This window comes from Methylobacterium oxalidis (genome assembly GCF_007992195.1).
Classification (GTDB): Bacteria; Pseudomonadota; Alphaproteobacteria; order Rhizobiales; family Beijerinckiaceae; genus Methylobacterium; species Methylobacterium oxalidis.
The window spans coordinates 55,299-151,940 of sequence record NZ_BJZU01000005.1 but is presented as its reverse complement, the minus strand read 5'-3'; the positions used below and the strand labels follow the sequence as shown (position 1 = coordinate 151,940).

75 protein-coding genes and 1 tRNA gene (1 of these 76 cut by a window edge) are annotated in these 96,642 nt (G+C 71.8%); 34 read left to right on the top strand and 42 right to left on the bottom strand.

The window, feature by feature from the left end:
* Positions 1-91: 91 nt before the first annotated feature.
* Positions 92-1,225, bottom strand: coding sequence for an Mrp/NBP35 family ATP-binding protein (locus MOX02_RS03385; RefSeq protein ID WP_147024318.1), 1,134 nt, complete (start codon positions 1,223-1,225; stop codon positions 92-94).
* Between the two features lie 383 nt (positions 1,226-1,608).
* On the opposite strand from MOX02_RS03385, the gene MOX02_RS03380 reads away from it, so the two are divergent.
* From MOX02_RS03380 to MOX02_RS03335, 10 genes are all read left to right on the top strand, one after another.
* Positions 1,609-3,555 (top strand): autotransporter domain-containing protein, encoded by a 1,947-nt coding sequence (locus MOX02_RS03380; protein WP_147024317.1) that lies wholly within the window; start codon positions 1,609-1,611, stop codon positions 3,553-3,555.
* Between the two features lie 127 nt (positions 3,556-3,682).
* Positions 3,683-4,186, top strand: coding sequence for a pyridoxamine 5'-phosphate oxidase family protein (locus MOX02_RS03375; RefSeq protein ID WP_147024316.1), 504 nt, complete (start codon positions 3,683-3,685; stop codon positions 4,184-4,186).
* Positions 4,187-4,317: 131 nt separating this feature from the next.
* Positions 4,318-5,610, top strand: a complete 1,293-nt coding sequence (gene pncB, locus MOX02_RS03370) for a nicotinate phosphoribosyltransferase (protein ID WP_147024315.1) — start codon at positions 4,318-4,320, stop codon at positions 5,608-5,610.
* Positions 5,611-5,620: 10 nt separating this feature from the next.
* Entirely contained in the window at positions 5,621-6,379 is a 759-nt protein-coding gene (locus MOX02_RS03365; protein ID WP_147024314.1) for a LamB/YcsF family protein, read from the top strand.
* Positions 6,380-6,507: 128 nt separating this feature from the next.
* Complete coding sequence (locus MOX02_RS03360) at positions 6,508-8,544, top strand: AI-2E family transporter (RefSeq protein ID WP_147024313.1); 2,037 nt, start codon at positions 6,508-6,510, stop codon at positions 8,542-8,544.
* Positions 8,545-8,598: 54 nt separating this feature from the next.
* Entirely contained in the window at positions 8,599-9,387 is a 789-nt protein-coding gene (gene hisN / locus MOX02_RS03355) for a histidinol-phosphatase (protein ID WP_147024312.1), read from the top strand.
* Positions 9,388-9,490: 103 nt separating this feature from the next.
* Positions 9,491-10,705, top strand: coding sequence for a hypothetical protein (locus MOX02_RS03350; RefSeq protein ID WP_147024311.1), 1,215 nt, complete (start codon positions 9,491-9,493; stop codon positions 10,703-10,705).
* A gap of 198 nt (positions 10,706-10,903) precedes the next feature.
* Positions 10,904-12,529: a hybrid sensor histidine kinase/response regulator gene (locus tag MOX02_RS03345; protein WP_147024310.1), complete on the top strand. Its 1,626-nt coding sequence runs from the start codon at positions 10,904-10,906 to the stop codon at positions 12,527-12,529.
* Positions 12,530-12,637: 108 nt separating this feature from the next.
* Positions 12,638-14,083 carry a YcjX family GTP-binding protein gene (locus MOX02_RS03340; protein WP_147024309.1) on the top strand — a complete coding sequence of 482 codons (1,446 nt, stop codon included), beginning with the start codon at positions 12,638-12,640 and terminating at the stop codon, positions 14,081-14,083.
* Positions 14,084-14,153: 70 nt separating this feature from the next.
* Positions 14,154-15,179, top strand: a complete 1,026-nt coding sequence (locus tag MOX02_RS03335; protein ID WP_147024308.1) for a YcjF family protein — start codon at positions 14,154-14,156, stop codon at positions 15,177-15,179.
* Between the two features lie 39 nt (positions 15,180-15,218).
* Here MOX02_RS03335 and MOX02_RS03330 read toward each other — a convergent pair whose 3' ends face one another.
* From MOX02_RS03330 to MOX02_RS03280, 11 genes are all read right to left on the bottom strand, one after another.
* Complete coding sequence (locus tag MOX02_RS03330; protein ID WP_147024307.1) at positions 15,219-15,473, bottom strand: hypothetical protein; 255 nt, start codon at positions 15,471-15,473, stop codon at positions 15,219-15,221.
* A gap of 139 nt (positions 15,474-15,612) precedes the next feature.
* A complete protein-coding gene (locus MOX02_RS03325; protein WP_147024306.1) occupies positions 15,613-16,119 on the bottom strand; it encodes a hypothetical protein in 507 nt (168 codons plus the stop codon).
* A 179-nt stretch (positions 16,120-16,298) separates the two neighbouring features.
* A complete protein-coding gene (locus tag MOX02_RS03320; RefSeq protein ID WP_147024305.1) occupies positions 16,299-16,850 on the bottom strand; it encodes an RBBP9/YdeN family alpha/beta hydrolase in 552 nt (183 codons plus the stop codon).
* 43 nt (positions 16,851-16,893) lie between these two features.
* Positions 16,894-17,982, bottom strand: a complete 1,089-nt coding sequence (locus tag MOX02_RS03315; protein ID WP_147024304.1) for an apurinic/apyrimidinic endonuclease family protein — start codon at positions 17,980-17,982, stop codon at positions 16,894-16,896.
* A 50-nt stretch (positions 17,983-18,032) separates the two neighbouring features.
* Entirely contained in the window at positions 18,033-19,049 is a 1,017-nt protein-coding gene (locus tag MOX02_RS03310) for a 5-oxoprolinase subunit C family protein (protein WP_147024303.1), read from the bottom strand.
* Positions 19,046-19,807, bottom strand: coding sequence for a 5-oxoprolinase subunit PxpB (gene pxpB, locus MOX02_RS03305; RefSeq protein ID WP_147024302.1), 762 nt, complete (start codon positions 19,805-19,807; stop codon positions 19,046-19,048). Before pxpB ends, MOX02_RS03310 begins: the two co-directional genes overlap by 4 nt.
* A 135-nt stretch (positions 19,808-19,942) precedes the next feature.
* Positions 19,943-20,827, bottom strand: a complete 885-nt coding sequence (locus MOX02_RS03300; protein ID WP_147024301.1) for a hypothetical protein — start codon at positions 20,825-20,827, stop codon at positions 19,943-19,945.
* 61 nt (positions 20,828-20,888) lie between these two features.
* Positions 20,889-21,269 (bottom strand): DUF3618 domain-containing protein, encoded by a 381-nt coding sequence (locus MOX02_RS03295; RefSeq protein ID WP_147024300.1) that lies wholly within the window; start codon positions 21,267-21,269, stop codon positions 20,889-20,891.
* 5 nt (positions 21,270-21,274) lie between these two features.
* Entirely contained in the window at positions 21,275-21,685 is a 411-nt protein-coding gene (locus tag MOX02_RS03290; protein WP_147024299.1) for a phage holin family protein, read from the bottom strand.
* A gap of 9 nt (positions 21,686-21,694) precedes the next feature.
* The gene (locus tag MOX02_RS03285; RefSeq protein WP_147024298.1) at positions 21,695-22,198 is read right to left on the bottom strand and encodes a hypothetical protein; all 504 of its coding nucleotides are present in this window, start codon (positions 22,196-22,198) and stop codon (positions 21,695-21,697) included.
* A gap of 122 nt (positions 22,199-22,320) precedes the next feature.
* The gene (locus MOX02_RS03280; protein ID WP_147024297.1) at positions 22,321-22,584 is read right to left on the bottom strand and encodes a hypothetical protein; all 264 of its coding nucleotides are present in this window, start codon (positions 22,582-22,584) and stop codon (positions 22,321-22,323) included.
* Between the two features lie 36 nt (positions 22,585-22,620).
* Between MOX02_RS03280 and MOX02_RS03275 the strand changes: the two genes are divergently transcribed.
* From MOX02_RS03275 to glgB, 7 genes are all read left to right on the top strand, one after another.
* Positions 22,621-24,042, top strand: coding sequence for an alpha,alpha-trehalose-phosphate synthase (UDP-forming) (locus MOX02_RS03275; protein ID WP_147024296.1), 1,422 nt, complete (start codon positions 22,621-22,623; stop codon positions 24,040-24,042).
* A 40-nt stretch (positions 24,043-24,082) separates the two neighbouring features.
* On the top strand, positions 24,083-26,182 hold the full coding sequence (glgX, locus tag MOX02_RS03270; RefSeq protein ID WP_147024295.1) for a glycogen debranching protein GlgX: 2,100 nt from the start codon (positions 24,083-24,085) through the stop codon (positions 26,180-26,182).
* Positions 26,183-26,352: 170 nt separating this feature from the next.
* Complete coding sequence (gene treZ, locus MOX02_RS03265; RefSeq protein ID WP_147024294.1) at positions 26,353-28,155, top strand: malto-oligosyltrehalose trehalohydrolase; 1,803 nt, start codon at positions 26,353-26,355, stop codon at positions 28,153-28,155.
* Positions 28,156-28,240: 85 nt separating this feature from the next.
* On the top strand, positions 28,241-33,148 hold the full coding sequence (locus MOX02_RS03260) for a malto-oligosyltrehalose synthase (RefSeq protein WP_147024293.1): 4,908 nt from the start codon (positions 28,241-28,243) through the stop codon (positions 33,146-33,148).
* Positions 33,149-33,223: 75 nt separating this feature from the next.
* Entirely contained in the window at positions 33,224-36,607 is a 3,384-nt protein-coding gene (locus MOX02_RS03255; protein ID WP_147024292.1) for a maltotransferase domain-containing protein, read from the top strand.
* A gap of 158 nt (positions 36,608-36,765) precedes the next feature.
* Positions 36,766-40,035: a maltose alpha-D-glucosyltransferase gene (treS, locus tag MOX02_RS03250; protein ID WP_147024291.1), complete on the top strand. Its 3,270-nt coding sequence runs from the start codon at positions 36,766-36,768 to the stop codon at positions 40,033-40,035.
* A 13-nt stretch (positions 40,036-40,048) separates the two neighbouring features.
* Positions 40,049-42,349, top strand: a complete 2,301-nt coding sequence (gene glgB, locus MOX02_RS03245; protein WP_147024290.1) for a 1,4-alpha-glucan branching protein GlgB — start codon at positions 40,049-40,051, stop codon at positions 42,347-42,349.
* 13 nt (positions 42,350-42,362) lie between these two features.
* On the opposite strand, the gene MOX02_RS03240 is transcribed toward glgB, so the two are convergent.
* The 4 genes from MOX02_RS03240 to MOX02_RS03225 form a co-directional block, all read right to left on the bottom strand.
* On the bottom strand, positions 42,363-43,160 hold the full coding sequence (locus tag MOX02_RS03240; RefSeq protein ID WP_170267637.1) for a GGDEF domain-containing protein: 798 nt from the start codon (positions 43,158-43,160) through the stop codon (positions 42,363-42,365).
* Between the two features lie 190 nt (positions 43,161-43,350).
* The gene (locus tag MOX02_RS03235; RefSeq protein ID WP_147024288.1) at positions 43,351-45,144 is read right to left on the bottom strand and encodes a methyl-accepting chemotaxis protein; all 1,794 of its coding nucleotides are present in this window, start codon (positions 45,142-45,144) and stop codon (positions 43,351-43,353) included.
* Positions 45,145-45,220: 76 nt separating this feature from the next.
* Positions 45,221-46,822, bottom strand: coding sequence for a glycogen synthase GlgA (gene glgA, locus MOX02_RS03230; protein WP_147024287.1), 1,602 nt, complete (start codon positions 46,820-46,822; stop codon positions 45,221-45,223).
* A 113-nt stretch (positions 46,823-46,935) separates the two neighbouring features.
* Positions 46,936-48,537, bottom strand: a complete 1,602-nt coding sequence (locus MOX02_RS03225) for an alpha-amylase family glycosyl hydrolase (RefSeq protein WP_147024286.1) — start codon at positions 48,535-48,537, stop codon at positions 46,936-46,938.
* 298 nt (positions 48,538-48,835) lie between these two features.
* Here MOX02_RS03225 and MOX02_RS03220 point away from each other — a divergent pair, with 298 nt between their 5' ends.
* Positions 48,836-51,358: a glycogen/starch/alpha-glucan phosphorylase gene (locus MOX02_RS03220; RefSeq protein WP_147024285.1), complete on the top strand. Its 2,523-nt coding sequence runs from the start codon at positions 48,836-48,838 to the stop codon at positions 51,356-51,358.
* 36 nt (positions 51,359-51,394) lie between these two features.
* Here the strand turns inward: MOX02_RS03220 and MOX02_RS03215 are convergent, their stop codons facing one another.
* The 3 genes from MOX02_RS03215 to MOX02_RS03205 all read right to left on the bottom strand — a co-directional run bounded on the left by MOX02_RS03215 (position 51,395) and on the right by MOX02_RS03205 (position 53,116).
* On the bottom strand, positions 51,395-51,733 hold the full coding sequence (locus MOX02_RS03215) for a hypothetical protein (protein ID WP_147024284.1): 339 nt from the start codon (positions 51,731-51,733) through the stop codon (positions 51,395-51,397).
* A gap of 80 nt (positions 51,734-51,813) precedes the next feature.
* Entirely contained in the window at positions 51,814-52,743 is a 930-nt protein-coding gene (locus MOX02_RS03210) for a ferredoxin reductase domain-containing protein (protein WP_147024283.1), read from the bottom strand.
* 34 nt (positions 52,744-52,777) lie between these two features.
* Entirely contained in the window at positions 52,778-53,116 is a 339-nt protein-coding gene (locus MOX02_RS03205) for a hypothetical protein (RefSeq protein ID WP_147024282.1), read from the bottom strand.
* 344 nt (positions 53,117-53,460) lie between these two features.
* Between MOX02_RS03205 and MOX02_RS03200 the strand changes: the two genes are divergently transcribed.
* On the top strand, positions 53,461-53,829 hold the full coding sequence (locus MOX02_RS03200; RefSeq protein WP_147024281.1) for a response regulator: 369 nt from the start codon (positions 53,461-53,463) through the stop codon (positions 53,827-53,829).
* 20 nt (positions 53,830-53,849) lie between these two features.
* Here MOX02_RS03200 and MOX02_RS03195 read toward each other — a convergent pair whose 3' ends face one another.
* The 12 genes from MOX02_RS03195 to coxB all read right to left on the bottom strand — a co-directional run bounded on the left by MOX02_RS03195 (position 53,850) and on the right by coxB (position 66,980).
* Positions 53,850-56,735, bottom strand: a complete 2,886-nt coding sequence (locus MOX02_RS03195) for an EAL domain-containing protein (protein ID WP_147024280.1) — start codon at positions 56,733-56,735, stop codon at positions 53,850-53,852.
* Between the two features lie 233 nt (positions 56,736-56,968).
* Positions 56,969-58,264, bottom strand: coding sequence for a M16 family metallopeptidase (locus MOX02_RS03190; protein ID WP_147024279.1), 1,296 nt, complete (start codon positions 58,262-58,264; stop codon positions 56,969-56,971).
* 3 nt (positions 58,265-58,267) lie between these two features.
* Positions 58,268-59,680, bottom strand: a complete 1,413-nt coding sequence (gene thrC / locus MOX02_RS03185; RefSeq protein ID WP_147024278.1) for a threonine synthase — start codon at positions 59,678-59,680, stop codon at positions 58,268-58,270.
* Between the two features lie 76 nt (positions 59,681-59,756).
* Positions 59,757-60,170 (bottom strand): DUF4864 domain-containing protein, encoded by a 414-nt coding sequence (locus tag MOX02_RS03180; RefSeq protein WP_147024277.1) that lies wholly within the window; start codon positions 60,168-60,170, stop codon positions 59,757-59,759.
* 61 nt (positions 60,171-60,231) lie between these two features.
* Positions 60,232-60,993: an SURF1 family protein gene (locus MOX02_RS03175; protein WP_147024276.1), complete on the bottom strand. Its 762-nt coding sequence runs from the start codon at positions 60,991-60,993 to the stop codon at positions 60,232-60,234.
* Entirely contained in the window at positions 60,990-61,367 is a 378-nt protein-coding gene (locus MOX02_RS03170; RefSeq protein ID WP_147024275.1) for a DUF983 domain-containing protein, read from the bottom strand. The genes MOX02_RS03175 and MOX02_RS03170 overlap by 4 nt, the downstream gene beginning before the upstream one ends.
* Positions 61,368-61,503: 136 nt before the next feature.
* Positions 61,504-62,361 (bottom strand): cytochrome c oxidase subunit 3, encoded by an 858-nt coding sequence (locus MOX02_RS03165; RefSeq protein WP_147024274.1) that lies wholly within the window; start codon positions 62,359-62,361, stop codon positions 61,504-61,506.
* Positions 62,362-62,498: 137 nt separating this feature from the next.
* Complete coding sequence (locus MOX02_RS03160) at positions 62,499-63,116, bottom strand: cytochrome c oxidase assembly protein (protein ID WP_147024273.1); 618 nt, start codon at positions 63,114-63,116, stop codon at positions 62,499-62,501.
* Positions 63,117-63,133: 17 nt separating this feature from the next.
* Positions 63,134-63,298, bottom strand: a complete 165-nt coding sequence (locus tag MOX02_RS30950; protein WP_170267635.1) for a cytochrome c oxidase system small membrane protein — start codon at positions 63,296-63,298, stop codon at positions 63,134-63,136.
* A 7-nt stretch (positions 63,299-63,305) separates the two neighbouring features.
* Positions 63,306-64,271, bottom strand: a complete 966-nt coding sequence (locus MOX02_RS03155; protein ID WP_147024272.1) for a heme o synthase — start codon at positions 64,269-64,271, stop codon at positions 63,306-63,308.
* A 162-nt stretch (positions 64,272-64,433) separates the two neighbouring features.
* Positions 64,434-66,062 carry a cytochrome c oxidase subunit I gene (gene ctaD, locus MOX02_RS03150; RefSeq protein WP_147024271.1) on the bottom strand — a complete coding sequence of 543 codons (1,629 nt, stop codon included), beginning with the start codon at positions 66,060-66,062 and terminating at the stop codon, positions 64,434-64,436.
* 84 nt (positions 66,063-66,146) lie between these two features.
* Positions 66,147-66,980 (bottom strand): cytochrome c oxidase subunit II, encoded by an 834-nt coding sequence (coxB, locus tag MOX02_RS03145; protein WP_147024270.1) that lies wholly within the window; start codon positions 66,978-66,980, stop codon positions 66,147-66,149.
* Positions 66,981-67,365: 385 nt separating this feature from the next.
* On the opposite strand from coxB, the gene fdhD reads away from it, so the two are divergent.
* Positions 67,366-68,223, top strand: coding sequence for a formate dehydrogenase accessory sulfurtransferase FdhD (fdhD, locus tag MOX02_RS03140; protein ID WP_147024269.1), 858 nt, complete (start codon positions 67,366-67,368; stop codon positions 68,221-68,223).
* Positions 68,224-68,230: 7 nt separating this feature from the next.
* Here the strand turns inward: fdhD and MOX02_RS31810 are convergent, their stop codons facing one another.
* Positions 68,231-69,289, bottom strand: a complete 1,059-nt coding sequence (locus MOX02_RS31810; RefSeq protein WP_176601341.1) for a hypothetical protein — start codon at positions 69,287-69,289, stop codon at positions 68,231-68,233.
* Between the two features lie 737 nt (positions 69,290-70,026).
* On the opposite strand from MOX02_RS31810, the gene gltB reads away from it, so the two are divergent.
* Together gltB and MOX02_RS03125 are read left to right on the top strand one after the other, a co-directional pair.
* Positions 70,027-74,661, top strand: a complete 4,635-nt coding sequence (gene gltB / locus MOX02_RS03130; protein ID WP_373866711.1) for a glutamate synthase large subunit — start codon at positions 70,027-70,029, stop codon at positions 74,659-74,661.
* Between the two features lie 95 nt (positions 74,662-74,756).
* Positions 74,757-76,187: a glutamate synthase subunit beta gene (locus MOX02_RS03125; protein WP_147024268.1), complete on the top strand. Its 1,431-nt coding sequence runs from the start codon at positions 74,757-74,759 to the stop codon at positions 76,185-76,187.
* Positions 76,188-76,194: 7 nt separating this feature from the next.
* Here MOX02_RS03125 and MOX02_RS03120 read toward each other — a convergent pair whose 3' ends face one another.
* The 3 genes from MOX02_RS03120 to galE all read right to left on the bottom strand — a co-directional run bounded on the left by MOX02_RS03120 (position 76,195) and on the right by galE (position 79,885).
* Positions 76,195-77,589 (bottom strand): SGNH/GDSL hydrolase family protein, encoded by a 1,395-nt coding sequence (locus MOX02_RS03120; protein WP_147024267.1) that lies wholly within the window; start codon positions 77,587-77,589, stop codon positions 76,195-76,197.
* Between the two features lie 81 nt (positions 77,590-77,670).
* Positions 77,671-78,840, bottom strand: coding sequence for a lytic murein transglycosylase (locus MOX02_RS03115; RefSeq protein WP_147024321.1), 1,170 nt, complete (start codon positions 78,838-78,840; stop codon positions 77,671-77,673).
* Positions 78,841-78,892: 52 nt separating this feature from the next.
* The gene (gene galE, locus MOX02_RS03110) at positions 78,893-79,885 is read right to left on the bottom strand and encodes a UDP-glucose 4-epimerase GalE (RefSeq protein WP_147024266.1); all 993 of its coding nucleotides are present in this window, start codon (positions 79,883-79,885) and stop codon (positions 78,893-78,895) included.
* Between the two features lie 167 nt (positions 79,886-80,052).
* Here galE and MOX02_RS03105 point away from each other — a divergent pair, with 167 nt between their 5' ends.
* Positions 80,053-80,916, top strand: a complete 864-nt coding sequence (locus MOX02_RS03105) for a UTP--glucose-1-phosphate uridylyltransferase (protein WP_147024265.1) — start codon at positions 80,053-80,055, stop codon at positions 80,914-80,916.
* 234 nt (positions 80,917-81,150) lie between these two features.
* On the opposite strand, the gene MOX02_RS03100 is transcribed toward MOX02_RS03105, so the two are convergent.
* Positions 81,151-82,053 (bottom strand): N-formylglutamate amidohydrolase, encoded by a 903-nt coding sequence (locus MOX02_RS03100; RefSeq protein ID WP_147024264.1) that lies wholly within the window; start codon positions 82,051-82,053, stop codon positions 81,151-81,153.
* 207 nt (positions 82,054-82,260) lie between these two features.
* Between MOX02_RS03100 and cpdR the strand changes: the two genes are divergently transcribed.
* From cpdR to MOX02_RS03080, 4 genes are all read left to right on the top strand, one after another.
* Positions 82,261-82,617, top strand: coding sequence for a cell cycle two-component system response regulator CpdR (cpdR, locus tag MOX02_RS03095; protein ID WP_003603128.1), 357 nt, complete (start codon positions 82,261-82,263; stop codon positions 82,615-82,617).
* 110 nt (positions 82,618-82,727) lie between these two features.
* The gene (grxC, locus tag MOX02_RS03090) at positions 82,728-83,021 is read left to right on the top strand and encodes a glutaredoxin 3 (RefSeq protein WP_147024263.1); all 294 of its coding nucleotides are present in this window, start codon (positions 82,728-82,730) and stop codon (positions 83,019-83,021) included.
* Positions 83,014-83,859, top strand: a complete 846-nt coding sequence (locus tag MOX02_RS03085) for a carbon-nitrogen hydrolase family protein (RefSeq protein WP_147024262.1) — start codon at positions 83,014-83,016, stop codon at positions 83,857-83,859. The genes grxC and MOX02_RS03085 overlap by 8 nt, the downstream gene beginning before the upstream one ends.
* Positions 83,860-83,880: 21 nt before the next feature.
* A complete protein-coding gene (locus MOX02_RS03080; RefSeq protein WP_147024261.1) occupies positions 83,881-84,354 on the top strand; it encodes a DUF1178 family protein in 474 nt (157 codons plus the stop codon).
* Between the two features lie 190 nt (positions 84,355-84,544).
* On the opposite strand, the gene MOX02_RS03075 is transcribed toward MOX02_RS03080, so the two are convergent.
* Both MOX02_RS03075 and MOX02_RS03070 read right to left on the bottom strand, forming a co-directional pair.
* The gene (locus MOX02_RS03075; RefSeq protein ID WP_147024260.1) at positions 84,545-85,090 is read right to left on the bottom strand and encodes a disulfide bond formation protein B; all 546 of its coding nucleotides are present in this window, start codon (positions 85,088-85,090) and stop codon (positions 84,545-84,547) included.
* Positions 85,090-85,671 carry a YqaA family protein gene (locus MOX02_RS03070; protein ID WP_147024259.1) on the bottom strand — a complete coding sequence of 194 codons (582 nt, stop codon included), beginning with the start codon at positions 85,669-85,671 and terminating at the stop codon, positions 85,090-85,092. Before MOX02_RS03070 ends, MOX02_RS03075 begins: the two co-directional genes overlap by 1 nt.
* Positions 85,672-85,804: 133 nt before the next feature.
* Between MOX02_RS03070 and MOX02_RS03065 the strand changes: the two genes are divergently transcribed.
* A tRNA-Leu gene (locus MOX02_RS03065) sits at positions 85,805-85,889 on the top strand.
* 7 nt (positions 85,890-85,896) lie between these two features.
* Here MOX02_RS03065 and MOX02_RS03060 read toward each other — a convergent pair.
* Both MOX02_RS03060 and MOX02_RS03055 read right to left on the bottom strand, forming a co-directional pair.
* The gene (locus tag MOX02_RS03060; protein ID WP_147024258.1) at positions 85,897-86,589 is read right to left on the bottom strand and encodes a type 1 glutamine amidotransferase; all 693 of its coding nucleotides are present in this window, start codon (positions 86,587-86,589) and stop codon (positions 85,897-85,899) included.
* An 86-nt stretch (positions 86,590-86,675) separates the two neighbouring features.
* Complete coding sequence (locus tag MOX02_RS03055; RefSeq protein ID WP_147024257.1) at positions 86,676-87,836, bottom strand: ceramide glucosyltransferase; 1,161 nt, start codon at positions 87,834-87,836, stop codon at positions 86,676-86,678.
* A 161-nt stretch (positions 87,837-87,997) separates the two neighbouring features.
* Between MOX02_RS03055 and MOX02_RS03050 the strand changes: the two genes are divergently transcribed.
* Positions 87,998-88,900: a histone deacetylase family protein gene (locus MOX02_RS03050; RefSeq protein WP_147024256.1), complete on the top strand. Its 903-nt coding sequence runs from the start codon at positions 87,998-88,000 to the stop codon at positions 88,898-88,900.
* A 26-nt stretch (positions 88,901-88,926) separates the two neighbouring features.
* Here the strand turns inward: MOX02_RS03050 and MOX02_RS03045 are convergent, their stop codons facing one another.
* Entirely contained in the window at positions 88,927-89,604 is a 678-nt protein-coding gene (locus MOX02_RS03045; protein ID WP_147024255.1) for an ArsR/SmtB family transcription factor, read from the bottom strand.
* Positions 89,605-89,734: 130 nt separating this feature from the next.
* On the opposite strand from MOX02_RS03045, the gene MOX02_RS03040 reads away from it, so the two are divergent.
* Together MOX02_RS03040 and MOX02_RS03035 are read left to right on the top strand one after the other, a co-directional pair.
* Positions 89,735-90,082, top strand: a complete 348-nt coding sequence (locus MOX02_RS03040) for an antibiotic biosynthesis monooxygenase family protein (RefSeq protein ID WP_147024254.1) — start codon at positions 89,735-89,737, stop codon at positions 90,080-90,082.
* A 37-nt stretch (positions 90,083-90,119) separates the two neighbouring features.
* Entirely contained in the window at positions 90,120-90,572 is a 453-nt protein-coding gene (locus MOX02_RS03035) for an OsmC family protein (protein ID WP_147024253.1), read from the top strand.
* A 21-nt stretch (positions 90,573-90,593) separates the two neighbouring features.
* Here the strand turns inward: MOX02_RS03035 and MOX02_RS03030 are convergent, their stop codons facing one another.
* Entirely contained in the window at positions 90,594-91,172 is a 579-nt protein-coding gene (locus tag MOX02_RS03030) for a TetR/AcrR family transcriptional regulator (protein WP_147024252.1), read from the bottom strand.
* An 85-nt stretch (positions 91,173-91,257) separates the two neighbouring features.
* Between MOX02_RS03030 and MOX02_RS03025 the strand changes: the two genes are divergently transcribed.
* The 3 genes in view from MOX02_RS03025 to MOX02_RS03015 are tightly spaced (each overlapping or abutting the next) and all read left to right on the top strand, a layout consistent with a single transcriptional unit that may run on beyond the window.
* Entirely contained in the window at positions 91,258-92,370 is a 1,113-nt protein-coding gene (locus MOX02_RS03025; protein ID WP_147024251.1) for an efflux RND transporter periplasmic adaptor subunit, read from the top strand.
* A complete protein-coding gene (locus MOX02_RS03020; RefSeq protein ID WP_147024250.1) occupies positions 92,367-93,641 on the top strand; it encodes an efflux RND transporter periplasmic adaptor subunit in 1,275 nt (424 codons plus the stop codon). The genes MOX02_RS03025 and MOX02_RS03020 overlap by 4 nt, the downstream gene beginning before the upstream one ends.
* Positions 93,641-96,642, top strand: the 5' portion of a protein-coding gene (locus MOX02_RS03015; protein WP_147024249.1) for an efflux RND transporter permease subunit. The gene runs 91 nt beyond the window's last position; 3,002 of the gene's 3,093 nt are visible here — the first part of the coding sequence; the start codon lies at positions 93,641-93,643; its stop codon lies off the right edge, out of view. The genes MOX02_RS03020 and MOX02_RS03015 overlap by 1 nt, the downstream gene beginning before the upstream one ends.

Below are 96,642 nucleotides of genomic sequence, written 5' to 3'. Positions count from 1 at the left end.
GACGCCGAGCGTCGTCACCGGCTGCCTCCGAGCGTCGTCACCGGCTGCCTCCGAGCGTCGTCACCGGCTGCCTCCGAGCGTCGTCATCGGCTCACTCGATGACGATCTTCGGCGCGGCCCGGCCGGCCCCCGCGCCCGAGAGGTTGCCCCAGAGCCGGCCCGCGATCTCCCGGTAGACGCTCGCCTGCGGCCCGTCCGGGTCCGTCGCCACGACGGGGCGCCCGGAATCGGAGGTCTCGCGGATCGTCATGTTGAGGGGCACCTCGCCGAGGAAGGGCACGCCGAGGCGCTCGGCCTCCTCGCGGGCGCCGCCGTGGCCGAAGATGTGCGAGGCCTGCCCGCAATGGGGGCAGACGAAGGTCGCCATGTTCTCGACCACGCCGAGGATCGGCACCGCGACCTTCTTGAACATGGTGACGCCGCGCCGGGCGTCGATGAGCGCGAGGTCCTGCGGCGTCGAGACGATGACGGCGCCCGACAGCGGCGTCGCCTGCGCCATGGTGAGCTGCGCGTCGCCGGTGCCGGGCGGCATGTCCACGAGGAGCACGTCGAGCTCGCCCCAGGCGACCTCGCGCAGCATCTGCGTGATTGCCGACTGCACCATCGGGCCGCGCCAGATCATCGCGGATTCGGGCTCGATCAGGAAGCCGATCGACATCACCTTGAGCCCGTAGCCCTGCATCGGCTCCAGCGTCCGCCCCTCGATCACCCGCGGCTTGCCGGACAGGCCGAAGAGCTTGGGCACCGACGGGCCGTAGATGTCGGCGTCGAGAAGACCGACCCTGAGGCCCTGCGCCTGCAGGGCGAGCGCGAGGTTGCAGGCGGTGGTGGACTTGCCGACGCCGCCCTTGCCGGAGGCCACCGCCACGATGTGGCGCACGCCGGGCAGCGCCGGGCCGGGGCCGGGAGCGGCACCCCGCGGCGGCGGCGTGGCCGGGCGCGCCGGGGCGGCGGCCGGCGCGGGCATGTTGGGGCCGCGCTCCGAGGTGAGGCTCGCGAAGACGCCGGTGACGCCGGGTAGCGCCAGCACCGCGCCCTCCGCCCTGCGCCGCACCGGCTCGAAGCGCTCCGCCTCGCTCGGGTCGACGAGGATCGAGAACATGACCCGCTGGCTCGGGTCGACCACCACCTGCGAGAGGCGGCCGGAGCCGGTGAGGGTGGTGCCGCCGGCATCGACCGTCACGCCGGCCAGAGCCTTGAGCACGTCGTCGCGGGTGATCGCCAAAGGGGAACTCCTGACATGCGAGGCGGCCGGCGGCACCCGCCGCGTAGCCCGCCCTGCCGTGTAACCCGCCGCGCCGCAAACGCCCAGGGCCTGCGCGCCATGCGAGCCCCGCGCGCCGGTCAGGCCGGCCTGACGATTCGGCGGACGCCGCGGAACAGGCACTGTCGCCCGCAAATAATGTTCATCAGACGATACCCATCTCTCTACTGGGCAATTTTGTTCCAGACTCTTCTTCGGAAAGATACGCGAAAGCAACAGTTCGGCTTCGACGTCATCCCACTCGCGTTGAATCTGTTGCAAGCCTGCTGATCATCGCACCAATTGAATCGCCCGGCCGCGAACGAGCCGGGCCCACGAACGAACACCGAGCCTTGGGGATCTGGATGCTGAAAATTCGTGCGGCTGCCGCTCTCGGCAGCCTCCTCCTCGGTTGCGCCAGCGCGCACGCTCAGGAGGCCTACTTCACCCGCTACGTCGCCTTCGGCGACAGCCTCACCGACAACGGCCGGATCATCCGGGAAACCGGGTTCGACCTCGCCAGCCTGTTCCCGGGCGTGCCCAGGATCTCCGAGGCAGGCCGGTCATCGAACGCGCCGGTCTTCTACGAGGTCGTGCCCGGTCGGATCGGGCTGCCGTACAGGGTCGGGGACGATTTCGCCGTGGGCGGCGCCCGATCGGTCCATCAGGATCCCGACCCGCTCCTCTCGCCGGCCTTCGCCTGGGGCCTGCCGGACCAGGTCGACCAAGCCCTGGCCCGGATCGGACGCTTCGGCCCGCGCGACCTCATCAACATCTGGATCGGCTACAACGACATCACGCCGGTGCAGTTCGGGACCGACGCGCAGAGGGCCGCCACGGCGCAGACCGTGGTGGGCAACACCGTGCAGGCGATCAACCGGCTGGCCGGTGCCGGGGCGCGCGAGTTCGTCGTGTTCAATCAGAAGCTCGACCGCTCCGGCAACTTCCAGGCCGGACCCTTCTTCATACCGCTCGGCGACAACCGGCTGGCCGCCACGATCAATGCGGACCTGCTCTCGGCCCTGGTGCCGATCTCGGCCCAGGGCCTCAACATCCGCTATTTCGACGTGGCCGGCGTGATCTCGCGCCTGCGCGCGGACCCGGCCGCGTACGGTTTCGGTCCGAACGCCCTCACGCCCTGCACCGAGGTGCCCGCCTGCGCCGCCAACGGCATCGACAACAACGGCGCCCTCGAGAACCAGCACATCTCGCCCGATCGGGTCCACAACACCGGCCGCGCCAACACCTGGATCGCCGCCTTCCTCGCCAACCAGCTCAACGCGCCGCTGACCCTCGGCCCGCAGGGTGAGCTCGGTCAGGCTGCGGGCCTCGCCTTCAGCTCCGCCCTGATGGGCCGCCTCGACGCCGAGCGCCGCCGCAACCTCCTGCCCAGCGTGCCCGGCCAGTACGCCGCCGATCTGCCGAACCGCCGGCCGCCCAGCCTCATCCCCGTCCAGATCGGAAGCCCGCTCTCGCTGTTCGCGCTCGGCACCTACGCCGCCCTCGACCGCACCGCCCAGACCTCCGCCCAGGGCAGCCTCGGCAACTCCTACGGGGCCGATTTCGGCGGCGTCACCGCCGGCCTGCAGTACCAGGCCAGCCCGAACCTCGTGCTCGGCGCCGCCTTCAACTATCTCAGCACCGCGGTCGACCTGCGCGGCCTCTCCAACGGCCGGATCGACCTCGACAGCTTCCAGGGCGGCGCCTTCGCCTCCTACACCACGCCGAGCCTGTTCCTCGACGCGGCCGTCACCTACGGCAGCAACCGCTACACGGTGGATCGGCCGGGCGTGCTCAACGACCGGCTGAGCGCGCGGCCTTCGGGCGACACGCTCACCGCCTCGGCGCGGGCCGGCTACCTGTTCGATCTCGGCGGCCTCCGCGCCGGGCCCATCGCCGAGATGGCCTACGCCCGGGTCCACGTGAACGCCTACCGGGAGAGCGGCGACCCGCTGCTGACGATCGGGGTGCGCGCGCAGAACCTCGACGGGCTGACGGTGGGCGGCGGCGTCCAGCTTCGCACGGCCCTGCCGCTGCTCTCCGGCGCAGTCAGCCCGTTCGTCAACCTGACGGCGCAGCACGACGTGCTCGACGGGGTGCGCACGGTCGCCTCGTTCCAGACCTACGCGCCGGCGCTGCTGATCCGCACCCAGACGGGACGGCGCGGCGACGACGTCTACGGGCGGGTGGCCGGCGGCCTCGACATCGACCTCGGCAACGGGCTCAGCGGGGTGGTGACGGGCTCCACGAGCTTCGCCCGCTCGGGCGGCGACGACCGCACCGTCACGGCCGGCCTGCGCTACCGCTTCTGAGCACCGGGCGGCGCCGCGAAACCATCGCGGCGCTGCCCCGTTGTCGACTCGACTTTCGCAGGCCCCACCCGGCGGCGCGCCAGCGCGCCCTCCGCCTGCGTCGGACGAGTTGGAGAGAGAGAACCCCATGCATCAGGGCAACCATCGCGACCACGCGGGCGCGCAGAAGCTGTTCGACCTCATCAAGGACATCAAGGTGGCGATGATGACCACCGCCGACCCGGACGGGAAGCTCTACAGCCGCCCGATGTGGAGCCAGGACGCGGACGAGGTCGGCGACCTGTGGTTCTTCACGAAGCTCCACTCGCCGAAGACCGCCGAGATCTCGAAGGACAACCAGGTCAACCTCGCCTACTCCGATCCGAAGACGCAGACCTACGTCTCGGTGGCCGGCAAGGCCGAGATCGTCACCGATCAGGCGATCATCGACGACAAGTGGAATGAGAGCCTGAAGACCTGGTTCCCGAACGGCAAGGACGACCCGGAGGTCGCGCTCATCCGCGTGCACCCCGAGAAGGGCGAGTACTGGGACAGCCCCAACGCCACGATGCTGCACCTCTACGGCTACGTGAAGGCCGCGGTGACGGGCGAGAGCCCGAAGACGGAGACCGCCAAGGTCGACCTGCGCTGAGGCCGCGCCCCGGCGGGCGGCGCCCTCGGCAGAGGAGCCGCCCGCGCGGAGCAGGCGGACGCGATTGACTTTGCGGCCCGCCTCGCCGCCACTCCGGTGCAGCTTCGGCAACGGACGGGCCCCGGACGGACATGATCGACCTCGCCACGCGGGTCTACAACCACACCTGGAAGATCGACCCGATCGTCCGGTCGCTCCTCGACACCGACTTCTACAAGCTCCTGATGGCGCAGACGATCCTGCGCCGGCACCGCGACACGCGGGTCACCTTCGGCATCCAGAACCGCTCGCGCAGCGTGCGGCTCGCCGACTTCGTGGACGAGGGGGAACTGCGCGAGCAGCTCGACCACGCCCGCTCGCTGCGCCTCAGCCGGGGCGAATCGACCTGGCTGAGAGGCAACGCCTTCTACGGCCGGCGCCGGATGTTCTCGGCCGAGTTCATCGAGTGGCTCGAGAGCTTCCGCCTGCCCGAGTACGAGCTCGAGGCGCGCGACGGGCAGTACGTGCTGACCTTCCACGGCCCCTGGGTCGAGACCACGATGTGGGAGGTGCCGGCCCTCGCCATCCTCAACGAGTTGCGCTCCCGCGGCGTGCTGCGCGGCCTCGCTAAGTTCGAGCTGCAGGTGCTCTACGCCCGCGCCATGACCCGGGTCTGGGAGAAGATCGAGCGGTTGCGCCCGCTCCCCGACCTCTCCATCGCCGATTTCGGCACGCGGCGGCGCCACGGCTTCCTCTGGCAGGATTGGTGCGTCGAGGCGATGAGTGCGGGCCTCGGGCCGCGCTTCCTCGGCACCTCGAACTGCCTGATCGCCCTACGCCGGGAGGTCGAGGCGGTGGGCACGAACGCGCACGAGCTGCCGATGGTCTACGCGGCGCTCGCCGAGGACGACGCGGCGCTGGCCGAGGCCCCCTACGACGTGCTGCGGGACTGGCAGCAGGACTACGCCGGCAACCTCCTCGTCGTCCTGCCGGACACCTACGGGACCACCGGCTTCCTCGCCCACGCCCCCGACTGGATGACGGCCTGGACGGGCATGCGCATCGACTCGAAGGAGCCGATCGAGGGCGGCGAGGAGGCGATCGCCTGGTGGCGGGAACGCGGCAGCGACCCGCGGACGAAGCTCGCGATCTTCTCCGACGGGCTCGACATCGAGGGGATCGAGCGCATCCACGCCCATTTCCACGGGCGCATCCGCATCGGCTACGGCTGGGGCACGCTGCTGACCAACGATTTCCGCGGCCTCGTGCCGGGCGCCGGCCTCGACCCGATCTCGATCGTCTGCAAGGTCATCGAGGCGAACGGCCGCCCGGCCGTGAAGATCTCGGACAACCCCACCAAGGCGATCGGCCCGGCCGAGGAGATCGCGCGCTACCAGCGGGTGTTCGGCACGGGCGGGCAGGTGGCCGCCCCGGTCCTGGTCTAGGCGGTCCGCCATGCGGGTCGATCTCAACAGCGATCTCGGCGAGGGCTTCGGGTCCTGGCGGATGGGCGACGACGCGGCGATGCTCGCCGTCGTCACCTCGGCCAACGTCGCCTGCGGCTTCCACGCGGGCGACCCCGGCATCATGGTGGCGACGGCGCGCGCGGCGCGGGCGCGGGGCGTGGCGCTCGGCGCCCATCCGGGCTTCCGCGACCTCGAAGGCTTCGGCCGCCGGATGATCCCGCAGAGCCCGACCGAGGTCGAGCAGGCGGTCGCCTACCAGATCGGGGCGCTCCAGTCCTGCGCGGCGCTCGCCGGCCACCGGGTGAGCTACGTCAAGGCGCACGGGGCGCTGGCGAATCTCGCCAACGTCGCGGACGACGTGGCGGCCGCGATCGCGCGCGCCGTGCGCGCCGTCGATCCGGGCCTCGTCCTCATGGTCATGCCCGGCCTCCCCGCCGAGCGGGCGGCCCTCGACCTCGGCCTCGCCGTCGCGCGCGAGGTCTACGCCGACCGCGCCTACGCGGAGGACGGCCGGCTGAGCCCCCGCGCCGAGCCGGGCGCCGTCATCCACGACGCGCAGGCCGCGGCCGCGCGGACCGTGCGGATGCTGGAGGAGGGCGCCGTCGAGACCCTGGCCGGCCGCCGGATCCCCGTCGCGATCGACACGGTCTGCGTCCACGGCGACACCCCCGCCGCCGTCGCCATGGCGCGCGCCGTGCGGGCCGGCCTGGAGGCGGCGGGCCACACCCTCGCGCCCTTCGCGGCCTGAGGCTCCTCACGCCTCCGTGAGGATGCGGGCGCGGCCGAGGGATCGTTCGGGGCCGCCCGCCGTTCCTCACGCTGCGATGCCCGCGCCGAGCGGTGCGGCGCACGCGTCGCGTTCGAGGCGGGAACGGAATGGCCACGAAGTCGAGTCCCGAGGCGCCTCTGATCCCCCCGCGCCCGACCCGGGTCGCCGCCGCCGAGACGCCGAAGGCCGCGCTCGCCTCGCCCGTGGTGATCGCGGGCGTCATCGTCGCGGCCCTCTATTTCGGCCGCGAGATCTTCATCCCCATCGCCATCGCGGTCCTGTTCTCGTTCGTGCTCGGTCCGCTGGTCGATCTGCTGCGGCGGCTGCGGCTCGGACGCATCGTGGCGGTGGCGATCGCGGTGGCCACCGCCCTCGGGATCGTGGCGGCGCTCAGCACCCTGATCGGCGTCCAGGTCGCGGATCTCGCGGGCGACGTGCCGCGCTACCGCGACACGATCGAGCGCAAGGTCGAGGGCCTGAAGGGCAGCGCGCTCGGCCGCGCGACCGACTACGTCGCCAATATCGGCCGGGCGATCCATCAGGCCGGCAACGAGGCCGATGCGGGCGCGACCAAGCCGGCAGCCCCGCCGGCCGATCCGGGCAAGCCCGAGGAGAAGCCGGTCCTCGTGGAGATGCGCGAGCGGCCGCCCGGCCCGATCGAGACCGCGGGCTCGCTGCTCTCGCCCGTGATGAAGCCGCTCGCCACCACCGGCATCGTGTTCGTGGTGCTGCTCTTCATCCTGATGCAGAAGGAGGACCTGCGCGACCGCATGATCCGGCTCGCCGGCTCCAGCGACCTGCACCGCACCACCGTGGCGATGGACGATGCCGCCCGGCGGCTCAGCCGCTACTTCGTGGTCCAGCTCGCCCTGAATGCCGGCTTCGGCGTCGTGATCGGGGCCGGCCTCTACCTCATCGGCGTGCCGAACCCGGTGCTGTGGGGCATCTTCACCGCGCTGATGCGCTTCGTGCCGTATGTCGGAGCCTTCCTCTCGGCGCTCTTCCCGCTGGCGCTCGCCGCCGCCGTCGATCCGGGCTGGAACATGGTGGTGGCCACCGCGATCCTGTTCGTGGTGCTGGAGCCGATCGTCGGCCACGTGATCGAGCCGCTGCTGTACGGCCACTCCACCGGCCTCTCGCCCTTCGCGGTGCTCGTCTCGGCCCTGTTCTGGACCTGGCTGTGGGGGCCGGTGGGGCTGCTGCTCTCGACGCCGCTCACCGTCTGCCTCGTCGTGCTCGGCCGCCACGTCGACCGGCTCGAATTCCTCGACGTGCTGTTCGGCGACCGGCCCGCGCTGACGCCGGTGGAGAACTTCTACCAGCGCATCCTGGCCGACGACCCCGAGGAGGTGCAGGAGCACGCCGACCTGATCCTGCAGGAATGCTCCCTCTCCGCCTACTACGACGAGGTCGTGCTGAAGGGCCTGGAGCTCGCCGCGCGGGACGCCGCGCGCGGCGTGCTCACGCCCGAGCAGAAGAGCGCGATCCGCGAGTCGCTGAGCGGCCTGATCGAGGAGCTCGCCGTCCGCTCGGACGAGACGCCGGAGGCGCCGGCCGCGGCGGCCCGCCGCCTGATCACCGGCGGCGAGCGCACCGCACCGGCCTGCGGGCGCGAGCCGATCGCGCCCGAACCCGGCGCGATCCCGGAATCGTGGCGGCAGGAGGGCGCGGTGCTCTGCGTCGCCGGCCGCGGCTTCGTGGACGGGGCCGCCGCCGCCATCCTGGCGCAGCTCCTCGCCAAGCGCGGCATCGGTACCCGGGTGGTGCCCTTCTCCGACGTCGCCCGCGCCCGCATCGACGCCTTCGCGCCGGGCCCCGCGCGGATCGCCTGCATCATCTCGCTGGCGATCAGCGGCGAGCCGACCCACCTGCGGCGCCTGGTCGAGCGGCTTCGCGGGCGGATGCCGCAGGCGCGCATCGTGGTCGGCCTCTGGCGGGCGGACGACGAGATCCTCGGCGACGCGCCGCGGCTCGCCGCGATGAGGGCCGACGAGAACGTGATCTCCCTGCGCGCGGCGGTCGAGGCGGTCATCGGCACCATCCAGGCGGAGCCGGGCGCGCTCTCGGCCGGCCTCGCGGCGAGCCTCGCCGGAACGGGATCCGCCGAGCCGAAGCGCGAGCCTTCCGATCTCGCGGGGGCTTGACGCGGCCCTCCGGAGCCCGCTTCCGTTGCCCGGTCTGGAGAGGGTGACTTGCCGATGAGCGTCGTCGATCTCGCGCGGTTCATGGACGACCTCGCCACCGAGTCGGGACAGGCGATCCTGCCCTTCTTCCGCGCGCATTTCGGTCTCGACGACAAGGCCCGCGGGGGCGCCGCCTTCGATCCGGTGACGGAAGCCGACCGGGCGGCCGAGGTCGTCCTGCGCAACATGATTCGCCAGGCCTTCCCGACCCACGGCATCCTCGGCGAGGAATTCGGCTCGGAACGGCTCGACGCCGAGTGCGTCTGGGTGCTCGACCCGATCGACGGGACCCGCGCCTTCATCGCCGGCCTGCCCACCTGGGGCACCCTGATCGGGCTGAAGCGGGCGGGCGCCGCCGTGCGCGGACTTATGCACCAGCCCTTCCTCAACGAGCGCTTCTTCGGCGACGGGGCGAGCGCGAAGCTGCGCAACGCCCGCGGCGAGCGGACGTTGCGCACGCGCCGCTGCGAGAGCCTGAAGGAGGCGATCCTGGCCACCACCGACCCGCGCCTCTTCGCGGAGGGCGAGGAGGCGGAGGGCTACCGGCGCATCGAGCCGGCGGTGCGGATGGCGCGCTACGGCGCCGATTGCTACGCCTACTGCATGCTCGCCGCCGGGCAGATCGACCTCGTGGTCGAGGCGGGGCTGAAGCCCTACGACATCGTGGCCCTCATCCCCATCGTCGAAGGCGCGGGCGGCGTCGTCACCGCCTGGGACGGCGGCCCCGCCACAGAGGGCGGGCGCGTGATCGCGGCGGGAGACCGGCGGCTGCACGCCGCGGCCCTCGCCGTGCTCAACCCGTGAATCCGGCGCCGCTCTCTCGACCGCGCGTTGAACCGAATCCGCCCCGGCGCCGTTGCCTGAGAGTGGCCAAGCTTCGCCGCTCCTCGAACCCGGCGTCCCCGCCTTGCTCCTCGTCGCGCTGATCGCCCTGACGACCCTGACGCCGCGGATCGAGACCGGGCTCGAGGCCGCGCGCGCGCGGATCGCCTGGACGGAGCGCACCGCCCCGATCGCCGCGGCGCTTCCCGCGCCCGCCGAGGTGCCCGCGATGCCGCGCTTCGTGCCCGAGGCGCGGGCGGTGACGAACTGGCGGCGGGAGGCGGGCGCTGCCCTGCGCCCCGCCTCGCTCGCCCTCGTCGCCCGCTACGCCGCGATCGACCCGCCCTTCGTGGCGCGCTGCGTCAAGCTCAACAATTACTGGTGCATCAAGCAGGCCCGCTGGTCCGGCGAGATCGGCGGCGACGCGGAAGGGCACACCGGCTTCGCCACCGCCGCCGACGGAGCCGACGCGGCGGCCCTGCTGCTGCGCCGCTACTACCGGGACTACGGGCGCCGCACGGCGCTCGCCGTCGTGCGGCGCTGGGCGCCCGCCGCCTGCGGCCTGCCCGCGGCGGGCACGGCGCGGGCGCCGGCGGCCGGAGCCGCGCCCGCCGTCTCGACCGCTCTGGCGCCGCACGGGATCGGCCGCACGCTGCGCGCCCGCTTCCTCGCCCGCAACGCTCGCGGCGGCGCCCCGCGCCGCGCGCTCGCCGCCCGTCCGGCCCGCAACCCCGCGGCCGCGGCGCGACCCGAGCTGCGCATCCAGCCCTGGTCGCCGCTCGCGCGGATGGGGGGCCATCCGGGCCGCCGCGCCGCCCGGGCGCCTCTGCCGCCGCTCAGGCCCGTCGCCGACATCGCCTCCGGCGTGACGGCGACGCCGCGCGCGGGCGCCGCGCGCCTCCCGCCGCTGCGCGGGGCCGACGATCCGGCCGCACTGCTTGCCCGTCCCAGCCTGTCGCCGGACCGGCTCGTGGCGGAATCGGCCGCGCTGCCGGCCATCGCGGCGGGCCTCCCCCTCCTCGACCTGCGCCTGCCCGCGCCGCTCTGCGCGAACGACGCGGTGAGGATCGCGAACTACGCCGGCCGGATCGCGGCGAGCGTCGGGCTGAAGCCCGCCGACGATCTCAACCTGTTCGACGGGACCGGCCGGCCGCTGCCGAACCTCGCCCCCGTGATGCTCGCCATGTCCGGCGTCGAGCTCGGCACGCTCCGGGCCGGCCCCGATCTCGTCGCCGCCGCCATCGCCCGGCTCGCCGAGGCGACGGCGCGCGCGGCGCCCACCGCGGACGCCGCGCGCTGAGAAGCGGAGGCCTCCGCTCGGTCGGCGCGCTCCCGAACGGCCGACGGCACGCCATCGGCACCCCGCGACCTTCAGCGTGTGGGAAAATAACCTAGATCAAAGCGAGCGTGTGCGCGCATGATAGGGTTGCGCACAATTGTTCTTCCTCAGGGTCCGAAGCGTCGCGCGCCCGGGTCAAGGCAAGGAGACCCGCAGCGGATGACATCGTCACCCGAGAAGCCGAAGACGAACGGTCCGCGCACGCCCGTCTCCGGCAGCGGGCCGTCAGGCGTCGAGGACGTGCATCACGACATCTTCTTCGCGGCCGTCGAGACGACGCGCATGCCGATGATCGTCACCGATCCGCACCAGCCCGACAACCCGATCCTCTTCGTCAACCGCGCCTTCGTCCGCATGACCGGCTACAGCCGGGAGGAGCTGATCGGCACGAATTGCCGCTTCCTGCAGGGCCCGGACACCGACCGCGACACCATCGCCGAGGTGCGGACCGCCATCGCCGAGCACCGGGAGTTCGCCACCGAGATCCTGAACTACCGCAAGGACGGCTCGACCTTCTGGAACGCCCTGTTCGTCAGCCCGGTCTTCAACCGCTCCGGCGACCTCGTCTACTTCTTCGGCTCGCAACTCGACGTGTCCCGCCGCCGCGACGCCGAGGAGAGCCTGCATCAGGCCCAGAAGATGGAGAGCCTCGGCCAGCTCACGGGCGGCATCGCGCACGACTTCAACAACCTCCTGCAGGTCATCTCCGGCCACAACGAGGTGATGCTGGCGCTGATCGACCATCCCGGCATCGATGTCGGCCGCCTGCGCCGCGCCGGCGAGGCGGTGCGCGACGCCACCGAGCGGGCCGCCAAGCTGACCCATCAGCTGCTCGCCTTCTCGCGCAAGCAGCGACTGGAGGGGCGCCTCCTCAACATCAACGGCCTCGTCCAGAGCATGAGCGAGATGGCCGAGCGGTCGCTGGGCGACGACATCGTCCTGCGGCAGGACCTCGCCCCGGACCTCTGGAACACCCGCATCGACCCGACCCAGGCCGAGGTGGCGCTGCTCAACGTCCTCCTGAACGCCCGCGACGCCATGCCGGGCGGCGGCACGGTCACCGTGAAGACCGAGAACCTCCTCATCGAGGACGAGGACACGGCCCTCTACAAGATGGTGGGGCCCGGCGGCTACGTGGTCATCTCGGTGACCGACACCGGCGGCGGCATGCCGCCGGAGATCCTGGCGCGGGTGATGGAGCCGTTCTTCACCACGAAGGCGGACGGAAAGGGCACCGGCCTCGGCCTCGCCATGGTGTACGGCTTCGCCAAGCAGTCGGGGGGATCGGTCAAGATCTACTCCGAGGTCGGCCACGGCACGACCGTGCGCCTGCTCTTCCCGGCCTCCGACCAGAAGATCGAGGACGAGCGCAAGGCGACGCAGCGCGCCGCCGACCGGCACGGAACCGAGACGGTGCTGGTGGTGGACGACCGGCCGGACGTGGCGGCGACGGCCGGCATCATCCTGGAGGATTTCGGCTACAAGGTCACCGTGGTCGACAACCCGAAGGCGGCCATCGAGGTGCTCGACGGCGAGGCCCGCATCGACCTGCTCTTCACCGACCTGATCATGCCCGGCGGCATGAACGGCGTGATGCTGGCCCGCGCCGCGCGCGAGCGGCAGCCGAAGATCAAGGTGCTGCTGACGACGGGCTACGCGGAGGCGTCCCTGGAGCGCACGGATGCGGGGGGCACCGAGTTCGAGGTGATCAACAAGCCCTACAAGCGCATGGAGCTCGCCCGGCGCGTCCGGCGCGTCCTCGACGGGCCGACCGGCGTCGGCTGAGGCGGCCCTCGCGAGGCGCGTGGAGCGAGGCCGGGCGGCGCAAGCCTTGCGGTCGGCGCCCGCGCGCGCCACCTCAGCGGCCGGAAACTCCTCCCGCCGAGCCCTGCCTTGCCCCTGAACAGCTTCGCCGCACGCGCCGGATCGGCCGTGAAGGCTTTCGCCGAGGCCTCCAGCGATTTCCTGATCCAGCCGACGCTGCGGCTCGGGGTCACCGGGCTCGCGCGCTCGGGCAAGACCGTCTTCACCACCGCCCTGATCCACCACCTCGTCGAGACCCACGCGCTGCCCGCCTTCGCGCCCGCGCAGGAGGGGCGTCTGCGCCGCGCCCGACTCGTGCCGCAGCCCGACGACGACGTGCCGCGCTTCCCCTTCGAGGAGCATTTCGCGGCGCTCACCGAGGAGCGGCGCTGGCCCCGCTCCACCGACCGGATCAGCGAGTTCCGCCTCGCCATCGAGTACGAGCGCGCGGGCGGCTGGCGCTCGGGTCCGGGCAGCCTGATGCTCGACGTGGTCGATTATCCGGGCGAGTGGCTCCTCGACCTCGCGCTGATCGAGCAGAGCTACACCACGTGGTCGCGCACCACGATCGCGGGGACGCGCCGGGCCGGCCGCGCCGAGATGGCGGCGCCCTGGCTCGCCATGCTGCGCGACCTCGACCCCAGCGGTCCCCTGGACGAGCCGCTGGCCGAGCGCGCGAGCACCGCCTTCAAGGCGTATCTCGCCGCCCTGCGCGCCGGGCCGGAGGCGGTGGCGACGACGCCGCCCGGCCGCTTCCTGATGCCCGGCGACCTCGCGGGCTCGCCGGCGCTCACCTTCGCGCCCCTGGATCGTCTGCCCGAGACGCTCGCCCCCGACAGCCTCGCCGGGCTGATGGAGCGGCGCTTCGAGGCCTACAAGGCGAAGGTGGTCGAGCCCTTCTTCCGTGACCATTTTCAGAGAGTCGACCGGCAGATCGTCCTCGTGGACGTGCTGGCGGCGGTCGATGCCGGCCCGGCGGCCCTCGCCGAACTGGAGGAGGCGCTCGATTCCGTGCTGCTCAGCCTCAACATCGGGCGCAACACGCTGCTCTCCCGCCTGTTCGCCCCCCGGGCCGACCGCGTCCTGTTCGCCGCGACCAAGGCCGACCACCTGCACCAGACGAGCCACGACCGGCTCGACGCGCTGCTGCGCCTGCTCGTCTCGCGGGCGATGCGGCGGACCGAGGCGGCGGGCGCCCGGGTCGGGACCGTGGCGCTCGCCTCCGTGCGCGCCACGCGCGAGACCACGGTGCACGAGGGCGAGGCGAGCTTCCGCGCCGTCACGGGCACGCCCGAGGCCGGGGAGGTGGTGGGCGAGGAGACCTTCGACGGCCTGAGCGAGGCCGCGATCTTCCCCGGGGAGCTGCCGGCCCGGCCCGAGGCCGTCCTGGAGGGCGCGGTCGAGCCGGGCTCGCTGCGCTTCCCCCGGTTCCGGCCGCCCCTCGTCCGGCCCGACGCCCTCGGCCGCCCCGGACATCTGCCGCAGATCCGTCTCGACCGGGCGATGCAGTTCCTGATCGGGGACCGGCTCGCGTGACGGACCGTCCGGCCCACCCGCCGGGATCCCGTTCCCGGCCTGACCGCCCCGCACATCCGGGATCCATCCGATGAACTCGTCCCAGCGCCCGCGCGCCTTCCGCATCCCCGCGCCGGACGGCGCCCCGGAGGCCGGCATCGCGCCGCCCGCCGGCCCGCCGCCGCAGGTCCGGATGGTCGAGGAGCCCTTCGAGATCGTCGATGCCGCCGACGGCACGCCGGTGCCGGTGGCGGGCCGGCATCGCGCGCCCTGGCTGACGCTGCTGCTGACGGCCCTCGGCGGCCTCGTCGCCCTCGGGGTCGGGCTCTCCGTCGAGCGCCTGATCGCGGACCTGTTCCAGGCCGCGCCCTGGCTCGGAGGGGTCGCGCTGGCGCTCCTCGCGCTCGCCGCGGTGGCGCTCCTGGCGATCGTCGGGCGCGAGCTCGGCGGCCTCTGGCGGGAGCGGAAGATCGAGCGGCTGCGCGAGGCGGCGATCCAGGCCATCGCCGCCCGGGACCATACCGGGGCGCAGGGCGTGGTGCGGGATCTCGCCGCCTTCTACGCCGACCGGGCGCCCCTGGCGGCGGGGCGCAAGCGCCTCGATGCCCTCGGCGACACGATCCTCGACGTGGACGACCGCATCGGCATCGCCGAGCGCGAGCTGCTCGCCCCTCTCGACGCGCAGGCGCGCGCGGCCATCGCCACGGCGGCCAAGCAGGTCTCGGCGGTGACGGCGCTGAGCCCCAGGGCCATCGTCGACGTCGCCTTCGTGGTGTTCTCGGCGGTCCGGCTGCTGCGCCGGATCGCTGCGATCTACGGCGGGCGCCCCGGCGTCCTCGGCTTCCTGCGGCTCGCGCGCGCCGCTTTCGCGCATCTCACGGTCACCGGCGGCATGGCGGTCGGCGACAGCATGGTGCAGCAGGTGCTGGGCCTCGGCATCGCCGCCCGCGTCTCGGCCAAGCTCGGCGAGGGTGTGCTCAACGGCCTGATGACGGCGCGGTTCGGGCTCGCCGCCGTCGCCGTCTGCCGCCCGCTGCCCTTCACGCGCGAGGAGCTTCCGCGGCTGTCGGACGTGGCGGGCGAGCTCCTGCGCCCCGCCGAAGAGGAGCGGGCCTGACCGCTCCGACCCAACGAAAGCGGGGAGCGGGCCTGACCGCTACGACCCGACGACCCGCTTCTGCACGGGGGCGGCCGGCGCATTGGCGCGGCGGTTGGCGATGCGGCTGAACATGTTGCCCGTGTACTCGGCGGGCTTCGGCTTGTCGGCGACGGCGAGCTGGGCCTCGAACGCCTCGATGCGCTTCAGGAGCGCCGCATCGTTGAAGATCGAGCTGTTGAAGCTCGCGTTCGCGCGCGGCCCCAGGGCCGCCTGCACGGCTTCGAGGCGGGCCAGAAGCTCTTTTCTCGTCATGATCCCTCGCTCTGCGCGGCCGGTTCGGCCGGCCCCATCGAGCGCCACGAGGGTAAACGAGCCGTTAAGATGCTCCTAAAATGGAGAGGCCCCGCCGGGAAGCGGGGCCTTCCGTCCGTGCTTGCGGCTGCCCGCGGCCTCAGCGGTAGGTCCGGCTCAGGCCCATCGCGTCCTTGGCCTCGGCGAGCTTGCCCTTGCAGGACTCGTCGCCCTTGGCGTCCAGCGCGCGCGCCTCGGCGAGGAGGTTCTTGGCCCGGCTCCCGCCGCTGTCCCCGGTGCCGGCCTCGCCCGGATTCGCGGCGGCGGTCGGCTTGCCCTCCTGCTGGCGGCGCACGTCCGCCGCCGAGGTGGCGCGGTTGGCCGAGGCCGCGTTGAGCTCGTCGTTGCCGCCGACGCCGCCCGTCCTGCCGTCCTTGTTGAGGCTCGGCGCGCTCTCGGTGGCGGCGGTCTTGTCGCGCGAGGTGCTGGCATCGGCCTTCGTCTCGGCGACGCTGCCCGATACCGACCCCGTCACGGCCGCCCCGGCAGCCGGGCTGCTCTCGAGCTGCTTCGCCACGGCGGCGATCTGGTCGGTGCAGGGGCCGGCGAGCACCGGGGTGGCGAGGCACGCGAGCGCGAGGCCGGCAAGAATCCGTCCGCTGGTCATTCCCATCTCCGTAACATCGGCAAGGATGATCGAGGCCGGCAACGCGTCGCCGCGGCCCGATTTCGCGAATGAAACCAGTTTAACCTGGATCAGTTCCCGATCATTCCCGGGGATAGCGGGACGATTGACCTGTCATGGTGCTGGTTCGGCCCGGGATTTCGGACGTCCGCACTGCCTGATCAGAGGTTCTTCAGGAAGCCGGCGAGCCGCATCAATCCCTCTGGCCAGGGCCCGTGCCCGCTCGCCACGTTGATGTGGCCGGACTCGCCCGCATCGACCGTGACGGCCCCCCAGGCATAGGCGAAATCCTCGGCCCGCTCGAAGGTGCAGTATGGGTCGTTGCGGCTCGCCACCACGAGGGCGGGGAAGGGCAGGGGCTCGCGCGGGATCGGCGCGAAGGCGCGCACGCTCTCGGGCAGGTCCGGCGTCCGCTCGACGTCCGGCGGGGCGACGAGGAGCGCGCCGCGGACGACGCCCGCGGGCAGGGCGGGAGCGGCGCCGACGCTCGCGACGACGCCGAGGCTGTGGGCGATCAGGATGACCGGCCGGGTCGCCGCCTCGACCGCGGCGCGGATCTCACCCCGCCACGCCTCGGGCTCCGGGTTGTGCCAATCCGCCTGCTCGACGATGCGGGCGGTGGGCAGGCGGCTCGCCCATCGCGCCTGCCAGTGCTCCTCCTCGGAGCCGGCGAGGCCCGGGACGATGAGAATGTCGCAATCGGCGGTCTTCATGGGCTCCGCGATAGCGGCTCGGCGCCACCCCGTCGAGCCGCGCTCACTCGGCCGCGACGGCGAGCGGCGCCAGGGTGCCGGAAATCTGCTCCGCGATGCCCACCGAGGCGAGGTTCTTCGACTTCGCCTCGATCTCGAAATCCGTCCAGGCGAGGTGGCGCGCCACGAGGGCGTTCAGCGCCCGGTTCCACATCAGGTCGGAATGGGCGGCGAGGTCGCGCCAGGAATGGCCGGCCGCGCGCAGGGCGGCGAAGTCGGGCAGGCGGTCGGGGTCGTGGTCCGGCAGCAGCGTCTCCCGCGAGACGCTGATGTGGGAGACCGGGCGCACGCCGCGCCAGGACTCCCGCACCCGCGCGATTCGCGGGTCGTCCGGCTCGATGTACTCCCCACCGCTCTCCACCCAGTGGTGATGGATGTCGAGGACGACGGGCACGAGGTCGGAGAGGCCGAGCACCGCGTCGAGGCCGAAGGAGGATTCGTCGTTCTCCACCGTGACGAGGTCGCGCGCGATGCGGCAGACCTTCGGCAGGGTCGCCCGCCAGCCCTCGGTGCCGGGGTCGCGCGCGCCGACATGGATGTTGATGTGGGCCCCGTGCGGGTGCCACCCCGTGCCGTAGCCCATCATGTCCATGATCTCGGCGTGGTACTCCAGCTCCTCGATGCCGTTGCGCAGGGCCGCCTCGTTGCGCGAGGCGAGGATGCAGAACGGCCCCGGATGCAGGCTGAGGCGCACGCCGAGCGCCCGTGCCTGCTCGCCGATGGCGGCGAGCCCGGTCTCGACCGTCCGGCGCAGCTCGGCCTCCGCGTAGAGCGGCTTCACGGCCGGGTGGGTGTAGCCGGGCAGGATCGAGCTCGCCATGCGCAGGAGCCGCTCCAGGGGCGGCCGCGCCCCGACCCAGGCCACCTGGCGCTCCAGGGCGGCGAGGTTGTGGGAGACGATCTCGCCGAGCTTTGCCCGCGCTTCGGCGGGGGCCTGGCGCTGGAGATAGGCCATGGTCACGCTGGTGACGTTCATGGCGAGAGCCGCGTCCTTGGCGGCCTTCAGGGTCTTGTGGGTGCCCGGCGGCTCGTCCGGGATGAACTTGCAGCAGAAGCCGAGGCGGGGCGTCCCGTCGCTGGTGATGTCGCTCATACAGCGACAACGCGGTTCGGGCGGATTCGACGCAAGCTTTGCCGGCGGGCTCAGGGCGCGAGCGCGTCGACCGCGTTGCCCGCGAGGTTGGCCGCCATCAGCCGCTCCTCGCGCGAGATCACGGCCCTCAGCCGGACGGGCAGGGCGGCCCGAACGGCGGCGGCCTCGCGGGCGAGAGCGACCGCCCGCTCCACGCTCACGGCCTCGAAGCGCAGGGGCTCGCCGGGGCGGCGCTGGGCCACGCGGCGGAGGTCCGCCGAGATCACGGTCGCGATCTTGGGGTAGCCGCCCGTGGTCTGCCGGTCGGCCATCAGCACGATCGGGAGGCCGCTGCCGGGCACCTGGATCGAGCCCGCGACGGTGGCGTCGGAGACGATGTTGAAGCCGCGCTCCCCGTGAGCGACGGCCGGCCCGTCGAGCTGATAGCCCATGCGGTCGGCGCGGTTCGAGACGGCGTAGGTCGCGGAGAGGAAGGCCGCGACCGCCGCGTCCGGAAAGTGATCGGCCTGGGGCCCCGGCACCACGCGCACCGGCGCCTCGGAATCGAGGGGGAGGGGGTCGATCGTCCGGTCCGCTCCGGCACCCGCCGGGGCTCCCACCGGCAGGCGGTCGCCCGCGCGCAGGAGCCGCCCATCGACGCCGCCGAGCCCGGCGCGGAGATGGAGCGCCCGGCTGCCGAGGCGCTCCGGCACCGGGATGCCGCCCGCCACGGCGAGGTAGGCGAAGACGCCCCGGCGCGGCGGGGCGAGGGCGAGCGTCGCGCCCTCGCGCAGGCAGAACGAGCGGTGGTCGCCCACCGCCTCCCCGTCGAGGCTGAGGGCGAAGGGCGCCCCCGCGAGGGCGAGGCGCACGACACCGCCCACCGCCCGTAGACGGGCACCGGCGAGCGCAAGCTCGACGGCGACAGTCTCGGGCGGATTGCCGACGAGGGCGTTCGCGGCCGCCAGGGCGAGGCGGTCCATGGCGCCCGAGCCCGACAGGCCCTGACGCTGATAGCCGCTGCGCCCGCCGTCCTGCAGGCCGGTGGCGGCCCCGCACGCGAGCACCAGGAGATGCGCCCCGCTCACGGCACCTCCGCCGCATCGGCCTCGACGCGCTCGGCCACCGGCTCGCCCGCCGCGGCGGCCCGGTCGAGGGCGTCGAAGCGCGCCGGGTCGGTCGGCACGAAGCGGATCGCGTCGCCGGGGGCGAACAGGAAGACCGGGTCGCGGCCCGGCGCGAAGCTGCGCACCGGCGTCCGGCCGAGGAGATGCCAGCCGCTCGGCGCCGCGATGCTGGCGATCAGGGCCTGCGCGCCGCCGATCGAGATCGTGCCGGCGGGCGTGACGGGCCGCGGGCTCGGACGCCGCGACAGGGCGAGCCTCGGGTCCAGACCGGAGAGATAGGCGTAGCCGGGAAGGAATCCGAGCATCACCACACGATACTCAGGGGAGGCGTGATGCTCGACGATCTTCGCGGGCGTCAGGCCGTGCCGCTCGGCCACGGCGTCGAGATCGATCCCGAACGCGCCGCCGTAGACCACCGGCACGCGCCAGAGCCGGCGCCGGGCGGGCGGTGACAGCGCGCCGCGCGCGAGTTCGCGCACCGCGGACGCGACGCGGGCCGGATCGGTGACGAGCGGGTCGATGTGGAGCGTGAGCGAGCGGTAGGTGGGCACCGTCTCGACGAGACCGGGCAGTCTCGCCGCGAGCACTCGCGCCTCCAGCGCCAGGACGCGGGCGTTGAGCCTCGGATCGATCGTCTCGCCGAGCTCGACCGTCAGCGCCGTGTCGCCGCAGGGCAAGATGCGGAGCGCGGGGTCGCCGGCTGGGTCCGGGTCGGGCATGGAAGCGCAGCGGTCTCGCGCCACGGGGTGGGTTCGAGGCCGGACCTTACACGATCGCCGCCGGGCACGGCACGCCCGAACGACGAGGGGCGGCGCCCGGCGCCGCCCCGCATCACGTGTCCGGAGGAGCCCGCCTCAGAGCCGGTGGGCGGCCCGTTCCTCGCCCTGGTAGGCCGGGCCGGGCTCGGCGCCGGCACGCTGGGCGGCGGCGTTGAGATGGTCCGGGTCGAGGGCGGTCTCCACGAACTCGCGGCCCCGGTCGGCGAAGTCGCGGGCGTAGCGCAGGCCCTGGCCGCGCAGCTCGTCCGCGTAGGGGCCGAGGTTGCGGTCCTCGCTGCGGGTGCGCGGCAGCAGTGCGCCGAGCAGGAGCCCGGCCGCCAGCCCCACGACGCCGACGAGGAGCGGGTTCTCCTGCACGAAGTTCTCCGCGGTGGTGCGGTGGCTGCGCAGCCGTTCCTGGCCGCGGGCCGCCAGATCCTCCACCCGCCGGCGCTGGTCGCGCTGCATGTCGGAGACCCAGGCGCGGGCATCGCCGTAGACGTCCGAGGCGCGCTCGCGCACGTCGTCGGCAGCGCCGCGGACACGGTCGCGAGCCTGACCGGCAAGGTCGGACGCACGGTCGGCCACGCGGCCCGCCGCCTGGCTCGCGCCGCCCTGGGAGCCGCCCTGGGAGCCGCCAGCGCCGCCGCCCGAAGCCCCGTGCACCTCCTGCCGGTGCATGCCGGCGGTGCCGCCGGGGTCGCGGCTGCCGGCCGGGTCGGGCCGGAACCCGAACCCTTCGGGCTTGGCGTGGGGATCGGTCCGCACGGAGGCGAGGGGGTCCCGCTCGCCGGCCGGATCGGGCCGCAGGCTGAAATCCTGCGCCTGCGCGTGCGGGTCGAGGCTGCCGGCCGAGCCCGGGCTCGAGCCGCCACCGTGCAGGCTGCGGTCGGGCGCGCCGCCGCTCGGCAGCCCGGCTCCCGCGGCGATGTCCTCGGGGAGGGTGCGGCCGCTCTGCTGCGGCTTGCCGGTGTCACTCATGGGGTACTCCTATCATCTCGCTCCTGGCGCCGGCGTCCGGTGGGACGATGTCTCGGCGCCGTCAGATCTGGGTTTCCTCGGCGAGTTCCCGGGCGGGCCGGCCGGCGGGCAGGTCCGGGTCGTAGACGCGCGCCGCGCCGGTGTTCAGCACGGGCACCCGGTCGGCGGAGCGCCGCGCCCGGCGCAGGCGCGCGCTCCGGCTCGCGTCGTCCTGCATCCGGAACAGCAGCCAGCCGATCCCGGCCGCGATCAGCATCACCGGCACGGGGTTGCGGCGGACCGCGTCGAGGGCGCCCTCGTAGACGCCGTTCAGCGGGGTGCGGCGGGCGCTGCCCAGCATCTCGTCGACGAGGCTCGCCGGCGAGAGGCGGTTCTGGATGCGGTCGATCGTGGTGTCGAGGCGCGCCCGGCTCTCCTCGATCTCGCGCTCCAGCTCGTTCATCGAACTCATCCGGAGACCCTCTCAGACAGGGCGCGGGCGTCCTGGCGGACCTGGCGCGTGGTGCGGGTCGGCGCGAGGGTCGAGAGCGACATCGCGCTCCGGCCCCAGAGCGCGAGCCCCACCGCGATCACCAGGAGAACGCCGCCGACGATCAGCGCCGACAGCCACTCGGAACCCACGATCGTGGCGAGCCACTTCACGAAGGCGTCGATGAGAACGAGCAGCGCGACGACGGCGAACACCGCCGCGCCCATCAGGCAGGCGACCCCGATGAACAGCGAGCGCACGTTGCTCGCCATCTCCGCGCGGAACAGCGCGATCTCCTTGCGCGCGAGCTCGTTCGTCTCGCGCAGGGCATCGCCGACGAGGCTCTGGATGCTCGTCGGCGTGCCGTTCGGGTTGGATCCGGTCGACATCGTGGGACCTCAGGAGATCCGGTCGTCGAAACGGCCGTAGGACCCGTCCGGCGGGAGGCTCGACGACTTGATGAAGCGGGCGGCGATGAACCCCGCCACGAAGGTTCCGACCGCGACGGCGACCGGCGCGCGCCGCGCGAAGGCCTCGGCGTCCTCGTAGAAGTCGGCGAAGGTGCGCGACTCGATCGAGCCGCCGAGCTGCTCCAGCCCCTCGGCGGCGCTGTCGAAGAACGCCTTGATGTTCGGGCGGTCGTCGAAGGTCTTGCTCGAGTCGCGCAGCGTCTGGGCGAGGTCGTTGACGGACCGGGCCGCGTCGCCCTTGCGGCGCTCCGCGTAGTCCTGCGCCTGCGCCCGGGCGGCATCCATCAGGCCGCGCCCGCGCTCGACGGCGGTCTCGCGCAGATCCTCGACGTCGTGCTTGAGGCCGCGCCAGTCGGCGGATTCGCCGGCGGCGCCCGGACCGGAGCCCGCATTCGGGCCGCCGGATGGGTTGGGAGACGCGTTGCCGGCCATGGGCTTACTCCTTGCACTCGGGAGGGGTTCATGTCGGCTGAGTAACCACCCCGCTCGTTCCCGGTTCCGATGGCGGCGCGCGCACGCCGCGGCCCGCGGCGCGCAGGCCCCTCCCGCGCGGCTCAGCCTTCATTCAGCATGGGCGGCGCAGGATCGGCCAAGCTGATACCCACGCCCGCATCGGCAGCGGACCTCCGGAGATTAACCTTGCGCAAGATGGGCGCCGGTCCACGGGCAACGACGCCTGACGGCACGCCTTTTTCTTCGTGCGGGGCCCGAATCTGCATCTTGACCCGACCGGTCCGATCGCGCTTGGCTAGCGCCAACGGATCGCGCTTGGCTTCCGCGCGTTCACCCGAGGAAACGAAATGGCCGAGCGCGGGCACAACCGCGCTCGCGCTCTGAGGACCGGAGCCGGCTTCGTGGCACGCCTTGTCATCGTATCGAACCGCGTTGCAGTACCCGAGGAGGGCGGCAAGGCGGTAGCGGCCGGCGGCCTCGCCGTGGCGGTGAAGGAAGCTTTCACCGCCTACGAGGGCCTCTGGTTCGGCTGGAGCGGCAACATCGTCGAGGAGCCCTCGGAGGAGCCGAAGCTGATCGACCGGGGCCGCGTCCAGTACGCGGTCGTCGACCTCTCTCCCCAGGATCACCGGGAATACTACGCCGGCTTCGCCAACCGGGCGCTCTGGCCGATCATGCATTACCGGCTGGGGCTCGGCGCCTTCTCGCGCTCGGACTACGCGGGCTACTGCCGGGTCAACCGCATCTTTGCCCGCCAGCTCGCCAAGCTGGTCGAGCCCGACGACATCATCTGGGTGCACGATTACCACCTGCTGCCGCTCGCCTCGGAGCTGCGCGGCCTCGGCATCGCCAACCCGATCGGCTACTTCCACCACATCCCCTGGCCGGCGGCCGACGTGTTCAACTCGCTGCCCGCCAGCGGCGACCTCCTGAGGGCCATCGCCGATTACGACCTGATCGGCCTCCAGACCGACCCGGACGTGCAGAACCTGCACCGCAACCTGTGCGACACGCTGCGGGCGATCCCGCTCGGCGGCGGCTCGCTGATGGTGGACGGACGCCGCACCCGCATCCGCTCGTTCCCGATCGGCATCGACGTCGCGGGCTTCAAGGAGGCCGCCGAGAAGGCCGCCTCGAACAAGACCGTGCGCGACACGATCGCCGGCCTGCGCACCCGCAAGCTCCTGATCGGCGTCGACCGTCTCGACTACTCGAAGGGCGTGCCCGAGCGCATGGAGGCGGTGAACCGCTTCTTCGCCTCGAACCCCGACCAGCGCGGCAACGTCGTCTACATCCAGATCACCCCGAAATCCCGCAGCGAGGTGCCGGAATACGAGCAGCTCTCACGCGAGGTGAACGAGACGGTGGGCGAGATCAACGGCTCGCTCGGCGAGCCCGCCTGGACGCCGATCCAGTATGTCACCAAGGCCTACCCGCGGCCCGTGCTGGCCGGGCTCTACCGGGCCGCCCGCGTCGGCCTCGTGACGCCGATGCGCGACGGCATGAACCTCGTGGCCAAGGAGTACGTGGTCGCCCAGAGCGAGGAGGATCCGGGCGTTCTCGTCCTCTCGAAGTTCGCGGGCGCGGCACGGCAATTGCCGGAGGCGATCCTCGTCAACCCATACGACCATTTCGAGGTTGCGGAGGCGATCCGCACGGCGCTCTACATGCCGCGCAGCGAGCGCCTGGAGCGGTGGAAGCCGATGGCCGAGCGGATGACGCGCGAGGACGTGGACTGGTGGGCGCGCAACTTCCTCTCGGAGCTCGAGAACTTCCGCACCGTCGAGCGCGAGCCGCCGACCACGGCCGCGGCCGCGGAGTAGGGCCGCGCCCGCCCCGCGCCGGCCGTCCGGGCGCCCCAGCATGATCGGCCTCGACGACGGCGTCCCCGCACCGCTCGGCGCCCATTTCGACGGGCGCGGCGTCAACTTCGCGCTCTTCTCCGAGCACGCGACCGCGGTCGACCTGTGCCTGTTCGAGCCGCACGAGCGCCACGAGACCCGCACGATCCGGCTGCCCTGCCGCACGGACGACGTCTGGCACGGCTACCTCCGCGGCGTCCTGCCGGGGCAGCTCTACGGCTACCGGGTGCACGGTCCCTGGGACCCGGGAAACGGCCACCGCTTCAACGCGGCCAAGCTCGTGCTCGACCCCTACGCCCGCGAGATCTCGGGCCGGATCCACTGGCACGACTCGCTCTACGGCCACCGGCGCGGCCTGCAGCGGCCGGACCAGATCGACCGGCGCGACAGCGCCATCCACATGCCGAAGGGCGTGGTGACGGCGCCCGAGGTGCCCGACCTCGCCCTGCAGCCGGTGCGCCGGCCGCTCTCCGAGACGGTGATCTACGAGGCGCATGTCCGGGCGCTGACCATGACGCATCCGGACGTGCCGGAGAGCGAGCGCGGCACCTACGCGGCCCTGGCCCACCCGGCCATCATCGAGCACCTGTGGAAGCTTGGCGTCACCGCCCTGGAACTCCTGCCGATCCAGGCCTTCGCCGACGACCGCTTCCTGGTCGAGCGCGGCCTCGTCAACTTCTGGGGCTACTCGCCGCTCAACTACTTCGCGCCGGAGCCGCGCTACCTCGGCGAGGCCGGCATCCCCGGCCTCAAGGCGGCGATCCGGGAGCTGAACGCGGCCGGCATCGAGACCATCCTCGACGTCGTCTACAACCACACGGCCGAGGCCGACCACACCGGCCCCACCCTCTCGTTCCGCGGCATCGACAACGCCAGCTACTACAAGCTGAATCCGGAGGATCCGCGCACCGAGATCGACTGTACGGGCTGCGGCAACACCTTCGACGTGGCGCATCCGCGGGTGATGCAGCTCGCGCTCGACTCCCTGCGCCACTGGGTGACGGCCTACGGGGTGGCGGGCTTCCGCTTCGATCTCGCCTCCTCGCTCGGGCGCGCGCCCCACGATTTCAGCCCCCGCGCCGCCTTCTTCCAGGCGGTGGCGCAGGATCCGGTGCTCGCCCGCGTGAAGCTCATCGCCGAGCCCTGGGACATCGGCATGGGCGGGTACCAGCTCGGCGGCTACCCGCGCGGCTGGAGCGAGTGGAACGACCAGTTCCGCGACAGCGTGCGCGGCTTCTGGCGCGGCGACGCGGGCCAGCTCCCCAAGCTGACGCAGGGGTTGACGGGCTCGCGGGAGATCTTCGCGCCCTCGGGGCGCTCGCCGCTCGCCAGCATCAACTTCGCGGCGAGCCACGACGGCTACACGCTCGCCGACGTCGTCGCCTACGAGGAGAAGCACAACGCGGAGAACGGCGAGGACAACCGCGACGGCCACGGCCACAACGTCTCGCGCAACTACGGCGTCGAGGGGCCGACCGACGATCCCGGGATCCTGGCGCTGCGCGCCCGGCAGGTGCGCAACATGCTGGCGACGATCTTCCTCGCGCAGGGCGTGCCGATGCTGCTGATGGGCGACGAGCGCGGCCGCACGCAGGGCGGCAACAACAACGCCTACTGCCAGGACAACGCGACGAGCTGGATGGACTGGGAGCGCGACCCCGATCCGGACCTCACCGTCTTCGTCGCGAACCTGACGCGGCTGCGGCGCGAGCAGCCGGCCCTGCGCCGCCGCAGCTTCCTCGACGGGGCCCGCATCGACCCGGACCAGCCGCTGCGCGACGTGCACTGGCTCGCGCCCGGCGGCGGCGAGATGGAATCCGAGGATTGGGGCGATGCCGGCCGCCAAGTCTTCGGCATGCAGATCGGCAACGACCACGAGCGCGGCGACCGGCTCCTCATCCTCGTCAACGGGTCGGAGGAGCCCTGCGCGTTTCGCCTCGGCACGGCGGTCGGGGGGCCCTGGAGCCCGGTCTTCGACACCGCCTCGCCCACCGGAGCCGTGCCGAAGGACCGCCCCTCCCACCACGCCGGCGCCGAGGTCGACCTCGCCCCGCGCTCGCTCCTCGTGCTTGCCGCCCCGAACGGCCGCGAGCCTGCCTGAGCTGAATCGAGGCATGCGATTTTGAGCCGCCGCCCCCGCGGCGCGGCGGTTGCCGCGCGCGGGCGCCGCCATAGTTGCGGTGCGGGGAACCAGACAGATCGGGGCAAGCTTCTCAGGAAGGCGGAGCCCGATACGCCAGCCCATTTGCGACAGACGAGGACGGTGGCCCCATGCGGCGCGCCCACACGATGGCCTTTGGCAGCGAGATCGTCGCGGACGCGGTGCGGTTCCGACTCTGGGCGCCCACCGCGAAGGACGTGGCCCTGGTGGTCGACGGGGCCGATCACCCCTTCCCGGAGGTGGGCGAGGGCTGGCGCGAGGCGACCGTGCCGGGCGCGCGCGCGGGCGCGCGCTACGGCTTCCGCATCGACGGCGACCTCGTCGTGCCGGACCCGGCCTCGCGCTTCCAGCCGGAGGACGTCGCCGGCCCGAGCGAGGTGATCGATCCGCAAGCCTTCGCCTGGACCGACGCCGCCTGGACGGGCCGCCCCTTCGAGGAGGCGGTGATCTACGAGCTCCACGTCGGCACCGCGACGCCGGAGGGCACCTACGCGGGCCTGGAGAAGCGCCTGGAGGACCTGCGCGACCTCGGCGTCACCGCGATCGAGCTCCTGCCCATCGCGGACTTCAAGGGCGGCCGCAACTGGGGCTACGACGGCGTGCTGCCCTACACGCCGGACGCGGCCTACGGCCGGCCGGACGACCTGAAGCGCCTGATCGACCGGGCCCACGCGCTCGGGCTCATGGTCTTCCTCGACGCGGTCTACAACCATTTCGGCCCGGCCGGGAACTATCTCCACGCCTACGCCAAGACCTTCTTCACCGAGCGCCACCAGACGCCCTGGGGTGCGGGCATCAACTTCGACGGGCGCGAGAGCGGCCACGTCGTGCGCCAGTACTTTCTCCAGAACGCCCTCTACTGGCTCGAAGAGTATCATTTCGACGGCCTGCGCTTCGACGCCGTCCACGCCATCCTCGACGATTCCGAGCGCCACTTCCTGGCCGAACTCGGCGAGACCGTGCGGGAGCGCCTGCCGAACCGGCACGTCCACCTGATCCTCGAGAACGAGGCGAACCAGGCGCGCTGGCTTGAGCGCGACGAGGCCGGTGCGCCGCGCCAGCACAGCGCGCAATGGGCCGACGATCTCCACCATTGCTGGCATGTGCTGCTGACGGGCGAGGATGCGGGCTACTACGAGAGCTTCAGCGACCGCCCGGTCGAGCACCTCGCCCGCTGCCTGTCGGAGGGCTTCGCCTACCAGGGCGAGCCCTTCAAGACGCTGGGCGACCACCCGCGCGGCGAGCCCTCCGCCCACCTGCCGCCCTCGGCCTTCGTGACCTTCCTGCAGAACCACGACCAGGTCGGCAACCGGGCTCTGGGCGAGCGCCTCAGCCACCTGGCCGACGCGGACAAGCTCGCGCTCGCCCGAGCCGGCTTCCTGCTCGCGCCGCAGATCCCGATGCTCTGGATGGGCGAGGAATGGTCGGCCTCGACCCCGTTCCTGTTCTTCGTCGACTTCGCGCCCGACGAGGATCTGAACAGGGCGGTCCGCGAGGGGCGGCGGCGCGAGTTCAAGAGCTTCGCGGCCTTCGCCGACGACACCTCGGTCATCCCGGATCCGACCGAGGCCAGGACCTTCGCGGCCTCGAAGCTCGACTGGTCGGAGCGGGAGCGCTCGCCTCACCGGGAGGTGCTGGCGGACACGAAGCACCTGCTGCGCCTGCGCCGCGAGATCGTGGTGCCGCTGACGAAGACCCGGTACCTCGGCGCGACGGCGAGCCTGCCGCGGCCCGACGTCGTGGACTGCACCTGGCGCTTCGAGGGCGGCAGCTACCGCTTCGTCGCCAACGTGGGAACCGGGCCCTTCGCCGCGGACCTGCGCGGCGGCCGCGTGTTCTGGACGAACGCTCCGGACGGAAGCGGCGCGCTGCCCGGCTGGACTGGCCTCTTCCTGAGCGGGGCCGAGGCATGAGAGCCGCTCCCGTCGACTCCCGTCCACGCCCCTCGTCCGTGCGGGGGCGCATCCGCGGCATCGGAACGAAAGCTGGAAATTGATCGTGACCGGCAACCTCGAACGGCTTGCAGATCTCGTCGGCATCGCGTCGGGCTACACGGACGCCTTCGGGCAGCGTGTCGACACCTCCCTCGACGCCCGGGCCGGCATGCTCGAAGCCCTGGGCTTTCCGGTCGGGAGCGAGGAGCGGGTCGCCGAGAGCCTGCGCCGGGTCGAGTCCCTGCGTCGCGGCCTCGTGCCGCCCCTGATCCCCGTCGAGGCGCGCCGGAGCCACCGGATCCGCGTGCGCGCGGGCGAGGGCGCGGAGGGAACGCTGGCGTGGCGCCTTCTCGACGAGCGGGGGCAGGCCCGCGAGGGCCGCGCGACGCTCTCCGGAGCGGAGCGCGGGCTCGAACTCCCGCCGCTGACCCCCGGCTACCACCACCTCACCGTGACGCTCGGCGACCGGAGCGCGGAGGCATGGGTCATCGCCGCGCCGCAGCGCTGCTGGCGCCCGCGCGCCTACGCGGACGAGGAGGGCGCCCGCGACTGGGGCCTCGCCGCGCAGCTCTACGGCCTGCGCTCGCCGGGCAACCTCGGCATCGGCACCTACGCGGATGCGGGCCGCGCCGCGAGCGACGCCGGCCTGCGGGGCGCCTCGTTCCTGGGTCTGAGCCCCGTCCACGCCCTGTTCGAGAGCGACCGGACCAAGATCTCGCCCTACTCGCCCTCGTCGCGGCTGTTCCTCGAGACGCTGTTCATCGAGCCCGGAGCCCTGCCGGGCTTCAAGGGCTCGCGCGCCGAGGCGCTGCTGGCTGAGCACCGCAAGCGCGTCGAGGCCCTGCGCGACGCGGCCCTCGTCGACCATGCCGGCGTCTGGGAGGTGCTGTCGCCGGTCCTGCAGGCCCTCTGGGCCGACTCGCCGGCCCGGGCCGGGACCGACCCCGCCTTCAACGCCTTCCGGGCGGAGGGGGGCGAGAACCTGCGCTCGCACGCGGTCTTCGAGGCGCTGTCCGCGCATTTCCGCGGGCAGGGCGCCCACTGGCTTGGCGACTGGCCGGAAGAGTACCGCCGGGCCGAGACCGAGGCCGTGCGGGCCTTCGCCGACCGGCACGCCGAGGCGGTGGCCTACCACGCCTGGCTCCAGCACCTCGCCGACCGCCAGCTTCGGGAGGCTTCCGAGGCGGCCCTCGGCGCGGGCATGCGGATCGGCCTCTACCGCGACCTCGCGGTCGGCGCCGACCGGGGCGGCTCGGAAGTGTGGTCGCATCCCGAGCGCTTCGCCGAGCACGTCTCGATCGGCGCGCCACCGGACCTCCTAGCGCCCAAGGGCCAGGACTGGGGCCTGCCCGCCTTCGACCCGCTGGAGATGGAGCGCGACGGGCTCGCCGCCTTCCGGGCCCTGGTGCGCTCGAACATGCGCCACGCGGGCGCGATCCGCATCGACCACGCCTTCCAGCTCGCCCGCCTCTACCTGATCCCGCTCTCGGGCAGCGCGAAGGAGGGCGCCTACGTCGCCATGCCGTTCGAGGCGATGCTGGCCGTGCTCCGGCTCGAGAGCCACCGCAACAAGTGCCTCGTCATCGCCGAGGACCTCGGCACGGCGCCGGAGGGCTTCTCCGACGCGCTGATGCAGGCGGGCATCCTGAGCTACCGCATCCTCGCCTTCGAGCGCGAGCACGGGGGCCGCTTCAAGGCGCCGGACGCCTACCCGCGGGACGCGCTCACCGCCATCACCACGCACGATCTGCCGACCTTCGTCGGCTGGTGGCGCGGCGTCGACACGGACACGCGCCAGTCGCTCGGCCTGTACGACGCGGAGCGGGCCGACGCCGAGCGCGGCGAGCGCGTCGCCGAGCGCGCCCGCCTCACCGAGGCGCTGGCCGGCGAGCAGCTCCTGCCCTCCTACGACCCGCCGGAGGCCGCGCCTTTCGAGGCCGCCGCCCGCTACCTCGCCCGCGCCCCCGCCATGCTGACGGCCGTGCAGTACGAGGACGTGGTCTCGGAGCTGAGCCAGGCGAACGTGCCGGGCTCCACAGAGGGCTACCCGAACTGGCGGCGTAAGCTCGACCGCGACCTCGACTCGATCGCAGCCCCCGGGGGGCCTCTGGCCAAGCTCGCTGCCGCCCTCTCGGCAGAGGAGCGTGGGCCGCGCTCCGGGGCCGCGCGCCTCGCCACCGAGCCGCCGCGGGCGACCTACCGCCTGCAGTTCCACAAGGACTTCACCTTCGCGGACGCGGAAGGCATCGTTCCCTACCTCGCCCGGCTCGGCATCAGCCACGTCTACGCCTCGCCGCTCCAGAAGGCCCGGCCCGGCTCGACCCACGGCTACGACATCGTCGACCACGGCGCGATCAACCCGGAGCTCGGCGGCGAAGAGGGCTTCGTGCGCCTCTCGGACGCGCTCCGAGGCCACGGGCTGAAGCTCCTCGTCGACATCGTGCCGAACCACATGGGCGTCGGCGGGGCCGACAACCCGTGGTGGCTCTCGGTGCTCGAATGGGGACCGCTCTCGCCCTTCGCCCACGCCTTCGACATCGACTGGGAGCGGCAGGGCGCCAACCGCAACCTCGTCATCCCGTTCCTCGGCGACCGCTACGGCGAGGCCCTGGAGAAGGGCACGCTGGAGCTCAAGTTCGACGCCGGCGCCGGCGCCTTCAGCGTCTGGCACTACGAGCACCAGTTCCCGATCCGCCCGCTCAACTACCCGACCATCCTCAACCGGGTGCTGGCCGCCCTCGGCGAGGTCGGCGACGACACCTCGGCCGAGCTGCTCTCGATCTCCGAGCGCCTGCGGACAATGGGTGAGGAGACCGATCGCGAGCGCCGCCTCGCCTTCCCGGAGGAGGCGGAGGGGCTGAAGCTGCGCCTCGCGAAGGTGGTGCGGGGCTCGCCCGCGATCCGCGACGCGGTGGAGCGCACGCTCAAGCTCCTCAACGGCTTCAAGGGCCACCCCGAGAGCTTCGGGCCGCTGCACCGGCTGCTCGAGAGCCAAGCCTACCGCCTCGCCCACTGGCGGGTCGCGTCGAGCGACATCAACTACCGCCGCTTCTTCGACGTGAACTCGCTCGCGGGCCTGCGGGTGGAGAAGTCCGACATCTTCCACCGCTCGCACGAGACCATCTTCCGCCACGTCCGCGAGGGCCGCATCGACGGGCTCCGGATCGACCACATCGACGGGCTCGCCGACCCGCTCGGCTACGCGCGGGCCCTGCAGGCTTCGGTGGGGCCGGGCTTCTACGTGGTGGTGGAGAAGATCCTGGAGCCGGGCGAGCGCCTGCGGCCCTGGCCGGTGGCCGGCACCACGGGATACGACGTCCTGAACCAGCTCGACGGCATCCTGGTCGACCGGGAGAAGCGCCCCAAGATCAGGCGCCTCTACGAGTGGGCGACGGGCTTCGACGAGCCCTACGGGTTCCAACTCCGCGCCGCCAAGGCCGAGATCCTCGAGATCAGCTTCGCGAGCGAACTCGAGGTGCTGACGGCCGATCTCAAGGAGATCGCCGACGCGGACCGCCGCACCCGCGACTTCTCCCTAAACGCGATCCGCCGGGCGCTCATCGAGATCATCGCGCGCTTCCCCACCTACCGCAGCTACCTTCCGCCCGACCTCGACGAGAGCGACGTGGAGCAGGAGGACGTGCGCCTGATCGAGGGCGCCGTCGCCAAGGCCAAGCGCTGGAGCGCGCTGCCCGACCGCTCGGTCCACGACTTCGCCGCGAACACGCTGCTCGGCCGGGTCGAGACGACGGGGCCCGGCCGCGCCGATCCGCGCGTCGTCCTGCGCTTCCGCCGCCGCTTCCAGCAACTCACCGGCCCGGTCATGGCCAAGAGCCTGGAGGATACGCTGTTCTACCGCTACGCCATGCTTCTGGCGCTGAACGAGGTCGGCGGCGACCCGGGCGAGTACGGCATCGACGCGGAGCACTTCCACGCTCTCCAGGCCGCGCGCGCCCGCGACTGGCCGAACGCCATGATCACCACGGCGACCCACGACACCAAGCGCGGCGAGGATGCCCGCACGCGGCTCCTCGCCCTCTCCGAGATGCCGGAGGAATGGGCCCGCGCCTGGGACCTCTGGCGGGAGACGGCCGGCCCCCATCTCGGCAACCTCGACGACGAGCCGGCGCCGGACCTCAACGACCAGTGGATGTTCCTGCAGGCGATCCTGGGCGCCTGGCCCATCGAGCTCCTGGAGCGCGACGAGCCGGCCGTGATCGGGGAATTCCGCGATCGCCTCATCGCCTACGCCGAGAAGGCGATGCGCGAGGGCAAGCGCCGATCGAGCTGGGTCAACGTGGACGAGGCCTACGAGGGGGCCGTGCGCGCCCTGTTCGAGGCTGTCGTGGCTCCGGGCTCGGCCTTCCTCGAGAAGCTGCGCCCCTTCGCGCGTCGCCTCGCCCATCTCGGGATGATCACCGGCCTCGGCCGCACGGTGCTCAAGGCGACGCTGCCCGGCCTGCCCGACACCTACCAGGGCACCGAGTTCTGGGATTTCTCGTTCGTCGATCCCGACAACCGCCGGCCGGTCGACTACGCGGCCCTGACGCAGGCTCTCGAAGCCGGGGAGCCGGCCGCCGCCCTGCTGCCGCACTGGCAGGACGGGCGCGTGAAGCAGGCGGTGCTGGCCGGCCTCCTGCGCGACAGGGCCGAGCGGGCCTCGTTCTACGCCGAGGCGGGCTACGAGCCCGTGGCGGTGAGCGGCGCGCGCGCGGATCATGTCATCGCCTTCACACGTTCCGATGGCACCTCCGATCCGGGAGAGCTGCTCGTGGCCCTGCCCCGCCTCGTCTCGCGCCTGTCCGGGGAGGGGGTCTGGAACGCGGAGGCGTTCGCCGGCACCGGGCTCGCCCCGTCGGGCGGGGGCGCCTGGCAGGACCTGCTGACGGGCGAGCGCCACGAGGGCGACCGGCTCGACCTCGGGCGGCTGTTCGCGCACCTGCCCTGCGCCGTCCTGCGGCGGGTCGGGTAGGGCGAGGCGCGCACCGCCCGGGCGCGGGGACCCGCGCCTGACGACGATGAAACCGAGAAGCACGCCGAGGGCAGCATGAACGCACCGACGACAGCCACGGGGACCCACAAGGCGACCGGCGCGAAGGCCGTCGCGCTGCCCGCGGGCCTCGCGCCACGGGCCGAGGGACCGCGGATCTACAACCTGTTCCCGCTCCTCGTCGGCCGCGTCTCGGACTGGGCCGGCGAGCTGCCGCGCATCGCGCGGCTCGGCTTCGACTGGGTCTACCTGAACCCGTTCCACCAGACAGGCGGCTCGGGCAGCCTCTACGCGGTGGCCGACACCGACGCCCTCGACGAGCGCCTGCGCGACCTCGACGGGACGCCCGACGACGAGCAGATCCGGCGCTTCTGCGAGGCGGCGCGGGCGCAGGGCCTGCGGGTGATGACGGACCTCGTCGTCAACCACACGGCCAACGACGGACGGCTCGCCCGCGAGCGGCCCGACCTCTTCGTCAAGGACGAGACGGGGGCGATCGCGAGCCCCTACGCGGTCGATCCCGACGACCCGACGAAGCGGACGGTCTGGGGCGACCTCGCCGAGCTCGACTACCATTCCGAGCACGCGCGGACGGAGCTCGCCCGGATCTGGGACGGCTACGTGGCGCGCCTGCAGGGTCTCGGCGTCGCCGGGTTCCGCTGCGACGCGGCCTACAAGGTGCCGCCGGAGGTCTGGCGGACGCTGATCGCCGGCGCGAAGGGGCGCGACCGCGCCTGCCTGTTCGCGGCCGAGACGCTGGGCTGCACCTTCGAGGAGGCCCGGGCGACGGCGGGGGCCGGCTTCGACTACCTGTTCAACTCCTTCGCGTGGTGGGACCTCAGGGCACCCTGGGCGCTGGAGCAGTACGAGCGGCTGCGCACCATCGCGCCCTCGATCGCCTTCCCCGAGAACCACGACATGGCCCGGCTCGCCGCCGAGATGCCGGCCGATTCCGGGACCGCCTCGCGCAGGCTCCTCACCCGCTACGCGCTGGCCGCCTTCTTCTCGTCGGGCGTGCTGATGCCGATCGGCTACGAGTGGGGCTACCGGCGCGCGCTGCACGTGGTCGAGACGAGCCCAGCCGACCGCGAGACCGAGAGCGGCCTCGACATCTCCGCGGGAATCGCCGCGATCAACGCCCTGCGGGCGGAGCTGCCCGCCGCCAACGTCGAGGGCGCGCAGGCCCGCATCTCCGCGCCGGATGCCGCCTTCGTCGCCCTCGTCCGCTACGACACGGGCCACATGGCCTCGGCCCGGCACGCCGTACTGGTCCTGTACAATCCGGGCACGCGGCCGGTGCCGGTGGATGCCGGCGCGCTCGTCGCCCGCACGGGCGGCCAGCTCGGGCCCTTCGTCGACCGCACGCCGCAGGCCGAGCCCATCGCCTTCCATCCGGGCTCGGCAATCGACCTCGCGCCGGGCGAGTTGCGCATCCTCGCCGCCGACCGGGCGGTGGTCGCCGAGCTGCCGAGCCGCGGCACTCCGCGGGGCGAGGGCCGGGTCTTGATCGAGGCCGTGACCCCCGAGATCGACGGCGGCCGCTCCGCGGTGAAGCGCGTCGTCGGCGAGATCGTGCAGGTCGAGGCCGACATCTTCTCGGACGGGCACGAGATCATCAACGCGGCGATCCTCTCGCGCGTCGTCGGCGAGGCCGCGTGGCGGCGCGACCCGATGGTGTTCATCGACAACGACCGCTGGGGCGGCCACTTCCCGCTGGAGCGCAACGCCCGCTACGAGTTCACGATCGAGGCGTGGCGGGACGGCTTCTCGTCCTGGATCCGCGACACGATGAAGAAGCGCGACGCCGGGCTCGACGTGAGGCTCGAGACCATCGAGGGCATCGAGGCCGTCCAGACCGCGGCCGACCTCGCGAGCGGGCGCGACAAGGAGCGGCTCGCCGCCGTGGTCACGGCGCTCGCCGCCGAGGAGACGGGCTCGCCGGCCCAGCTCCGCCTGATCCTGGAGCCCGAGACCACGAAGCTCATCCGCCGCAACGCCGAGCGGGTGAACGCCTCGCGCTATCCCGTGACGCTGCCCGTCATCGCCGACCGCCTCGCGGCCCGGTTCTCGGCCTGGTACGAGATCTTCCCGCGCTCGCAGTCCGGCGACCCGAACCGCCACGGCACCTTCGACGACGTGATCGCCCGCCTGCCCGAGATCCGCGAGCTCGGCTTCGACGTCCTCTACTTCACGCCGATCCACCCGATCGGCCGCACCAACCGCAAGGGCAAGAACAACACGCTGAAGGCCGAGCCCGGCGATGTCGGCTCCGTCTACGCGGTGGGCTCGGAGGAGGGCGGCCACGAGGCCATCCACCCCGAGCTCGGCTCCTTCGCCGACTTCGAGCGGCTGGTGGCGGCGAGCCACGCCTACGGCATGGAGATCGCCCTCGACTTCGCGATCCAGTGCTCGCCCGACCATCCGTGGATCAAGAACCACCCGGAATGGTTCGAGTGGCGCCCGGACGGGACCCTCAAGTTCGCCGAGAACCCGCCGAAGAAGTACGAGGACATTTCGAACGTGCACTTCTACGGCGGCGCGCTGCCCTCCCTCTGGATCGAGCTTCGCGACATCGTGATGGGCTGGGCGGAGCGCGGCGTGCGCATCTTCCGGGTCGACAACCCGCACACCAAGCCGATCCCGTTCTGGGAGTGGATGATCGCCGAGGTGAACGGGCGATACCCCGACGTGATCTTCCTGGCGGAAGCCTTCACGCGGCCGAAGATGATGAAGAAGCTCGCCAAGGCCGGCTACCAGCAGAGCTACACCTACTTCACGTGGCGCAACACGAAGCAGGAGCTGACCGACTACGCCCTCGAGCTCGCCGGGCCGATGGGCGAGTACTACCGGCCGAACTTCTTCGCCAACACGCCGGACATCAACCCCTACTACCTGCAGACCAGCGGCCGGCCGGGCTTCATCGTGCGCGCGACGATAGCGGCGACGCTCTCCTCGGTCTACGGCATCTACAACGGCTTCGAATTGTGCGAGGCCGCGCCCTACCCGGGCAAGGAGGAGTACCTCGACTCCGAGAAGTACGAGCTGAAGGCCTGGGACTACGACCGGCCCGGGAACATCCGCGAGCACATCGTCAAGCTCAACCGCATCCGGCGCGAGAACCCGGCCCTGTGGGACTTCCGGAATATCCACTTCACGGGCGCCTTCAACGACGCCATCCTCGCCTACGCCAAGGTGACGCCCGAGGGCGACAACTGCATCTTCGTGATGGTCAACCTCGACCCGAAGAACCGCCAGGAATGCACCTACGAGGTGCCGCTCTGGCTGCTCGGGCTGCCCGACCACGGGGCGGTGGCGGTGGAGGACCTGCTGCAGGGCTACAGGTTCGAGCTCTACGGCAAGTCCCACCGCATCGCCCTCGACCCGGCCGAGCGCTCCTGCATCATCTGGCGCCTCAGCGTCCCGCGCCGGGTTGCGGATTGAGGGGTTCGGTGTAACGAGATCGCGGCCGCGCGGCGCCTGCCGTCGCGCTGTCGCCAAGATGATGGGGTGGAAAGCCCCGCCGACCGTTCACGGACCGACCGACCCCGTCGTGCGGAAGCCAGAACGCCCCAAGTTCCGTTTCATGAGGCAGCGACGCGATGATCGATCGCAGCGATCCGCAGTGGTACCGTGACGCCATCATCTACCAGATCCACGTCAAGTCGTTCTTCGACTCGAACAACGACGGGATCGGCGACTTCGAGGGCCTGACCCAGAAGCTCGACTACGTGCGCGATCTCGGCGTCACGGCGATCTGGCTGATGCCTTTCTACCCCTCGCCCCTGCGCGACGACGGCTACGACATCGCGGATTACCGGGACATCAATGCCTCCTACGGCGACATGGACGCCTTCCGGCGCTTCGTGGAGGCGGCTCACGAGCGCGGCCTGCGCGTCATCACCGAGCTCGTCATCAATCACACCTCGGACCAGCACCCCTGGTTCCAGCGCGCCCGCGAGGCGCCTCCCGGCTCGCCCGAGCGCGACTTCTACGTCTGGTCGGACACGGACGAGCCCTACGGCGACACGCGCATCATCTTCCTCGACACGGAGGCCTCGAACTGGACCTGGGACCCGGTCGCCAAGCAGTATTTCTGGCACCGCTTCTACTCGCACCAGCCGGACCTCAACTTCGACAACCCGGCCGTGCTCGAGGCCGTCATCGAGGTGATGCGCTACTGGCTCGACATGGGCGTCGACGGGCTGCGCCTCGACGCGATCCCCTACCTGATCGAGCGCGACGGCACGAACTGCGAGAACCTCGCCGAGACCCACGTCGTCATCAAGAAGATCCGCGCGGCGCTCGACGCGAGCTACCCGGACCGGATGCTGCTCGCCGAGGCCAACCAATGGCCCGAGGAGACGGCTCAGTATTTCGGCGACGGTGACGAGTGCCACATGGCGTTCCACTTCCCGCTGATGCCGCGCATGTACATGGCGATCGCCCGTGAGGATCGGCACCCGATCACCGACATCATGCGCCAGACCCCGGAGATCCCGGAGGGCTGCCAGTGGGCGATCTTCCTGCGCAACCACGACGAGCTGACGCTCGAGATGGTCACCGCCGAGGAGCGCGACTACCTCTGGTCGTTCTACGCCGCGGAGCGCCGGGCCCGCATCAACCTCGGCATCCGCCGCCGCCTCGCGCCGCTGCTGGAGAACGACCGGCGCAAGATCGAGCTGATGAAGTCCCTCGTCCTGTCGATGCCCGGCACGCCGGTCCTCTACTACGGCGACGAGATCGGCATGGGCGACAACATCTATCTCGGTGACCGCGACGGCGTGCGCACGCCGATGCAGTGGACGCCCGACCGCAACGGCGGCTTCTCCCGGGCGAACCCGCAGAGGCTGTTCCTGCCCGCGATCCAGGACCCGATCTACGGCTTCGACGCGATCAACGTCGAGGCGCAGACCCAGTCGCAGACGAGCCTGCTGAACTGGACGCGGCGCATGATCGCGATCCGCAACAACAGCGTCGCGCTCGGCCGCGGCACGATGCAGTTCCTCTACCCGGGCAACCGCAAGGTGCTGGCCTGGATCCGCGAGTTCGAGGGCGAGCGGGTGCTGTGCGTGGCCAACCTCTCGCGCGCGCCCCAGGCCGTGCAGCTCGACCTCTCCGAGCTGAGGAGCGCCGTGCCGATCGAGCTCACCGGCGGCACCGAATTCCCGCCGATCGGCGAGTTGCCCTACCTCCTGACGCTGCCCTCCTACGGCTTCTACTGGTTCACCCTGAGCGCGGCGAATGCCGGCGCGGTCGGGCCGCAGCCCGAGGCGCCGGAGCTGTTCACCCTCGTCCTCACCGGCGGCATCGAGACCCTGATGGCGGGCCGCGAGCGCACCGCCTTCGAGCGGACCGTGGTGCCGCCCTTCATCGCGAGCCGCCGCTGGTTCGGCGCCAAGGGCTCGCGCATCAAGGCGGTCCAGGTCACGGACTTCGCAGCGCTGAAGGACGGCACCGGCGAGGCGAAGTTCCTGCTGCCGCGGGTGGCCGTGCAGCTCGCGAACGGCGAGCGCCAGGAATACTTCGTGCCGGTCGGCGTCGACGAGGGCCGCGAGGACGAGGCGCTGATGCTCCACGCGGTCGCCCGGGTCCGCCGCGGCCCGCGGCTCGGCCTCCTCTACGGCGCGGCCGCCTCGCCCGCTTTCACGGTCAGCCTCGTGGAGAGCATGCGTGCGGGCCGCGAGATCCCGACCGAGACCGGCACGCTCGTCTTCCGGGCGACCTCGGCCTTCGACCGGGACCTGCCCTTCGAGGAGGGCGAGGTCCGCCGCCTCTCGGCGGAGCAGAGCAACACCTCGATCGCCATCGGCGCGAAGATGATGCTCAAGCTCCTCCGCCGGCTCCAGCCCGGCATGCACCCGGAGATCGAGGTCGGCCGCTTCCTCACCGAGACGGCGCAATTCGCGAACACGCCGGCGCTGCTCGGCACGCTGGAGCACGTCGCCCCCGACGGCACGCGCACCGCGCTCGCCCTGCTCCAGAGCTACGTGCTCAACCAGGGCGACGCCTGGACCCTGATGCTGGAGGGCCTGCGTCGCGACTTCGACACCGTGGTGCTCGCGCCCGAGAGCGAGGCGCCCACGCCGGAGGAGGCGTTCAACGCCCACCTGCGCTGGGCCGAGCTCCTGGGCCGCCGCACGGCGGAGATGCACAACGCCTTCGCGATCGAGACGCCGGACCCGGCCTTCGCGGCCGAGCCCTTCACGGCGGAGGATCTCGACGTCCTCGGCCGCGACGCGCGCCACCAGGCGGAGCGGGCCTTCCGCGGCCTCTCCGCGATGGCCGAGCGCGGCCTCGACGCCGGCCGGCCCGCGAGCGCGGCCCTCGCCGCGCGCCGGGGCGAGGTGGAGGCGCTGGTCGAGAGCCTCACCGCCGAGGCGCCGCGGGGCGCCTGGAAGACCCGCATCCACGGCGACTACCATCTCGGCCAGGTGCTCGCCTCGGAGGGCGACCTGATCATCGTCGACTTCGAGGGCGAGCCCTCGCGGCCGGCCGACGAGCGCAGGGCGAAGTCGACGCCGCTGCGCGACGTGGCCGGCATGCTGCGCTCCTTCGCCTACGGCGCCGAGACCGTGACCCGCGAGATCGCGAGCCGCTTCGCCGATTCCGAGGAGCGGGCCCGCAACGCCTCGATCGCGTGGCGCGGCATGATCGATGCAGCCTTCCTGGAAGGCTACGAGACCGCCGTCCGCGAGAGCCGGGCGGCCGTCACCGACCCCGAGACGCAGGCGCGCCTCCTGCGCCTCTGCCTCCTGACCAAGGCGCTCTACGAGGTCGATTACGAGGCCAACAACCGGCCGGACTGGATCGAAATCCCGGCCCGTGGGGTTCTCAACATTCTGGACGAAGCCAAGTTCGGGCGAAGCTGAGAGAGGCATGTGAATGACGGGCATCGACGAGACCTTCGCGACCAAGGCCGCTCCATCCACGGGCGCGGCTCGTCCGGCCGAGGTCCCGCCTTCCGCCCCGAGAACCGGCAAGCCGGCCGATGAGGGCCGGACGGTCCACCCGGACGCCATCGCCGCCGTGATGGCGGCGAGCCACGGCGACGCCTTCTCCGTGCTCGGGCCGCATCAGGTCGGCCCGAAGACCTGGGAGGTGCGCGCCGTGCTGCCCGAGGCGAAGGCCGCGACGCTCCTCGTCGGCGACGCACGGATCCCCTTCGAGCGGCGCCACCCGGACGGGTTCTTCGTGGCGAAGGCTCCGGCCGAGGGGCGCCCGCTCTACGAGATCGAGGTGGAGTCCTGGGACGGGCAGAAGCACCGCCGCTACGACCCCTACAGCTTCGGCTCGTCGCTGGAGCAGCACGACGTCAACACCCTGCGCGAGGTCGGCACCAACGTCGTCTACCGCGTGCTCGGGGCGCAGGCGGGCAAGCTCGACGGCATCGACGGGTTCCGCTTCGCGGTCTGGGCGCCGAACGCGCGGCGGGTCAGCGTCGTCGGCGAGTTCAACGACTGGGACGGGCGCCGCCACCCGATGCGCCTGTGGCAGGACGGCGGGATCTGGGAGCTGTTCGTCCCCGGCCTCAAGGCCGGCGCGACCTACAAGTACGAGGTGCGCGGGCCGGACGGCGCGCTCCTCCCCCTGAAGGCGGACCCGGTCGCCTTCGCCGCCCAGCAGCCGCCCGAGACGGCCTCCGTGCTGCACGGCCTCGGCGAGCCGGCCTGGCACGACGCCGAGTGGATGGGACGCCGCGGCCAGAAGGACCCGCGCCACTCCGCGATCTCGATCTACGAGGTCCATCTCGGCTCCTGGGCGCGGGTGCCCGACGAGGGCAACCGCTACCTGACCTACAAGGAGCTCGCGGCCCGCCTCATCCCCTACGTGAAGGAGATGGGCTTCACCCATATCGAACTGCTGCCGATCACCGAGCACCCGTTCGACGGGTCCTGGGGCTACCAGCCCGTCTCGCTGTTCGCGCCGACGAGCCGCTTCGGCTCGCCCGACGACTTCGTGCACTTCGTCAACGCGGCGCACGAGGCCGGCATCGGCATCCTGCTCGACTGGGTGCCCGGCCACTTCCCGCTCGACGCGCACGGCCTCGGCCAGTTCGACGGCACCCACCTCTACGAGCACGCCGACCCGCGCCAGGGCTTCCACCAGGACTGGGGCACCTACATCTACAATTTCGGGCGCACCGAGGTCGCGACCTTCCTCGCCGCCAACGCCCGCTTCTGGCTGGAGCACTACCATCTCGACGGCCTGCGCGTGGATGCGGTGGCCTCGATGCTCTACCTCGACTACTCGCGGCGCGCGGGCGAGTGGATCCCGAACCAGTACGGCGGCAACGAGAACCTCGACGCCATCCACTTCCTGAGAAAGACCAACGAGGCGACCTACAGCCACGCCCCAGGCACCATGACGGTGGCCGAGGAATCGACATCCTGGCCCGGCGTCTCGCACCCGACCTACACGGGCGGCCTCGGCTTCGGCTTCAAGTGGAACATGGGGTGGATGCACGACACCCTGCAGTTCATCTCGAAGGAGCCGATCCACCGGCGCTATCACCACCACGACCTGACCTTCGGCCTGCTCTACGCCTTCTCCGAGAACTTCATCCTGCCGCTGTCCCACGACGAGGTCGTGCACGGGAAGGGTTCGATGCTCGGCAAGATGCCGGGCGACCGCTGGCAGAAATTCGCGAACCTGCGGGCCTATTACGGCTTCATGTGGGGCCACCCGGGCAAGAAGCTGCTCTTCATGGGCGGCGAGTTCGGCCAGGAGCGGGAGTGGAACCACAACCAGTCGCTCGACTGGCACCTCCTCGACGACCCGCTCCACGCCGGCGTCAAGGACGTGATCCGCGACCTCAACCACCTCTACGTGTCGACGCCCGCCCTCTACAGCCGCGACGTCGAGCCGGCCGGCTTCCAGTGGCTCGTGGCGGACGATCAGGACAACAGCGTCATCGCCTGGGCGCGCAAGGGCAAGCAGCCGAACGAGGTCGCGATCGTCGTCTCGAACTTCACCCCCGTCGTGCGCGAGGGCTACCGGATCGGCGTGCCGACCGGCGGCTTCTACCGGGAGGCGTTCAATTCGGACGCCGAGGTCTACGGCGGCTCGAATGTCGGGAACATGGGCGGGCTCTGCGCCGAGGCCGGCGAGAGCCACGGGCAGGCGCACTCGCTCTGCCTGAGGCTGCCGCCGCTCGCGACCATGATCTTCGTGCTGGAGGCGTGACGGAAGGCCCGCCTCACGGCGCCGGCGCCGCATCCGACTGCAGGATGAGCGCCGGCATCGTGTCGGTGGCGGCGGCGATGTAGAACCGGTCCCGTCCGTTGCGCTTGGCCCGGTAGAGGGCGGCGTCGGCGAGCTTCATCGTCCGCTCCAGCGGGTCGGTGCGCAGGTGCGAGGCCCCGCCGATGCTGATCGTCAGGTGCAGCGGGTGCCCCGCGACCACTTCGCCGGAGGCGCGCATCGCCGCGCACAGGGCGGAGGCCACGGCGGCGGCGCGCGCATCGTCGGCGCCGGGCAGGAACACGCCGAACTCCTCGCCGCCGAGCCGCCCGACGAAGCTCTCCGCGTGGGTGGTGGCGCGTAGCACCTCCGCGATGCGCTTCAGCGCCTCGTCGCCGACATCGTGGCCGTAGGTGTCGTTGATCGCCTTGAAGTGGTCGGCGTCGACCATCAGGAAGGCGCCCCCGCTCGGGAGCGCGCCGCGGATCCGGCCGAGGAGATAGGCGCGGGTGAGGACGCCGGTCAGGGTATCGAATTGGACGTAATGGTCGATGCGCTCGACCGTGATGGTGATGAGCCGCATCATGCTCAGGAGGAACAGCGCGACCGGCGGCGCGATCAGGAGCGGTATCGCCGCGCAGACTGCCAGGATTCCCCAGAACTGCACGGGCCCGAAATCGATCGCGGACAGGGCGACGGCGAGAGCGCAGACCGGCGCGGCGACCGAGATCGCGGTGGCCGCCGCGGTCCACGCCAGGACGTGCTGGCCGGACCTTATGCGAAGGGCGGGCAGGAGGCGGTCGAAGTCGAGCATGTCGCGAGCCTCCGGCGCCCCTCCCTGAGGCCCGACACCGCACATCGAAGCGGATTCCGTTCGAAGAATCCGTAAGCGTCGGGCCGGATTTCCGGGCAGGAGGAGAACCGAAAATGCTCTTCTTCGCCCGGAGGCGGCCCGAGGCCCGGCGGCGCCCCGGCGCGCCGTTCCTGAGCGCGGCGGGTCGAGTTCAGGCGGCGCGCACGCCCGCCAGGAAGCGGGCGACCTCCGCACCGAGATGCTCCGACTGCCGCGACAGGTCGGAGGCCGAGGTCAGGACCTGCGTCGCCGCAGCGCCCGTATCCTCGGCCGCGCCCGCGACACCCGCGATGTTGGCGCTGACCGCGCCGGTGCCGGCGGCGGCCTGAGCCACACCGCGCACGATCTCCCGGGTCGCCGCGCCCTGTTCCTCGACCGCGCAGGCTATGCTCGCCGAGACGGCGCTCATCTCCTCGATGCGGGTTCCGATGCCGCCGATGGCCGCGACCGCCTGCTGCGTGGCCTCCTGGATGCCACCGATCTGGCGCCGGATCTCCTCCGTCGAGCGCGACGTCTGGTGGGCGAGCTCCTTCACCTCCGATGCGACGACGGCGAAGCCGCGGCCGGCCTCGCCGGCCCGCGCCGCCTCGATGGTCGCGTTGAGGGCCAGGAGGTTGGTCTGGCCGGCGATCGCCGAGATCATCGAGACGACGTCGCCGACCTGCGTCGCCGCGCTGCTGAGGTCGCGGACGAGGGAGGCCGTGCGGCCGGCCTCCGCCACCGCCGCCCGGGCAAGGGCCGCGGAGCCCTCCACCTGGCGGGCGATCTCGCCGACGGAAGCGCTGAGTTGCTCGGCGGCCGTGGCTACGCTGCCCACGTGCGCCGAGGCCTCGCCCGCGGCCGACGCCACCGTAGCGGATCGGTTCGTCGCCTCCGACGCGGTCTCGCTCATTGTCCTGGCGGTGTTCTGGAGTTCCCCGGCGGAGGCGGTGAGCCTGCCGACGATCGACCCGACGCTCGCCTCGAACCCGTCGGCCATCGCGCTCGTGCCGGCCCGGCGCGCCCGCTCCTGGGCAGCCCCTTCCTGCGAGCGCCGCTCCACCTCGGCGCGAGCGAGCCCCTCCTGAAGCGCTTCCAGCCGGCGCGCCATCTCGCCCACCTCGTCCGGCCTGCCGCGGCCGGGGATCGTGGATCGGTAATCGCCCCGGGCCACCGCCGCCATCGCCTCTCCGACCGCGGCGTAGCCGCGGACGAGGGCCCGGTAGGCGAACCAGCCGAGCGCCAGCACGGACGCCACCGTGAGGGCGAGTGTCGCGAGCACGATCCGGTACCAGAAGGCCGCCTCGGCCTCGTCGCGCGCGACCGTCTCGCTCGTGCGCGTCTGGAGCAGCACGTAGAACTGGTCCAGCGGTCGCATGATCTCGGCCTTGAAGCGGTGGTACTCCGGCGAGTGGACGAGCGCGGCGGCGCGGAGCAGCGCCGGGGGGCGCTCCCAGCCGGCGATCGGCTCACCCTTGGAGTCCTTGCCCTCGACGAGGTTCATCGCCTCGATCTCGAGCCTCACGAGGCCGTCCGAGTTGCGCACCGACTCCGCGAGCTTGTCGATTTCCTGGCGACTGAAGCCGAGTTGCTCCATCAGCGTCCCGACCGGGACCGGCTCGCCGTCCGGGCGCGGCTTCGCCTCGCCGCCCGCCACGAGGTCCCAGTAGATCCGGTGATACTCCTGAGGCCGCGGCTTGCGGCCGGAGCGGATATCCAAAACGTCCTGGTACTGCCGCTTCCAGGCCGCATCGCCCGTGACCACGTAGGTCCGCCCCAGACGCGTCAGGTCGTCGGAACTCTGCCGGATCTCATCGGCGAGGAGCAGCGAGTGCAGCCGGTTCTCATGGGCGCGGGCGACGCGCGCGTTCGCGCCACCATAAGCGTGGATGGCGCCAGCAAGAGTTGCACCTGAAACTATACTTGCAATGCACAGTCCGGCGAAGGATCGAACCAGACGTCCCATGTCACTATACTCCCGATCTCGGGAGCATTAAGGAATAGATCCCTCAATTTTGTCTTATCTGCCGGAGATCGGCGCGTCAGGCCGCGCGCCAGCGCAGGGCCGCGTTGTTGCCGAAGGCGCGCGTGTAGAGGGCGGTGTAGTTCGTCGCCGCCTCGCCCCAGCCGAAGCTCTTCGACATCGCGTTGCGGCGCATGGCGTTGAGGCGCCGCTTCTCGGCGAAGGTATCGAGGGCGCGGCGGACGGCGCCGACGAAGCCGCGCGCCGAGGTGTCCGAGAAGGTGAAGCCCGTGACGCCGTCCTCCACCGTGTCGGCGAGGCCGCCCGTCCGACGCACGATCGGCAGCGAGCCGAAGCGCTGGGCGTACATCTGGGCGAGGCCGCAGGGCTCGAAGCGGGAGGGCATCAGCAGGAAGTCGCTGCCCGCGAACATGCGGCGCGCGTCGGTCTCCGCGAAGCCCACATGCACGCCGACCGCCTCCGGGTGCCGGAGGGCGAGGCCCCGCAGGGCGTCCTCGAAGCGGCGCTCGCCCTGACCGATCACCACGAGCTGGCCGCCCTCGGCCACGATGGTCTCGGCGGCCTGGATCGAGAGATCGATGCCCTTCTGGTGGACGAGGCGCGAGACGATGGCGAAGAGGGGCCCCCGCGAGATCGCGAGGCCGAACTGGCGCCGCACCGACTCGGCGTTGGCGCGCTTGCCCTTCCAGTCGTCGGCCTCGAAGCGGATGGCGAGGTGCGGGTCGGTGCGCGGGTCCCAGCTCTCGTCGATGCCGTTGAGGATTCCGGTGAGGCGGCCCTGGCCGGCGCGGGTGCGCAAGAGCCCGTCGAGGCCGCAGCCGGATTCCGGCGTCGTGATCTCGCGGGCGTAGGTCTCGCTCACGGTGGTGACGTGCGAGGCGTAGTAGAGGCCGGCCTTCAGGAACGAGAGCTGCCCGTAGAACTCGACGCCGTCGATCTGGAAGGCGTGCTCGGGCACGCCGAGGCGGGCGAGGTTCTCGCGCGGGAAGAGCCCCTGGTAGGCGAGATTGTGGACCGTGAGCACGCTCGGCACCCGCACCGAGCGCCAGGCGAGGTAGGCCGGCGCCAGGGCCGCCTGCCAGTCGTTCAGGTGCAGGAGATCCGCGGCCCAGGTCGGGTCGGCCCCGAGGGCGATCTCGGCGGCGGCGAGGCCGAGGCGCGCGAAGCGCAGGTCGTTGTCGGGAAAGTCGCCGGCCGCGGTGCCGTAGGGCGTGCCGTCGCGGTCGTAGAGATCCGGGCTCAGGAGGACGTAGATGCGCAGCCCGTCGCCGGCCTCGACGAGGCCGAGATCGCAGGGCGGCACGCCGGCCTGCGCCTCGAGCCGCGCCACGACCGGGATGTCGGGGAAGGCGTCGAGCACCTGCCGGTAGCCGGGGATGAGCACGCGCACATCGAAGTGCCGGCGCAGCGCCCGGGGCAGGGCGCCCGCGACCTCGCCGAGCCCCCCGGTCTTGACGAAATCCGCCATCTCCGGCGTGGCGTAGAGGATGCGGGGCTGCAGCGAGGCGCGAAGGTCGGGGAGTGCGGCGCGGAGATCGGCGTGCGGGTTCGGCGCACCGGATCGCGGGGGGGCGACCAGACCGGCATAGGCTATCGGAGCCTCCCCACGGCGAGCCAGATGCTCCTGGCGGGCGCCCGTGCCCGCGACCGACGTCGACATCGTGAAACTTCCTTGGCGGCGCCTGTTCCGCTGCAATGCACAAGTCACGCCACGGACTCGGTTAACGTTTCCTTGAGAGCGGCGCTCTGTGGCACCGCATCGCAGCAAATGGCTCATCCTCGCAGCAGGATGAGGCCCTCGGCGGGCCCCAGCGCCACGCTGCCAGCCTCCCGCGCCCCGGCCCGGCCGGCGCGGCTCGACAGCAGCACCGTCCAGGTGCTGGCCTCGGGCAGCGGCAGGTCGTGGGCGCCGCCGCCGAAGTTCAGGATCACGCGGATCGTCGCCTCGCCCTCGCAGCGCTCGTAGGCGTAGATCTCCTCGACGCCGAGGCCCACGGTTCGGTAGCTGCCCACCGAGAGTGCGGCGTGCTCGCGGCGCAGGCCGAGCAGGCGGCGGTAGAGGGTCAGGATCGAGTCGGCGGCGTCGCACATCTCGTCGACGTTGCGCGCCGCGGCGTCTGCCGAGAGCGGCAGCCACGGCTCGACGGTGGAGAAGCCGGCGTAGGGGCCGGCGTCCCACTGCATCGGGGTGCGCTCCGGGTCGCGGCCGTGGCCCGGCTCGTTGCGCTCCCAGGGGTCCTGCACGCGCTCGGGCGGGACCGAGACGTGGTCGAGGCCGATCTCGTCGCCGTAGTAGAGGGTGGGCGTGCCGCGCAGCGTGAGCAGCAGCATCGCGGCGATGCGGGCCTGGGGCAGCCCGATCCGTGCGGCGATGCGGGGCTGGTCGTGGTTGCCGAGCACCCAATTCGGCCAGCCGCCGGGCGGCAGCGCCGCCTCGTAGTTCTCCACGAGATCGACCACCGCGTCGGCCCGCCAGGGCGTCTGGATGAGTTGGAAGTTGAAGGGCAGGTCGGCGCAGTCGAGGTCCGAGCCGTAATAGGCCACGAGCCGCTCCATCGGCAGGTAGATCTCGCCGATCAGGACCCGGTCGCCATAGGGCGCCAGCACTTGGCGCATGCCGGCGATGACCTCGAACACCTCCGGCCTGTCGGCCGAGTAGACTTGCGCGAAGCGGTTGATCTCGGGCTGGTGGGGCAGGAAATCCGGGTTCTCCGGATTGTCGCGGAAGCCCTCGTCCTTGATCAGGTGCCAGATCACGTCGACGCGGAAGCCGTCGACGCCGCGCTCCAGCCAGAAGCGGAGCACGTCGTGCATCGCGGCCCGCACGGCGGGGTTGCGCCAGTTCAGGTCCGGCTGCTCGCGCAGGAAGGCGTGGTAGTAGTACTGGCCGGTCGTCTCGTCCAAGGTCCAGGCCGGTCCGCCGAAATTGCTGAGCCAGTTGTTCGGCGGCCCGCCGTCCGGGGCGGGATCCCGCCAGATGTACCAATCGCGCCGCGGGTTCTTGCGCGAGGCGCGGGCCTCCGCGAACCAGGGATGCGCGATCGAGGAGTGGTTCGGCACGAAGTCGAGGATGACCTTGAGGCGACGGCGGTGCGCCTCGGCCACGAGGACGTCGAAATCCTCCAGCGTGCCGAAGATCGGGTCGATGCCGCAGTAATCGGCCACGTCGTAGCCGAAATCCGCCATCGGCGAGGGGTAGATCGGCGAGATCCAGAGCGCGTCGACGCCGAGCCACGCGATGTAGTCGAGGCGGCTCGTGATGCCGCGCAGGTCGCCGATCCCGTCGCCGTTCGCGTCCTGGAAGGAGCGCGGGTAGACCTGATAGACGGTGCCGCTCTTCCACCAGACCGATGGGCTGCAGACGGAACCGCTCATGCGTCGTCTCTCCTGAAGGCCGCGCCCGCCGGACCTTGCCTCATTCAGCTTCTCTTCAAGAGCGTCGCGCCAAATTGATGACGGGTTTTGCGTGCAGGCTCCTGTCTGTGTCCGTGCGGTCACAGGGCGGGGACAGGTCGCTCGTCGTCGCGGGCGGATGCTGCTCCGGCCTCTCGACAGGGCTGCCGCGCGGACTCACGATGTCAGGTTCCACGAACCGGGCCGACCACCGCCGGAAGAAGCGGGCGAGGTCCGGGGCTGGGTTCTCGCGCAAGCAGCCGCGAATGGGGGATACCACGTGCTGAACGAAGTTCTGAGCGCCTTTCAGAGGGCCGAGGACAAGGGCGCCGCAGCGTCCTCCCATCCGACCGTGCCGGCCCGGACCGCGCCGGTCCGCGCAGCCTCCGGCGACGCGGTGACCGACCTGCGCGAGGCGATCCTCGCCAAGCTCGCCTACGGAATCGGCAAGAGCCCGGCCACCGCCCGCGAGCGCGACTGGTTCGCGGCCACCGCCCTCGCCCTGCGCGACCGCATCGTCGACGCCTGCGTCCAGGCCGGCGAGCCGGTGCCGAACAAGCGCGTCTACTATCTCTCCCTCGAATTCCTGATCGGGCGCCTCCTGTCGGACGCCATGAACAACCTCGGCCTCGTGGAGACGACCCGTGCGGCGCTGGCCGAGCTCGGCGTCGATCTCGGCACGGTCGAGGGTGCGGAGCCGGACGCCGCGCTCGGCAACGGCGGCCTCGGTCGGCTCGCCGCCTGCTTCATGGAGAGCATGGCGAGCCTGGGGCTGCCGGCGATCGGCTACGGCATCCGCTACGACCACGGCCTGTTCCGGCAGTCGCTGGAGGACGGCTGGCAGCGCGAGGCGCCCGAGACCTGGCTCGCGGAGGGCAACCCCTGGGAGTTCGTGCGGCCCGAGGCCACCTACACCGTGGGCTTCGGCGGGCACGTCACCATGTCGGCGGTCTCCGAGGGCGTGATCCGGCGGCAGTGGCACCCGGTCGAGACGGTGCGCGCCGTCGCCCACGACGTCCCGGTGGTGGGCTGGCGCGGCAGCCACGTCAACATCCTGCGCCTCTGGAAGGCGGAGGCCGAGGCGCCGGTGGATCTCGGCCAGTTCAACGGCGGCGACCACGTCGGCGCCGTGGCGAGCCGCGCCCGCGCCGAGGCGATCTCGCGGGTGCTCTACCCGAGCGATTCCTCGATGGCCGGCCAGGAACTGCGCTTGCGCCAGGAGTACTTCTTCACCTCCGCATCGCTGCAGGACCTGCTGCGCCGGCACGTGGCGGAGCGGGGCGACGTGCGCAGCCTGCACGACCACGCCGCGATCCAGCTCAACGATACGCACCCGGCCATCGCCGTGCCGGAGCTGATGCGCCTCCTCCTCGAGGATCATCACCTGAGCTGGGAGGACGCCTGGCACGTCACCAGCAACACGCTGAACTACACGAACCACACCCTCCTGCCCGAGGCCCTGGAGACCTGGCCGGTGGAGCTGATGGAGCGGCTGCTGCCGCGCCACATGCAGATCATCTACCTGATCAACTGGATGCACCTCGAGGAGCAGGGCAAGCAGGGCAACCACGACGCGGCCCATCTCGCGGCCGTCTCCCTCATCGACGAGAGCCACGGCCGGCGCGTGCGCATGGGCCATCTCGCCTTCCACGGGGCGCGGCGCGTCAACGGCGTCTCGGCGCTGCACACGGAGCTGATGCGCTCCACCGTGTTCCGCGACCTGCACGCGCTGGAGCCCGAGAAGATCGTCAACAAGACGAACGGCATCACCTTCCGGCGCTGGCTCCACAACGCCAATCCGGGCCTGACGCGCCTCGCCGTCGAGGCGGTGGGCGAGCGGGTGCTCGACGATCCGGAGGCTCTGCGCGGCCTCGAAGCCTTCGCGGGCGACGCCGGCTTCGTGTCGCGCTACGCCGCCATGCGCCGGGGCCGCAAGGAGGCGCTGGCGCAGATCGTGGCCGACCGCACGGGCATCGACATCGACCCGGCCGCTCTGTTCGACGTGCAGGTGAAGCGAATCCACGAGTACAAGCGCCAGCTCCTCAACGTCATCGAGACGGTGGCGCTCTACCAGGCGATCAAGGCGGAGCCGCACCGGGACTGGACGCCGCGGGTCAAGATCTTCGGCGGCAAGGCGGCGCCGAGCTACACTCAGGCCAAGCTGATCATCAAGCTCGCCTGCGACGTGGCCAAGGCCGTCAACGACGATCCCGAGGTGGCCGACCGCCTCAAGGTCGTGTACCTGCCGAACTACTCGGTGAGCCTCGCCGAGGCGATCATCCCGGCCGCCGACCTCTCCGAGCAGATCTCGACCGCCGGCATGGAGGCGTCGGGCACCGGCAACATGAAGTTCGCGCTGAACGGCGCGCTCACGGTCGGCACGCTCGACGGCGCCAACATCGAGATCCGCCAGCATGTCGGCCCGGAGAACATCTTCATCTTCGGCCTCGACGCGGCCGGGGTGCAGGCCCGCTCGGCCGTGCCGAACTACGCCCGCGACGCGATCTGGGCCTCCCCGCGCCTCGCCGCGGCCCTCGACATGATCGCCTCCGGCCGATTCTCGCCCGAGGAGCCGTCCCGGTTCCGGCCGATCGTGGACGACCTGCGCCACCGCGACCAGTACCTGCTCACCGCCGATTTCGACGATTACTGGCGGGCGCAGCGCGAGATCGACGCCGCCTTCAACGACCCGGCCGGCTGGTGGCGCAAGGCGATCCTCAACACCGCCCGGATGGGCTGGTTCTCCTCCGACCGCTCGATGCGGGAATACGCCGAGGAGATCTGGCGGGTGAAGCTCGGCTGAGGCGGAGGGCCGCGCGCCACCGCCCGCGCGCGGGCTTCAGTGCAGGGTCCGGTCCACCAGGGCGAGCCCGTCCGCGGCGATCTTCCGGCCGACCAGGTAGAGGGCCGTCCGGATCAGCATGTCGACGGCAGGGTCGCCGTAGGCCGCGCTGTGCTCGCAGGCGTAGCCGAGGCCGACCACCATCGCCTCGACAGGCTCGGCCGACCGCGTGACGAACAGGGTCCCGAGCATTTCCCGGGCCGCCACCTGTTTCGCCTCGGCGCGTGCGGCGAGATCCCGGGAGTCCTGCGCGGTCGCGCGGAGCGTCTCGGCGAGATCCCGCAATTCCTCCGCCAGGATGCGGGTCCGTCTGGCTTCCGAGCAATCGAACGGCATGCGGAGGCTCCCCTCGGCGGCCCGGAAGGGTGCCCCGGCCCGAGGGCGGGGTCAATCGCGCGTGACCGATCGCGGCCCGCTCACGGGTCCGGCACGAGCACCGGGTAGCAGCGGGCGCCCGCGGCGGCGGCGAGCACCTCCACCGCGCCGACCGTCGAGGCGGAGCCCGCCACGTGCACCACGTCCGTGGTGCGCAGCTGCGGCACGTGCGCGGTGAGGGGGCCGGGGCGGACGTCCGGCGGCCGCTGGCGGCTGCGGTCGGCCACGAGGGTGACACGCCCGATGCCGGTGGCGCGCAGCCAGTCGAGGGCCGGGCGCATGTAGAGATCGAGCGGGTCGCGGGCGCCGACGAGGACGGCCATGTCCCGGGCCGGCTCGATGTAGCGGGCCGCCCGCGCCACGGACCAGATCGGCCCGAAGCCGGGCCCGTCCGAGACGAGGATCAGGCGCCCGCCGCCGGGCCGGTACTGGGCGCGCCCGACAGGCCCACGCACCTTCACGGCAGCGCCGACGGCCGCCGCGGCGAGGCCCGGCGCCGCCGGGTCGTGGGGAAGGTGGAACACGAGCTCGTTCAGCTCCGCCGAGCCGTCGACGCGCAGGGTCGGGCACAGGGTCAGCGGCTCGAAGCCCTCGACCGCGAGGACGACCTGGTGGCCCGGCTCCAGCGGCAGGCGCCGCGTCACGGTGACGACCATCTCGGCCACGTGCGGCGAGAGGGTACGGACCTGCGAGACCGCGCCCGTGCGCTTGACGGCGGCGACGACCCTCGCCTCCGGCAGCACGATCGCGGGCTGAGGCCGGGGAAGCGGCAGCTTCGTCATGTCGGGGCGGTGGCCGCGACCCGGCACGCGGCGCGGCGCCGGCTGGGAAGCCTGACCGGGCGCGGCGGCACCGTGCACCCCTTGGGCGGGTGCGATCATCCCCTCGGCGAGCGCGGCCTCCAGCGGCGTGTCGCCGGTGGAGACGCGCACGGACTTGCCGTTGACGACGAGTGAGCAGCGGGCGCTCATGGTCGTCTCCTGAATGTTGAGCAGCGGGTGCGGATCAGCGCGGGGCGTTGAGGAGCCCGTCGACAAGCGTCGCCCAGCGGTCGCGCACGGCCCGGGCCTCGTCGCCGACCGGCTCGGGCCCGGCGACGCGGTGAACCGTCTCGCGCAGTTTGGCGGTCTCGCGGCGCTCGGCCTCCAGCACCGCCTTCATCACGGTCATCTCGGCTCGCAGGCGGGCGAGGTCCGCATCCTCCTCCGGAGCGTCGTCGGCCGCCGGCGGCGGCACGGGCGAGGAAGCCAGCCGCGCCACGTCGAGGCGGATCGGCCGAGCGATCAGCCGCCGCACGACATCGGACCCGCCGCCATCCCGTATCCGCCGCGCCGCATCGGCCATCACGCGTCTCCCACAGGGCCGGGCCCCGAGAGCGGGAGCCACGACCGAACGCGATCAGTCTTGTCCATTCATGGTTAAGGGAGGTTTAAATGCATTGTCGAAGACGCCTGTCGGCGCGGCTCGAAAGTTCCGCGAGCCGGCAAAAATAAATCGTCGCCGCGCCGGGCGGGAACCCGCGAACGTCGTTGACGCGATGCGACCCCCGCCGCATCCTGACTTGGCCGCACCGGTTCGTTCTCGCCCGTGCGGCGGGGCGCGAGCGCCGGCAGCCGGGACCGGCCCGACCTTACCGCACGACACGGACCGAGCGACGGCTCGCTCAGGCGCAGGCTTGGGGGCGATCGATGTTGACTGGCCGGCGAGTCCTCATCGTCGAGGACGAGATCCTGATCGCGATGGAGCTGATGGACATCGTCGAGGACGTGAACGGGCAGGTGCTGGGCCCCGTGCGCACGAACCGCGACGCGATCCGCATCATCGAGCAGGAGCGCCTCGACGCGGCGATCCTCGATCTCAACCTCGCCGACGGCGAGGCCACGCCCGCAGCCAACCGGCTGATCGCGGCGCGCGTGCCGATCCTCGTCTGCACGGCCGGCGTGCTGCCCCGGGAGATGCGGCTCGCCTGGCCGGACCTGCCGATCCAGCGCAAGCCCGTGGAAGCCCGCCGCCTCGTCGCGGCCCTGGCCACGCTCTGTGAGCGCGCGCCGGCCTAGCTCACGGCTCCATCCCCTCTTCAGGCGGCTTCCGGCGCCGCGCCGACGAGCTGGCGGGCCTGGTGCATCGTCATCGGCTCGCCGAAGGCGTAGCCCTGCGCGTACTCGCAGCCGAGCTCGGCCAGCGCCTGCGCGTCGGCCTCCGATTCCGCACCCTCGGCCACGATGGCGAGGCCGAGCTCGGTCGCCATCTTGACGATCGAGCGCAGGATCACGCTCTTGCCGGACGCTATCTGCCGCACGAAGGACTGGTCGATCTTGATCGTGTCGAAGGGGAAGCGCTGCAGGTAGGACAGGGACGAGTAGCCCGTGCCGAAATCGTCGAGCGAGAGGCCCGCGCCGAGGTCGTGGATGCGGGCGAGCATCTGGGCGGCGTATTCCGGGTTCTCCATCACGAGGCTCTCGGTGAGCTCGAGCTTGAGCGAGCCCGGCAGCACGCCCGAGCGGGCCAGCACCGTCTTCACGTCGTGCAGGAGGTCGTGGCGCAGGAGCTGGCGCGAGGAGACGTTGACGCTGGCGAAGATCGGCGGCTCCACGTCGAGGGAGCGCTGCCAGGCGGCGAGTTCGAGCGCCGTCCGCTCCATCGCGAAGATGCCGAGATTGACGATGAAGCCGCTCTCCTCGGCGATCGGGATGAAGGTCGAGGGCGGGATGCGGCCGAGCTTCGGGTGGTCCCAGCGCAGCAGAGCCTCGAAGCCCGCCACGGTGCGGTCCTCCAGGCGGACGATCGGCTGGAACAGCACCTTGATCTCGTTGCGCTCGATCGCCCGGCGCAGGTCGCTCTCCAGCATCAGCCGGTCCGAGCGCTCGTTGCGCATGTGGGCGCGGAACACCTCGATGCGGTCGCCGCCGCCGCGCTTGGCCTGGACCATGGCGATCTCGGCGTTCTTGAAGACCTCGTCCCGCTTCAGCGCCGCCCCGGTCTCGTGGAGCGCGATGCCGAGCGAGACGGTGAGGAAGATCTCGCGGTCCGCGTAGGTGATCGGGGTCGCGATGGCCCGGCGGATCATCTCGGCGAAGGCGAGGATCCGGTCGGGATCGCGCTCCGAGACGAGGATCACGGCGAACTCGTCGCCCGCCACGCGCGCCAGCGTGTCCTGCGGGCGCAGGAGCCGCCCGAGGCGGCGCGACAGGGTGAGCAAGATCGAGTCGCCGGCCGAGAGCCCGATCGCGTCGTTGATCGCCTTGAACCGGTCGATGTCGAGGACGATCACGGTCGGCTTCAGGCGCGGGTCCTGGCCCGCGAAGGCGAGCGCGGCGTCGAGCCGGTCGCCGAACAGCTCGCGGTTCGGCAGGCCGGTGAGGCTGTCGTGCACGGCATCGTGCAGGAGCCGCTCCTCGGCGGTCTTCAGCTCGGTCACGTCGGCGATGGTGCCGACGATGCGGATCACCTCGCCGTCCGAGCCGATCACCGGCCGGGCCTTGAGCCGGTACCAGAAATAGGCGCCCGAGGCGGCGCGCAGGCGGAAATCGTGGACGATGCGGCCGCGCCGCTCCTCGATCACGGTGTCGAGGGCCGCCGAGTAGCGCTCGATGTCGAAGGGGTGGAGGAGGTTGAGCCAGTTGGCGGCGGGCCCTTCGAGCGCCCCGCGCTTCAGGCCGAGCTGGCCCTCGATCTCCTGCCCGGCGAAGACGCGGTCGCCCGGCACGTCCCAGTCGAACACCACGTCGCCGGCGCCGGTGAGCGCCAGGGCCCGGCGCTCGGTATCGGAGACGAGGGCGTGGGTGAGGCCGCCGCCCGCGAAGGCGTGCTGCATCACCGTGAAGCCGATCAGCATCACGACGAGGACGAGGCCGCCGATGAGGGCCGGCTGCACGAGGTCCGAGCCAATCTGCCCCGTGATGGCGAAGCCCGCCGCCACCACCCAGACGAGGAGCAGCGCCCAGGTCGGCACGAGAAGGATGGCGCGGTCGTAGCCGTTATGCGCGGCGAGGTAGACGATGAGGAGGAGGCCGACCCCCGCCACCGCCGCGATCGAGATGCGGGCGACGCCCGCCGCCACCGGCGGGTCGAACACCGCGAGCCCGACGAGCCCCGCCAGGAAGGCCAGCCAGAAGAAGGCGACGTGGCTGTAGCGCACGTGCCAGCGGGCCAGGTTGAGATAGGCGAACAGGAAGACGAGGAGCGTGGCCCCGAGGATCGCCTCGGCGGAGGCCCGGTAGACCCGCTCGGCCACCTCGGTGACGGGGAAGATCCGCTGCAGGAAGCCGAAATCGATGCACGCGTAGGCGAGCACCGCCCAGGCGAGGGCGGCCGCGGCGGGGAAGATGATCGCGCCCTTGACCACGAAGATGATCGTCAGGAACAGGGCGAGCAGGCCCGCGATGCCGATGATGATCCCCTTGTAGAGGGTCAGGCCGGTCGACTTCTTGCGATAGGCCTCCTGGTCCCAGAGGTAGACCTGCGGGATGTTCGGTCCCCGGAGCTCGGCCACGAAGGTCACCGTGGTGCCGGGGTCGAGGGTGATGACGAACTGGTCGGCCTCCGGGTTCTCGTCGCGCTCCGGGCGGATGCCCTGGCTCGCCGTGATCGCGGCGATGCGCGAGCCGCCGAGGTCCGGCCAGATCACGCCCGAGCCGACGAGGCGGAAATGCGGGGCGACGAGGAGCCGGTCGATCTGCTCGTCGGTGTCGTTGGTGAGCGCGAAGACCATCCAGTCGGGGCGCGCGCCGGCATCCCGCGCCTTCACCACGATGCGGCGGACGATCCCGTCCTTGCCGGGCGCCGTCGAGATCTGGATCAGGTCGCCGTCCGAGCGGTAGCGCTCGATCATGGGCGTCAGGTCGATCACCGGCGCGTCGAGGGTGACCCGCACCGCCTCCACGGCACGCGCGGAGGGGGTCAGGACCAGCGATCCGACGAGGGCCGTGACGAGGGCGGCGAGAACGGTGGCGAGGATGCGCAACGGGCGAGAGTTCCGGCCGGGCGGCGGCGACGAGACGGCTCAGGTTTCGGGCAGTGGTAGAGGCGGGCCGATCCGCGGGCAAGGCGCGGGAGCCCTGCCGGGAGAGGGCGCCCACCGCTTCCTGCCGCGACACCGGGCCGAGTCGATCGCGCGCTTTTGCGGCCAAAACAAGTTGGGGACGGGGCGCCCGCGCCGCGGACGCGCCTCTTCGCGCCCGCGACGGACGGGGCGGCTCAGGCCGCCCTGAGCTGCGCGGCGACCTGATCGAGCCGCGGCAGCTTGCCGATCGGGCCGATCGCGGCGAGGGTCGGCGCGCCGTGGAGCAGGGCGCGGCCGGCGGCGCGCACGTCCTCGACCGTGACCGCGTCGACCTTGGCGATCACCTCTTCCGAGGGGATCACCCGGCCCCAGGCGAGGAGCTGGCGGGCATTGCGCTCGATGCGCCCGCCCGGCGTCTCGAGCGCCGTGAGCAGGGCCACCTTGAGCTGCGCCTTGGCCCGGGCGAGCTCGGCCGCGTCGATGTCGCGGCTCGCCCGCACGGTGGACTCGAGCGTCACCTCCACGAGTTGCGGCAGGTCGCGGGCGGAGGTGCCCGCGCCGATGCCGAACAGGCCGCAATCCGAGAAGGGCCAGTGGAAGGCCTGGATCTCGTAGGCGAGGCCGCGGGTCTCCCGCACCTCGTGCCAGAGGCGCGAGGTCAGGCCGCCGCCGAGCACCTGCGCGAAGATGTGCAACGCGTAGTAGCCGTCGTCGCGGAAGGAGAGGCCGGGCAGGCCGAGGACGAGGTTGGCCTGCTCCAGGCGCCGCTGCAGGCGCCGCTCGCCGCCGCCGTAGATGCCGGGCACGGTCTCGGGGGCGGAAGCGGCGGCAAGGCCGCCGAAATGCCGCTCGGCCGCCGCCACGATCTCCTCGTGCTCGACGGCGCCGGCCGCCGCCAGCACCATCCGGTCCGGCGTGTACTCGCGGGCGAGATATCCCTCGATCGCCCCCCGGTCGAAGCGCGTGATCGTCTCGGGCCGGCCGAGGATCGGGCGGCCGATCGGCTGGTCGGGGAAGGCAGCCTCGGTGAAGGCGTCGTAGACCACGTCGTCGGGCGTATCCTCGACGGCGGCGTATTCCTGGAGGATCACGCCCTTCTCGCGGGCGAGTTCGTCCGCGTCGAAGACCGAGTTCGTCAAGATGTCGCCGATCACGTCGAGGGCGACGCCAGCATCCTCGCCGAGCACCCGGGCCGTGTAGCTCGTGCTCTCGGCGCTGGTGGCGGCGTTGATCTCGCCGCCGACGTTCTCGATGTCCTCGGCGATCACCCGGGCCGAGCGGCTGCGCGTGCCCTTGAAGGCCATGTGCTCGAGGAGGTGGCTGAGACCGTGCTCGTCGGCGCGCTCGTGGCGGGAGCCCGCGCCGACCCAGACCCCGAGCGTCGCGGTGGCGACTCCGGGCATCGCCTCGGTGGTGACCGTGAGGCCGTTGGGCAGGCGGCTGATCTTCAGGTCCGGCGAGGCCCCGTGTGTCGCGAAATGGCGGTTCATCGCTCAGGCGCCCCGGGTGATGCGGGCGCGCTCGCGGATGAAGGCCTCGACCGCCGCCTGCTCGTTGGGCACCCGCGCCACGCGCTCGGGCCGGTCCATGAGGTCGGCGAGGTGCGGCGGCAGGGCCGGACGGCCGGCACCGGTCGCCTTCACGACGGCGTCGGGGAACTTCGCGGCGTGGGCCGTGGCGAGCGCCACGACGGGGGTGGCGCGGTCCTTCTCCAGCAGCCGGCGGCCTGCGCGCACGCCGATGGCGCTGTGGGGGTCGAGCACCACGCCCGTGGCCGCGTAGGTCTTGGCGATCTCGTCCGCCACGTCGGGCTCCGGAACCGCGACCGCGTCGAACTCGGAGCGGACCTTGCCGAGCACCGCCTCGTCGAGGCTGAAGCCGCCCGACTGCTTGAGGCCCGCCATCAGGCGGCTCAGCGTCGAGGCGTCCCGCTCCAGCGCCTCGAACAGCAGCCGCTCGAAGTTCGAGGAGATCTGGATGTCCATCGAGGGCGACGTGGTGGGCTCGACGCCGCGGACCTCGTAGGCGCCGTGCTCGAGCGTGCGGGCCAGGATGTCGTTGGCGTTGGTGCCGATCATCAGGCGCTTGATCGGGAGGCCCATGCGCTTGGCGACCCAGCCGGCGAGAATGTCGCCGAAATTGCCGGTCGGCACCGAGAAGGAGACCGGCCGATGGGGCGCGCCGAGGGCCACCGCGCTCGTGAAGTAGTAGACGGCCTGCGCCGCGACGCGGGCCCAGTTGATCGAGTTGACGCCGGACAGCCGCACCGAGTCGGCGAAGTCGGCGTGCTGGAACATCGCCTTCACGATGCTCTGGCAATCGTCGAAGGTGCCGTCGATGGCGATGGCGTGGACGTTGGCGTCCGGCACCGAGGTCATCTGGCGCCGCTGCACCTCCGAGACCCGGCCGTGCGGGAAGAGCACGAAGACGTCGACCTGATCGAGCCCGCGGAACGCCTCGACCGCCGCGGAGCCGGTGTCGCCGGAGGTCGCGCCGACGATGGTGGCGCGCGCCCCGCGGGCGCGCAGCACGTGGTCCATCAGCCGCCCGAGGAGCTGCATCGCCACGTCCTTGAAGGCGAGCGTCGGGCCGTGGAAGAGCTCCAGCAGGAACAGGTTGTCGTCGAGCTGCGTCAGCGGGCAGACCGCGGGGTGGCGGAAGCTGGCGTAGGCGGCCTCGATCATCGAATCGAGCGCGGCGTCCTCGATCTCGCCGTCGATCAGGGGGCGCAGGACGCGCTTGGCCGCGTCCGCGTAGCGCGCCCCGGCGAGCCCCGCGATCTCGGCCTCGGGGATCCGCGGCCAGCTCTCGGGCACGTAGAGGCCGCCGTCGCGGGCGAGGCCGGCGAGGAGGGCATCGGAGAACGAGAGCGGCGCGGCCGCGCCGCGGGTCGAGACGTGAAGCAAAGGGGCCTCCGGAGAAGGCGCTCCCTCTACACGAAGCGGGCGCCCCTGTCGAAGCCGGCCTGCGTCCGGGCGCGCGTCACAGCGAGGTGCCCGGCTCCTTCGTCAGCCGGCAGCCGGTGATGCGCCACTCGCCGTCCGCCTGACGCTGCAGGCTGTAGGCCGCCTTCCAGTCCACGCCGTAGGAATCCTGGATCGCGACCTCCTGCGAGAGGCCGTTCTCGCCCTCCGCGCGAGCCTCGCCGAACACGAAGCGGCGGTGGCGGTAGATCGCGCCGTAATTGGTCCGCACCATGCCGATGAAGACGTCCGGGGTGGGGAACAGGGCCTGGATCGAGGGGGCGGCGAGCGCGTAGGCCGCGGGGGCATCGTCGCGCCCGAGCGCCTCGACCTGCCGGCTGATCGCGGCGCGGGCCGCCTCCCGCGCGCCCTCGTCGGCCGCGAGGGCGGGCAGGGCGAGGGCCGCGAGGACGAGGCAGACGATCGCGCGCATCGGGGCACTCCGCTCCGGATGAGAGGAGTGTAAGGCGCCTTCCGCCCGCGGCAAGCCGGCCTCAGGCCGGCCTCGCGCCGTCCTTCACCCGCCGCCACGCGTAGACCGAGAAGACGCCGACGAGGCAGGCCGCGATGCCGAACCACGTGAACGCGTATTGCAGGTGGTTGTTCGGCAGGTCGACGCGCAGCTGCCCGCCCCGCGGCCAGCTCGTCTGTCCCGCCACCGCATCGGCCTCGACGAGGTAGGGCGCGGCGTCCGCGATGCCGCGGGAGGCGGCGATGCCCGCCACGTCCCGGTTGAACCACTCGCCGCGGGCCGGGTCGGGCGCGGGCACGAACATGGCGCGCGGCTCGCTCGCGCGCAGGATGCCGGTGACGCTGGTCTCGCCCTCGACGAGGCCGTCCTTCCGGTCCTCCGGCCGCTTCAGCTCGGTCGGGACGAAGCCGCGGTTGACGAGGATGGTGCCGCCGTCGTCGCGCACGAGGGGCGTGATCACATAGTAGCCCTGGAGCGCCCGGCCCGGCGTGTCGCCCGGCGCGAGCCCGTGGACCAGCGTCTCGAGGTCGTTGCGGAAACGCCCGCCGACCCGCACGTGCCGGAACTCGTCGCGGGCGGCGTCCCACGCCGCGGGGGCGGGCGGGGGGACCGGCTCTGCCCTCGAGCGGGCGATGATCCGCGCGATCAGCGCCTCCTTCTCGGTCTTGCGGGCGATCTGCCACGAGCCGAGGCCGAGCAGGATCGCGAGCGCGACGAGGGAGGCGAGGCCCGGCGCGAGGAGGTCGCGCCAGGCGCTCCGGGGCGCGGCGGCGGCATGCGTCACTGGCGGAAGCGGCCCTCCTCGGCCTTGTTGGCGAATTGCAGGGCGATCAGCATGCCCTTGAGGGGGCGAACCAGCAGCAGGCTGAGGCCGATCGAGAGCGAGCCCGCCACCAGGGCGTGAACCCAGATCGGCGGCTCGTAGGTGACCTCGAGGAACAGGGCGAGCCCGACGACGATGAGGCCGACGATGGACATCACGAAGAAGGCCGGCCCGTCGGCGGAATCGAAGCTCGAATAGTCGAGGCCGCAGGCCTCGCAGGACAGACGGAGCGCCAAAAAGCCCTGGAACAGGTGGCCCTCGCCGCAGCGGGGGCAGCGGCCGCGCAGACCCGTGGGTATGGGCGGCGGCAGGGTATGGGTTCGGTCCAAGATCATTCCTCGGTCGCTCTGCCGCGCGGCAGCCGCGCAGGATCGTCCCCCGTCCGGCGATATGGGCATTCGCGCGCCGGCGCGCATGAAAAAGGGCGGCTCGCGCCGCCCTTCCGTTGCATGCCGTGCATGCGGTCCGGGATCAGTGCGCGGCGTGGCCGACGCCCGAGCCCCAGACGTAGATCGCGGCGAACAGGAACAGCCAGACCACGTCGACGAAGTGCCAGTACCAGGCGGCGAACTCGAAGCCGAGGTGCTGCTGGGGCGTGAACTGGCCCGCGTAGGCCCGGAACAGGCAGACCGCGAGGAAGATCGTGCCGATGATCACGTGCGCGCCGTGGAAGCCCGTCGCCATGAAGAAGGTCGACGAGTAGATGCTGCCCGAGAAGCCGAAGTGGGCGTGGCTGTACTCGTAGGCCTGGCAGGCGGTGAACAGGACGCCAAGGATGATCGTCAGCCAGAGGCCGTACTTCAGGCCCTTGCGGTCGCCGTGCAGGAGGGCGTGGTGCGCCCAGGTCACGGTGGTGCCCGAGGTGAGCAGGATCAGCGTGTTCAGGAGCGGCAGGTGCCAGGGGTCGAACGCCTCGATGCCCTTCGGCGGCCAGACGCCGCCCGTGAAGTCGACGCGGGTCGCCTGGATCGGGTCGGCGGTGTAGAGGGCGGCCTCGAAATAGGCCCAGAACCACGCGACGAAGAACATCACCTCGGAGGCGATGAACATCATCATGCCGTAGCGGTGATGGAGCTGGACGACACGGGTGTGGTCGCCCGAGTTCGCCTCGTGGACGACGTCCTTCCACCACGAGAACATGGTGTAGAGCACGCCGATCGTGCCGGCGCCGAAGATGTAGGGGCCGACGGCGAGATTCCCGATCGAGAGGCTCTTCATCCAGAAGACGGCGCCGAAGGCCATCAGGAAGCCGGACGTGGCGCCGATGAGCGGCCAGGGGCTCGGATTGAGAATGTGATAGTCGTGATTCTTGGCGTGCGCCTCGGCCATCTCTCGCTCTCTCCTACCCCCGGCCCTTCGCCGTTCCCGGCCTAGGCCCTTGTTGTCGCGACCCGGAGGGTGGAACTCGCCCAACCCTCAAGCTTGGAACCCATTATGTGCGCGGCGCGCCCTTGTCACGCACGCGCTCAGAAATTCGACTTCTTCCCCGTGTCGCCCGTCGTCGCAAGCGCGGCCGTGGCCGGTGCGCCGTTCTTCGAGGCGAAATAGGTGTAGGAGAGCGTCATCTCGGAGAGATGGCTCGTGTTGGAATCCTGGCGCATGGCCGGGTCGATGTAGAACACCACCGGGAAGTCCATGGTCTCGCCGGGCTGGAGCGTCTGCTCCTTGAAGCAGAAGCACTCGACCTTGACGAAGTAGCCGCCCATCAGGCCCGGCTGCACGTTGAAGGTCGCGATGCCGGTCGAGGGCGCCGAGCCCGTGTTCTTGGCCTGGAAGAACACCGTGGTGGTCTCGCCGAGCCGCGCCTCGACCTTGCGCGTCTCCGCCCGGAACGCCCAGGGCAGCCCGGCGCTCACGTTCGTGTCGAAGCGCACGATCATGCTGTCGTCGGCGTGCGCGCCAGAGGCTGACGCCCGCGGGGCGGCCCCCTGGATCGGCGTGCCGTCGAAGCCCGTCGCCTTGCAGAAGGCGTCGTAGAGCGGGACCGACGCGAAGGCGAGCCCGGTCATGCCCGCGACGAGGCCGGCGCAGGCGAGCGCCGTGCGGTTGGCCTTCCGGTTCGGGTTGCTGCGCGGGTCGGACATGGCTTCCGGGGTCTGGGTTAGAGCGGCCGGTTCAGGACCTGCGGCCCGAGCTTGGCGATGGTCAGCACGAAGAAGATCAGGACCATGGCGCCGAGCGCGAGGGCGATGGCGACGGAGCGCTTGCGGCGGCGGCGCTCCTCCTCCTCGGTCAGCGGCCGATAGCCGGGCAGGGGATCTTTCATCGCGATCTCAGACGAACATCACGGGCCGGAACAGGCCCAGGCCCTGCTCGGCGAGGAGCGCCGAGAAGAGCAGGAAGAGGTAGAGGATCGAGAAGGCGAACATGCCCATGGCCGAGCGCTTCTCGGCCTCGCCCTCGCGGTGGCGGAAGACCTGGACGCTGAAGGCCAGCATGCCGAGGCCGCCGAGGAGGCCGACCACCGCGTAGATGAGGCCGCCGAAGCCGAGAACGACCGGGGCGAGGCCGAGGGGGGCGAGCGCCAGCGTGTAGTAGACGATCTGGCGGCGCGTCGATTGCGGGCCGGCCACGTTCGGCATCATCGGGATGCCGGCCTTGGCGTACTCGCCGGCCTTGACGAGGGCGAGCGCCCAGAAGTGGGGCGGCGTCCAGATGAAGATGATCAGGAACAGCACCATCGACTCGATGCCGACGCTGCCCGAGACCACCGCCTGGCCGATCACCGGGGGCAGGGCGCCCGCGGCGCCGCCGATGACGATGTTCTGCGGCGTCGCGCGCTTCAGCCACATCGAGTAGATCACGGCGTAGAAGACGATCGTGAAGGCGAGGAGCCCCGCCGCGAGCCAGTTGGCGGCGAGCCCCAGGATCAGCACGGAGCCCACCGACAGGGTCAGGCCGAAGGCCAGGGCCTCGCCGGGCTGGATGCGCCCGTCCGGGATCGGGCGCTTGGCCGTGCGGGTCATCACCGCGTCGATGTCGGCGTCCCACCACATGTTGAGGCAGCCCGAGGCGCCCGCGCCCACCGCGATCATCAGGAGCGAGATCGCGCCGACCGCCGGGTTCACGTGGCCGTGCGAGACGACCATGCCGACGAGGGCGGTGAAGATCACGAGGACCATCACGCGGGGCTTCAGCAGGGCGAAGTAGTCCGGCACGTCGCCGCCGACGATCGAGGGGGCGGGGGCGAAGCCCGGCGCCTCGGCTCCGACCGGCAGGGTATTCGTGAGGCTCGTCATGGTGCTCGCGGGTCTCGGTTCAGGTGGCTCGCATCGCGCCGTTCTCGGCGCCGCCCCTTGCCGGATACCCTCTCGAAGCGGGGCGGTTGAGGGTATCCGGGAAAGAGCGAGGACCGCCGGGGCGGTCCTCGCGAGGGTCTCGACGGGTCGGGATCCCGACCGTCAGTGGTGGCCCGGCTCGTCGACGATGCGGGGCAGCGTCTCGAACTGGTGGAAGGGCGGCGGCGAGGACAGGGTCCATTCCAGCGTCGTCGCACCCTCGCCCCACGGGTTGTCCGCGGCGCGGGTCTTCGAGCGGAAGGCGAGAACGACGCCGATCACGAAGACGATCATGCCGAGCGCGAAGATGTGCCCGCCCCAGGTGGCGACCTTGTGCCAGCCGGCGAAGGCCTCCGGGTAGTCGGCGTAGCGGCGCGGCATGCCGGCGAGGCCCAGGAAGTGCATCGGGAAGAACAGGACGTTCGCGCCGATGAAGGCCAGCCAGAAGTGCAGCTTGCCGGCCCACTCGGGGATGACGTGGCCGGTCATCTTCGGGAACCAGTAGTAGACGCCCGCGAAGATGATGAACACGGCGCCGAGCGAGAGCACGTAGTGGAAGTGCGCCACGACGTAGTAGGTGTCGTGCAGGTACTTGTCGACCGCCGAGTTCGCCAGCACGACGCCGGTGACGCCGCCGACCGTGAACAGGAAGATGAAGCCGACCGCCCAGTGCATGGCGGCGGTGAAGCGGATCGAGCCGCCCCACATCGTCGCGATCCACGAGAAGATCTTCACGCCGGTGGGCACCGCGATGACCATCGTGGCGAAGACGAAGTAGGACTGCGTCTGCAGCGAGAGGCCGACCGTGTACATGTGGTGGGCCCACACCACGAAGCCGACGACGCCGATCGCGACCATCGCGTAGGCCATCGCGAGATAGCCGAAGACGGGCTTGCGCGAGAACGTGGCGATGATGTGGGAGACGATGCCGAAGGCCGGCAGGATCATGATGTACACTTCGGGGTGACCGAAGAACCAGAACAGGTGCTGGTAGAGGATCGGGTCACCGCCGCCGGCCGGGTCGAAGAACGTCGTGCCGAAGTTGCGGTCGGTCAGCAGCATCGTGATCGCGCCGGCGAGGACCGGGAGCGACAGGAGCAGCAGGAAGGCGGTGACGAGCTCGGCCCAGGCGAAGAGCGGCATCTTGTGCAGCGTCATGCCCGGGGCGCGCATGTTGAGGATCGTCGTGATGAAGTTGATCGCGCCGAGGATCGAGCCCGCGCCCGACAGGTGCAGGGCGAAGATCGCGAAGTCGACGGCCGGGCCGGGATGGCCGACGGTCGAGAGCGGCGGGTAGACGGTCCAGCCCGTGCCGGCGCCGGACGCGCCGGGCGCGCCCTCGACGAAGAGCGAGCAGAGCAGGCTCATGAAGCCCGCCACGGTGAGCCAGAACGAGATGTTGTTCATGCGCGGGAACGCCATGTCCGGCGCACCGATCATGAGGGGCACGAACCAGTTGCCGAAGCCGCCGATCAGCGCCGGCATCACCATGAAGAACACCATGATGAGGCCGTGGCCGGTCACGAACACGTTGTAGGTGGCCGGGTTGGAGAAGTACTGCAGGCCGGGCTCCTCCATCTCCATGCGGATGCCGAAGGAGAGGAACGCGCCGATGATGCCGGCGCTGAAGGCGAACAGCAGGTAGAGCGTGCCAATGTCCTTGTGGTTCGTGGAGAGGAACCAGCGGGCGAAGAAGCTTGGCTTGTGATCGGCGTGGGCGTCATGCCCCGCATGTGCTGCGGCGGTAGCCATCGATGCTGACCTTGTTCGTTTCTCGTAATCTCTCGAAGGGTTGCGGTCGGTGCCGGCCGGGCCGGCTCCGACGAGGCCGGGCCGTTAGCGGGCGTCGGCGAGCTTCGAACCGTCGTCGATGCGGGCGAACTTCGTCTTCGCCTCGGTGAGCCACTGGGCGTAGGCCTCGTCGCTCACCACGCGGACGGTGATCGGCATGTAGGCGTGGCGCTGCCCGCAGAGCTCGGAGCACTGGCCGTGGTAGGTGCCCTCGCGATCCGCCTTGAACCAGAACTGGTTGAGGCGGCCGGGCACGGCGTCGATCTTGAAGCCGAAGGAGGGGACGGCCCAGGAGTGGAGCACGTCGGCGGCGGTGACCTGGACCTTCACGATCTTGTTCACCGGCACGACCATGTCGTTGTCGGTCCCGAGGAGCTTGGGCATCTTCTCCTCGTCCAGGTTGGCGTCGAAGGTGAAGCCGCCGCCCTGGTCGGCCGGGTACTCGTAGGACCAGTACCAGGCGTGGCCGATGACCTTCACGATCACGTCGGCCTTCGGGTCGGAGAGCTGGGTGCGCAGCAGGCGGAAGGAGGGGATCGCCACCGCCACCAGGATCAGGACCGGGACGATCGTCCAGGCCACCTCGATCATGGTGTTGTGCGTGGTCTTGGAGGGGACCGGGTTCGCCTTCTCGCTGAACTTGAAGATGCAGTAGAGGATCAGCGCCAGCACGAACAGCGAGATGCCGAGCGAGAGCCAGTGCAGGCCGACCTCGAAGTGCAGGATGTCGCGGGCGTTCTCCGTGACCGGCACCTGACGGTCCATCTGCCAGGGCTCCGGCTGGCCGATCCCGGCCGCGAGCGCCGAGGACGAGGCCAGGATGGCGCCGAGCGCGGCGAGCCCCCATGTTGAGCGAGTGTGCGTCTTCGCCGTCCGCATGTGCCTTCCCGTGGCTCCCCTGGCTTGACCTTATTGGTCGACCGCCTGCGCCCCGATTGGTTCGGGATCGCGGCGGCGCTGTCATGACATGGCAGGACGCCTCCGGGCCCGTGGCCCCGGCCGGCTTCCGACCGCGGTGTCAGACCACAAGGAACGTCAAGGTGCAACCGCAACAGCGTCGCATCGGCTGTTTTCTTAAGTCCGGTTCCAGACTTTCGGCGCCCGTTCGGCCCCTCGGCGCGGGCGGCCCTGCGGCGGGCAGGACACGGCGTCGCACGCGGGCACCGGGCGCGGCGGAGCGGGCGGGGCGGAAGCGATCCCCTCGCCCATTCGGGCGGCGGCGTTGCTATATATCCGGCACACTCAGCGATCCCGGCGGACCCGCATGCAGCACAGTCAGATCGACGACGGCGACGTCCGCGAGGACGCCCCGCCCGCCACGGCGACCCGCGTCCCCACCCAGGTCATCGCCTACGAGGACGCGCAGCCCCGCGACGACGCGCGGCCGCTCGCCGTCGAGACGCCGGTGAACCTCGTCTACGGCAGCGTGCCCTACGCCGTGATGATGACGAGCCCCTCCGACCTCGAGGATTTCGCCTACGGGTTCAGCCTGACGGAGGGGATCGTCGAGGCCGCGGACGAGATCCGCTCCGCCCGGGTCGAGGCCGGGGAGGGCGGCCTTCGCCTCCTCGTCGACCTCGTGCCGGGGCGCCTGAGGGAGCACCTCGCCCGCAAGCGCGCCATCAGCGGGCGCACGGGATGCGGCGTGTGCGGGATCGACGATCTCGCCGCGCTCCCCCTGGCGGAGCCGAAGCAGGCGCCGCGCACGCGGGTCTCGATGCGGGCGATCAGCGCCGCGCTCGCGGCGCTCGGGCCGGCCCAGACGCTCAACCGCGAGACGCGGGCCGTGCACGCCGCCGCCTGGGCGCGGCTCGACGGGAGCCTCGTCGCGGTCCGCGAGGATGTCGGCCGTCACAACGCCCTCGACAAGCTGATCGGGGCGCTGATCCGGGCCGGCACCGACCCGGCGGACGGCTTCCTCGTCATCACGAGCCGCTGCTCGTTCGAGATGGTGGAGAAGGCGGCCCGCCTCGGGGCCGCCGTGCTCGTGGCGATCTCGGCGCCGACCTCGCTCGCCCTCGACCGGGCGAAGCTCCACGGCATGACCATGTGCGCCATCGCCCGCTCGGACACGCTGACGGTCTTCAACCGCCCCGAGCGGCTGATCCTCGAAGGGGCCTGACGGCGCCCTACTCGGCGCCGCCCTCCGCGGACGGCCGCGTCACGACCGTCGCGCCGCCGATCACCCGGACGTTGCGCTTGCCCTCCGGGGGCGGATCCTGCCAGCCCGAGGTGCCGGGCCTGCGCTCGGCCTCGGCGGGCTTGATCTCCGCGCTCTTCTCGGGAGCGTCGCCTTCGGCCGCCTTGCCCTGAGCCGCCTTGGGCTCGACGGCCTTGACCTCCTGCGCCTTCTCGGCGGCCTCCTTCGGGGGCGGCTGAACGGCGGCGGGCGTCTGTGCGGCGGGCGGCGCGGCCTTCGGAGGCTCGACCGCAGCCTCGCGGGTCTCGGGCTTCGTCCGCTCCTCCGCCTTCGGAGCGTCCTTCGCCGTATCCTTGACCGTCTCCCTGGCCGGATCCGCCGCCTTCAGGCTCGGATGCGGCGCCTCCGGGGCGGTGCGGACCGCCGAGCGCGGCTCGCCGGGCTTCGCGGCCGGTGCGCCGGGAGCGCCGGCCGCGGGCGCGGCGGGCGCGAGCCGGGCCGCGCGGCGCTGCGGCTCGGGACGGGCGCGGGCGTCCGGGTTCACGCCGAGCGGGTTGGCATCCTGGGTCTGTCGGCGCGGGGCGGGCTCGGCCTCGGTGCGGCCGTAGAGGTCGGGCCGCGGCGGCAGGATGCGGCCGCCGGGCTGCGGGATGTCGGCCGGGGGCACGAGGCGCGCGTCGGCCTCCGTCCAGCCGTAGCCGGGCGCCGGACGGGCGAGTCGCGGGGCAGGGGCGGGATCGAGGCGCTGGCGCCCGACGATGTCGCCCGCGCGGGCATCCACGAACAGGCGCACCCGGGCCCCGTTCGGCGCGACGGCCTCGACCACGTAGTCCTGCCCGTCGAAGCGGGGCCGCGAGAGCCCGCTGAAGCCGCGGTCGGCGAGGCGCCACGCCACGGCCCGCGGCGATAGAATCTCGTCCTCGTAGAGATATTGCGCCTGCGCGGCGCCCGCCGTCAGCATCAGGATGCCGGCCGCGAGACCGGCCCGGAGATGCCGGGCGATCCGATTCGCGTCGCCGTTCCGTCGTACCAAGGCTCGTGCCGCCATGTCGCCTCGTCCCGTTCTTCAGGGGGCGACCTCGGCCGGGCCAGATCTCGCCGCCCGGACGCGGGCGTCCCGACCCGGCGCGTGCCGAAGGCCCGCTTGTTCCGCGGGTCCTTCGGCTGTCCCGGCGAGGTCGTTGCCCCGCATGCCGCTTGTGCTCGGCAAGACTTTGTTAACGCAAGGATTGGGGCGAGATTGCGAGCCAATCCGGGCGCCTCGGGGACCGGGCGTCGCCGTCGGCCTGCGGCGATTGACCCCTGTCGCGCAGGGGCGGCATGCGCTGGATTCGGACGTTCGCGCCCGCGCGACCTCTTGCTGGAACGGTTGAAATCTGTCACGTTCCGGCGTTAGGACAGTATGACTGTCCCATTTTTCGGCATGGCGCGCCTCCCGGGAACGAAACCCGGCGGGCTGGGGATTTCGGTACGTGACGACCGCGACGTCCAAACGAGATCTGAAGCCGGTCGCCATCGCGGCGATCCGGGCCCACGCCGGCTGAGCGAGGCCGGCGTCGAGCCCGCGGGTTGGCGGGCGCTTCCTCACCGAAGTCCCGGCTGAACCCGACGAAAATGTTACCAGGACCCCGGCATCGGTTGATGGCCGGGCACGAAACATGCTCGCATGCGGGCGAGGTCGGCAGACGAGGGATGAAGAGCGTGGCTGCATCTGAAGGCTTCAGGACCGGTCCGGAATCCGTCCCGGCCAGGACGTCGCCCCTTCGTGACGCGGGCAAGCCGCTGGTGGTGCGCGACCCGGCCCTGCCGAAGGCGCAAGGAGCCTACGATCCCGGCCAGGAGCGCGACGCCTGCGGGGTCGGCTTCATCGCCGACATGCACAACCGGCAGACCCACGTGATCGTCCAGCAGGGCCTCAAGATCCTGGAGAACCTCGACCATCGCGGCGCGGTCGGCGCGGACCCGACCATGGGCGACGGCTGCGGCATCCTCGTCCAGATCCCGCACGCCTTCTTCGCCGAGGAGTGCTCGCGCCTCGGCTTCGAGTTGCCGCCGGCCGGCGCCTACGCGATCGGCCAGTTCTTCATGCCGCCGGAGGCCGATGCGCGCCACGTCATCGAGGAGATCGTCGAGAAGGCGCTCGCCGACGAGGGCCTGCCTCTGCTTGGCTGGCGCGACGTGCCGGTCGATTCGGAGGATCTCGGCGCCGCCGTGCGCAAGACCGAGCCGCATCACCGCCAGGTCTTCATCGGCTGCCCGGCCTCCGTCGGCGATGCCGACACCTTCGAGCGGCGCGTCTACGTCGCCCGCAAGGTCATCTCCGGCAAGGTCTACGGCTCGGGCGACGAGCGGCTGCTGGAGTTCTACCCCGTCTCCGTGTCGAGCCGGACCATCGTCTACAAGGGCATGGTGCTGGTGCACCAGCTCGGCCGCTACTTCCTCGACCTGAAGGACGAGCGCTTCGTCTCGGCGCTCGCCCTCGTGCACCAGCGCTTCGCCACCAACACCTTCCCGACCTGGCGCCTGTCGCACCCCTACCGGATGGTGGCGCACAACGGCGAGATCAACACGCTGCGCGGCAACGTCAACTGGATGGCCGCCCGCCAGGCGAGCGTCGATTCGGAGCTGTTCGGCAACGACATCTCGAAGCTCTGGCCGATCTCCTACGAGGGCCAGTCGGACACCGCCTGCTTCGACAACGCGCTGGAGTTCCTCGTCCAGGGCGGCTACCCGCTCGCCCACGCGATGATGATGCTCATCCCGGAGGCCTGGGCCGGCAACCCGCTGATGAGCGAGGAGCGGCGCGCCTTCTACGAGTACCACGCCGCCCTGATGGAGCCGTGGGACGGGCCGGCCGCCGTCTGCTTCACGGACGGCCGCCAGATCGGCGCCACCCTCGACCGCAACGGCCTCCGGCCCGCCCGCTACATCGTCACCGACGACGGGCTCGTCGTGCTCGCCTCCGAGATGGGCGTGCTGCCGATCCCCGACGAGAAGATCGTCCAGTCCTGGCGCCTGCAGCCGGGCCGGATGCTGCTGATCGACCTGGCGAAGGGCCGCATCGTCTCGGACGAGGAGATCAAGGGCGAGCTCGCCGCCGCGCACCCCTACGCGGAATGGCTGAAGAACACCCAGATCGTGCTCGAGGACCTCAAGCCCGTGAGCCCGCGCGCCTCGCGCTCGGACGTGTCGCTCCTCGACCGGCAGCAGGCCTTCGGCTACAGCCAGGAGGACCTGAAGCTCCTCATGCAGCCCATGGCCGTCACCGGCCAGGAGGCGGTGGGCTCGATGGGCTCCGACACGCCGCTCTCCGCGCTCTCGGACAAGCCGAAGCTCCTCTACACCTACTTCAAGCAGAACTTCGCGCAGGTCACCAACCCGCCGATCGACCCCATCCGCGAGGAGGCCGTGATGAGCCTCGTCTCGTTCATCGGGCCGCGGCCGAACCTGCTCGACATGGAGGGCGCCTCCCGCAAGAAGCGGCTCGAGGTGCGCCAGCCGATCCTGACGAACGGCGACCTCGAGAAGATCCGCTCGATCGGCCATTTCGAGGACCGCTTCGACACCAAGACCCTCGACATGACCTACCCGGCCGAGACCGGCGCGGCGGCCATGGAGGGCGCGCTCGACCGCCTCTGCGACCGGGCCGAGGTCGCGGTGCGCGGCGGCTACAACATCATCGTGCTGTCCGACCGCGCCGTCGGCCCGGACCGGATCCCGATCCCGGCGCTGCTCGCCACCGCGGCCGTGCACAACTACCTGATCCGCAAGGGCTTGCGCACCTCGGTCGGCCTCGTGGTCGAGTCGGGCGAGCCGCGCGAGGTGCACCACTTCGCGTGCCTGGCCGGCTACGGCGCGGAGGCGGTGAACCCCTACCTCGCCTTCGAGACCCTGATCGCGATGAAGGACGAGTTCCCGCCGGACCTCACGGACGACGAGATCGTCTACCGCTACATCAAGTCGATCGATAAGGGCTTGCTGAAGGTCATGTCCAAGATGGGCATCTCGACCTACCAGTCCTATTGCGGCGCCCAGATCTTCGACGCGGTCGGCCTCAACTCCGACTTCGTGGCGCGCGACTTCTTCGGCACGGCGACGACCATCGAGGGCGTCGGCATGGCCGAGGTCGCCGAGGAGACCGCCCAGCGCCACCGCGACGCCTTCGGCGACGCGCCGGTCTACCGCAACGCCCTCGACGTCGGCGGCGAGTACGCCTACCGGCTGCGCGGCGAGACCCACACCTGGACCCCCGACACCGTGGCGACGCTGCAGCACGCGGTGCGCCTCGGCGTGCCCGAGCGCTACCGCGAGTACGCGCGCCTCGTGAACGAGCAGGAGAACCACCTCAAGACCCTGCGCGGCCTGTTCCGCATCAGGGCCGCCGGCGAGATCGGCCGGCAGCCGGTGGACCTCGCCGAGGTCGAGCCGGCCTCCGAGATCGTCCGGCGCTTCGCCACCGGCGCCATGTCCTACGGCTCGATCTCGAAGGAGGCGCACGAGACGCTCGCCATCGCCGTCAACTCCTTCGGCGGCCGCTCGAACTCGGGCGAGGGCGGCGAGGAGGTCGAGCGCTTCAAGCCCCTGCCGGACGGGCGCTCGCGCCGCTCGGCCATCAAGCAGGTGGCCTCCGGCCGCTTCGGCGTGACGACGGAGTACCTCGTCAACGCCGACATGATGCAGATCAAGGTGGCGCAGGGCGCCAAGCCCGGCGAGGGCGGCCAGCTGCCCGGCCACAAGGTCGACGCCAAGATCGCCAAGGTCCGCTACGCGACGCCCGGCGTCGGCCTGATCTCGCCGCCGCCCCACCACGACATCTACTCGATCGAGGACCTGGCCCAGCTCATCTTCGACCTGAAGAACGTGAACCCGGCCGCCGACGTCTCGGTGAAGCTCGTCTCCGAGGTCGGCGTCGGCACGGTCGCGGCGGGCGTCGCCAAGGCGCGCGCGGACCACATCACGATCTCGGGCTTCGACGGGGGCACGGGCGCGGCCCCGCTCACCTCGATCAAGCACGCGGGCGGCCCGTGGGAGACCGGGCTCGCCGAGACCCAGCAGACGCTGGTGCTGAACAACCTGCGCGGCCGCGTGGCGCTGCAGGCGGACGGCGGCCTGCGCACCGGCCGCGACGTGATGATCGCGGCGCTGCTCGGGGCCGACCAGTTCGGCTTCTCGACCGCGCCGCTCATCGCGGCGGGCTGCATCATGATGCGCAAGTGCCACCTGAACACCTGCCCAGTGGGCGTCGCCACCCAGGACCCGGTGCTGCGCAAGCGCTTCAAGGGCACGCCCGAGCACGTGGTGAACTACTTCTTCTACGTGGCCGAGGAGGTGCGCGAGCTGATGGCCTCCATGGGCTTCACCAAGCTCGAGGATCTCGTCGGCCGCTCCGACCTCCTCGACAAGGTGGAGGCCATCGCCCACTGGAAGGCGCGCGGCCTAGACTTCTCGAAGCTGTTCCACCGGCCGGAGGTCGGGCCGGAGGTGGCGATCCGCCACGTCGAGACGCAGCACCACCCGATCGAGCACGTGCTCGACCGGCGCCTGATCGAGGGCGCGAAGGGCGCGATCGAGACCGGAGAGGCGGTGACGCTCCACGACACGATCCGCAACTCGGACCGGGCCGCGGGCGCCATGCTGTCGGGGCTCGTCGCGAAGGCGCACGGCCACGAGGGCCTGCCCGACGACACCATCGTGGTGAAGCTCTCCGGCACCGCCGGCCAGAGCTTCGGCGCCTGGGTCGCGGCCGGCGTCACGATCGAGCTCACCGGCCACGGCAACGACTACGTCGGCAAGGGCCTGTCGGGCGGCAAGCTGATCATCCGGCCGAGCGAGGCGCTGAAGGCGGCGCCCGGCCGCACCATCATGGTCGGCAACACCGTGCTGTACGGGGCGATCGCCGGCGAGTGCTACATCCGCGGCTCCGCGGGGGAGCGCTTCGCCGTGCGCAACTCGGGCGCCATCGCGGTGGTCGAGGGCATGGGCGACCACGGCTGCGAGTACATGACGGGCGGCGTCGTGGTGTCGATCGGCGAGACCGGGCGCAACTTTGCGGCCGGCATGTCGGGCGGCATCGCCTACGTGCTCGACGAGGACGGCTCGTTCTCGGCCCGCTGCAACCTCTCGATGGTCGACCTCGAGCCCGTGGAGGAAGAGGATGACATCATGCGCCGCTTCCACCAGGACGGCGACCTCGAGACCAAGGGCCGCGTCGACATCCTGGCCGACATGTCGGGCCACGACGAGGAACGGCTCTCGCAGCTCATCACCAACCACCTGAAGTACACGGGCTCGCCGCGCGCTCAGGAGATCCTCGACAACTGGTCCACCTACCGGACCAAGTTCGTGAAGGTGATGCCGGTGGAGTACCGCCGGGCGCTGCGCGAGATGGAGCAGGCGCGGATGCCGGTGGCGGCGGAGTAGGACGCAGACGGCGGCCGGCATCGAACCGGCCGCCCCGATCAGGACGACGATGCAGGGGGCGGGATCGATCGATCCGCCAGCCTAGGGACGGATCGATGGGCAAGGTCACAGGTTTCCTCGAATACGACCGGCAGGAGCAGAAGTATCAGCTCGCCGCCGACCGCGTTCGGCACTTCCGCGAGTTCACGCTGCCGCTCGACGAGCACGACCTGAAGAAGCAGGCGGCGCGCTGCATGGATTGCGGCATCCCGTTCTGCCACGGCCCGACCGGCTGCCCCGTCCACAACCAGATCCCGGACTGGAACGACCTCGTCTTCCAGTCGGACTGGGAGGAGGCGATCCGCAACCTGCACTCGACGAACAACTTCCCCGAGTTCACTGGCCGCATCTGCCCCGCGCCCTGCGAGGAGGCGTGCACGCTCAACCTCGAGAACCAGCCGGTCGCCATCAAGACGATCGAGCAGGCCATCGCCGACCGCGCCTGGAACATGGGCTGGGTCAAGCCCGAGCCGTCCGAGACCCGCACCGGCAAGCGCGTGGCGGTGGTGGGCTCCGGCCCGGCCGGCCTCGCCGCGGCCCAGCAGCTCGCCCGCGTCGGGCACGACGTGCACGTCTTCGAGCGCGAGCCGAAGGCCGGCGGCCTGCTCCGCTACGGTATCCCCGACTTCAAGATGGAGAAGCGCCACATCGACCGGCGCGTGAAGCAGATGGAGGCCGAGGGCGTCGTCTTCCACTACAACCAGAACATCGGCGTCACGAAGCCGGTGGACGAGCTCACCGCGGAGTTCGACGCGGTGCTGTTCGCCGGCGGCGCCGAGGATCCGCGCAACCCGCAGCTGCCGGGCCAGGAGCTCGACGGCGTCCACTACGCGATGCCCTACCTCGTCCAGTCGAACCGGCGCGTCGGCGCCGAGCCGATGCCGGGCAACGGCGAGTTGCCGATCCTGGCCGGCGGCCGGAACGTCGTGGTGATCGGCGGCGGCGACACGGCCTCCGACTGCGTCGGCACGGCCTTCCGCCAGGGCGCACTCTCCGTGACCCAGCTCGACATCCGCCCGCGCCCGCCCGAGCGCGAGGACAAGCTGACGGTGTGGCCCTACTGGCCGACCAAGATGCGCACCTCGTCGAGCCAGGCCGAGGGCGCCGAGCGCGAGTTCCAGGCGGCGACGCTGCGGCTCGAGGGCAAGAAGGGCAAGGTCACGGGCGTCGTCTGCGCCCGCGTCGACGCCAAGCGCCAGCCGATCGAGGGCAGCGAGTTCGTGCTGCCGGCCGACCTCGTCTTCATGGCGATCGGCTTCGCGGGCTCGGTGCGCAAGGGGATGCTGGAGCAGTCCGGCGTCGTGATGGACAAGCGCGGCAACGTCACGGCCAACGAGGACGATTACCGCACCTCGCACGAGAAGATCTACGCGGCGGGCGACATGCGCCGCGGTCAGTCCCTCGTCGTCTGGGCGATCCGGGAGGGCCGGCAGGCCGCCCGCTCGATCGACGAGACGCTGATGGGATCGAGCGTCCTGCCGCGCTGAAGGCCCGCTAGCCCCCCGGCCAGCGGAAATCGTCGGCCCGCCCCGGCTGGGGCGTCGCGGGGGCGCCGCGCTGGAGCACGCGCTCCACGGTGCCCGAGGCGTCGCCGTCGCGCGGGCGCCCGCTCATCAGGGAGCCGCCCGGCGAGGTTTCCGGGCGGCCGAGCGGCACGACCGGCCCCGCCAGCGGCTTGACCGGCAGGGCCGGTACGCCCGGGGGCTCGGGCAGGCTCGGCAGCATGGCGGTGATCTGGCGGTCGATCGCCGCCGTGTCGTCGAGCCGCGTCGCGCCGTCGAGGCCGGGACCGGGCGTCGCCGCGACGGCCGCCACCGGCTGGTCGGGCGTCGCCGGACCGGCCGTGCCCATCATCCGCTTCAGCTCGACATCGGCGAAGTGGGCGAGCTTGCGCGCTCCCGCATGGGTGAAGTGCACGCCGTCCGAGGTGCGCAGCTTCGCGTTCTGGCCCTCGAGATCCGGGCCCGTAGCCGTGTAGCGGTTGCGGTCGTCCACGAAGCCCGGCCACACGTCGACGTAGGTGGCGCCCGCGCGGGTGACGCGCTCGCGCACGAGGTCGTTGATCGCCGCGAGGTCGGTGTTCAGGGATTCGCTGCGCATCGGCGGGGCTCCGACCCAGATCAGCGGCAGCTTGCGGTCGGTGAAGACCTTCACCATCGCGTCGACCCGGTCGCGGTAGATCTCGCGCCAGCGGTCGGTGAGCGGATCGAAGCTCTGGTCCCCCTCGCGGATCGGCTGCCGGTCGTTGGCGCCCATCAGCACGAGGGCGTAGCTCACCTTCGGGTTGCCCGCGAGGTACTCCTCGGCAACCTTCGGCCAGTCCACCACGTCCTTGCGGACGAGGCCGCTGTCGCCCTTGGCGCGGTCGATGACGGCGACGTCGGCGTTGTCCTCGAACACGTCGTCGAGGCCCTTGCTGAGATGGTCGGCGAGCGAGTCGCCGAACACGGCGATCTGCGTCGTCGGCTCGGTCTTCGCCACGGCGGGCTTCGGGGGCGCGGCCACGGGCGCGGGCCGCGCCGCCCGGCGCTTCTGCACGCGCGGGCTGTCGGCGACGGCGGGCGCACGGGGCCGGATGGTCGGCCGGTAGGCCGGGTCGGGCTGGGGCTGGGCCTGCTGTGGGCGCTCCTCCCAGGGCCAGTAGAACTGGCGCGGGGCCTCCTGCGGCGGCGGCTGGTAGCGGCGGCTCGGGCGGGCGTAGCTGCCGTCGTCGCGGTAGTAGCTGTCGCGGTAGCGGCGCCGGGGCACCGCGTAGCCGCCCTGCGGCTGCTCGTAGGTGTCGCCCCACTGCGCGCGGGCGGGCGGCGCCTCGAAGAGGGCGAGGGCCGCGACGAGCGCCGCGCAGCCGAGATGGACTGGGACCCGTGCCCGTCCCGCCGCCAACGCCATGCACCGCCTCCACGCCACGCCCTATGCCACCATACAGGAGGTGCGCGCGCGCGTCTTCTCCCGGCCCCGGGGCCGGCGGCGTCACGGCTGCCCGGCGATCCGGGCGAGGAGGGCGCGGCTGGCGTATCCGTCCGCCGGGATGCCCTCGCGGACCTGGTAGCGGCGCACCGCCTCGCGCAGCTTCGGCCCGGCCCGGCCGTCCGCCTCCCCGGCATAGAGGCCCTGGCCGGTCAGCGCCCGCTGCAGCGCCTCGAGGCCGGCCTTGTCGAGGCGGCCGGCCTCGCCCGGCCAGGGCGCGGCAAGGGCGGGGGCGCCCATCAGGCGGTCGGCGAGGTGGCCGACCGCGAGCGCGTAGGAATCGGAGGTGTTGTAGCCGCGGATCACCTCGAAATTGTCGGTGATGAGGAAGGCCGGGGCCCCGAGCCCGCCGGGCAGGAACAGGCTCGCCCGGCCCGTCTCCGGGAGGCGCCCCCCGTCCGTGCGGCGCACGCCGCGGCGCGCGAACGCCCCGAGCTCCCCGGCGTAGGCCGTCAAGTCGAAACCTTCCGGCAGCACGACCTCGTAGCCCCAGGAGACGGACGGGTTCCAGCCGAGCGCCTTCAGGTAGGCGGCGATGGAGGCGAGGCTGTCGGCGTCCGAGGTCCAGATGTCCCGGTGCCCGTCACCGTCGAAGTCGACGGCGTGGGCGAGAAAGGTCGAGGGCAGGAACTGCACCTGCCCCATGGCGCCGGCCCAGGAGCCCTTCATCCGCTGCGGGTCGATGTCGCCCCGCTGGAGGATGGCGAGCGCCGCGAGCAGCTCCTCCCGGAACAGGGTGCCGCGATGGCGCGCCTCGGCGAGCGTGGCGAGGGCCCGGACCGTCGGGACGCTGCCGCCGCTCGCCCCGAAATCCGACTCGACGCCCCAGAAGGCCAGGAGGATGCCCCGCGGCACGCCGTAGCGCGCCTCGATCCGGTCGAGGATCGCGGCGCGTTGGCCCGCCCGGGCGCGGCCGCGGGCGATCCGGCCCTGGGAGACGGCGCCGACGAGGTAGTCCCAGACCGGCCGCGCGAACTCGCCCTGGCGCCGGGTGCGCGCCAGGACGTCCGGGTCCGGCTGCGTGACCCCGCGGAAGGCCGCCGCGAAGGTGGCGTCCGATACGCCGCGGGCGCGCGCGTCCGGCCTCAGGGCCTCGATGAAGGCGGCGAAGGCGGCGGACCGGGCCTCGCCGGCCTGCGCGTACGCGGGTCCGCACCACGCTGACACGGGCATCGCGAGCGCGAGCACGCCCGCGGCGGCGGCCCCGCGGGTGAGCCGCACCCGGTCAGACCCGGTTGCGCCGGGCGAGCGCGTCCTCCCAGGCGAGCGCCTGGCCGACGATGCCGTCGAGGTCGTCGTGCTTGGGCACCCAGCCGAGGCGCTCGCGGATGCGGTCGGCGCCCGCGATGATCTGGGCCGGGTCGCCGGGCCGGCGCGGGCAGAGCCGCACCTCGAAGTCGCGGCCCGAGACCCGCTTGACCACCTCGATCACCTCCAGCACCGAGTAGCCGCGCCCGTAGCCGCAGTTCAGCGTCAGGCTCTCGCCGCCGCCGCGCAGGTGGTCGAGCGCGACGCGGTGCGCCTCGGCGAGGTCGGAGACCTGGATGTAGTCGCGCAGGCAGGAGCCGTCCCGGGTCGGGTAGTCGGTGCCGTAGACGTCGAGATGCGTGCGCTGGCCGAGCGCGGCCTGGGTGGCGACCTTGATCAGGTGGGTGGCGTTCGGGGTCGACTGGCCGGTGCGCCCGCGCGGGTCGGCGCCCGCCACGTTGAAGTAGCGCAGGATGACGTAGCTGAAGCCGTGCGCCTTGGCGGCGTCCTGGATCATCCACTCGCTCATCAGCTTCGAGCGGCCGTAGGGGTTGATCGGCGCCGTCGTCAGGTCCTCGGGCACCGGCACCACCTCGGGCTCGCCGTAGACGGCGGCGGTCGAGGAGAAGATCACGTGCTTGACGCCCGTGCGCACCGCGGTCTCGATCAGCGCGCGGGTCTTGGCCGTGTTGGCGAGGTAGTAGCCGAGCGGGTCGGCCACCGAGTCCGGCACCACGATCTTGGCGGCGAAGTGGGCGAGGGCGTCGACCCGGTGCTGCAGGATCGTCTCGGTGACGAGGGCCTGGTCCGCGATGTCGCCGACGACGAGCTTCACCTCCGGCGGCAGGGCCCAGTCGAAGCCGGTGGAGAGGTCGTCGAGGACGACGATCTCCTCGTGCCCCGCGTCGAGGAGCGCCAGCACCATGTGGCTGCCGATGTAGCCGGCACCGCCCGTCACCAGAACCGCCATCTGAACCCTCTCAGCAACCGTGACCGTCGCCCCATCCTAACGCAAAGCCCGGGCCCTGTTGACGGCGCAAACGGATTGTCCCGCGTTCAGGTGGCTTGCAGCTTCACCGTGCGTACTATCTTTGAGGTGCGCCCTTCGTCCGACCCACGCTTCCCAGGTCCCGCTCGATGAAACGTATTCGCAAGGCTGTCCTCCCCGTCGCCGGCCTCGGCACGCGCTTCCTGCCCGCCACCAAGGCGGTTCCGAAGGAGATGCTCACGGTCGTGGACCGCCCGGTGGTGCAGCACGTGGTCGACGAGGCGCGGGAAGCCGGCATCGAGCACTTCATCTTCGTCACCGGCCGCGGCAAGGCGGTGATCGAGGACCATTTCGACATCGCCTACGAGCTCGACCGCACCCTGCAGGAGCGCGGCAAGCAGGCGGCTTACGAGGACTTGAAGAAGGACCTGCCGAAGGCCGGCCAGACGAGCTTCACCCGCCAGCAGGCGCCGCTGGGCCTCGGCCACGCGGTCTGGTGCGCCCGCGAGATCGTCGGCGACGAGCCCTTCGCGGTCCTCCTGCCCGACATGCTGAGCCGCGGCTGCATGGGCCAGATGCTCGCGGCCTACGAGCGGCACGGCGGCAACGTCATCGCGGTCGAGGAGGTGAAGCCGGAGGAGACGCACCAGTACGGCATCGTCAGCGTCGGCGAGACCTTCGGCCAGACCTTCGAGATCACCGGCATGGTCGAGAAGCCGAAGCAGGGCACCGCGCCCTCGAACTTCATCATCTCGGGCCGCTACATCCTGCAGCCGGAGGTCTTCGCGATCCTGGAGAAGGGCGAGACAGGGGCCGGCGGCGAGATCCAGCTCACCGACGCGATGATCCGCCTTGCCGAGACGCAGAAGTTCTACGGCATGCGCTACGAGGGCCGGACCTACGACACCGGCTCGAAGATCGGCTTCCTCACCGCGAACCTCGCCTACGCCCTGGAACGCGAGGACCTCGCGGGCCCGCTCAAGGCGGAGATCGCCCGCCTGCTGCGGGATTGAGACGCCCCCAACTCGATTGCGCCCGGCGCGTTCGTGCCATGCGCGGGAAGCAGGCATCTCGGCAGTTTCCGCCCTTGCGTTTTGTGCGGCGCACTTTACTTTGTGCATTGCGAGATCGCGATGGCGTCGCGGTCCCGCAGCCCTTCTTGGGCGTTTCCTCCCTAGACTTCGGGCCGCTCCTTCGGGGCGGCCTTTTTTCTTGCCCGGACGTCCGGGATCCTGCGGGGCCAGGCGCTACTCGGCCGCGATGCGCCGCGGCTCGAGATCGACGGTCTGCTCGGCCACCGCGACCACCACCTCGCGCAGGGCCTGCAGGAGGCCGCCGAAGCCCGCCGTGAGCGCCAGCGTGGCCTCGTTCATGTAGAGGGCGCGGTTGATCTCGATCTGGAGGGCGTGCCGGCCGACGTTCGGCTCCCCGTAATGCTCGGTGATGAAGCCGCCCGCGTAGGGCTTGTTGCGCACCACCCGCAGGCCGCGGCCGCGCAACTCCGTCTCGAACAGATCGACGAGGAAGGGCGCGCAGGCCGTGCCGAAGCGGTCGCCCAGAACGATGTCGGCCTTGCCCTCCGCCTCGCGGCCGAGGCTCGAGGAGGGCATCGAGTGGCAGTCGATCAGGATGGCGCAGCCGAACTGCCGGCTGGTGCGCTGGATCAGGCCGCCCAGCACCCGGTGGTAGGGCTTGTAGAGCCCCTCGATCCGCGCCACTGCCTCCTCAACCGGCAGGCGGCCGCCGTAGATCTCCTGCCCGTCGGCCACCACCCGCGGCACCGTGCCGAGGCCGCCGGCGACCCGCATCGAGCGGGTGTTGGCGAAGGGCGGCAGGCGCCCGTCGAACATGCGCGGGTCGAGCTCGTAGGGCTCGCGGTTCACGTCGAGATAGGCGCGCGGGAAGTTCGCCTGCATCAGGGGCGCGCCGAGCGCCACCACCGGCGCGAACAGGCGCTCCACGTGGGCGTCCTCGGAGCGGCGCAGCGCCAGGGCGTCGAGGCGGGAGGCCGCGAGGAAGCCCGCCGGGTAGACCGAGCCCGAATGGCCCGTGTTGAAGACGAAGGGGATCGTGTGCGCGTCGGGCTCGTCCACGGCGAAGGCGGGCGCGAAGCCGAAGGTGTCGGGCTGGTCCGGTCGGGGCGCTGTCATCGCGGCGGGGGCGCCTCTCATCGATGGCGGAGGATCGGCCTCCACATTGGGGCGCGGGGCGGCGCCTGTCCACTGCGCAGACGGCTCATGGCAGGCTTGCCACGGTGCGCGGCGGCACCCTGCCGCCGGGCCGGATCCTAACCCTCTGTTTACCAAACTGTCCCTTTATGGAATGAACACAGCGACTCAAGGGCTCGGAACCGTCCGATGAAGATCCTCCTGGCGGAAGACGACAACGACATGCGGCGCTTCCTCGCGAAGGCGCTTCAGAACGCGGGCTACGACGTCCTCTCCTTCGACAACGGTCTCTCCGCCTACAACCGCCTGCGCGAGGAGCCCTTCGAGCTCCTGCTCACCGACATCGTGATGCCCGAGATGGACGGCATCGAGCTGGCGCGCCGCGCCACCGAGCTCGACCCCGACATCAAGGTGATGTTCATCACGGGCTTTGCCGCCGTGGCGCTGAACCCGGACTCGAAGGCGCCCAAGGACGCCAAGGTCCTCTCGAAGCCGTTCCACCTGCGCGACCTCGTCAACGAGGTGGAGAAGCTGCTCGCCGCCTGAGCGGCGCATCCCCGCCCGCATCCGTCCGCGACCCGTGGCGGCCCGGCAATAGGAAGCGGCGTGCCGCTTGCCTATATGCAGCCGGTCACCCACGGGGCTCGTCGACGCGCATGCAATCGGTCACGATCTACACTACGGCCTGGTGTCCCTACTGCTCGGCGGCCAAGAGCCTGCTGAAGGAGAAGGGCGTCTCCTTCCAGGAGATCGACGTCGAGAAGACGCAAGGGGCCCGCGCCGCGATGGTGCAGCGGGCCGGCGGGCGCACGAGCGTGCCGCAGATCTTCGTGGGCGAGCGCCATGTCGGCGGCTGCGACGACCTCTACGCCCTCGACCGCGCCGGCAAGCTCGACCCGCTCCTGAACGGCGCCACGAAGGGCGCCGAGGCCGGGGTCGCCGATGCCTGAACCCCGCTTCGTCGCCGCCTGCGTCCAGATGCGCTCGGGCCGCGAGCCGCTGGCGAACCGCGACGCGGCGGTGGCCGGCGTGCGCGAGGCGGCGGCGGCGGGCGCGCAGTACGTCCAGACGCCCGAGATGACCTCGCTGGTCGAGCGCAGCCGCACGGCGATGTTCGAGAAGGTGAGCACGCAGGACGACGACCCGACGCTCGCCGCGCTCCGTGCGGTCGCCCGCGAGACCGGGGCGGTGGTGCAGATCGGCTCGCTGCCCATCCGCAACGGCGAGAAGATCGCCAACCGTGCCTTCCTGATCGACGGTCAGGGCGAGATCGTCGCGGCCTACGACAAGCTCCACCTCTACGACGTGGACCTGCCGAACGGCGAGCGCTGGCGCGAATCCGCCACCTACACGGGGGGCGCCTGCGCGGTCGTGGCCGAGACGGCGCTGGCGCCGATCGGGCTCGGCATCTGCTACGACATCCGCTTCCCCGCCCTGTTCCGGGCGCTCGCGGAAGCCGGCGCCAGCATCCTGACGGCGCCCGCCTGCTTCACGCAGCAGACCGGCGAGGCGCACTGGCACGTCCTGCACCGGGCGCGCGCCATCGAGACCGGTTCCTTCATGATCTCGGCGGCGCAAGGAGGCCGGCACGAGGACGGCCGCGACACCTACGGCCACTCGATCATCGTCGATCCCTGGGGCCGCGTGATCGCGGAGGCGGAGGGTGCGGAGCCGGGCGTGATCCTCGCCGAGATCGACCTTGCCCGGGTGGCGGAGGCGCGGGGCCGCATCCCGGCCCTCCAGCACGCGCGGTCCTTCACCGTGGAGCGGGTTGGGCGTTGTTCATGAGTCGCGCGTTACCCTGAGGCCATGATCCGCTACACCCTCGTCTGCGAGGCCGACCACACCTTCGAGAGCTGGTTCCCGTCGAGCGGTTCCTTCGACGAGCAGAGCGCGCGCGGCCTCGTGACCTGCCCGCTCTGCGGCTCGGCCAAGGTCGGCAAGGGGCTGATGACGCCGCGGATCGCGCGCACGGACCGGTCGCTCCCGGACCGGGCCGCCCCGCCCGCCGCCGAGCCCGCGCCCTCTGCGGACGCACCGGTCCCGATGATCGCCGAGCCCGAGCGCAAGCTCAGGGCGCTCCTGCGCGCCGTGCGCGAGCACGTGGCGCAGACGGCCGAGCATGTCGGCACCCGCTTCCCCGAGGAGGCGCGGAAGATCCATTACGGCGAGGTCGAGGAGCGGCCGATCTACGGCCAGGCGACCCCCGACGAGGCCCGCGCCCTCATCGAGGAGGGGATCGACGTGGCGCCCCTGCCGCCGATGCCCGAGGAGCGGAACTAGGGCCGGGCCGCCGTGTCCGGACGCCGCGACCGATCCGCAGAAGTCGGAGCAGAATGGGTTGCCCCCACCTCTCCCGTTCGGGAGAGGTCGAGTCGGCGCAAGCCGACCGGGTGAGGGGAGCGACTTCTCCGGAAGAACCTGGACCCCTATCCCTCTCCCGAACGGGAGAGGGAACCCGCGCCCGATCGGTTCAGCGCCGCACAGGCGGAGCCGGTGCCCCGCCTCTCCCGTTCGGGAGAGGGGGCGCGTCGCGGTGGAGGGCCGCGTTGCCGGCGAGAGCGGCGAGGGCGGAGGCGATCAGCGCGTTCCAGCCCGCCAGCGAGAGGCCGAGGAAGCGCCACGCCGCCGTCGAGCAGTCGACCACCCGTGTCGTCCTGAGCTGATTCAGGAAGTCGCCCACCGCCTCCGGGTTCGCGCCCGTGCCGCCGCCGCAATCGGTGGGACCCGGCCAGAAGCCCCACTCGGCACCCGCGTGATAGGCGCCGAGCCCGGCCCCGTAGAGGAGAACGAGGGCCGCGAGCCCGAGCGCGAGCCGCGCCACACGCGCCGGCAGGGCGAGGGAGGCCAGGGCGAGTGGCACGGCCAGGTAGTAGGGGATGCGCTCCGTCAGGCAGAGCTTGCACGGCACGTAGCCGAGCCCGTGCTCGAACACGAGCGCGCCGCCGACCGTGAGCGCCGCGCCGAGGGCGACGAGGAAGGCGGCGCCCCGGGGCCGGGCGAGGTCGGCCCAGCGCATCAGAGCACCAGCTTGAACAGGACGAAGCCCAGCACGATCACCGCCACCGAGATCGCCGCGACGACGTTCAGGTGCCGGTCGAGCACGCCGCGGATCTGCACGCCGTAGCGTCCGAGGAGCCCGGCCAGCAGGAAGAAGCGCGCCCCGCGGGTGACGATCGACAGCACCGTGAACCAGAACAGGCTGTAATGGGCGAAGCCCGAGGTGATGGTCACGAGCTTGTAGGGGATCGGCGTCAGGCCCTTGAGCAGGATCACCCAGTGCCCGTACTGGGCGTAGGATTCCTGGAAGGTCGCGGCCGAGTTCTGCAGGCCGTAGAGCCGGATCAGCCACTGGCCGATCGAGTCGAACAGCAGCGCCCCGATCGCGTAGCCGAACAGGCCGCCCGCCACCGAGGCCAGCGTCGCCACGAGGGCGTAGAACCACACCTTGTCGGGCCGGCTCACCGCCATCGGCACCAGCATCGCGTCCGGCGGAACGGGGAAGAACGAGCTCTCCGCGAAGGCCACGGCGCCGAGGGCGTAGGGGGCGGAGGGCTTGCCGGCGAGGGCGAGTATCCACTCGTAGAGGGCGCGGATCATCGGGTCCTTGTCCGGTGGGAGAGGCGCCGACCTTTGAGCACAGCCGGGCGCCCCTGGCCAGTGAAGGGGCGCCGCAGCGGGCCCGCGAAAGTCCTTGGCCCGCGGGGCGAACCTGTGCGAAGAGGCGCGGGTCGCGGGTATGGCGGAACTGGTAGACGCGGGCGACTCAAAATCGCCAGCCGCAAGGCGTGGGGGTTCGATTCCCTCTACCCGCACCACGCCCCGTCAGGCGTCCTCGAGAAACCGCCGGATCCAGCCGCCGACGCGCGCCGAGTCGTGGGGCGCGTCGAGGGAGGCGAGCGCGGCCGTGACGAGCGCCGGGTCGTCCAGCGCCGCCCGGTGCCCGTCGGTGAGGGCGCGGGCGAAGTCCGGCTCGAATTCCGGATGGCACTGGCAGGAGAGGGCGGCGCGGTCCCGGTAGCGCAGCACCGCGTGCGGCGTGAAGGCGGAGGCGGCCAGGATCTCGGCGCCGGGCGGCAGCGCCACCACCTGATCCTGGTGGCTCACGGGCACGCGGATCGCCTCCGCGTCGTCCATGAAGGGCGCGCGCCGCACCACGTCGTAGCGGTGCAGGCCAAGGCCCCAGCCCCGGTCCGACTTCACGACCTGCCCGCCCCAGGCCTGCGCCATGACCTGATGGCCGAAGCAGATCCCGACCACCTTCCGGTCGGGGGAGAGGCCGCGCAGGAAGGCGAGCAGGTCCGCGATCCAGGGGTCGGGATCGTAGACGCCCGCGGGCGAGCCGGTGATCAGGTAGCCCGCATGCGCGCCGAGCGCGGGCAGCGCGCCGGCATCGGCGCGGTAGGTCTCGTAGGCGTGGCCCGGCCCGACGAGGCGCTCGACCATAAGTCCGTAGCCGGGATGGCGCCCGCCGAGGCGGGCCGGCGGCCGGCCGGTCTCGAGAACAGCGATCTTCATGGGGGCGGCGGGCTTCATCGGCGCGTGGGGAACGCCCGCCTCCTAGATCAAGGCGCGGGAGCCCGACAGGGGGCGCGATGCCGCCCTCACGCGGTGCCGATGCGGGGGCGCAGGCGGTCCGCCTCCTTCGGGCGGATGTCCATGGCGTTGCCGCGCCAGACGATGGCGCTCTGCATCCAGGCGCCGGTCCAGAGGGCCGGCAGCATCGCGTCCCGCACCAGGAAGGCGAGGAGGAGGCGCGGCGAGCGGTGCCAGCCCGCGCGCGCGGCGAGCCGGTACTCGGCGCCGTACCAGAGCGCGCCCATCGCCGCGAGCGCGAGGAGCGCCGGAGCGCCCTCGACGATGGCGGCGCCGAGCCCGAGGGGGAGCAGCGCGCCGGTGCCGATCTCGGGCGCGAAGAACAGCGGGAAGGTGACGCGCCGCAGCCGCGCCCAGCGCAGTTGCCGCGACCACACCTCGCCGGCGCTGCGCGGGCCCAGAGGCTGCTCGAAGGGCGCGGCCACGAGGTGGACGTGGCGCTCCGCCGCCCGCACGAGCTTCGTGGCGGCGGCGTCCTCGGCGATCTCGGCGGCGAGCGCGCGGATGCCGCCGCGGGCCTCCAGGAAGGGCTTGTGCCAGAGCATGCTCTTGCCCTGCGCGAAGCCGAGGCCCAGCGCCTCGCCGGCATACTGCCAGCGGGCCTGGAGCGTGTTGAGGAAGGCGCACTCGACCTCGGCCATGAACCCGGCGGGGCGCGCGCCGATCGGCGTCGAGCAGACGAGGCCGGTATCGGTGCGCCAGGCGGCCTGCAGCCGCTGCAGGTAGTCGGGCGGCATCAGCACGTTGGAATCCGCGAGCACCACCCAGGCGTGCCGCGCCGCCTCCCAGCCGCGCACGCAGTTGTTGAGCTTCGGGTTGTCGCTCACCCGCTCGTCCCCGACGAGGATGCGCGCCGGCACGCCCGGATGCGCGGCGATGAGGCGGTGCAGCAGCGGCAGGATCGGGTCGCCCGCATCCGCAACGCAGAAGATCAGCTCGTAGTCCGGGTAGTCGAGGCGGAAGCCGCGGGTCAGCATCTCCTCGCTGAAGGTCTCCAGCCCGCAGACCGGACGCACCAGGGAGACGGGCGCGCCGGCCGGGAAGGTCGAGCCCGGCCGGACCGCGCCGATCCGGCGCCCGGCGACCCGGAGGCTCGCGAGGTTCACGAGCGTCACGACGGCGCAGAGCGCCAGGACGATCAGGGTGCCGCTCGCGAACGCGCCCTCCATCAGTCCCGCTCCCCGCGAGGCCGCGACTGCGGCGCAGGAGCGCGCCCGTGCCGGCCTCATCGCGATCACGGGCCCTAACAGCCGCGCCGTATCAGTCGTATGACAGAGCCGCGGCCCCGAGCGGTCTCGGGCCGTCCGCGCAGCGTCCGAGGGGAGGGCGGGTGACGCCGATCGTCTATCACCCGGCCTATCAGGCGAGCCTGCCCGAGGGGCACCGCTTCCCGATGGGCAAGTACGGCCGCCTCGCCGAGATCCTTACCGCGCGCGGCCTCGCGCCCGCGGGCTTCGCGCAGCCGGCACCGGCGACGGCCGAGATGCTGGGACTCGTCCACGACCGGGCCTACGTCGAGGCGGCGCTCGCCTCCGCCGTGCCCCGCGCGATCGAGAGGGCGATCGGCCTGCCGGTCGATGCGGGCGTGACCCGCCGCGCCCGCGCCTCGGCCGGGGGCACGCTCGCGGCGGCGCGCCTCGCCCTCGCGCACGGGATCGCGGGCAGCGCGGCGGGCGGCAGCCACCACGCGCGGCGCGAGCAGGGTGCCGGATTCTGCGTGTTCAACGACGTGGCGGTCGCCGCGCGCGTGCTGCAGCGGGAGGGGACGATCGGCCGGGCGCTGATCGTCGATTGCGACGTCCACCAGGGCGACGGCACCGCCGACTGCCTCTACGCCTGCCCCGACCTGTTCACCCTCTCGATCCACGCCGAGAAGAACTACCCGGCCCGCAAGATCCCGGGCGATCTCGACATCGGCCTCGCGGACGGCCTGACCGACGCCGCCTACCTCGCGGTGCTCGCCGCCCGGCTGCCGCCGCTCCTCGACGCGCTCCGGCCCGATCTCGTCTTCTACAATGCCGGCGTCGACCCGCACCGGGACGACCGGCTCGGGCGCCTCGCCCTCACGGATGCGGGCCTTTCCGCCCGCGACCGCCTCGTCGTACGGGAGACGCGCGCCCGCGGCATCCCGCTGGCGGCGGTGATCGGCGGCGGCTACGGCCACGACGTCGACGCGATCGCCGCCCGGCACGCGCTGGTGTTCGAGGCGATAGCGGCCGAGGCCGGGGGATAGCGGGCGGCCCATCCGCCCCGAGATCGTCAGCCCTCGGGCCCGAAGGTCTCCACGAAGGCGCGCGCACCGTCCGGCGTGAAGGCGATGATCCGGCCGTGGCCGCGCGCCGCCCAGCCGCAGCCCAGGACATGCCCGAGCAGGGCCGCGCCGAGCGCGCCTCCGAGATGGCTCCGGCGCTCGCTCCAGTCGAGGCAGCACCGGCAGACCGGCCTGCGCCCGCGCTCCAGCGCCGCGGTGTCGAGCCCGAGCCCCGTCAGGCCGGCACGGCCCGCGTCGGTGAGGCCGGGCCGCGCCTCGTCGATCCAGGTCCGCGCGACGAGGCCGCGCAGGAGCAGGACGCCGCGCTCGCCGGCGAGGTGATCGTAGCAGACGCGCGCCTCGCGCAGGGCGGCGTCGCGCGGGCCGGTCCGGGCGCGGGCGGCCCCGGTGCGCTCCGCAAGCCCCATCAGGCCCTCCAGCACCGTCGCCACGTCCGGACCGGACAGGCGGTAGTACCGGTGCCGTCCCTGGCGCTCGACCGTGAGGAGCGCCGCCGCCTCGAGCTTCGCGAGGTGCCCGCTCGCGGTCGGCAGGGCGACGCCGGCGACCTCGCCGAGCTCGCTCACCGTGAGGGCGCGCCCGTCCATCAGCGCCGTCAGCATGTTGGCGCGGGCGGGATCGCCGAGGAGCGCGGCGACCGCCGCGATGACCGGTCCGTCCTGCATACTTCGATGCTAGCCGAAGCATCCTCGGAACGCCATCGGCTATGATGGGTTCTCATTCTCTCGACCGAGGAGGTCCGATGACACCCTGCTCCCTCCGCCCCGTCCCGCGCCGCCTCCCGGGAGGCCCGGCATGATCGCGGTGATCTTCGAGGTCTGGCCGGCACCCGGCTGCGAGGACCGCTACCTCGACCTCGCCGCCGCCCTGAAGGCGGAGCTGCAGGAGGTCGACGGGTTCATCTCCGTGGAGCGGTTCCGCAGCATCGCCGAGCCGGACAAGCTCCTGTCCCTGTCCTTCTTCCGCGACGAGGAGGCCGTCCGGGCCTGGCGCGAGCGGCCGCGACACCGCTCGACGCAGGCCAAGGGCCGCCACGACGTGTTCCGCGACTACCGCCTGCGGGTCGCGCACGTGGCGCGCGACTACGGGATGAGCCGGCGCGAGGAGGCGCCCGCCGACAGCCGTGCCGCCCACGCGGCCTGACGGCGCCGGCGGCGGACCTGCGGCAGGAGGAGACGACGTGGCGACATTCACGGCCGAGTTGAGCTGGAGCCTGCGGGAGGGCGAGGATTTCGCGCGGGGCCGCTACAGCCGGGGGCACGCGCTCGGCTTCGACGGCGGGATCACGCTTCCCGGCTCGGCCTCTCCGCACGTCGTCGGCAAGTGGGCGGTGACCGAGGCGGTCGACCCGGAGGAGATGCTGACGGCCGCCCTGTCCAGTTGCCACATGCTGAGCTTCCTGCACGTGGCGCGGCTCGCGGGCTTCGTCGCCGCCAGCTACCGGGACCGCGCCGAGGGCATTCTGGAGCAAATCGCCCCCGGCCGGCGAGCGGTCACCCAGGTGACGCTCCGCCCGCGCATCACCTGGGAGGGGGCGGCGCCCGATGCGGAGCGCCTCGCGCACCTGCATCACGAGGCGCACGAGGCCTGCTTCATCGCGAACTCGGTCCGGACCGCGGTCGTCGTCGCCTGAGCGTTCGGAAAAAGCCGCCCGTCAGCTCTCGGGCGCGTCCGGGGCCGGCAGCGCCCGCGCCTGCGCCTCCAGCGCCCCGAACAGGCGGTCGAGGTCGGCCCCGTCGAGATCGTGGAAGCCGAGCGACCGGCTCATCATCAGGCCGAGGATCGCGAAGAGGAAGGCCGCGCCGGCCCCGGGCCGCGTCTCCAGCCCGGCGAGATCCCGCAGGCTCTCGGCGAGGAAGGCCCGGAAACCGGCCTGCGCGTCCGCGTTCTCGGCCGTCGCGATCAGGAGCGAGTCGGGAAAGCCGCACTCCTCGGCGTAGACCTCCCGGGCGTGGCCGATCATCGCCAGCGGCATGCGCGCGGGGGAGGACGCCAGGGCGCCGGCGTGCTCGGCGATGCCGGCACGCAGGCGCTCCACCTTGCGGGCGGCGAGCGCCGTGACCAGCGCGTCCTTGGAGGCGTAGTGGTGCAGCACCCCGCCCTTGCTGAGGCCGGCCTCCGCCGCAACCGCGTCGATCGTCAGGGTGCGGCTGCCCGAGCGGCGCAGCAGCGCCTCGGCCGCGTCGAGGATGATCTCGGCCCGGTTCTCCAGCCGGCTGCGCGCTTTCGCCATGACCCTGACTCACTCAAACCGTCTGGACGGTCGGTAAACTAGCGGATATGGCTGCGCGGCGATAGGCCGAATCGAGGTGTTCGCCATGCCGGTGCGCAAGCCGACGCCGCCCCTTCTCCGCGCCGCCCTCGTGGCTCTGGCGCTGTCCGTCCCGTTCCCCGTCGCGGCCGCCGAGGACGGCAGGCCGCTCGCGGCGCGGACCTTCGTGCGCACGGTCACGGCGAGCCGCTCGCTGATCGCCACCGACATCGTCATCACCGGGGACGTCCAGGCCCAGGCGCAGACCAACGTCTCGTTCCGCACGAACGGCAAGGTCGGGGTGCGCCTCGTCGAGGTCGGCGATCACGTCGAGGCCGACCAGGTGCTCGCCCGCCTCGACCCGCAGGAGCAGCGGGCGAACCTCGACAACGCCCGGGCCGCGCTGACCTCGGCGGAGGCGCAGCTCACGCAGGCCAAGCTCAGCTTCAAGCGCCAGGAGACGCTCCTGGCGAGCGGCTACACGACGCGGCCGGCCTACGACAACGCCGAGCAGCAGTTGCGCACGACCCAGGCGGCCGTCGATTCGGCCAAGGCGGCGCTCGGCACCGCGCAGGAGCAGTTCTCCTACACGGAGCTGCGGGCGGGCGTCTCCGGCATCGTGCTCAGCCGCTCGCTCGAGGTGGGCCAGGTCGTGCAGGCGGGCCAGTCCGTGCTGGTCCTCGCCCAGGACGGCCCGCGGGACGCGGTGTTCAACGTCTACGAGGCGCTCCTCGCCACGCCGCCGGACTCCAAGACCGTCGAGGTCGTGCTCCAGGCCGATCCGGGAATCGTCACGGCGGGCAGCGTCCGCGAGATCTCGCCGAGCGTCGACCCGGCCTCCGGGACGGTGCGGGTGAAGGTCGGGCTCGACCGGACGCCGCCGCAGATGACCCTCGGCGCGGTGGTGATCGGGCGGGGCAAGTTCCGCCCGCAGGAGGCGATCGTGCTGCCCTGGTCCGCGCTCTACCGCTGGAAGGGCCAGCCCGCCGTCTGGGTGCTCGACCCCGGCACCGGAACGGTGACGCCCCGCGTGGTGACGGTGGAGCGCTACGGCGCCGACACGATCGCGCTCGCCGGCGGCGTCGAGCCGGGCGAGCACGTCGTCACCGCCGGCATCCAGTTCCTGCGGCCGGGCCAGACCGTGACGGTGGCGGCGAGCGGGGAGGAGAGAGCTCCATGAGCGTCGTGCCCGCGAGATCGACGGCGGCCGAATCCGGCTTCGGTCCCCTCTCCCGTTCGGGAGAGGGACAGGGTGAGGGGTTCAGGTCTTCCCGGACAACGCGCACCCCTCACCCGGTCGGTTGGCGCCGACTCGACCTCTCCCGAACAGGAGAGCTGGGCGCGCCGCGCCCGACCCTGCTGCCCGTCTCTCGTCGACTGCCGCTGCTCGCTTCGTCGCTTCTCCTGCCCGTCCTCCTCGTCGCCTGCCAGCCGGCGCAGGAGAAGGCCGCGGCGCCGCCGGTGCGGCCGGTGCTCTACACCCTCGCCAAGCCCGTCGACCGGGTCATCTTCGGGCCCTTCGCCGGCACGGTGGAGCCCCGCTACCAGTCGCAGCTCGGCTTCCAGATCGGCGGCCGGGTTGTCGCGCGCGACGTCACGGTGGGCGACATCGTCACGAAGGGCCAGCGCCTCGCCGCCCTCGACCCCGTCGTGCCCCGCTTCGCCCTGGTGCGCGCGGAGGCCGACGTCGCGGACGCCCGCGCGCAGGCCGAGAACGCGTCGGCCACCGAGGCGCGCACCCGCCGCCTGATGGAGGGCGGCAACGTCACCCAGGCGCAGCTCGACGGCGCGGTCGCCAACCGCGACACCGCCCAGGCCCGCCTCGCGCAGGCGCAGTCGAGCCTGCAGAAGGCTCAGGACCAGATCGGCTACACCGAGCTGAAGGCGGATTTCGACGGGGTGGTCACGCAGCGCAGCGCCGAGGTCGGGCAGGTGCTGAGCGCGGGCCAGGCGGTCGTCACGGTGGCCCGCCCCGAGGAGCGCGAGGCCGTCGTCGACATCCCCGAGGATCTCGCCGGCGCCATGCCGAAGGACGGCCGCTTCGCCGTCTCGCTCCAGAGCGCGCCCGAGGTCACGGCGGCGGGCCGCGTGCGCGAGGTCTCGCCCTTCGCCGACCAGACCACCCGCACCCGCCGCGTCCGCATGACGCTCGAGAACCCGCCGCCCGCCTTCCGGCTGGGGGCGACCATCACGGTCTCGCTGTCGCGGCCTGTCGCGGCGCGCTTCCCCCTGCCGGCCACCGCGCTCCTCTCCGAGAACGGGCGCGACTCGGTCTGGATCGTCAACGCGGGCGGGGACGCCGTGGCGCGCCGCGACGTCACGGTCGCCGAGCGCGGGCCCGAGCGCGTCTCCGTCACGGGCGGCCTGAAGGCCGGCGAGCGCGTCGTCGTCGCCGGCGTCCACTCCCTGCAGGACGGCCAGACCGTCCGGCTCTCGGAAGAGCCCCTCTGATGCACGCACCGAACGAGATCCGCAGCCAGGGCTTCAACCTGTCGGACTGGGCGCTCGGGCACCGCTCCTTCGTCTGGTTCCTGATGGCCGTGTGCCTCGTGGCCGGCGCCATCGCCTACCGGGGCCTCGGCCGCGAGGAGGACCCGCCCTTCGCGATCAAGACGATGGTCGTCCAGGCGAGCTGGCCCGGCGCCACCATCAAGGACACGCTGGAGCAGGTCACCGACCGGATCGAGAAGGAGCTGCAGCAGATCAACGCCCTCGACTACGTGAGGAGCTACACCACGCCGGGCCAGGCGACGGTGTTCGTGAACCTGCGCGACACGACGAAGCCCGGCGAGATCCAGCCCGCCTTCTACCAGGTGCGCAAGCGCCTCTACGACATCCAGAACACCTTCCCGCAAGGGGTGCAGGGGCCGTTCTTCAACGACGAGTTCGGCGACGTCTACGGCAACGTCTACGGCTTCACCGCGGACGGCCTCACGCACCGGCAGCTGCGCGACTACGTCGAGGGCGTGCGCACCGAGATCCTGAAGGTCCCCAACATCGGCAAGACCCTGCTGCTCGGCACGCAGAAGGAGACGATCTACCTCGACTTCTCGACCCGCAAGCTCGCGGGGTTCGGCATCGACATCCAGTCCCTGATCAGGAGCCTGCAGAGCCAGAACGCGATCTCGCCGTCCGGCGTCGTCCAGGCCGGGCCGGAGCGGGTCTCGGTGCGGGTGAGCGGCCAGTTCGCCTCCGAGGAATCGCTGCGCGACATCAACCTGCGCTTCAACGACCGCTTCTTCCGCCTCTCCGACGTCGCCGAGATCAGCCGCGGCTACGAGGACCCGCCGGCCGCGATGTTCCGCGTCGACGGCAAGCCCGCGATCGGGCTCGCCATCGCCATGCGGCCGAACGCCAACCTCCTGCATTTCGGCGAGGACCTGAGCGCGCGCATGCGCCAGATCGAGGCGAAGCTCCCGATCGGCGTCGGCATCCATCTCGTCTCCGACCAGCCCAAGATCGTCGAGGAGGCGGTGGGCGGCTTCACCAAGGCCCTCGTCGAGGCCGTCGTCATCGTGCTCGTCGTCAGCTTCATCAGCCTCGGGCTGCGGGCCGGCCTCGTCGTCGCGATCTCGATCCCCCTGGTGCTGGCGATCGTGTTCGTGATCATGCAGATCATGGGCGTGACGCTCCAGCGCATCTCGCTCGGCGCGCTCATCATCGCGCTCGGCCTCCTCGTCGACGACGCCATGATCACCGTCGAGATGATGGTGGCGCGCCTCGAGCTCGGCGACTCGCTGAAGAAGGCCGCGACCTTCGCCTACACCTCCACCGCCTTCCCGATGCTGACCGGCACCCTCGTGACGGTGGCGGGCTTCCTGCCGATCGGATTCAACGGCTCGGCGGCCGGCGAGTACACCTACTCGCTGTTCGTGGTGATCGCCGCCTCGCTCCTCGTCTCCTGGGTGGTGGCGGTGCTGTTCGCGCCCTTGATCGGGGTGGCGCTCCTGCCCAGGACCATGAAGGCCCACGCGCACGAGGGCGGACGCCTCACCCGCCTGTTCCTCAGGGTGCTGCGGGTCGCGATGCGCTTCCGCTGGACCACGGTGCTCGTCTGCGTCGCCATGATGGGCGCGGCGATGTTCGGCATGACCAGGGTGCAGCAGCAGTTCTTCCCGGCCTCCGACCGGGCCGAACTCCTCGTCGACATGACGCTGCCGCAGAACGCGACCATCACCGAGACCAGGGCGCAGATGGACCGGTTCGAGGAGGCGCTGAAGGGCGACCCCGAGATCGAGCGCTGGTCCTCCTACGTCGGCCAGGGGGCGGTCCGCTTCTACCTGCCCCTCGACCAGCAGCTCGCCAACGCCTTCTTCGGGCAGATCGTCATCGTGACGAAGTCGCTGGAGGCCCGCGACCGGGTGGCGGCCCGCCTCGACGCGGTGGGCAAGCGCGACTTCGTGGGCACCGACGTCTTCGTGAACCCGCTCTCGCTGGGCCCGCCGGTCGGTCGGCCGATCCAGTACCGGCTCGGAGGCCCCGACCTGCAGGTGGTGCGCGAGCGGGCGCTCAGGCTCGCCGACATCGTCGCGAAGAACCCGCATGTGGGCGTGCCGACCTTCGACTGGAACGAGCCCGGCAAGGTGCTGCGGGTCGAGATCCTGCAGGACAAGGCCCGCCAGCTCGGCGTGACGAGCCAGGACATCGCCTCGATCCTCAACAGCGTCGTCGGCGGCTCGGCGATCACGCAGGTGCGCGACTCGATCTATCTCGTGAACGTGGTCGGCCGCGCCCGCACCATCGAGCGGACCTCGCTCGACACACTCCAGAGCCTGCAGGTCACGCTCTCGAACGGGGCCGTGGTGCCGCTGCTGGCCTTCGCGAAGATCGACTACGACCTCGAGCAGCCGATCGTCTGGCGGCGCGACCGGGTGCCGACCCTCACCGTCAAGGCGCCGATCATCGACGCGACGCAGCCGCCGACCGTGGTGGCAGCCCTGCAGGCCGAGATCGACGCCTTCGCCAGGGCGCTGCCCGAGGGCTACACGCTCGCCACCGGCGGCGCGGTCGAGGAGGCGGCCAAGGGCCAGGGCCCGATCGCCGCGGTGGTGCCGATCATGCTGCTCACGATGGCGGTGCTGCTGATGATCCAGCTCCAGAGCGTGCAGAAGCTGTTCCTCGTGGCCAGCGTCGCGCCGCTCGGCCTGATCGGGGTCGTGGCCGCGCTGCTCACCTCGGGCAAGCCGATGGGCTTCGTGGCGATCCTCGGCATCCTGGCCCTGATCGGCATCATCATCCGCAACGCCGTCATCCTGGTCAGCCAGATCGAGGAGTGCGAGGCGGAGGGGCTCGGCCCCTGGGACGCGGTGGTGGAGGCGACGCGCCACCGCATGCGGCCGATCCTGCTGACGGCGGCCGCGGCGAGCCTCGGCATGGTCCCGATCGCCCGCGAGGTGTTCTGGGGTCCGATGGCCTACGCCATGATCGGCGGCATCATCGCCGCGACCTTCCT

Coding starts and splice junctions, on each gene's coding strand:
- MOX02_RS03055 (WP_147024257.1), bottom strand. CDS start 87,836: ATGGAGGGCGCGTTCGCGAGCGGCACCCTGATCGTCCTGGCGCTCTGC.
- MOX02_RS03210 (WP_147024283.1), bottom strand. CDS start 52,743: ATGAGCGCCCGCTGCTCACTCGTCGTCAACGGCAAGTCCGTGCGCGTC.
- MOX02_RS03165 (WP_147024274.1), bottom strand. CDS start 62,361: ATGGCCGAGGCGCACGCCAAGAATCACGACTATCACATTCTCAATCCG.
- MOX02_RS03060 (WP_147024258.1), bottom strand. CDS start 86,589: ATGAAGATCGCTGTTCTCGAGACCGGCCGGCCGCCGGCCCGCCTCGGC.
- MOX02_RS03255 (WP_147024292.1), top strand. CDS start 33,224: ATGAACGCACCGACGACAGCCACGGGGACCCACAAGGCGACCGGCGCG.
- MOX02_RS03325 (WP_147024306.1), bottom strand. CDS start 16,119: ATGACCAGCGGACGGATTCTTGCCGGCCTCGCGCTCGCGTGCCTCGCC.
- MOX02_RS03360 (WP_147024313.1), top strand. CDS start 6,508: ATGGCCACGAAGTCGAGTCCCGAGGCGCCTCTGATCCCCCCGCGCCCG.
- MOX02_RS03030 (WP_147024252.1), bottom strand. CDS start 91,172: ATGGCGAAAGCGCGCAGCCGGCTGGAGAACCGGGCCGAGATCATCCTC.
- MOX02_RS03375 (WP_147024316.1), top strand. CDS start 3,683: ATGCATCAGGGCAACCATCGCGACCACGCGGGCGCGCAGAAGCTGTTC.
- MOX02_RS03125 (WP_147024268.1), top strand. CDS start 74,757: ATGGGCAAGGTCACAGGTTTCCTCGAATACGACCGGCAGGAGCAGAAG.
- MOX02_RS03085 (WP_147024262.1), top strand. CDS start 83,014: ATGCCTGAACCCCGCTTCGTCGCCGCCTGCGTCCAGATGCGCTCGGGC.
- MOX02_RS03225 (WP_147024286.1), bottom strand. CDS start 48,537: ATGAGCGGTTCCGTCTGCAGCCCATCGGTCTGGTGGAAGAGCGGCACC.
- MOX02_RS03300 (WP_147024301.1), bottom strand. CDS start 20,827: ATGAGTGACACCGGCAAGCCGCAGCAGAGCGGCCGCACCCTCCCCGAG.
- MOX02_RS03235 (WP_147024288.1), bottom strand. CDS start 45,144: ATGGGACGTCTGGTTCGATCCTTCGCCGGACTGTGCATTGCAAGTATA.
- MOX02_RS03160 (WP_147024273.1), bottom strand. CDS start 63,116: ATGTCCGACCCGCGCAGCAACCCGAACCGGAAGGCCAACCGCACGGCG.
- MOX02_RS30950 (WP_170267635.1), bottom strand. CDS start 63,298: ATGAAAGATCCCCTGCCCGGCTATCGGCCGCTGACCGAGGAGGAGGAG.
- MOX02_RS03100 (WP_147024264.1), bottom strand. CDS start 82,053: ATGACAGCGCCCCGACCGGACCAGCCCGACACCTTCGGCTTCGCGCCC.
- MOX02_RS03335 (WP_147024308.1), top strand. CDS start 14,154: ATGAACTCGTCCCAGCGCCCGCGCGCCTTCCGCATCCCCGCGCCGGAC.
- coxB (WP_147024270.1), bottom strand. CDS start 66,980: ATGCGGACGGCGAAGACGCACACTCGCTCAACATGGGGGCTCGCCGCG.
- MOX02_RS03315 (WP_147024304.1), bottom strand. CDS start 17,982: ATGAGCGACATCACCAGCGACGGGACGCCCCGCCTCGGCTTCTGCTGC.
- MOX02_RS03290 (WP_147024299.1), bottom strand. CDS start 21,685: ATGTCGACCGGATCCAACCCGAACGGCACGCCGACGAGCATCCAGAGC.
- MOX02_RS03075 (WP_147024260.1), bottom strand. CDS start 85,090: ATGCGCTGGGCCGACCTCGCCCGGCCCCGGGGCGCCGCCTTCCTCGTC.
- treZ (WP_147024294.1), top strand. CDS start 26,353: ATGCGGCGCGCCCACACGATGGCCTTTGGCAGCGAGATCGTCGCGGAC.
- MOX02_RS03155 (WP_147024272.1), bottom strand. CDS start 64,271: ATGACGAGCCTCACGAATACCCTGCCGGTCGGAGCCGAGGCGCCGGGC.
- MOX02_RS03365 (WP_147024314.1), top strand. CDS start 5,621: ATGCGGGTCGATCTCAACAGCGATCTCGGCGAGGGCTTCGGGTCCTGG.
- MOX02_RS03285 (WP_147024298.1), bottom strand. CDS start 22,198: ATGGCCGGCAACGCGTCTCCCAACCCATCCGGCGGCCCGAATGCGGGC.
- pxpB (WP_147024302.1), bottom strand. CDS start 19,807: ATGCCCGACCCGGACCCAGCCGGCGACCCCGCGCTCCGCATCTTGCCC.
- MOX02_RS03380 (WP_147024317.1), top strand. CDS start 1,609: ATGCTGAAAATTCGTGCGGCTGCCGCTCTCGGCAGCCTCCTCCTCGGT.
- MOX02_RS03215 (WP_147024284.1), bottom strand. CDS start 51,733: ATGCCGTTCGATTGCTCGGAAGCCAGACGGACCCGCATCCTGGCGGAG.
- MOX02_RS03320 (WP_147024305.1), bottom strand. CDS start 16,850: ATGAAGACCGCCGATTGCGACATTCTCATCGTCCCGGGCCTCGCCGGC.
- glgB (WP_147024290.1), top strand. CDS start 40,049: ATGACGGGCATCGACGAGACCTTCGCGACCAAGGCCGCTCCATCCACG.
- MOX02_RS03330 (WP_147024307.1), bottom strand. CDS start 15,473: ATGACGAGAAAAGAGCTTCTGGCCCGCCTCGAAGCCGTGCAGGCGGCC.
- glgX (WP_147024295.1), top strand. CDS start 24,083: ATGATCGGCCTCGACGACGGCGTCCCCGCACCGCTCGGCGCCCATTTC.
- cpdR (WP_003603128.1), top strand. CDS start 82,261: ATGAAGATCCTCCTGGCGGAAGACGACAACGACATGCGGCGCTTCCTC.
- MOX02_RS03025 (WP_147024251.1), top strand. CDS start 91,258: ATGCCGGTGCGCAAGCCGACGCCGCCCCTTCTCCGCGCCGCCCTCGTG.
- MOX02_RS03170 (WP_147024275.1), bottom strand. CDS start 61,367: ATGATCTTGGACCGAACCCATACCCTGCCGCCGCCCATACCCACGGGT.
- MOX02_RS03070 (WP_147024259.1), bottom strand. CDS start 85,671: ATGATCCGCGCCCTCTACGAGTGGATACTCGCCCTCGCCGGCAAGCCC.
- MOX02_RS03200 (WP_147024281.1), top strand. CDS start 53,461: ATGTTGACTGGCCGGCGAGTCCTCATCGTCGAGGACGAGATCCTGATC.
- MOX02_RS03105 (WP_147024265.1), top strand. CDS start 80,053: ATGAAACGTATTCGCAAGGCTGTCCTCCCCGTCGCCGGCCTCGGCACG.
- MOX02_RS03115 (WP_147024321.1), bottom strand. CDS start 78,840: ATGCCCGTGTCAGCGTGGTGCGGACCCGCGTACGCGCAGGCCGGCGAG.
- MOX02_RS31810 (WP_176601341.1), bottom strand. CDS start 69,289: ATGGCGGCACGAGCCTTGGTACGACGGAACGGCGACGCGAATCGGATC.
- hisN (WP_147024312.1), top strand. CDS start 8,599: ATGAGCGTCGTCGATCTCGCGCGGTTCATGGACGACCTCGCCACCGAG.
- MOX02_RS03020 (WP_147024250.1), top strand. CDS start 92,367: ATGAGCGTCGTGCCCGCGAGATCGACGGCGGCCGAATCCGGCTTCGGT.
- ctaD (WP_147024271.1), bottom strand. CDS start 66,062: ATGGCTACCGCCGCAGCACATGCGGGGCATGACGCCCACGCCGATCAC.
- grxC (WP_147024263.1), top strand. CDS start 82,728: ATGCAATCGGTCACGATCTACACTACGGCCTGGTGTCCCTACTGCTCG.
- MOX02_RS03045 (WP_147024255.1), bottom strand. CDS start 89,604: ATGCAGGACGGACCGGTCATCGCGGCGGTCGCCGCGCTCCTCGGCGAT.
- treS (WP_147024291.1), top strand. CDS start 36,766: ATGATCGATCGCAGCGATCCGCAGTGGTACCGTGACGCCATCATCTAC.
- MOX02_RS03080 (WP_147024261.1), top strand. CDS start 83,881: ATGATCCGCTACACCCTCGTCTGCGAGGCCGACCACACCTTCGAGAGC.
- MOX02_RS03120 (WP_147024267.1), bottom strand. CDS start 77,589: ATGGCGTTGGCGGCGGGACGGGCACGGGTCCCAGTCCATCTCGGCTGC.
- MOX02_RS03345 (WP_147024310.1), top strand. CDS start 10,904: ATGACATCGTCACCCGAGAAGCCGAAGACGAACGGTCCGCGCACGCCC.
- fdhD (WP_147024269.1), top strand. CDS start 67,366: ATGCAGCACAGTCAGATCGACGACGGCGACGTCCGCGAGGACGCCCCG.
- MOX02_RS03180 (WP_147024277.1), bottom strand. CDS start 60,170: ATGCGCGCGATCGTCTGCCTCGTCCTCGCGGCCCTCGCCCTGCCCGCC.
- MOX02_RS03205 (WP_147024282.1), bottom strand. CDS start 53,116: ATGGCCGATGCGGCGCGGCGGATACGGGATGGCGGCGGGTCCGATGTC.
- MOX02_RS03040 (WP_147024254.1), top strand. CDS start 89,735: ATGATCGCGGTGATCTTCGAGGTCTGGCCGGCACCCGGCTGCGAGGAC.
- MOX02_RS03190 (WP_147024279.1), bottom strand. CDS start 58,264: ATGAACCGCCATTTCGCGACACACGGGGCCTCGCCGGACCTGAAGATC.
- pncB (WP_147024315.1), top strand. CDS start 4,318: ATGATCGACCTCGCCACGCGGGTCTACAACCACACCTGGAAGATCGAC.
- MOX02_RS03295 (WP_147024300.1), bottom strand. CDS start 21,269: ATGAACGAGCTGGAGCGCGAGATCGAGGAGAGCCGGGCGCGCCTCGAC.
- galE (WP_147024266.1), bottom strand. CDS start 79,885: ATGGCGGTTCTGGTGACGGGCGGTGCCGGCTACATCGGCAGCCACATG.
- glgA (WP_147024287.1), bottom strand. CDS start 46,822: ATGTCGACGTCGGTCGCGGGCACGGGCGCCCGCCAGGAGCATCTGGCT.
- MOX02_RS03240 (WP_170267637.1), bottom strand. CDS start 43,160: ATGCTCGACTTCGACCGCCTCCTGCCCGCCCTTCGCATAAGGTCCGGC.